The sequence below is a fragment of the Zongyangia hominis genome (assembly GCF_014385095.1).
In the GTDB taxonomy this organism is placed as follows: Bacteria; Bacillota; Clostridia; order Oscillospirales; family Ruminococcaceae; genus Zongyangia; species Zongyangia hominis.
The window spans coordinates 1-115,343 of record NZ_JACRTC010000004.1 but is presented as its reverse complement, the minus strand read 5'-3'; the positions used below and the strand labels follow the sequence as shown (position 1 = coordinate 115,343).

The window sequence follows — 115,343 nt, the reverse complement described above, 5'->3', positions numbered from 1 at the left end:
GGGTTTGATGGCGGGGGCCGTCAAAACAGCCGAAGGCTGTTTTTAGGCAAAGGACGAAGGCATCGCGCGGCTGTCCCGCGCCGGCGGCGCAATAATAAAAAAACCTGCGGTGAACGCAAATGTTCATCGCAGGCTTGGTGCGCCAGAAGGGACTCGAACCCCCGACCTTTTGGTTCGTAGCCAAACACTCTATCCAGCTGAGCTACTGGCGCTTTTTGCTTCCCGGGCCGTCAAGCGGCTTGGGTGCCTAAATATAATAGCACATCTGGGGGAAGAATGTCAAGAGAAAATTGGCTTAGCACCGGCGTCGACCGCGGGATGAGGGCGGTATCCGCCCACCGGGGTGGGTACGGACGGGGCTGCGCCGCGGCGGACCCTTTGGCGGGGGGGAGGCAGCGCCTCAGTTTTCGGCGTTTTCGAACACCGGTGTGGAGAGATAACGGTCTCCGCTGTCCGGGAGGAGGGCCACGATCATTTTGTCACGGTTTTCCTCCTTGGAAGCCAGGGTGATGGCCGCGTGGAGGGCGGCGCCGGAGGAGATGCCGGCAAGGATACCCTCGGTGCGGGCGAACCGGCGGGCGGCGGCAAAGGCCTCCTCGTTGGAGACGGCGATAATCTCGTCGTAGATGGAGGTGCGCAGCACGTCGGGGACAAAGCCCGCGCCGATGCCCTGAATCTTGTGGGGACCCGGTTTGCCGCCCGACAGGACGGGGGAGTCGGTGGGTTCCACCGCCACCACCCGGACCGAGGGCTTTTGGGATTTGAGATACTCGCCTACCCCGGTGACGGTGCCGCCGGTGCCCACGCCCGAGACAAAGATGTCCACCGCGCCATCGGTGTCCTGCCAGATCTCGGGGCCGGTCGTGGTCCGATGGATGGCGGGATTGGCCGGATTTTCAAACTGGGCGGGCAAAAACGCGCCGGGGATGTGGGCCGCCAGCTCCCGGGCCTTTTCGATGGCCCCCTTCATGCCCTTGGCTCCCTCGGTCAGCACCAGTTCTGCCCCATAAGCCGCCAGCAAACGGCGGCGCTCCACACTCATAGTGTCGGGCATGGTAAGAATGACCCGGTATCCCTTGGCGGCGCCCACGCTGGCAAGTCCGATGCCGGTATTCCCGCTGGTAGGCTCAATGATGACCGAGCCCGGTTTTAACAGCCGCTTTTCCTCGGCGTCGGCAATCATGGCCGCCGCAATCCGGTCCTTGACGCTCCCCGCCGGGTTCATGGATTCCAGCTTGACTAAAATTCTGCCAGGCAAATGCAGTTGTTCCCTCGTGTTTTTGATTTCCAGCAGCGGCGTGCGGCCGATAAGCTGGGTTAAAGATGTGTAATACGTTCCCATTGTATTCCTCCGTTCTAATTCCTATCAATTAACTATGATATAGGATTATAGGCTTCACAGCGGCTGTTGTCAAGGCGGAAAGAAAGATATTGATAAAAAATTCATATTCGCTTGTATGGTAAAACCCGGCGGCTCCCTAGGGGATGACAAAACACCAAATCCTGGGCCGGAGCCCATTTTTATCAGAGGCGCCCTATGTCTTTGAGGATACCCAGCATGCAGACGAATTATGCGGCAAGACGGGGACGGCGACATCCCACCTACCGGCGGGGAAGACGCGCCCTACGTTTTATTCCCGACACTGCCGAGTGACCCGCGCCTACCGGCGGGGAAGACGCGCTCTTAAGTTTATGCGCGACACTGCCGCGGAATCTTAATGCGATCTTAATGCCGATTCGGTTGATTTGTGAGGTTGTCCGGTGTACAATGGGGGAAGATTTGATATAGGCCCGGAGACAGTGTCCCCGGGCCGTAGTATCTCATTGGAGGAGGATGAATCTCGTGACAGGAACGGTATCCGCCCTGGCCATCGCCGCCATGGCTGTCAATGTCCTTGTCTGCTTTGGATTGCCCATTGGGCTGATGATCTGGCTGGTGCTCAAGAAAAAATCCACCATGCGCCCGATACTCACCGGCATGCTGGTGTTCTTTGTCTTTCAGATGATACTGCGCATCCCGCTGTTGCAGAATGTGCTGGCCCCCCAACCTTGGTTTCAGTCCATGGCCAAAAATATCTGGGTCTATGCCCTGTTTTTGGCGCTGACGGCAGGCATCTTTGAAGAAGTCGGCCGGTTTATCGGCTATAAGGCGCTGCTTAAGCGGCAAAACGCCTGGTGGGACGGCTTTGCTTTCGGTGTGGGCCACGGCGGCATCGAGGCGGTTTTGCTCACCGGCATGACCAATATCAATAACTTGACCCTCGCGTTTCTCATCAATACCGGCGGCTATGAAGCCTATGCCAAGACCCTGGACCCGGGTACGGCGGAGCTTATCTTCCAGCAGATGGTGCAGGTGGGCCCTGGTGAGCTGCTGTTGGCCGGCCTGGAACGCGTCTTTGTCATCACCATCCAGATCGCGTTTTCCGTACTGGTGCTCTATGCCGTCCGCAAACGGAACCTGCTCTGGCTGGGGCTGGCGGTCCTGCTCCACACCCTGGTGGACGCGCCGCCCGTCATCCTGCTCAACGGCTTTGGGTGGAATGTTTACCTGGTGGAGGGACTCATCGGCATCATGGCGGTGCTGGCGGGCGTGTATCTCTGGCGTAGCCACAAGGCCTTCCTCCAAATGGACGGCCACGACCACACCACAGGAAAGATGCCTCGGGGTCCCATTCCCGGCTATGTCCCCCCTTGTCCCTATGTCCCCACAGGCGCAGCAGGGGACGATTCTTCTCAGGAATAATAAAACGCCCCGGCTAAAGAAGCCGGGGCGTTTTTTGTAAAGTGAGAAGGGAACGCCCCCTCCCCTGCGAAGCGTTTGGACTGTCCCAGACGGAGTTTGGGGCGCTTTTTCGGGCCCGTTAATCGAGGAGGCGGGGCTCCCGGAGCTGGCGGCAGAGGAGGAGAAAGATGCCCGCAACAAAGGCTTCAGGGTGGTGGACAGCCAGGACCCAGAGGCAATGAGGCCTTGTCCGGTGGGTGAAGACCTCCCAGAGGCAGTCGGCGGCAAAGGCCGACAGCGCGGGAAGCCCGCTTTTGGACAGCCGGAGCGCGGCGGCAAGTAGTGCGTCGGCGCGGGTGACGGATAAATCATCGGCAGCGTGCTGGATATGCGCCCGGTAGGCCTCCAGGGCCGCGTCTACAAAGGCGTCCGCGTCGTAAAGGGCGCAGGGATCGAGCCCCAGGGCCTCCCCGCCCGTCTCCGCGCAACGCATGAGAAAGCGGTCCAGCTCGTACCGATGGTCCCCCTTAAGCCCCAGGGTTTGAAGGAGGCGCAATTTGCCCTGTTCTTCCATGGGGAGGCCCTGGCTGGCCACAAGGCCAAAGGAACACCGGGCGCAGCTTTCCCCTAGGAAGGGCATGAGGAGCGCGGCAACACGGCGCAATTGTCCCGGCACAAAGGCGTAAAAGCGACCCGACACCTTCCCGAACAGGCGCAGCCCGTCCAGGTAGCCCAGACGCACGTTGTGCTGGGAGACGGCCGGGTCAAAGACCAGCACCGGCCCCAAATCCCAGTGGCATCGCAAAGTGCGGATGCGCACCTTGGGATAATGGGCACTCCGGACGAGGCCGATGGCCTGCAAATCCACGGCGATGATGTCGTCCGCCCCCTGCTTTACAGCAATCTCGATGGGGAGGTTGTTGTAATAGCCCCCGTCGATGAACTGCTCCTTTCCAATCTGGTAGCTCTTCATGGCCGGGAAGCAGGAGGCGCTGGCCAGGATGTAATCCGTGAGTTTTCCCGGCTCCATCTTTTCTTTGGTGAGGACCATGGGCTTAAAGTCGGGAAAACGGACGGTGACAATGCCAAAGTCAATGGGGCTTTGCCGCACCTTCTCTTCGTCCACTACCTGCCGGACCAGATGATGGAGCGGCGCGGCGGAGGCGCTGCCGATATTTTCCACGAACCCACGGGCCGCCTGGAGCCAACCCTCCGGCGTGGACAGGTCCGCCTCCGGGATGCCTTCCAGGATGTCCTCGGTGGTTAGCTGCTCCCATAGGGATAACGCCGTGTCGAAGTCGTCCTGGGCAATCATAGCGGCGTTGAGAGCGCCCACCGAGGTGCCCGCTACCGCTTCAATTTCAAAGCCCAGCTCCCTTAAAGCCTGCCAGACGCCAATTTGATAGGCGCCCCGGGACCCGCCGCCCGCCAGCACCAGCCCTTTTTTCATGAAACCAGCTCCCTTCCTGCATCTAGCCTCAGAATACCACATACGAAAGAACATTGCATGAAAATTTTGTAACCGCCTGCCGGCGGGGGTTGTCGCGCTGTGGCATCGTACGAAACCAAGCGCGGGTGACGCGGATAGTGGTTCAAATGGAACCGAGGGCGCGTCATCCCCGCACCGGTAGGTGCCGCCATCCCGCACCGGTAGGTGCCGTCATCCCGCACCGGTAGGTGCCGCCATCCCGCACCGGTAGGTGCCGTCATCCCGCACCGGCAGGTGCCGTCATCCCGCACCGGCAGGTGCCGTCATCCCGCACCGGCAGGTGCCGCGCCGGGGGTGGCCGGGAAACGCAGTTCCATGAGACGGCGGTCCACCCCGGCCAGGCAGGAAAGCTCCTCGATGGTCCGGCCCTCCCCCTCTTTGAGCATATTGTCGTCGATGAGCAGACAGGCGGCAAAGAGGTCGGCCTCCCTTTCATACCGCCCCTGTGCCAGATGGGTGGACTTCTCCATAAAAAGGCGGTTCATCTGTTGATGGAGCAGGGCGTGCCCCAACTCATGGGCGCATATCTGGCGCTGTCTCTCCCGGGGAAGCCCCAACGCCAGGTAGATGACCCGATGGCCTAATAGGGTGGTGAAAAAGCCGTTCATGCCGATGGGCAGGTCCGCCTTGAGGACCAAAATGTCCAGCGCGTCGCAAAGTTCAAAAGGGTCGCGGGTAGAAAAAGCGGCAATGAGATCTGCCGCCAATGTTCTGATATAATCCATGTTGTCACTCTGCCTCCCCTAGGCTTGTCAATTCTCTGCTGTCTTTTTATCCTGCTGTAAAATAATGGCCGCGCCCATCATCAGCGCGTCAAGAAGTTTGTCCACGTCATCGGCGCTCAGCGGCGTGCCGTTAAACATCAGGCCCTCGTTTTGCAGCAGGAGCCGCCGCACCTGTGGAGCCAAATCTCGCAGCTCCATAGTGCCGGAGATGGGATGCTCCCCCAGCAGATAGTCCACCGAGACCCCAAACAGGGACGCGATTTTTCCCAACATCTCGCTGTGTGGCACCCGCCTTCCCTGCTCGTACATGCCCACGGTGCTGCTGCTCACCCCCAGCCGGCGGGCCAGCTGTGCCTGGGTCATCCCCTTATTCTGCCGCAAAGCCCGAAGGGTATCCGCAAACATCCAGAACACTCCCTTTCCCAAACGAACATACTTTCTATTCCTTCTTAGGATACCACATTTTGTGTGACAATGCAAGAAAAATAGAAACTTATTTTTACGTTTTGGATATTGATATAATTCATATTGTGTGATACAATGAAACATGTGAGAAGAAGATCGGTGATTGTTGCATAAAATTGGGAAAATGGCCTGTGGGGAGAACGAGGACAGGCTCATTTTTTACAACACAATCTACACGAAATGTGTATATGGAGGTGCTTATTTATGGATTTGCAGGAGTTGTCGATGCAGTACCGGACTACGGCGGAACGGGTGGAGGACCGTTTATACATTCTTAAGGAACAGCGCAAGCATGTGCTGGGAGAGGAGAGCATCCTCTTGGAGAGCCGTATTGCGGCGCTGTACGCGGAGCTGCTGGAGCTGAGAAAGACCGCGTTTTATTTGGCCAACTATGAACAGGAGGACAAGGGATATGGCTTCCAAACTCAGTCTTGACTTTCATCTGTACGACAAAGCGAGCTTCGACCAATTTGCGGCGGAAAAAGGAGAAGACAATGCCCGGCAGCTTTATCGGGCCAAAAAGATTTTGCATCGGGTGATGAAAGAGGAGCTGACCCCCCTGCAGTTAGAATATATGACCCGGTTCTATTTCGGCAAGGAGACCATGACCCAGATCGCTCAGGACCGGGGCATCAACAAATCCAGCGTCAGCCGGGTTATCCGCAACGGCCGGGAGAGAATCTATCGGGTCCTCAAATACCTGGATCTGAGAAATTGAGCGCCTATCCGGCTCGCGCAGGACAAGCACTAGACTTTGGGCGGCACAGGGATCGCATGGAGTTGTGGACGGCAACATGAAAAAGGGACCGCTTTTCACAGCGGTCCCTTTTTATTTCGCGATAAAGTAAGTGCATTGGCCTCGGCGCGCCGGTTCATCATGACGCGCTTGCCGCCGGCTTTTGTAGTGCCGGAGCACGGGCAAACCTTCCCGGCTAATTTATAACAGCGCAAAATGAGGGCTTTCCATCATTTCTTTCATCAGGCACAAGCAAAATGGGTGCCCGGCCGGGTCGATCATGACCCGCCAGCCGTCGGAAAACTGCTCCTTTGCCATTGTGGCCCCGCAGGCAATGGCATGCGCCACCGCCTTTTCCAGATCATTGACGGCAAAGTCCAAATGCGCCATTTGCTGCTGCGCGGCAGGCGTTTCCGGCCACACCGGCGGCTGATAGGCCTCGTTTCGCTGCAACATGATCCCGGGATAAGCCCCCTGCTCCGCTCCCGGCGCGCCCACACATGCCCAATCTCCATCATGGAATGGGACTTCCCAGCCGAGCAGCGCCGCGTAGAATTTTGCCAGCGCATAGGGGTCCTGGCAGTCGATGGTGAACGCGTACATTTTGATTTTCATCTCTTGTTTCGTCATGGGCTACCTCACTCATTTTTGATGTTCCCCGCGCCTGCGGGTGGCAAATCGGCCTCTGGGTTTCGCTTGCGGCACAGCCGCGACACCCGCGCGCCTGCGGCGGGCGTGTCGCGCTCTGGGTTTCGCTTGTGGCACAGCCGCGACACCCGCGCTTTAGTTTTGTACGAGACTACGGCGCGGTATGGAAGCGGGCACTGCCCGCTAGTTGCATTTGGAGTAGCCGCAGCTGCGGCAGGAGACACAGCCGCCCTCGTGCTCCATCTCGGCGCCGCATTCGGGACAGTATTTCATGGCGCCGGGGTGGCTGATGACGGGCCGCTTCCCTGCGGCCGTGTCGGAACAAAAGGGGCAAGCTTCATCCTTGTGCAGGTCCCGGAAATCCGCCACCTTTTTGATGACCTTGGCGATGGCGTCGGGGCAGGAGGTACAGGTGACGTCCTGACGCCGGATGGTGGAGGGGCAGCGAATCCCCCGGAGTTGGTCGATGATCTCGTCGAGATCGATGCCCGAACGCAGTGCGATGGAGACGAGTCTAGCCGTGGCCTCGGACTGGGAGGGACAGCCCCCCGCCTTGCCGGTGGAGGTGAAGACCTCGCAGATGCCGTTTTCGTCGTAATTGACGGTGACGTACAGGTTGCCGCAGCCGATCTTCATCCGTTCGGTCATGCCGCTGGTAATTTCAGGCCGGGGACGGGGCAGGATGTGGGTGGGAATTTCCAGGTTGGCGGCTTCGGGGGCCTCGCCCTTTTTGACGGAGCCGATGTTGAGCACCTGGCTGTCCCGGCTGCCGTCACGGTAGATGGTCACGCCCTTGCAGTCGAGGCGGTAGGCCAGCATATACACCTCCCGGACGTCCAGGGTGGTGGCGTCGTGGGTGAAGTTGACGGTCTTGGAAACGGCGTTGTCGGTGTGGCGCTGAAAAGCCGCCTGCATCTTGACGTGGTAGGTCGGGGAGATGTCGTGGGAGCAGACAAAGACTTTTTTGATGTCCTCGGGAATCTCGTCGATGTGGGCCAGCGTCCCCTCTTTGGCGATCTTGCGCATGAGCTCGTCGCTGTAAAGCCCCCGTTTTTCCAGGGTCTCCCGGAGGATGGGGTTGACTTCGATCATTTCGGTGTTGTCCATGACATTGCGGATAAAGACATAGGCAAAAACCGGCTCCACACCGGAGGAACAGCCCGCGATGATGGACAAGGTGCCGGTGGGGGCGATGGTGGTGCAGGTGGCGTTGCGCAAAGGCGCCTCGTCTTTAAAGATGCTCTCGGCAAAGAGGGGGAAGGCTCCTCTCGTCTTGGCTAGCTCCTGGCTGTACGCCTTGGCCCGGGTGGTGATGAAGTCCATCACCTTCTCGCCCACTTCCACCCCCTCGTCGGAGTTGTAGGAGAGGCCCAGACGGGCCAGCATGTCGGCAAAGCCCATGACGCCCAAGCCGATTTTCCGGGTGGACTTGGTCACCTCGTCGATGATGGGCAGAGGATATTTGTTGACTTCGATAACATTGTCTAAGAAATGGATGGCAAGGCCCACGGTCCGGTCCAGCTTGTCGTAGTCCAGCTCCCAGCCCCCGTCCGTTTCTTTGAGCATCTGACAGAGGTTGATGGAGCCCAGGTTGCAGGACTCAAAGGGAAGCAACGGCTGCTCGCCGCAGGGGTTGGTGCTCTCGATTTCGCCCTGGCTGGGGACCACATTGTCCCGGTTGAGCCGGTCGAGGAAGATGATGCCCGGTTCCCCGTTGCGCCAAGCCGCCTCCACGATCTTGTCGAAGACCTCCTTGGCGGAAAGCTGGCCCACCACCTCTTTGGTGTGAGGATCGACAAGATCGTAGTCGATCCCCAATTCCACGGCCTTCATAAAGTCTTCGGTGATGCCCACCGAAATATTGAAATTGGTGATGTCGGCGTTATTTTTTTTGCAGTCGATAAAGTCCAGGATGTCGGGATGGTCCACCCGCAGAATGCCCATGTTGGCGCCCCGGCGGGTTCCGCCCTGCTTGACCGCTTCCGTGGCCATGTTGAACACCCGCATGAAGCTGACCGGCCCGCTGGCCACGCCGCCGGTGGTCTTGACGGTGGAGCCCGCCGAGCGCAGGCGGGAGAAGCTAAATCCCGTGCCGCCGCCGGACTTGTGGATGAGGGCCGCGTTTTTGACCGTCTCAAAGATTTCCTCCATGCTGTCCTCAATGGGCAGCACGAAGCAGGCCGAAAGCTGGCCCAGCGGCCGCCCCGCGTTCATCAGGGTCGGGGAGTTGGGCAGAAATTCCAGGTTGGTCATCAGGTCGTAGAACTGATCGGACAGCGCCCGCACATCCGCCTTTTTGTCAAAGAGCGTGTCGGCGCCCGCGATGGCGTCAGCCACCCGGCGGAAGAGTCCCTCCACCGTCTCGATGTTTTGCCCGTGTTCGTCCTTGATGAGATACCGGCGCTCCAGCACCGTCTGCCCATTTTTATTCATCTGCATTTTATTACCTCCGAAACAGCCAAGACTTTTCCTGGGACTACATGATCTTGAAGTATTTGTTTTTCACATACTATATAATGTATCACTCTTGGTAGATAGATGCAAGGAGTGAGGGAAGATCGGCGGAAGATTTGGATGGATTCTCGCAAATGCATAAGAATCTAACCGGTTTTTTTGCAGGTTTACACAAACATGCCAAATAAAAAATTTTGCCGCTTCTTTTTGATTTTTTCCAAATCAAAAGTACAAAAAATAAACTTTCCACATATTTAACAGATTTTTCAACTGTCCTCTGGGAATTTTCTCCGAAAATTGACAACGGGTACCAATGGAGGCGGTAGTAAAGAAGATCGAGAGGGAATCTGTCGAAATAGGGAAGAAAACAGGTTGTACGGTTTTTCAAAACGCAAGTGGCAAGTTAAACAAAATGGGGACCATTTTTTTGATAGCATGCAGGATGCCGTCGGATAGCCGTCGGTGTGACCTGGGCGCGATGGCATTGGGGCCAGGACGGACTCCGCGCCGGGACGCAAAAACGGCACACAACGCAGGCAACCTGCGGCGTGTGCCGTTGATCGTTCCTTTTTGTGCCGGCCGTGGCGCGCATTTTGTGAGCGCCGCGGTTTCCCGCGGGCCATGGCCCCGGATGCCGGTGGACACGAGCCGGACGCTCTGGAGCGCCAGGGCGCTTGGGGTCAGCTGTCCTGGGGCGGCTCCTCTTGGGGCCGGCGGGAGATGACGACCGACAGGATGCGCTGCTCCTCCACCTGCTCGACGTGAAACACAAAGCCGTCGGCCGAAAAGCGCTCCCCCGATTCGGGGACTTTGCCCGCCACGTCCATGATGTAGCCTGAGATGGTGACGGCGGTGATGGAGTCGTCCGGATCGGGCAGGCCGAAATAATCGAAGACGTCGTCCACGTCGATGTCGCCTTTGACCCGGATGCGCCCTTCGCCCAGCACCTCGATGTCCCGTTCCACCTCGTCCTCCTCGTCCCAGATTTCCCCCACCAGTTCCTCGAGGATGTCCTCCAAGGTGATGAGCCCGAAGGTGCCGCCGTATTGGTCAGCGATGATGGCCATATGGCTGCGGCTGCGCTGCAGCTCCCGCAAGAGGGTGGAGATCCGCTTCTTGGGCGGGATGAAGAGGACCTCCTGGATGAGGCTTTGCACGTCCACTTGGTCCCCGTGCTCGATGTAGGCGCGCAAGAACTCCCGCTCGTGGAGGACGCCCACGATGGAGTCGATGGTCTTGTCATACACCGGGACGCGGGTATATTTTTCCGAGAGGAAGACATTCTTGATTTCCTCCACGCTGTCGCCGAGATCAACGGCCACCATGTCCACACGGGGGGTGCAAATTTCCGACACGGTGATGTCGTCAAATTCCAGCGCCGATTGGAGCAGCTCGCTCTCCTGCTTTTGCAGGACGCCTTCGTCTTCAATTTCCTCGATGATGTATTTGAGCTCTTCCTCTGTCACCGAGGGCTGTTTGCCTCCGTCCTTGCGGCGCACCACCTTGGTCAGCCAGACGAAGACGGTGACCAGCGGGGAAAAGATGGTCATCAGCGCCCGCAGCGGCCCGGCGGCGGCCAGGGCGGTCTTTTCGGCGTTATCCTTGGCCAGGGTTTTGGGCAGGATTTCGCCGAAGATGAGCACCACCACCGTCATGACCGCTGTGGAGACGCCCACGCCCGCCGGGCCCATGAGCGCGGTAAAGATCACCGTGCCGATGGAGGCCGACGCGATATTGACGATGTTGTTGCCGATGAGGATGGCCGACAGGGCCCGGTCAAAGTTTTCCGCGATGCCAAGGGCCGTCTTGGCCCGCTTGTCGCCGCTGTCGGCGTAGTGGCGCATGCGGATCATATTGACGCTGGAATAGGCCGTTTCGGTGGATGAAAAGAAGGCCGACAGGGCCACGAGTACCACAATGAGCAGATAGTAGAGCCATGAAGCTCCGTCCAAAGAAATCTCTCCTTATTTTTAACAGATCACTTTTCCCCGGTGGAAAAGCGGGATGGGCAGCGAAGAAAGCGGTCCCGTCCTGGCGCGGAACGATTTCCAGCGGGCATGCGGCGGCGGGAGCGGGACACGGATGACCACCACAGTCAGAGGGCGCGTCCAAGAGGGCCCGGGCGGCGGGAGCGGGACACGATGACCGCCGCGGTCAGGGGGCGCATGCGAAGAGGGCCCGGCGGCGCTCGGAAGAACCAGGCTAAAAAGCAGCGCCGAATAGGCGACGCGGACTGGGAGCTTCGCCGGACGCCGCGCCGCCGGGGAAAAAAGAATTTCGTATGTAGTAATATACCACAAACAGCGCCGTTTTTTCAACGGCGGATGCGCCTATCCCAGGAGCACAGGCACCCCATTTCCCCCGACAGGCCCCAAGACGTCTCTGGAGCGAATAAAATGAAAACTTTCCTTAATTTTCTGCCCGTTTGCTGGATTTTTCCAGGCAAATCCTCTATACTACTTGATAATGGCACCTGGGGAGCACCCCCGGATGCAACGGAAGAAAAATGAGGTGTCTGATCGGATGAAATTTCATTGGGATAGAAGATATACTTCCCGCACCATTTCCAATATTCTCGTCTTAGCCGCCGGGGTGGCCATCTTTCTCATCTTTTGGAACATGGGCTCCATTTTCAGCGGCCTGCGCCGTATTCTCAGCCTGCTGACCCCGTTTTTGTTCGGCTTTGCCATCGCCTATCTGCTCAACACCCCCATGAATTTTTTCGAGCGGCTCTACGGGCGGATGCTGGAACGGGACAAACCCAGAAAAAAGGCCAAGCGGACTTTGGCGGTGATTACCACCTATCTGGTGGCCCTCATCGTGCTGGTGGCCCTGTTTTCCTTTATTCTGCCCCAGCTTGTCAACAGCGTCTATCTTTTGGCCCGCAACATCCCCTATTATGTCAGCCAGCTGACCACCTTTGTCAACAAGATTTTGCAGGAGCAACCCGAAATCTATGACGCGGTGTCCAAGTTCATGATTTCCGGCGAGGAGATCATGACCAAAGCCCTGGAACTTGCCAACATCGCCCTGCCCAAGGTGCTGGATTTCTCCATGTCTTTAGGCTCCGGCGTGGCCAACTTTTTCTTGGGCATCGTGGTGTCCTTCTATCTGCTCATGAGCAAGGAAAAATTCTGCGCCCAGATCAAGAAGGTCATGTACGCCTTCCTGCCCGAGGGCTTCGTGGACGGGGCCATCAACCTGGCCCGGCACAGCCATCAGATCTTTAACGGCTTCATCACCGGCAAGGTCTTGGACGGCTGCATCGTCGGCTCCCTGTGCTTTCTTTTCCTTACCCTGTTTCGGTGGCCCTACCCCATTCTGGTGGCGGTCATCATGGGTGTGTGCAGCCTCATCCCCTTCTTCGGCGCCATCATCGGCGCGGTGATCTCCACCCTCATCATTCTGATGGTCAACCCCATCCAGGCCATTTGGTTTGTCATCTTTATCGTCGTCCTCCAGCAGATCGACGGCAATATCATCGACCCGAAAATCTCCGGCAGCAAGACGGGCCTGCCCGCCTTCTGGGCGCTGCTGGCCATCATCGTGGCCGGCGGGGAATTCGGATTCCTTGGCATGCTGCTGGGTATCCCCCTCTTCGCGGTGATCTACTCCATCGTCCGGGGCCTCACCGAGAAGCGGCTGGAAAAGCGTGGCCTGCCCTGGCGCACGGCGGAATATGAGGCCGAGCCCCAGCAAATTCATCTGGGCAGCGGCAAAAAGGTGCAGATGCCCTTCATGAGAAAGGGCAAATACGGCAACAACGAGGTCTACCCCCCGCCCAAGAAGATCGAGGACGATGCGCCCAAACCGCCCAGAAGCGAGCCCTATCCCGCGCCCTGGGAGGACCAGCCGGACGGCGAGGACAAACGAAAGTAGCCGCTTCCCCCTGGGAACGGGACGGGTCCCTTGCCTGGGAGAAACGATCATGGTATCATAGAGAAAACGCGGTAAGAACGGGAACAAGAGCAAGGACAAGGAGTGGAAAGACATGAATTTTAATATGTATATGCCGGCCCGGGTCACCAGCGGGGAGGACTGCGTGCTCAAAAACAGCGCCGCCCTCAAAAAGCTGGGGGACAAATGCCTCATCGTCACCGGCAAGCACAGCGCCAAGGCCTGCGGCGCCTTGGATGACGTCACGGCGGCGCTGGACAAGGAGGGCATCGGCTACCAGGTGTTCGACGAGGTGGTGCAGAACCCCTACGTCATGACCTGCCATAAAGCGGGCCAAATCGCCCGGGAGATGGGCGCCCAGTTCATCTTAGGCATCGGCGGCGGTTCGCCGCTGGACTCCACCAAGGCGGTGGCGGTCTTTGCTTCCAATCCCCAGCTTTCGGGACTGGATATCTACGGCGGATGGCAGAACCGCGCCCTTCCCTTTGTGCTGGTGGGCACTACGGCGGGCACCGGCAGCGAGGTGACGGCGGTATCCGTCCTGACAAACGACGCCACCGGCCAGAAAAAGAGCTTTAAAAGCGATGAGACCTATGCGGCCCTCTCCTTTGGGGACCCAAAATATACTTACAGCTTAAACTATGACTTCACCGTCAGCACCGCCCTGGACGCCTTTGCCCACTGTTTGGAAGGCCTCTTCGCGGCCAAGGGTAACGAGGTATCCGACGCCTATGCTCTGCGGGGTATCTCCATCCTGGGCGGGAGCCTCATTCAGCTCTATATGCACAAGGGCGACAGCGGCGAGCATCTGCCCCACACCCTGAGAGAGCGGCTCTATTACGCCTCCCTCTACGGCGGGCTTGTCATCAACATCACCGGCACCACCTTCTGCCACGCCCTGAGCTATGTCCTGACCGAGGACTACCACATCGCCCACGGCAAGGCCTGCGCCATCTTCCTGCCCGAGTACATCCACCGGGCCCAGGAGGCTTACCCGAAGAAGTTTGCCGGGTTCGAGGCCGCGCTGGGCACCCACTGTGAGACCTTCGTGGACCTCATTAAAGACTTAGCCCGCATGGAAGTGAAGATGACCCCGCCCCAAATCGAGGACTATCTCCCCCGGTTTAAGGGCAACGCCAACTTCCAAAACACCCCGGGCGTCTTTACGCTGGACGACACGAAGCGCGTCCTGACCGAACTCTTCGTCTAGCCGCGGACAGTGTCCGCACCCATACCGCGCAGCGGCGCCGCCTCCCAGCGGGGGGTGTCGCGCTGTGGCATCGTATGAAATTTGAACGCGTGCGGCGCGGCAATGTAGCAAACAAGATTGAGGGCGCGCCATCCTCGCCGGTAGGCGCGGCAGCTGGCGAAAATTTCTCAAATAAAAAAGGACGGCTTTGTGAACAAAGCCGTCCTTTTTCGCCCCAATCAAACACAATGACGCAAAAATAGGAACAAGTTGCACAGAATGAGGGCTTGTTCCTCTGTCAAAAAGTGCTATAATAGGGGTTGTTTGAGAAATGAGCTCTTAGGAAAAACAGGAGGTAAGGTACAGATGCGTTTTAAAAAACTGGGCAACACAGACCTGAATGTATCCGTCATCGGCGCGGGAACCTGGGCCATCGGCGGGGACTTCTGGGGTCCGGCGGACGACAAGAATTCCATCGAGACCCTGCGCACCGCCATTGACGCGGGCGTCACCCTGGTGGACACAGCGCCGGCTTACGGACGCGGCCACGCGGAGAAGATCGTGGGCGAGGCCATCAAGGGCGTGCGGGACAAGGTCATTTTGGCCACCAAATGCGCCATCCGCTGGGACGATCAGACTTCCCCGGTCTACAAGGATTGTTCCCCGGAATATATCACCTACGGCATCGACAAATCCCTCAAAAACCTGGGCGTGGACACCATCGACCTGATGCAGATTCACTGGCCTGAGCCGGTCCAGAAGACTCCCTTTGAGGACACCATGGCCGCGCTGATGAAGGCCAAAGATCAGGGCAAAATCCGCTACATCGGCGTCTCCAACTTCAGCCCCGCGCAGATGGACGCCTGCCGCAAAGCGGGTGAGGTGGTCAGCATCCAGCCCCAGTTCTCCCTCATCTACCGCGATGAGCAGCATCTGCTGGAATACGCCAAAGCGCACGGCATGGGTGTGCTGACCTATGGATCCCTCGGCTCCGGCGTCCTCTCCGGCAAATATAAGGAGCTGCCCAAGTTTGGCCCGGGCGACAACCGCGCCAATTTCTACGACTTTTTCCAGGAGCCCAAGTGGAGCAAATGCATGCAGCTCGTCGAAGTGCTGCGCTCCATCGCCGCGGACCACAATGTGCCGGTGGGTCAGGTGGCCATCAACTGGACCACCCAGAACGACCTGGTCACCAGCGCCCTGGTGGGCATGAGAACCCCCGAACAGGCGCTTCAGAATGTGGCCGCCGCCAACTGGGAGCTCTCCGAAAAAGAGATCGCCTACATCAACAGCGAGTACGACCGCATCTTCGCGGAGTAATTTCCCAGATCGACACAGCATATGCAATAGAAAAAGGGCCGTGGAAGTTTCCACGGCCCTTTTGTGTTTGCATTACCGGAGGAGCAGCATTTCTAATTCCCGCAGATCGCCGAAAGGCGTCTGCTGTACGAGCTGCTTTCCCGTGAGGGTAAAGCCCATGTGTTCATAAAACGCGATGGCGTTTTGGCTGCCCGCTAAGACGAACAGTACGATCTGCCGGGCGGACAGTGTCCGCTGACAGACCGCGCTGCGGTTTTGTACGTGATTTGAGTGCGAGCTGCGCGGCAGTGGTGCGAACAAAACTAAGGGCGCGATATCCTCGCCGGCAGGCGCGCGGGTGACGCGGCAGTGGTGCGAACAAGACTAAGGGCGCGACATGGAAGCGGGCACTATTATACTTGATTACGGCCGGGAGGCCGCTTGCCGACCGCCCACCTACCGGTGGGCGGACAGTGTCCGCCGACAGACCGCGCTGCAGTTTTGTACGTGATTTGGGTGCGAGCTACGCGACAGTGGTGCGAACAAGACTAAGGGCGCGATATCCTCGCCGGCAGGTGGGCGGGTGACGCGGCAGTGTTGTGCATTAGACTTGGGGCGCGACATGAAAGCGGGCACTATTATGCTTGATTACGGCCGGGAGGCCGCTTGCCGACCGCCCACCTACCGGTGGGGGATGACGCGCTGCGGCATCATATGAAATTGAATCGCGTGCTGCGCGGCAGTGTTGCGCATTAGACTTGGGACGCGACATGAAAGCGGGCACTATTATGCTTGATTACGGCCGGGAGGCCGCTTGCCGACCGCAGGTCAGGCGTCGCGGCCGCAGCACTTTTTATATTTCTTGCCGGAGCCGCAGGGACACGGGTCGTTGCGGCCGATCTTCTTGCCCTTTTTAATGGGCTGTTTTTTCTCAGAGCCGTCTCCGTCCCCGCCGTGGGAGGCGGTGGTGGGTTTGGCCACCTGCTCCCGTTTGGGAGCTTCCTCGCTCTTAATCTGGATGGTGAAGAGCATCTTGACCGTGTCTTCCCGGATGGAGTTGTTCATCTCCTCGAACATGTCAAAGCCCTCGAGACGGTATTCCACCACCGGGTCCTTTTGGGCGTAGGAGCGCAGATAGATGCCCCGCTTGAGCTCATCCATGGCGTCAATGTGGTCCATCCACTTGGCGTCCACGTTGCGCAGCAGCACCACCCGCTCGAGTTCCCGCATGAGCTCGCTTCCCAGCTTCTCCTCTTTGGCCGCATAGGCCTCCTTGGCCTTGCCGGTGATGGTGGTGACCAGCTCTTCCCGGCTCAGGCCGAAGAGCTCATCATCATTGTAGACAAGGTCGTCGTCGGAGAGAATCCAGCCTAAGAAGTAGCCTTTCAGGCCGTCTAAATTCCAGTCCGCCTTGTCGTCGGTGTTGGGGATAAATTGGTCCACCGCGGTCTGGACCACGGCTTCAATCATCTTGAGGATGTTGTCTTTGAGGTCCTCGCCGTCGAGGACCTTGGAGCGCTGGCCATAGATGATCTCACGCTGGCGGTTCATGACGTCATCGAACTGAAGCACGTTTTTACGAATACCGAAGTTGCGGGTCTCCACCTTGCTCTGGGCCGACTCGATGGTGTTGGTGAGCATCTTGTTTTCGATGGGCATATCCTCTTCTAAGTTGAGCGCTTCCATCATGCCCTGCATCCGCTCGCCGCCGAACAGCCGCATCAGGTCGTCCTCCATGGACAGGTAGAACCGGGTTTCGCCCGGGTCGCCCTGACGTCCGGCGCGGCCCCGCAGCTGGTTGTCGATCCGGCGGGACTCGTGGCGCTCGGTGCCCACGATGAAGAGTCCGCCCGCGGCCTTGACCTTCTCAGCCTCGTCGGCGATCTCCGCTTTGAACTTGGCGTTTAATTCCTGGAAGGTCTTGCGGGCGTCGAGAATCTCCTGGTCGTCGGTGTCGGAATAGCCGGTGGACTCGCTGATGAGCTCTTCGGACAAGCCCATCCGGCGCATCTCCGCCTTGGCCATGAACTCCGCGTTGCCGCCGAGCATGATGTCGGTGCCGCGGCCCGCCATGTTGGTGGCGATGGTCACCGCGCCGTACTGGCCGGCCTGGGCCACAATCTCCGCCTCTTTTTCGTGGTATTTGGCGTTGAGGATTTCGTGCTTAATGCCCCGCTTCTGGAGCATATGCCCCAGCCGCTCCGACTTGTCGATGGAGATGGTGCCCACCAGCACCGGCTGGCCCTTTTCATGGCACTCCACAATCTGATCGATGACGGCGTTAAACTTTCCGTTCTCGTTTTTAAAGACCACGTCCGGGTGGTCCGCCCGCTGGGAGGGCTTGTTGGTGGGAATCTCGATGACGTCCAGCTTATAAATCTCCCGGAACTCCGACTCCTCGGTGATGGCGGTACCGGTCATGCCGGAGAGCTTTTTATACATGCGGAAGTAGTTCTGGAAGGTGATGGTGGCCAGGGTTTTACTCTCCCGCTCCACCTTGACGCCCTCTTTGGCCTCGATGGCCTGGTGCAGTCCCTCGTTGTACCGCCGTCCGATCATCAGGCGGCCGGTGAACTCGTCGACGATGAGGACCTGCCCGTCCTTGACCACATAGTCGATGTCCCGGTGCATGATGCCGTGGGCGCGGATGGCCTGGTTGATGTGGTGCTGAATGGTCATGTTGTCGGCGTCCATCAGGTTTTCCAGATTGAAGTAGGCTTCCGCCTTCTTCACGCCGTTTTTGGTCAGGGTGCAGGTCTTGGCCTTCTCGTCGACGATGTAATCGTAATCGCCGCCGACCTCGTCCTCCTGCTCTTCCTTGTCGTTGAGCTCCTTGACCCGCTTGCATTTGAGGGTGCGGGCAAATTGGTCCGCCATGGTGTACAGGTCGGTGGATTTGTCCCCCTGGCCCGAGATGATCAGCGGCGTCCGGGCCTCGTCGATGAGGATGGAGTCCACCTCGTCCACGATGGCGTAGTGGAAGCCCCGCTGGACCTTGTCGGTTTTATAGATGACCATGTTGTCCCGCAGGTAGTCAAACCCGAATTCGTTGTTGGTGCCGTAGGTGATGTCGCAGGCGTAAGCCTTGCGGCGCTCCTCGTTGTCGAGCCCGTTGACGATGAGGCCCACGCTGAGGCCTAAGAACCGGTAGACCTTGCCCATCCACTCCGAGTCGCGGCGGGCCAGATAGTCGTTGACCGTGACGATGTGTACGCCCTCGCCGGAGAGGCCGTTTAAATAGGCCGGCAGGGTGGCCACCAGGGTCTTGCCCTCACCGGTGCGCATCTCGGCGATGCGGCCCTGATGCAGCACCACGCCGCCCACGATCTGGACGGGGAAGTGGCGCATGCCCAGCACCCGGTCGGCGGCCTCCCGGCAGGTGGCAAACGCGTCGGGCAGGATGTCGTCGAGGGTTTCGCCGTTTTTAAGCCTTTCCTTGAGAGCGGGCGTCATGGCCTTGAGCTCGCTATCGCTCATGGCCCGGTATTTTTCCTCCAGGGCAATGACCTTGTCCACAATGGGGTTAATTCGTTTGAGCTCCTTTTGGGAGTAGGAGCCGAACAGTTTTTCCATAAAACCCATGTACTTTCACCTCTAACATATTGGAAACACCGGGAACAAAACCCGGTGCAAACCGAAATTCACTGGAACATTCCTATTCTACCGAGGTTTCCTAATTTTGTCAATTGAAGGATGGAGAAGTATATAAATAAGAAAACTGGCACTCAGCAAACATTATATAGAAGCCCCCGGACAAAAGGATGAACATTCAGTAAATAAATGGCCCTGGAAGGCGGTTTTGAGAGAGATTGACAGAAATTTAACTCCCGATTCTCTTGATTAATACTCCGCCCCATATTATAATACAAAGTAGTTGCGCCCTTCTTGTCCAAAGGGGACGGTTTTCGCCGTCGAAAGGTTGGGAATGGCGGACGGGACAACGATTGTCTCCGGCAGATTCCATTCGTTCCATCTGGGTTTTGCGGCGCGGCGCCGGGGCCCGGACGCTCCATGGCGGGATGCCGCTAGAAAGCGGGAATGGTATCGCGGGTCTGCGGCCGCGGCACGCGGTGCGAGGCGGCTGGGACGAACAAATCTTTTTTCGCGGGTTTCCGCGAAAGCGAAAGGAGTACCGATATGAACTATTCTCATGAAGTTGAGAAAATGTGCGTCGTCGCAAAGGGCCCGAAACACGGCCCGGCACCCATCCCCGAGGAGGGCAAATGGGTCAAAGCTTATCAGATTTCGGATATTTCCGGTCTTTCCCACGGTGTGGGCTGGTGCGCACCCCAGCAGGGCGCGTGCAAACTGACCCTCAACGTCAAGGAGGGCATCATCGAGGAGGCCATGGTGGAAACCCTGGGCTGCTCCGGTATGACCCATTCCGCGGCCATGGCGGCGGAGATCCTCACCGGCAAGACCCTCTTGGAGGCGCTCAACACCGACCTGGTGTGCGACGCCATCAACGTGGCCATGCGTGAAATCTTCAAACAGCTCGCTTACGGCCGCAGCCAGACCGCTTTCTCCGAGGGCGGACTGCCCATCGGCGCCGGACTCGAGGACCTGGGCAAGGGCCTTCGCTCCCAGGTGGGCACCATGTATGCCACTAACGCCAAGGGCGTGCGCTATCTGGAGATGGCCGAGGGTTATGTCCTCAACATCGCCTTGGATGAAAACAGCGAAGTCACCGGCTACAAATTCGTAAAGCTGGGCGTCATGCTGGAAAACATCCGCCACGGCATGGACCCGAAAGAGGCTTTTGAAAAAGCAACCGGTACATACGGCCGCTATGAAGGCGCTGCCAAATATGTCGACCCGCGTGAAGAATAAGGGAGAAGGAGGTAACAAACATGGCACAGTTTGAAGGTAAAGAAAGAAGAATGGCCAAAATTGAGAAATGCCTGGCTGAGTACGGCTTTGCATCCCTCGAAGAGGCCCGCGACCTTTGCTTGAGCAAAGGCATAGATGTGGACGCCATTGTCAAAGGCGTACAGCCCATCGCGTTTGAGAACGCCGTCTGGGCCTACACCCTGGGCGTTGCCATCGCACTGAAAAAAGGCATTACCGTTGCCGCCGACGCCGCTGAGGCCATCGGTCTGGGCCTGCAGGCCTTCTGCGTACCCGGCTCCGTCGCCGAGCAGAGAGACGTGGGCAAGGGCCACGGCAACTTGGGCGCTATGCTGCTCAGAGAAGAGACCGACTGCTTCTGCTTCTTGGCGGGCCATGAGTCCTTCGCCGCCGCAGAGGGCGCCATCGGTATCGCCAGAACCGCCAACAAGGCCAGAAAGAAACCCCTCCGGGTTATCCTCAACGGCCTGGGCAAGGATGCCGCTTACATCATTTCCAGAATCAACGGCTTTACCTATGTGAAGACCGATTATGACTTCGCCACCGGCGAGCTCAATGTCGTGGAGGAGAGAGCGTTCTCCGACGGCGACAAGGCCAAGGTCAAATGCTATGGCGCCAACGACGTCCTGGAAGGCGTCGCCATCATGAAGCACGAGAAAGTGGACGTCTCCATCACCGGCAACTCCACCAACCCCACCCGCTTCCAGCACCTGGTGGCAGGCACCTACAAAAAATGGTCCTATGAAAACGGCGTCAAATACTTCTCCGTCGCTTCCGGCGGCGGCACCGGCCGCACCCTGCATCCGGACAACATGGCCGCCGGCCCGGCTTCCTATGGCCTGACCGACTCCATGGGCCGCATGCACGGCGACGCCCAGTTCGCCGGTTCCTCCTCCGTCCCCGCACACGTAGAGATGATGGGCCTCATCGGCATGGGCAATAACCCCATGGTCGGCGCCACCGTCGCCTGCGCTGTCGCGGTCGAAGAGGCAAACAAATAAGTCCCACTTTTAACCGATCAAAAAGCCCCCGGAATTATATTCCGGGGGCTTTTTCCGGCTGCCGCCGGAGGATGCCTTCCGCCGCGTGTCAGGCTGCCGGGGAGGGATGCTTGGCAAAAATCATTCGTTTTGCGCTTTATACCGGTACATGTTTTAGTACATCCCGTCCCTTTCCGCTCATCTGGTCGGTTCAATGCGGATCGTATTTCATGGTGACCTGCAAGTCTTTATGCCCGAGCCGTTCCTGCAAATACTTCGACGGTACGCCGTTTTCGGCCAGCACTTTTCACATCCGGGGCTTGCCGCCCGCCGTTTTTTGATTTTATATTTCTTCTAAGTGTCGCCTGTGCCGTCTGCTATTCCCGGATAATGATGTTATACGGCACCTCGATCGCCTTGCCGTCGCACTCCATCCGGAACATGATACGGTAGGTAGGACCTTTTTTCACTGTAGATGGGACCTGCAATGAAACCATACAGGATTCTTTCCCATCATCGTTAAACACCGGCGGTGTTGTCCATGCTGTGGCTGTTTTGCTGTAATTGCCGTTTGTTTTCTCATACAGTGCGGCGCTATAAGTGATGGGGCTTCCTGCCGGGACCGCGTAATCCAGCTTAAACGTTAATATGGCCCCGGAATCCACCAGCCGGCCAACCTTATCCGTCTGCTCGACCTTCAGACCGTAGGAGGGATCATCCGTGACTGTCAATGTAATCTCCATACTTGCTTCTGGCTTCTGAGAAACGGCCGAAACATAGCCCTCGGCACGGGAAAAATACAGCTCTGCTTGTAGCTTATATTTCCCCGGCGAAAGTCCCCATCCCGCGGTTTCCAGAAGGATGTTAAATAAAACGGTATTGGCTCCTGCTTTTCCCAGGGTGAGAAGCGCTTTGTTCTCGGCCGTTCCCGTCTTCACCTGGTTGGCCGTTATAGTGGCGCCCGCCGGGAAATTTGCCGGGGTTGATCCGTCCTCCGCATAGAGGGTAAGAGACAGTGTGAGATAGTCGGAGGCATGGCAGGTATCGTTTCCTACAAGCTGCTTGCTGTTGAGAGAGCCGGAAAGCGCAGCCGTTCCTTTGCTTGCCATGCTCATACCGCTTTCGCTTGTATCCACAGCGATCGTGAACTCCCTTTTGGGTGTAAGTACCCATGCGGCTGCGGCACTGCGCTCGGTTTGCGCCCCGTCTTTCGCGCCTGGAAATACAAGCTTTAGCGTTTGCGGAAGCTCATTGCCTGATATCGTCACCGTGGCCTGCGCATAGTCCACCACGAAAAGCAGCTTAGCGTCAACAGGCAGACGCTCACTGATAAACGGAGATATTCCGTCATTCATACTTACGAATGACGACAAGGGGATTTGCGAGCTGTCAGTCTTTGCCTCCGAACACGAATAGTAATAATACTTCGGCTGTTTGCCGTTGGAGATATCCGCAAGGATCAGCGTGGCGCCGGCTGGGAAGGCTCCTGTGATATACGGTTTTCCGTAATTTGCGGACAGGTAGCTCTGCAAATTGAACTGTACGCTCACGGCGCTGTCGGAGGTGATTTTCACCTGATCGTTTCCTGTCCTAATATCGGAAAAGTTTTTGCCCTGGGACAAGACGCTGGAAGGATAATTTTCGTCCATTTCAGTGCCGATGGTACGGATGGTAATTGTTTCGGTTATCTCCACGCCATCGGTGCCATCTTCACCGATAACCACCGTCACCGTGCCGGCTTTGGATTTCGTGGATAGCAGATTGGCGTGGTCCAGAGTAATAGTGAGCGTAGAGACAACTTCTTTTGTGGTCGTTCCAATCACATCGGTATTCTCTTTTAGGATATCTAGCGAAGCGCCTGAATTCAGCGAAGCTGTCAGAGTAAAGTTTTGATCTCCCCAGGGAATTCCCGCGTTCCTGTTAGAATCCATTTCAGTGGAGGAAACTAAATGGATTCCGTCGCTGATAGTCACCGACTTTATTTTCAGCGTTCTCGAATTGATGTAGGCAGGAATGAGAATGGTTGTCGTCTTGGCGGCTCCTGCCGGGGAAGTCCCTTTCACGCCGGTCAGCGTTACGCTGGAGGCTATCTTGAAGGGGTGGATATGAAAGGTCACCGGATTCGTGGGCGTATGGCCCTCAGATGCAGCACTTTTCAAATCGTACCGCTGCAGCCCGCAGGCCGACCAAACAAAATCGGTATCTCCTTTCGCACCGGATACATCCCAGCTAACATTCTCCAGGGTGATGGTGCAGGACTCCCCGTTGGGGATCACTCGTTTGTTTTCAGCACCCTTGTCTTTCACCACCAGTTTGATGCATCGGACATCGTCCCAACTCAGTTCATGACCCTCAAATTTCTTTTTTATTTCCTCTTCGGTGAAATATGAGGCAAAGCCGCCATCCATACTGAAATCCGCCTTGCCGTTGTTGTAGAAATCCGTGTTTGCTGGATCCGTGGAAATATCCGTGCTATACCGCACATCATACAAATTGGCATATTCGCTTTTGAGCGTCACCGGGCCGGTGAGGGAAAGGTCGAATGCAGGAGCCTCTGTATTGCCCGTCATATGCCCGGACATCGCTTCGCCTTTTTTGGGAAGCTGGATGAGATAATAGAATTTGTCGCCGTCCACCGTGCCGCCCTGATTGTTTTGGAAAGAAATGCGGTAGTCTATACTGCCCGAATTGTCGATGAAGATCATCTCCGAGCTATAATCGGCGTCCGTCGTCCCGCTATGGTCTTTTACCGCCGCATGAAACTCCACCATCGGGGCGGCGGCCTGCACGGTAAAGGTGGCATTCGTGTCCGCGTTGTGCTTATAGGTTGCGCGGTACGTCCCTGCGCTGAAATGATCTTCTTTACTTGGATTGTGCGTCCAGTTACAAGGATTCCAGCCGCTGTTCATTGTACTCAGGCCTACTTCCTCATCAGCCGCACATACCAAATCCCGCAAGTCGTACTGGGTGGTCTGTGAGATGGTATTGGAGGCTTGCAGGGTGAACGTCAGGGTCAGAGATTGGAAGCCATTTACAGCATTTAAATTTTCGCCATAGTAGCCAATCGGGACTTCGGTATTTCCAAAGTTGATGGCGGTAAGCGTATAGCCTGTTTCTTTTCCGTCTACGATTTCCGCAACAGAAGTTTGCTCGACGGGAAGAGCATTCACGCGGTCGGTGCTCAGAGAGTTTTTCACCAAGGAAAGCTCTTTAGGCAGCCGCAGATAAAAAACGGGATGCGAGATAAAGGTGGTGCTATGATACGGGTAATCGCTGGCTTCGAGCTGAGCCGTGACCTTCAGCGTGCCCCCGGCTGGTATGGTGGTGCTTTCATTCCCTTTGAGCGGATCGGTATTCCGAAGTCCAATGGTAGTTGTGCGCGGTTCATCCTGGACCTTGATCGACATCTGTTCATATTTTGCCGTGGTTTTGCCTGTCTCGACAGATTCAATTACAAGCGAGGCGCTCAGGCATTCCTTGCCGGCTTCCGGTTTGTTTGCGCTGCCCTCGATCAGCTTTCCGTAAATCGCGCCGCCGCTCATGAAGGGGGAGGAACTGGCGTAATAAAGCGTTCCCGGCTGGAGCGTCCCCACTTCATAGGAGATGGTATGGAAGTAGTAGTTTTTTTCTACCATTTCCGCGTTCCGGGATACAATCACATCCCGGCCGGTGTCATTGAGGCTGGGGGTTACTTCAATCTTTACGGTATCGTTAGGTACTTCTATGCCGTCCTTATCCGTCACCGTGCAAGTGACATCCACCTTTTGGTTCTCATTTAGCTTGCAGTCGGCTTGTTTGGGCATAATGAGCCGCATGGACGTGACGCCTACGCCGCTTTTACCGGCAAAGGTATAGGTGAATTTCTGCGGCCCGGACGCCGCGGCTCCCTGATTGGATAACAGAAAGTTATCGAGATAGTAGGCGACGTCTGTGTTCGTTTCGCTGGCCGGAAACGATTTTCCCCCGGCTCCCCGGCCGATGACAAGTTGTCCCTCGTTGCTGAGATTAAATGTAACGGCTGCCCCAGTATTCGGAGTATAGTAATCGCGTTCTCCTCCATAGATTCCCTGTACGCGAATCTGCGGCTGCGGGTAGGTAATCTTATCACCCGCCTGGAAATTGCCCGACGGAAAACTATATTTTGCATTGATGCTCGGCATGCCATAGCCGAAATTACCATTGTCCGTCCAGGTGAGCGTAGTTGTGTGGTCTTTCGTCTCGGCGTTGGTATAATCTGTGGGAGATACCGCGGCAATGCCTGCATATTCAGCATGAACCTTTGTTCCATCATGCAAAGTCTTATACGGCGCTTCCTGGATCAGAGTCACTTTTTTCCAGTACAGGTTCGGGGTGCTGTTGATTTGGCTGCCGCTGCGTCCGTTATAGATATATTGCCGGCCCATTGAGACGGCTGTATCAAGCGGTTTGTCATACATGATATCCGGATCGTTGCTATAGGAAACATAATAGGTTTTGGTCTTATCCGTACCGGTATACGTCGTGACTTTAGAAAGGATTTTTGTTTCGGTAAAATTGCCGGCTGTCTTCGTTACCGCAACAGGAACTGCATAATTGGAAGTCTTATCATCGGGCGATCCTGTCACCGAACCGCCGTTTTCTTTATTCCAAAGCTGTTCATCGTAGGAAATTAAAATATCGAGAGAGACTTTGTCCACAGCCGGCTTGATGGTGTATGTCAGCGTTCCACCCAGCGCAGGATCCTTATCGGCCGGACTGTAATTGGTCGGCAGCTTGGATTTAACATAAGTAAACGTCTGAATCTGGGAATTCGCTTCGGTGGGATATCCGCCCTTATTGAAGCACATCCCCACCGGCAGCTCGATTTTGATTTTTCTCTCGCCGTCCACGCCGGTGAAATCCGCCGTTATGGTGAGCCTCCGGGTTTCGTCATAGGCCCACTCTGAAGCAACTGCGTCTCCTTCAGATACCAGGGAAACGGAGTCGCTGCCGTCGGTTTTGACAACCGTGGCGGTCAGCGTCTCGCTGCCCATATCCGCCGCCGCGAACGCCGTAAGGCTTTGAAGATTGACAGCGCAGAGCAGCAGGCAGACAGCCAGCAGAACCGCCAGCAGGCGCTTTGGGGCTTCCGATAATTTCATCATTTTATCATGCATTTCGCTTAGCTCCTTTCGCTCTTCTCACCTGTCAATTACCGTTTAGTGAAATCGTGCTGTTTATGATTTCCTGTTCTTTTATGCTGTAATTGTGCACAGGATCTTTTTTAAAGAGAAGGAAACTGCAGCTCCCGCTGGCGGTTATCTTTATGGATACGGTACTGCTGCTAAAGACGGCTTCTTTGAATAACGGATTGGTCCGGTCGGGGGACAGCAGGCTGGCGTCCCATTTCAGTGTAAATTCCTGCGTCGTGTTGCCGCCCTTGATAATCAGTTCGGCGGTGGGACTACCCACGGAATCCACCACCTGATATTTCGGCGATTCCGTATCCTTCAGCACAAAAGTGCCGACAGTGCCTTTTCATAAGGAGATGTCGCTTTTGCGGTCACTGTCACCGTTTTTGCCCCTGGTTCCGGTTTGACGGTGATCGTATCACTCACGGCGGTTCCCGCACCTGAGGCGATTGTCCCTTTTGTAACTTCACTCTTGGCTCCCCCGGTTAGAGTATAAGAGACCTCGTATGTAATATCGGTTTCGGAAATCCGTTTTTCATCCTCAAAGTTTTGAAGCTGGATTTTAATACCATCGCCCCAGCTGTATAGCTCATAGGAAGCATTCTCGCTCGCGTCTTTGAGCAGGTCGCTGGTGAAATAGAATGCCTTGGTGCCGACCAGCGCGGGCTCGCTTTTCCATTGCTGCACATATTTCGCCATCGTCAGCCCGGTGACCAGGGCGGCGGCCGTCAGAACGACGCCGGCCAGCAGCAGGCACCGCCGCTTTTTCTGCTTGTTTGGTTTTTCATGTTGTGGCCGATGGAATTTCATTCCATTTCACCGCCTTCCTCTTATTTCGCATCTGTAGGAATCGCCTGCTAGACGTCCACGATGAGCGTAACCGTATCGATTTCATCCATGTAATCCGGCGCCGTTTGCCCGGCCGGCCAGGTGATCGTCAGGGTATAGGAATGCGTCGTTTGCTCCGCCGCCGGCAGAAACCCGGCTGTGGATTTCCACACGCCGCTTGTATTTTTTAGGCTTCCAGCTGGATTCTCCGTCCCGGCCTTCGGCGTTAAAGTAAAGGTAAAAGGCAGGTTCCCGGAGGTTTTCACCGTGACGGTGTACTCCTGCGCCACTTCGCTGGTCTTCCCTCCGGAATAGTTCGCCACCGCAAACTCCACGGTTTTGGTATCGCCCGGCTGCATGCCGCTGACGTCAATCGCCGTATTTCTCATCTCGCCGGCCACCGCCGCCACCGTCGCTATGGCGCTACCGTTCACGGAAGAGGCATACCGGGCGTAGGATACGCCGCATACCGCCATGCAGATGAGCGACAGGCAGAAGAGATAACCGGCGATGCGTCCGGCGGTCAGTTGTTTTTTCAATCGGCACACCCCTTTCTGTGGGATATGAAGTTACGAATTAAGTCCGGCAGGAATAGCAGCGCCAGTCCCGCCGTGTAAAGCTTTGCGAATGAGCTTTCCAAGTGCCTGGCCCATATTACGCTCTCTCTTGGGCGAGGATTTGGAGGCTGACGATGTAGTCGCCGCCGGTAAGGCCTGCCGCCGTATCCGCTTTGTCATTGCCAGTCAACGGCCACTCCCAGTCCAGCTGGTAGGTGGTTTCCGTCTTCGCTCCGATGGAGCCTTCTAGAACCAGCGTCCCATTGACAATCGAGCCGGTGACGCGCCCCGCGGTTTTGTTTCCATGCGCGTCCAGAGGCGTCAGCGTGAGCTTCAGGGGAATGTGCAGCCGGTCTTCCGAAAGGGTGATGGTGATCTGCAGCTCCTTCGACCGGGTGTTCTTCAGCCGGAAGCGGTAGAACCCGGCGGAACCGGGCTGGATTTTGTCCGCCGGGCCGCCCACGCGGTTATAGAACAAATCGATGTCGCTCTGGCTTTCCCAAAGCATCCAGCCGCCCTTGTTTTCGCCTTCCACGCCGAGGGTGCCGGGATCTTCCGGTTCGGACGGGCTTGAAGTGGAGGTGGAGGACGCCGGCGGCGTGATGACCGGGATATCCCCGCCGGAGCTGCTGCCGGGTTCCGATGGATTCGTCGGCTTGGAGGAGGGCGTGCGGGAGGTGTCCGAAGGCTTGGAAGAAGGCTCGGAAGGACGGGAAGAATCGGCGTTCTCCGGCTTTTTGTCCGTAGGGATCTGGTAGGGTTCCTCCGGATTTACGGTACTGCCGTCCGGCTTCTTCACTTCACCCGGGGCTATTACCGTCCCGTCCGGAAGCGTCACTGTTGCGTCGGCTTTAACCTTTTCGCCGTTCCCGCCGGTATAACCGTCGTTCGGGATGGGGGTTACGGTGTTGTCCGGGAGGATCAGGCTTCCCAGCACCACCACCGTCTTGTCGGGAAGCACAACCGTGCCGGAGGGGAGCGCCACGGCGCCGTCCTCTACGTTCATTTTCTTTTCTCCCGCGGTGAGGGTTCCGTCGTCCTCCAGCGCCACCGTTTTCTCCGGCAGCAGCTTCAGAGCCTCGCCACCTGCGTCCAGCTCCACCGCCAGTTCCACAAAACGCACGTTGACGGAAAGCTCCACCGCGTATTTTCCGTCGGCCTGCTTTTGGATGTTAATCGGCTGGCCGTCGGAGTTACGGAAGATGGTAAATTCGCATTTCGCCAGTGCCTTTCCGTTATCGTCCAGAACGGAAAGGGTATGCGGCCCAGGCTCCGTCGATTCGTAGAAAAACCGGCCGCGTCCGTCCGTCGTCGTAATGCGGGGCTCGCTGCGCAGCTCCACCCGCTTGTCTGCATATGGCGTCCCGTCGGTGTAGAGAACCTGTCCGGCCACATGCAGCGCCCGGTTGTGATCCGGGCCGATGACGATGGTGTCGATAATCTGCCCGCGATAGGGATCGGTATTCCGTCCGATCAAAAAGCCTACGATGACCGACGAGAACAGCGCCAGCAGGAGCAGCAGCACAACGACGCGCTTTTTTTTACGTTTTTCCTCCCGCAAAGGAGTCTCGTTGTTTTGATTTTGTTGTTCCATTTTGTCCAATCTCCTTTGCATGCATGAATTTCAGCCTTTTGCAAAACGCTCTGTCGAATCGGAAGCGCTTTGCGAAGGGCTGAAAGCCCTTGCGGGTCCCCGCCTGGCACAGGGGCGGGGAGCAATCAGCGGTTTAGGCAGCCGGTTGTGACGACACGTTGGGTATTGTCTGCTTGCCCAAAGCCGTGATGTCCAAAGTCCAAGTTTTATCGGCATAAGTATTGTCATTAGAAGAGATCGTGTCGTTTTCGTCAAACGCCCATTCCCAGGATACGGCAATGGTCTTTTTCATGTTTGCTGCAGTTGCATCATAGTCGATGGTGCCAGTGATGTCGCTGTTTAAGGTATAAGCCGTTGCATCCCCAGTGCCATTGACAACCTTAAAGGTAAGGTCGGTCGGCAGCGTTGTTCCGGACTTGGCTGCAATTTTTACGGTATAGTCCACACCTACCTCGCTGGTGCTTCCATCCAGCACAATATCAAAGGTGCCCTTGGTCCCGGGAGCGATGACGCCGTCCTTGATGTCCTTAGCATCATATTTTGTGCGATTGGTTGTACTGCCCAGATCAATATCCGTAAATTTGGTGTCCGAAGCATTCGCCTTGAAACTCCAAGCGGCTACCTCGGCTTTTGCGTTTCCTGTCACTTCCGTGACATACCGGGCCAGCGTTCCGCCCATCAGGGTCATACTGATAAGGGTGAGTGCCAGGGCCACAACGCCCAGGTGCCCAAATAACTTCTTTTTCATGGGGGTTACCTCCTTAAGATGGATTGGGACTTGGGAAGAATGCCGTTTGGTTTCTGCGGGGCGCGCTTCCCATTTGCCCACAGCGTTTTACCGGGTGGCCCCGGTTTGATCTATATGGAACATTAGCGGCGTCCTGTGCCGGCGCCGAAAATGTGACCAACATAATTACGTGACTATAGCTTCGGTTCCTCTTGGGAATCCCTTTGCGTGTTCTGCGCTGCCTTCAGTGCGTTCAGCTCCGCCTCCAGTTCGGCGGCCCGGGATTTCTCTTTTTTGTCCGCCTGCCAGCGGCGGATGACGTCCCAGAGAATCAGCAGCAGAATCGGGCAGACGATGAAAACAATCATGCCGGTGGTGCTGGAAAGGAACATCACAAAATTCCCCATGCCGCCGAGTTTTCCGCCGTTCCAGACGCCCTGCACCTGCTCCGGCTTCACCCGTTCGCGATCCTCGGTATTGTTGGCGTCGCCCTTGGTGATATAGGAAATTGTTCCGTCCTCACCCCGCTCCACGCCGACGATCCGGTGGGTGACCGCCTGTCCGTCCTGCAAGTAGCAGATGACGTCGTTTTCCTTCAGGGAAGCGGTGCCGGTTTTCTGTACGAAGATGAGATCCCCGGTCCTAAAGGTGTCCTCCATGGAGCCGGACAGCACCGCCACCGGCTTAACGCCGAAGACGCCGGGGATTTCCTCCGGGTGTATGTATGAACTGATGATCACCGTCACATTGATGAGGATGACTGGTATCAGGAGCACGCACAGCGCCAAATTGACTGCACTGAAAATCCAGCCTGTTTTTTTCTTTGCTTCTTCCATCGATTCAACCCTTTCCTTATTCCATATGCGCTTTCTTGTTATCTGGGCCAAGGAAGCGCTGTATCTCCCGCAGCATGACCGGAATATTCAGCGGCTTTGGAATATGGCTGTTCATGCCGGCTTGGCGGGCCAGCTGAATATCCTCCGCAAAAGCGTCCGCCGTCATAGCAAAAATGGGGATGGTGGCCGCATCTTCCCGTTCCAATCGGCGGATTTGCCGGGTAGCCTCATAGCCATCCATAACCGGCATGTGGACATCCATCAAAATCAGATCAAAATATCCGGTGGCCGATTGCTGGAAACGGTCCACACATTCCTGTCCGTTTTCCGCGATTTCTACTTGAGCGCCCATCTCTGTGAGCAGCTCTTTGGCGATCTCTTGGTTGAGGGCATTGTCCTCCGTCAGCAGGAACCGCCGGCCGGACAGGTCGGCACTGCCGCCGTGTACCGCGTCCGGCGCGGCGGTATACAGAACATATTGCCGGATACAACGGTTGAGCGTAGATTTGAAGATCGGTTTTTGCAGGAATCCGTCAACCCCCGCCGCCAACGCGGCCGCTTCAATGGTCGCCCAGTCATAACCGGAGAAAACGACCACGGGAATTTCACGGCTTGTACGCTGGCGAATCAATGTGGCGGCCTCGACTCCGCTGATGCCGGGCATCTTCCAGTCCAAAAGGATTAAATCGTAATCCTCGCCCCGCTCATGGGCTTCGATTGCCAGATTTACGGCAGTCCGGCTGTCCTGCGTGACGTCCGGATCGATGCCCAATTCGTGCAGAAACTGCTCGATGGACCGGCAGGTATCCGGATCGTCGTCCGCCGCCAATATGTGCAGCGCAGGCAGCGGCGACGTCTGGTCCGATTCTTCCCGGTCCAGGCGGAGATCTAGGCTGACGGTAAAGACGGTCCCGCGTCCCGGCTCACTTTCCACTGTAATAGAGCCTTGCATGATATCGACGATCATCTTGGTGATGGCCATACCCAGGCCGGTACCCTCGATTCGATTGACCCGGCTGTCCTGCTCCCGGGTAAAGGCGTCAAAGAGGTGTTCGATAAACTCCGGTTTCATCCCCATACCGGTATCTGCAACGCGGAACTCCAGATGGGCGCAGTGCTCTTTGGGAGAGGGACGTTCCGACACATCCACGGTTATGACCCCACACGGGGGCGTGAACTTGGTGGCGTTGGACAAAAGGTTGATCAGTACCTGGTTGAGCCGCAGCGCGTCAAAATAATACAGCTCATGCTCTACCTGGTGCAGCCGGATCTCAAATTGCTGATCCTTTTTCTCTACAAGCGGCTGAACAATACTGACAAGATCCGTCATCAATTCCGGTAAGGAAACGCTGTCCTCATTGAGCGTCATCTTGCCGCTCTCGATCTTGGACAGATCCAGGATATCGTTGATAAGCCCCATCAGCAGATTGCCGGACTTACTGATGTTCTTTAAGTATTCCCGCACTTTTGCCGGCTCCTCCGCATGGTCGGTGGCCAGCTTCGTCATGCCGATGATAACGTTCATGGGGGTGCGGATATCATGGGACATATTGGAGAGAAACCGGCTCTTCGCCATGTTGGCGCTCTCGGCGGCCTTGCGCGCTTTTTCCTCCGCCAGCAGAATTCGCCGCGTGGAGCGACGGTTTACAAGGAAAAAGGCGGCCAATATCAGCACACAGGCCGCGATGATAACGAAAAGTACCTGAGATTGCCGCAGGATGCCGTTCGCTTGCTCCATGATGACCCGGTTCGGGATAATGGACACCACATACCATCCATCGGCATTTTCCATAGGGACGTAACAAAAGACATAGTCCTCTTTCTGATACCGGAACTGCGCAACGCCTTGTTTTCCCGTACGCAATGCGTCCTTAAAGGAGCGGACGGCCCCGGCGGCGTTGCCCTGCAGGTCCACAATATCAAAGAGATTCCGAAATGTGCGGTTGCTGTTGCGGTGCTGGGAACGGATAAGGATGTCTCCCGCACGGTTTACCACATAAGAAAACCCCGTGTCATTGTAGAAGGAAAGGGAAAAACGCTCGGCGACATCTTCCAGAGGCTGCGTTTTCTGCACCAATCCTTCGGAGCCGTCCGCAAAGGCAAAACGCACATAATATCCGATGGTCCATATGCCGGTGCGTTCATCCAGAAAAGGCTCCCGGATTCCGTCGCCTTCCAGAGCTTTGTAATTCTCAAGGGACTCCGCATCCAACGCCCGGCCCTCTTGTAGAAGATCGGTATACCGCATTCCGGAAGTGAGATCGACACAAATATAGGCGCCTTCCGCGTTGTCCAGCAGATACATTTTATTTTTTAATTCCACGTGATTGTCGGAGCTCACCTCGCTCAACTCGACAGCCAGCCATTGCAGCATTTCCTCGTCCTTTTCCAAATAGGTGTCCAGCGCATGGCGTCCCTGGTCGGTTACCTCCAGAATATCCGTAACGGAATGGGCGTGCAGGGCCTGCTGAACGTTCGCCATATAAAGCAATCCGCCCACTATGATGATCAGTACGGACAACGCGATTAAAAATAATAGAAAACTGCCGGAATGCTTTTTCATCATTGCACAGCCTCCGTTTCCATGGCTCTGAAGGCGCTGATCTGTTCGTTCATATTGGAAACGGCCGCCTGCGCGTCTGCGCCCTCCAGCATCTTTACAATGCACTGGCGCGTCATATCCCAAACTGGAATTTGAATTTCCACAAATTATGACCTCTTAACAGAGGTTATAGGTTATCATTAAAATCCTCCAAAAGCCTTGCAAATAAAGGATTTTTCGCAGTGTGCTCACCTTATCCCTTTATACGATTTCACAACAATTTATTCTTCCCTCGCTATCTCATAAGGGAAAAATTGAGGGAAAAAAATCTCATAACAAAATATAACAGGTTGTGGCAATCGGGAAACTGTGACATATGTGCGAATATATGATACTGGAGGATTTCAATATGGACAAGTACATTTATAACGAGAAAAACGGTCTTTGGTATGAGTTGCAGGGCGATTATTACATTCCCTGCCTGGTATTACCTGACGAAAAAGAAGAAAGGCATATCGGCATATGGGGACATCGGCATTTGCGGTATATTCGGGAGCATAAAAAGGTACTTTACACCGATTTGGTGATAAGCGGCAAGCTGCAATCTTACCTTGCTGATGTTGAGGAACAGGCACAGGAGCTGTTTGACCGACTGATGAAGCAACGGGCGGAGCATGGGGGCATTACCGAAACACTGAAAGCAAAAAGCCCCATGTTATGGGTCGGCAGGATGAACGCACTGCGGTCAGCAGTTACGGAAGCTGTCAATGCCGAGGTGATCTTCGTATGAGAAAGCAGAAGTATTACCTTTATCTCACAGTAGAGGAACGGATGTATATCTTTAATGCCTTACTCGTCTTCCGCAACAAATTGATTGCACAAGCAAGATATACGGATGCGGTGGATGAGGTTATGATAAAGTTACAAAAACAGGCTTCGGCGGCAGGGAGAAATCCCTGCCGTTTTCACAGAATGATTCACAGAATGATTCAGATTTTTGCATTACCCTCTTGAAAAATCAAAGCAAATATAGTATAATATTAACGATCATTCACTATGTTACAAGGAAGGAGGTAATATATTGCGCCCCCAAAATGAAGAAGCCCGCAGGGCAAAGCAAATTGAGATAATGGAAAACAGCTTCAACTGCTATGCGGAGAACGGATTTTCCTCTGTCGGAATAAAAGCGATTGCAAAGGCCTGCGATTGCAGTGTTGCGACACTGTATCTGTATTTTGACAATCTCGACGACCTTATCGTTAAGTCCACCGAATACTGCATGAGTAAGGTGGAAGATGAGTTTATGGCGAAAGCTCCCACGGATGTGGAGGACCTGTGGCGGTTTATTGACGAGATACCCTATTGGACAGCAAAAAACCATGGCAAGAAATACCGCCTGATGTATCAAATCTACACCCACCCCAAATACAGGGAATACGGACAGAAGTTCTTTAAGGGTGTAGATGAACGATATACCGAATATGCCAAGAGTTTAGAACCAAAGCTGGGGATTCCATACGAAAAACTGACGCCACTGATTTTCATTCTAATCAGAGCCTGCGTGCACTACGCACTCTTTGAGGATGAGTTCTATCTGAAATCCCAGATAGAAGTGCTGAAGGAAACCCTTGCACTCTTTATCGAGAAATACAACCCGAAAGCAAGGTCGGGTACTGTTACAGAATTAGTTTAATTAAAAATATTCTCTTAGGAGGAAGATTCAATGAAAAAACGAATTTTAAGTATCGTGCTTACCCTTTGCATGGTGCTGATGCTCTGCCCGGTGACGGCCTTTGCGGCCAACGACGATGCCACTGAGCTGCAGAGCCTGCTCAGCGGCGGCGGCACGGTAACGCTGGACAAGGATTATACCATCGACTCAACTCTGGACGTGGATAGAACAGTTACCCTTGACCTTAACGGTCATGTGATAAAAATGACCGGCAGCGGCACTGTGATTATCATCGGAAGCCAAGCAAATCTGACGATGATAGACAGCAACAACACCGCAACTCACACAGACAGCACTTTACCTGCCGGCGGCGTGATCACCGGCGGCAATGCAACACAAAACGGAGGTGGAGTATATGTCGGCGGTGGCTGCAGCATGACCATGACCGGCGGCACCATTGAGAATTGCAGTGCAACAGGTGGAGGCGGTGTGTATGTCTTCCATTCTGGCTCCTTTACCATGGAGGATGGCACCATTGAGAATTGCAGTGCCACATATGGAGGCGGTGTGTATGTCGACAAAAGCACCTTTGCCATGGAGGGCGGCACCATTGAGAATTGCAGTGCAAAATCTGGAGGCGGTGGCGGCATATATGTTTCCAGTGGTACCTTTACCATAGGGGATGGTGAAATTAAGAATTGCAAATCATCATTTGGCGGTGGCGGTTTGTATATTGTAGCTTCAGGATCCGGTGGTCTTTCTACGTTTACCATGACCGGCGGCATTATTGAGAATTGTACATCAAAATATGTATCAGAATCCGCTGCTATTTTTGCCAGCAATTCGAATATTCTCGCAAACGGCGGTATTGTGAAAGACATGGTTTATTTACAACCAAACAGCACGATTCAAACCACAAGCTCCAATAGCTATACCAGGTTTTATGAAAAGGTTACAAACAAGGGAACCATCAGCAGCGGTGTTTACTACGGCGGTATTCAGGATAGTTCAGGCACGGTCAGCGGCACATATCACACCGTCAGCTTTGACTCAAACGGCGGCAGAGGCTCCGTACCTACCCAGTGGTTTGTCAATACAGATAAGGCAACGGCGCTTCAGCCTGCCGATCCCACAAAGAACGGATACCAAGCCTTTGACGGTTGGTACAACGGCGATACAAAGTACGATTTCAACCTACCCGTTACACAAACCATTACCTTGAAGGCAAAATACAAAGATGCGATAACTTATAATATTTCCTATGATTTAGACGGCGGTACGGCAACTAACCCGGCAACATATAATGCGGAAAGTGATGCGATTACGCTCAACAATCCTGTAAAGACCGGCTACACCTTTACCGGCTGGAGCGGAACAGGCTTAACCGGCGAAAACAATATGACCGTTATCATTGCGAAAGGCAGTACAGGTGACAGAGCCTATACGGCGCATTATACCGAGAAAAATAGTTTCACCGTTGCATTTGATACCAATGGCGGTAGCGGTATAAGTGATAAAACAGGTGTTAAATGGACGGATAAAGTACTTGACGGTATTACGAATCCGACAAAGGACGGCTTTGATTTTACCGGCTGGAAGTGCGGGGATATGACCGTAAACGCAAACACTATGTATTCCGATCTTGCGGCTAATGATACTGTTACAAGTGTTACACTTGTTGCCCAGTGGAAGGATATTCAAAAGCCTGTAATCACAGGACTTGAAAACGGCAATATCTACTGCGATGCGGTAGAGTTTGAAGTCTGCGATAACGACGGTATTGCAAGCGTAAAGGCAAACGATGTTGAATTAACAGCCACTGACGGCAAATATACTCTTGCAAAAGGGGTTGGTAAGGTAACTGTTGTTGTTACAGACAATGCAGGCAACACCGCACAGGTTTGTGTAACAGTCAATAACGGACACACAGCGGGTAATGATGACGGCAACTGTTCAACACCTGTTTACTGCATTTATCATCCCGATACGGTTGTGGTTGCGGCGAAATCTCACGATTTCAGCGGCGAATGGCAGAAAAACGGCACAGACCACTGGCACATTTGTCAAAATGATGGCTGTACCGTCGCCGAAACCGAAACACCTCACTCCTGCACGGATGACGGCGACTGCACAACTGCAGTTGTCTGCGAATGCGGATATGTAATTACTGCGGCAAATGCCAAGCACACCTACGGCGAATGGCAGTCAAACAGTGATGACACACATACACGCTACTGCACCGTTGATGGCTGCAGCGGCTATGAAGACGGCAACTGCGCAGGCGGTGAAGCTACCTGTGTAGCCAAAGCAGTCTGCGACACCTGCAAGGCAGAATACGGCGAGATTGACAGTGCAAATCATAATCTTGAAAAAATTCCTGCAAAGGATGCAACTGTTACAGAAACAGGAAACACAGAGTATTGGCATTGTCAGGATTGCGGCAAATACTTCGCCGATGAAAACGGCACAAAGGAAATCAAGCTTGAGGACACAATAATCTCAAAGCTCTCGCCTGAAATTATCGAGGGTAAAGGACAAAGCATAACAGCAGGAGAAAAGAAAGAGCTTATTTTCAAATCCAATGCGGCGTTCAGCGATTTTATCCGAGTTGAGCTTGACGGAAAAAACCTTGATGCGAAAAATTATACCGTCAAGGAAGGCAGTACGGTTGTAACCTTAAAGGCTGATTATGTAGCAACACTTTCAGCCGGCGAGCATACCATCGGCATTGTATCCGAAAGCGGTACAGCTACCACAACATTTACCGTGAATGCGAAAGCAGTAGTAGATAACGATACAAAGTCTCCTCAGACCGGAGATAACAGCCATATGGCATTGTGGATTGCACTTCTCTTTATGAGCGGAGCAGGCGTAATCGGAACTATGGTTTACGGTAAGAAGAAAAGAGCGAAATAAAATCATATAAGTGTGCTTATCACACTTACAACAGTCCCTCCTGTCAGATACAAACTGACAGGAGGGCTTTCTTACTTTATAGTGAAATTGGATAAGTATTTCAAGGATATATGTAATCCCGCAAGGCAGAGGTTCTGCCCTGCGGTGTCGTTTTCGGTGTCAAAACTATCTTTCTCTGTCTTGGGACTTCTTTCGTGTTCTTTGCTGCTTGCCCTCTGCCTGTAACTGTCTGAGCCTGTCTCGGACGCTTTCTTTTTCAGGCGGTCTTTGGGTCTTTTCTTTCTCCTGAACCTGCTGTTCCCATCTGGCAAGGTCACGGTTGTACTGCTCTACAACACCCTCCATTTTTCGGAAGGTATCCATAAACGCCTGTACATCGGGATAACCGTCTGCTTTCAGTGTGTCAGGGATTTTGTCCAGCTTATCAGCGATTTCCCTTTCGGTCTGCTGTATCTGCGCTTCCAACGCTTTACGCTCCTTGCCCTTGAAAATACCCTTTGTTTCGGCAAGCTGCTGTTTCAGGTCGGGTAGCACCTTGTCCTGCAAGTGTTTGATTTCTTTTGCCTTATCCTGCAGTTTTATCATCAGGTTGCGCATATGACGGAACTCCGCCATATCTATATCCAGTGTAGGCTTTGGCGGCATATCCTTTTCTCGGATAAGATTTTGCAGAAAATCTTTTGCCTTACTCACGATACTGCGGAACAGGTTGGGAAGCCAACCGCTGTCACGGATAGACTGGCTGACTTTTTCGTGGATCTGCGTCTGCTTGACCTCCAATATCGTTTCTTCCGAAATGCCTGTGATAAGTGCCATATCCGCTGTTCGATTCCACTCCTGCCTTGCGGCATTGTCGGCTTTGATTTCTTCCTCTCGCGGATTGTTCTTGCCGATTTTTTTGGTAGGCAGATACACACCGTTTTTGTCAAAGACCTTGAGCTGCTGTTCGGGGTCTGCGATATGGCGGTTGATATGGGCGGTGTAAACCTGCTTGACTTCATCAAGAAAGGGTTCGCTTTTGAAACGCTCGTCTTTGGTGGTAAAGAGGTGGCTTTCGTAAGTCTCACCTTTTTTGATGACTGTACAGCCTTTTCGTATCTGTCCGTCCTCCCCGGTGATTTCTTTCTTGGTGCGTACCCTTTGCCCTGCTTCATCAAAGAAAACGCTTCGGGTGGCTACCTTTACATCAGGCTCCGGGAGCAGCTTTCGTTCGCTGAAAATCAGGTGGATATGGTAGTTGGTCTTTCGTTTGTTGTGATGGAGTGCCGACACACATTCCACGCCGTACCGCTTGCGAAACAGGTCTGTGAAGTCCTTCAGCACCTTGTCGGGGTCAAATTTAGTGTAGAGTTCCGGCAGGGCGATGATAAGCTCCCTTGCTTCGATACACTTTCCTGTGGTGCCGCTTCGCTTAAATTCCTGCTGACTTTCCCTTGCAAGATTGTTCCAAAAGGTATTGTCTGCGGTGCGGTAGGTGGCATACAGGTTCTCCTGTTTTGCCTTGCTTGTGATATACGAAATGCGTCCTTTGACATTTGGCAGCTTCGACATCTGAATGAAGCTGTGTCTTGCCATAGTGTCCTTTCTCCCGTATTGGGGCGTTCTCATTTTGCAACCGACTTGTCGGTTGCGGCTGTTCCGATGGCATTTGACAGAGGGACAGCAACAGAAAATTGCGATGCAATTTTCTCTGTATCATAGCAGAGGGAGTGCGCCGATGCTGTGATACAGGCTCCCTGCAAGGGCGAAATACCCGGAGTACAAATCGTCAGATTTGTGCGAGGGGTGTATTTCGCTCTCAAACGCCGAGGGCTCCCCGAACGGTTTACTCTACCTTTCGGACATCATCCTGACACAGTAGGTTTCTGCCCTGATTGACGGTCATAAAACGTTCCAGTGTATCCCTGCGGATGATGGTTTTTCGTCCGACCTTCAGAACAGGCAGCTTGCCCCAGTCTACCAACTTACGCATGGTATTTCTCCCGATGCCCGTACATTCGGCAGCTTCTTCGATGGTAAGTCCCATTTTGGTTGTGCTCATATTCATTCCTCCTTTGTAAAATACTTGTTTTGCAACTCTACAATCATAATTATACTTATTTTGCTATCTTGTGTCAACCTATTTTGCAACCTGTTATTAAATATTTTTGAGAAAATATGCAAAATAGGGTTGCAAATTGCGTACCTTTGTGTTATGATTATATTCGCAAGGAGGTGAAAACCTTGAAAGAAGAAATTACATTCACCGCAAAACAGGTCGGTGGACGAGTGAAGGAACGAAGATTGGAACTGAATCTCACAATGCCGGAACTCGGAAAACGCATAGGAGTGAACAAATCCACCATCCAGCGATATGAAGCAGACGGTGTTGATCCGAAGCGAACCATGATTATCAACGGACTGGCAGAAGCACTTCTGACCACTCCCGAATGGCTGACAGGTCTTTCCGAAGAAAAGGAATATGACACCAAAACGCTCTGCCAGAGAGACATTGAAAGTCACATTGCAAAATACCTTGACAGCGTGAGCGTTGTTCAGGGAGAGCCGCACCAGCAGCTTCTGACCACATTTCTCGGAAAGATGATAGACCTGTACTCGGTACTCTGTTATCACTTTGCTGATGCTATGGCAGAGGTTGACCGTGTAGCTGCTGACGAGGGGCTGAAAGAATCGCTGATGCGATATGCCATTGAATCGGGCGCAATCACAGAAAAGGTCTATCGTAACGAAATGGAAGCACCGATCGAAGATATGAAACGATTTCTTGACGGGATTTTACATATCTACGATGAGGGTCGCACAAAGGTATCCATGGGCGAACTCTTCGGGATAGTGTCGGCAGCCGAGGAAAGGCTGGCCGAAAAGAAAATTTCCGTGGCACCTTGACAAATGAAAATGCCGGCTGAAATAACAACCGGCAAGTGACGCTATTTACTTTACGCACACCATATGTCACAGTCCCGATTGCCACGGATAGAAAGGAGAAATTATATCTATGGCAAAAGGTTCTGTAAGAAAGAAAGGCAAAAAGTGGTACTACCGCTTTTATATCGAAGATGAAAGCGGAAACCGTGTGCAGAAGGAGTTCCCCGGAACAGAAAGCAAGGCGGAAACAGAAGCACTGCTGCGAAAGGCAATGGAGGACTACGAGGAAAAGAAATTTGTTGCTAAAACGGAGAATGTTACGGTGGGAATGCTGTTAGATCAATGGGTAGAGGAAGAACTGAAGCCCGGTAATCTGAGTAACGGTACGGTTATGGCGTATCAGGGTACAGTCAACCGTATCAAGCAGCACCCTATCGGCAACCGAAAACTGAAAAGTGTAACGGCTGACCATTTACAGGCATATATCGACCTTCTCAGCTTCGGCGGTACAAATCCCGACGGCACACAGGCAAAGGCACTCAGTAAAGGGTATCTGCGATTGTTCTCGGCAGTCCTGCAAGGGGCGTTCCGTTTTGCGGTGTTCCCGAAAAGGCTGATTTCCTTTAACCCGATGCAGTATGTAGTGTGGAGGGGCAAAAAGGAAGAATACGAACTGTTCTCGGACGAGGACGGTGATGTGGCTTCCGCCCCCACAATCAGCCATGAGCAATATTTGCAACTGGAAGATTTCTTGAAAAAGAAAGATAATCCCGCTCTGCTGCCCATTCAAATCGCCTACTACACGGGACTTCGCATTGGCGAGGTATGCGCTCTTACTTGGCAGGACATCAACCTTAATGAACAGTACCTCACGGTACGCCGCAGTATGCGCTACAACGGAGCAAGGCACAAGACAGAGATAGGAGCAACGAAGCGTAAGAAAGTCCGCACTGTTGACTTCTGCGACACGCTGGCGGCAATCCTTAAGGCAGCCAAAGCCGAGCAGCATAAAAACCGCTTCCGCTACGGAGAACTTTACAGCCTCAACTACTACCGTGAAGTCAAAGAAAAAGACCGTACTTATTACGAGGTTTACAGTCTGCCGAGAACGGAAGAAGTCCCGGAGGGGTACAAGGAAATATCCTTTGTCTGCCTCAGACCGGACGGGGCGTTTGAATCGCCGAGTACGGTAGGGATTATGTGCAGGGCGGCAAGGAAAAAGGTTGAGGGATTGGAGGACTTCCATTTCCACCAGCTACGCCACACCTTCACAAGTAATCTGCTCTCAAATGGGGCTGCTCCAAAGGATGTGCAGGAGCTTCTCGGACACGCTGATGTCAGTACCACAATGAACATCTACGCTCACGCTACAAGGGAAGCGAAGCGTACTTCCGCAAGGCTGCTGGATAAGGTAGTCGGCGGCGAATAACAAAATTTTCCCTTGTTTCGGCTCATAAGGGCAAAAACAAGGGAAAATACATAAGGTTTGAGAATTACACTGGCGAAAAGCCTTGAAAATGCAGGGTTTACAGAGGGTTTAATAGATAAATGGGAATTTGCAAATTGTCATCCGAGCCCAGCACGCTTCTGCCGTTGCTCAGATAGGGACCGATAGGCTGGACGGCCTTATCTTCCGCCAGACGGTTTTCTTTCAGCGGACTAAACGAGCTTTGGCTGTTGACAAATTTCCACATAGCGTCGGGCTGGGTAATATACTCCAGGAATTGCTTAGCCTCCTTCACATGCGCACTGTCCGCGTTAATGCTGACGCGGGTATCCACATTGATGACCAGTACGCTGCCATCCTCCAAGATGGGATAAGGCTGAACCGTGAAATCAAGCTTTGGCGCCAGGTCTCTGACCCGTGGCACCGCCCATGCGCCGGTCAGCATAAAGGGCCGTTCCCCACCGGCAAACAGGGTCAAGTCGTCTTTCGTTTTCGCCGTGGCCAGAGCCTCTTCCGAATCAATCCAACCCCGTGCCAGCATCTGTTCCACCAACGCAAAACCGGGCCGGAGCGTTTCCGCCAGGTCGGCGGTTCCGTTATTGAACTGTGCCAGCAGGGCGGAGGGATCCTCGTGCTGATAGATGGGAAGCAGCGACTTGGCGATGGCCACCGTTTTCAGCGATATATCATTGTTCGCTACGATGGGGGTAATTCCCTTGCCTACAAAATAGTCGCACACTGCTTCCAGTTCCGACAGATTTTCCGGCACTTTTTGCCCATGTTTCTTCAGCAAATCCAAATTGCAGTACAACCCGAATGCGGAAATGGACGTGGGGACATAATCGATGGTCCCGTCGGCGCCCATCTGGCTTCTGGCGAGATCGCTGAAGTTTTCCAGCGTGGACAAATCGGACAAATCCGCCAGTTTTCCGCGCCGCCCCAATTCCAGCATACGGGCATGATCCACCATAAAAATGTCATTTCCATTGCCTGTTGCCATCCGCTTTTCCAATACGTCAAAATACTCCGGACTCTTGATTCCATCATAAGAGATGGTAATCTCCGGGTGGGAATCCATAAATCTATGCAGGGAATCTTCGATCGCCGTGACGTTGAGCGCTTCGTATTTATAGCCGAAAAAGGTCAGCTTTGCTTGTGACGCCGCTAAAGGATCTTTCTCTATGACGATGTTCCGCCCTGGCTCACCGGCACACCCGGCCAAACTGAAAAGCAGCCCCAGGCAAAGCCCAAGACCAACCATCCTTTTCCAGCTTCCGCGTATTGTTTTTTTCATGTTTGTGATGGTCCTTTACTATTGAGATTGTAACTCTATGTTCCAAAAGGCAACGCAATCCTTGTTCAAGTCATTCTTTTGTTATTATACGGCACTCTGCACCAAAAAGCAATCGCATAGCGTGTTTTCATAATCAAAAAAGGCGGATGAAAAGTCGAATTCGAAATTGTCAAATTTTTAAGGGCGCCGCTCCTTTGCGCTCCTTGTCTTTGGTAACCAATTTCTTTACCGATGTTGCTTAAAAATGATGTGCTTGCTATAATGGTTAAAGATTGTTAACGAAAGGGGGGTTGAGAAACCGATGAATCAGCGTCAGGTAGTCATTGATACCGGCCGTTGTATCGGATGCGGCTTGTGCGGGAAGGTCTGCGCCGCACATAATATAGAGATTAACAACCAAAAGGCGGGCACCATCCTGGAGGACTGTATTCTGTGCGGGCAATGCGCGGCAGTCTGCCCGAAAGAAGCGATTTCTTTAGTTGGCTGCGGAACCGGGCAAGTGGAAAAGACGGAGGACATCCGCCTGAATCCCGAGGATGTGTTGAACGTGATTCGTTTTCGCAGGAGTATCCGCAGCTTTCGGGAAAAGGAAATCCCCAGGGAGGTCATCGAACAGATTTTAGAAGCCGGCCGGCTCACCCATACGGCCAAAAATATGCAAGATGTGTCCTTTGTTGTGCTGGAGAAAGAAAAGGACCGCATTGAGCAAATGGCGGTTAAGGTATTCAAGGCCGTCAAGCCGGTCGCGGACGTATTGAGTCCCATGGCGAGGAACAACCAGATTGACGATCACTTTTTCTTCTTCCATGCGCAGTCTGTCATCGTGATCTTGGCCAAGGATAAGACGAACGGCATTCTTGCCGCACAGAACATGGAATTTGTTGCGGAAGCGAACGGATTAGGGATGCTATACAGCGGATTTTTCACCATGGCGGCAAACGCTTCCCGGAAAATCAAAAAGGCCATCGGCATCCCAAAAGGAAAAAGGGTGGCGATGACGTTGGTAATTGGTTATCCGAACATGAAATTCCTTCGTTCGACTCCCCACAAAGAATTAGACATACGGTATCGATAGGAGAATCTGGTATGGAAAGAGAATGCGAAGAAAACCTGAAGCAAATTATCAGCGGCTTTCGAGAATGCCGAAACGCTTTTACCGCGATTGGCGATGAAACTAGGCAGCTTATCTTACTTGTGCTGTTGGAAAGCGACCTCTCCGGTATCCGGGTAGGAGAAATCGCGCAGAAAACGCATCTTACACGGCCTTCCGTTTCCCACCACCTTCAGATATTAAAGGAGGCCGGCATCGTTGCCATGCGCCGCGAGGGAACGAAAAATTATTACTATTTGAGTGCTGACGAAACACGATGGGAAGAGATTTCCGATTTGATCAATCGCATTTACGCGGGTGTTCAGCATATCAGTTCACAATCCTAAGGAGGAAAAGCGATGATTCTCTATTTTTCAGGAACAGGCAACAGCGAATACGCCGCAAAAAGAATTGGAAAAGCCATAGACGATGAGGTTGTCAATCTTTTTGAAAGGATTCAAAGTTCTGATTTTGCCAAAATGTACTCGCAACGCCCGTGGGTGGTGGTCGTCCCCACCTATGCGTGGAGAATCCCACGCATAGTGCAGAAGTGGTTGGAACAGACGCCGCTTTTCGGAAACAGCGAAATTTATTTTGTGATGACCTGCGGCGGGAGTATTGGAAACGCAGGAAAATATCTTCAAAAGCTGTGTGCCAAAAAAAAGATGACGTACCGCGGGTGCATGGGAATTCTGATGCCCGAAAACTATATCGCGCTCTTTTCCACTCCGGCTGAGGAACAAGCCAGGCCAATACTCGATCAGGCAAAAGACGTCATCGACCGCACGGCCAGGTTCCTTCAAAACGGTGAAAGCTTCCCGAAAGCGGATATTTCCTTCGGGGATAAAATGAACAGCGGCATCGTAAACGACCTTTTCTATCCGATGTTCGTCCACGCAAAGAAGTTCTATGCCACCGACGGCTGTGTTTCCTGTGGAAAATGCGTCAGCGTCTGCCCTCTTAAGAATGTCCGCCTTGAAAACGGGAAGCCCGTCTGGGGAAAAGACTGCACACACTGTATGGCGTGCATCAGCCGGTGCCCGAAAGAAGCGATTGAATATGGCAACCACAGTAAGGGCCTGCCGCGCTACACTTGTCCAGAGAACCCATAATAGGGATATATGAAAATGGGAGAGGATACCGCCAAGGTATCCTCTCCCATTTTGGGTATGCGTGAATCGGATGGGAGGCCAAATCCGCCGGTTCATTTTTCTGTTTTATATGCCGAGCAGCAGTCAACGCCACCACGTAAGGGCAGAGGGGAAAGCGCAAGTTTATCTGGCGTTTTCATGCCGGCAATGTTAAAATAAAAACAGAAGGGAGTGATGGATATGCGGAATGACGAAGGATTTGCAAACCTAATCTATGAATATTTTGTCGTCCGGTTTCATTTTCAGTATTACAAATACGGAGACAGCCTTCCGAAAATCGATGTCCTTTGCCGCCAGTTCAGCGTATCGTCGCTTACCATAAAATCTGCGTTGCAGCGACTGCAGAATGAAGGGTACATCTCCCGGTGCCACGGCCGGAGCGCCCAGGTGCTGTTCCGGCAGAGCGACGGGGAGTTGAACGACTATGCCGTCCGCTTTTTTTCAGAGCGCAGAGCCGTGATCCCCGACCTCTACCAGTCCACGGAACTGGTGGTTCTGCCGATGATGGTCAAGAGCTTCTGCCGGATGGACGAACAGGACTTCGCGATTCTCACCCGGCTGGCAGAACAGCCGGACCCGGAGGATCAGATGCGGTTGTTCTGCTATATCCTGCAAAAAGCGCAAAACCCGCTTGTCATGAACCTGTTTTGGGAAAGTACCCTGTACCTCGGCCTTCCGTTTCCCATGGAGGACAAGGGGCACCGGCTGTACGACGCTGAAACCAGCCGCAAGAGATTAAAGGAATTAATTTCCGCCGGCAGAGACCAAAACCCGGAGCACATTTATGAAGCACATCTTGCGTTTCAGCTGGACGTTTCCAAGCAGATCATTTCCTATATCAATGCCCGGATTCCGGAACAACCAAATATAGAGCCGCTCCCGTTTGTGTGGAAGGTGTACCGCGACCGGCCTGAAATTTGCGGCAGCCTGGCAATCCGGGTCATCCATGACGTCTATTTGGGTGATTTTCAGGGAATGGAATTTCTGCCATCCTACGAAAAACTGGCTGGAAAATACGGTGTATCCGTCAGCACCATGCGGCGGACCATCGGCGTGCTCAACCAGCTGGGCGCCACGCAGTCCATCAACGGCAAAGGCACCCGTATTTTAATGCTTAGCGGTTCTGAAATAGAACAGACGCCGGATCTGACCATTCCCAAAATCCGCCGTAACATGGCCTATTATCTTCAGTCGTTCGAACTGCTTGCGGAATCTTGTAAAGGCGTTATGCGTATGGCGCTGCAGGCTTTTTCCGAAAAGGAAAGAGCAGAGCTTGTGGATTTGCTGGAAGGATACCTGCGGAACAAACGGTATTATATCTCCCCGCAGAGCATCTTCGCCTTTGTCGCCGAGCACAGTCCGCTGCAGGTTATTGAAGAAATTTACGGGAAGCTCTATGGCCTGAACCTGTGGGGGTATCCCATGGCGAAATACAGGAAAGAGATGCCGGGCCTTGACCAGACTCTGATCGCATTTACCCAGGCCGTCATAGCGGCCGTTTTGGAGAACGACGCGGAGCGTTTTTCACAGACAGTCCATGCCTTTATGCAAAGCGAATACCGGATTGCGAAAGATATTTTAATAGAACACGGCTATGAGCCGGAGGATTTGAGTTCGTCGCCGTCCTTCAGCCTATTGAGCACGGAGGAAACAGCGCAACTATAAAAAACAAACGACCGACGTTGCCTCCTTTTAAAGGGGGGGGTGACGCGGCCGTTTTTGTTTTGATAGTATTTATTCAGGCAGGATCAGCCGAAAAAGCCGCTGTCTTAATAGGGATCGTCATATTGTACCGGCAAAGCCGCCGCTTCTATTTTTTGGAATCCTGCTTTTTCGTAGAAATGATGCGCCCGGCCGGTATTCTTTGAGGTATCCAGTATTGATCCGCTCAAGTCCCTGTGCAGACGCAAAGCTAAAGCGGTACACGGGACATCCAATGGATTTGTTGATGGGGATTATGGGGAAGACTAGCTCGCCGCGGGCGGCGCGCAAGCGGCTTTCCGGACGCGTATAGCCGTCCATGGTGAAAGTAATCTTTTTGTTATGACAAATTGAGCTAGCGAAGGGAGATAAAAACGTGCTATAATAGGGGCAAAGACCTGAAAGCGACGCCGGCAGGGAATCCTTTGTTTTTCCCAAGGAAGGAGCGGGTTTCCCCCTACGGGCGCCGCCGGCGGGAACATCCATACAGATGAGACCCAGCGCGGCTGGAACAGAAAGGGAGGTAGTTTTTTTGAAAACAGTCATTGTTGGTGGTGTGGCAGGCGGCGCGGGCGCCGCGGCCAGACTTCGGAGAAACGACGAGAAGGCGCAGATTATCATGATGGAAAAGGGGGAGTACATCTCCTTTGCCAACTGCGGCCTCCCCTATTATATCGGCGATGTGATCACCGACCGGTGGGAACTGTTATTGCAGACGCCGGAAAGCTTCCACGCCCGTTTTAACGTGGACGTCCGGGTGCGAAACGAGGTGCTCTCGGTCGACACCAAGGAAAAGACGGTCACCGTCCTCGACCACGCCCAGAATAAGACCTACACCGAAAGCTACGACAAGCTGATCCTTTCCCCGGGCGCCAGCCCCATCGTCCCCGCCATGGAAATGGAGGGCAAAGAACGGATCTTTACCCTGCGCAGCATCCCCGACACCGACCGGATCAAGGCCTATGTGTCCGAGCACGCGCCCAAGACCGCCGTGGTCATCGGCGGCGGCTACATCGGTCTGGAGATGGCCGACAATCTCTGCCACTTAGGCCTTAAGGTCAGCGTGGTGGAGGCGGCTCCCCACGTGATCGCCAGCTTAGACGAGGACATGAGCCATGAGGTCCACAACCACCTGCGGGCCAAGGGGCTGGATCTGCATCTGGGCGCCACCGCCCAGCGGATCACCGCCGACGCGGTGGTTTTGTCCGACGGCAATCAGGTCCCGGCGGATCTGGTGATCCTCTCCATCGGCGTGCGCCCCGAGACGGGCTTCCTCCGGGACAGCGGCGTGGAGCTGGGGCCCCGGGGTGAAATCATCGTGGACCAATACCTGAAAACCAATGTGCCCGACGTCTACGCGGTGGGCGACGCCATCGGCGTCAAGACCTTCGGCGCCGGCGCCGCCGCCGTCATCCCGCTGGCGGGCCCGGCCAACAAACAGGCCCGCATGGTGGCCGACAACCTCTGCGGTATCCCCAGAGCTTACCATGGCACCCAGGGAACCGCCATCGCCAAAGTCTTCGACCTGACCGTGGCCGTCACTGGCGAAAATGAGACCACCCTCGCCCGTGCGGGCATCTCCTATAAAAAGACCTTCACCATCTCCGCCTCCCACGCCGGTTACTACCCCGGCGGCAGCACCATGATCGTCAAGCTCCTCTACACCCCCGAGGGCAAGGTGCTGGGCGGCCAGATCGTGGGCCGGGACGGCGTGGACAAACGGATGGATGTGCTGGCGGGCGCCATCCGCGCCGGAATGAGCGTCTTTGACCTCCAGGAGCTGGAACTGAGCTACGCGCCCCCCTTCTCCTCGGCCAAGGACCCGATCAACATGGCGGGCTATGTGGCCGGCAACGTGGTGGAGGGCCGGATGACGCCCTTCTTTGTGGAGGACCTGGGGAACCTTCCCGAAAACGCCTATCTTTTGGATGTGCGCACCCCCGGCGAGTACGCCAGAGGCACCATCGGAAACGCTTCCAACATTCCGGTGGACGAACTGCGTGGACGGTTGGATGAACTGCCACGGGACAAGGAAATCCATATTTTCTGCGCGGTGGGGCTTAGAGGCTATGTGGCCCAGTGCATCCTGCGCCAGAATGGCTTTGCGACCAAGAACCTGAGCGGCGGCTACCGTCTGTATTCGGCCGTCAAAAACGACCTGGACGCCCGGGGCATTGAGCTGCAAAACTGTAAACCCTGCGGCGCGCCGCTGGATGAATAAAAATGAAAAACAGCCGCCTATAGGCGGCTGTTTTTTTGCGTGCGGATGGGACGCGGTCATCCGGTCGGGCCTGTACGGCGGCTGAAGCTACCCAAAACGAAAAAGAGAGGGGCCTGTGGGCTCCTCTCTTTTTGATGCCGCGTATGCGGCAGGTCTGCTTTAGCATTAAAATTAGTATATTTTATATCATATTATCCTATTTGTAATATTAAATCACAAAAGATTTCGGCTTTTTTGCTTAGACCTGGGCGATATCCATCATGCCAGCCAATACCTCGGAGGCCTCGTTGCTACTTCCTGTATAAATAGCCAGAAGATTATCCTTTTGGTATATTTTGGTTTGATCGAAACCGCTCCCTGTCAAGTCCTGGCCGAGGAAACCCTCCAACGCTTTTTGGGCCTGGGAGGCGTCGGTGAAAGCGAAGATATACAGCGCCGGGGCGGACGATTGGTCGACGCGGACGGTATACATTTGAGCCTCCTGGAAGACAGGACCCGTCCCTTCATTTTCCAAAACGGAGCCCACCAGACCCAGTCGCCCCACCAGGGCATTGTAGACCGCCTGCGGCGTGAGCCCTTCCTCCACCCGCAGCGGGATGGCGGGGAGCTGCTCCGGGGGCGTGGGCGCCGGCCGTTTTTGACAGCCGCCAAGGGCAAAGGCCAAAATGGCCAGGCAGACAAGCAAAATGGTTTTCATCGGTTTCATCGGCGTCCCTCCTCACTGGATGTTTCATGGGCTCTTCTAATCATATAGTGCGGGGGCCCGCAGAATTTGTTGCATCCCATGAAAAAAGAAAAAAGGAACCGATTCGGCCAAAAGCTGCAAGGAAAGCATCGGCGCCACATCCGCGCCCAGGGCAGCAAAAAGTCTCGCTGGTAAGACGGGACTGCCGGTAGAGACCCCTGTGCCCAGGACGTCAAAAAGCCGCGCTGGAAAGACGAGCCGTCGGTAGGGCCCCCTGTGTCCAGGGCAGCAAAAAAGCCGCGCCCTACGGCGCGGCTTTCTCTCGTTATCGCAAGGGGAAAGCTATGCGGCGGCTTTCCCTTTCTTAAACTGCTTATTTTTGTGCTGGCTGATGGCCTTGTCATTGAAGGTCATCTGGGTGTTCTCAGCCCACTCGGCCACCTCTACATCAAAATCGTCGGCTTTCAGGTCGCTGGTCAGCTGCGCTTCCAGCGTCTTGATGGTGGTGTCGATCTCTTCAGTAATGTCCAGCTTCTGGAACACATAGTAGTAATCGGTGTCTTCCGCCTTGCCGAAAGTGCCGTTGGCCGCTTTGGCGATGGCGTCGAGCAGGTCCGCGGAAGCATTGGTGCTGTCTTTTCTCATGATGGTCAGATGGGCGTCCTTGTTGGTGTGCTTGTGGCCGTAATCGGAATCGGTGGGCTCGTAATTCTCGTCGCCCGCCTTGGCTTTGAGATAGACGTCCTCCGACTCGATGATGAGCTTGTCAAAGTCTTCCCCGGCCTGGGCGCGCTTCAGATACTCATCCCGGGAGGCTTCCGCCTTTTTGAGGTCTTCCTCGCCCAGCTGTTTGCCCTCGGTGTCGTCCTTGGAGACCATGACCACCTTAAAGCGCAGGTAGTTATCCTTGAGCTCATTTTTCAGATCGTCCTCCGAAAGACCCTTGGAGCCGCCGGGGGAATAGGTCTCCTGGAAGATGACGCTGCGTTTCATATTGTTGAGATAGATGGCGGTGATGGAATCCAGGCTGATGCCGTTGGCGTCATAGAGGCCGCTGTAATAGTTGTAGCGGTTGGCCGCCTGCTGCTCGGCATAGGCCTGCTGTTCCTCGGCCAGGGTATAGCCGCCCTCTTTGAATTTCTCCTCCACGGCCACATACTCCTTGACCGCTTGGGTGGCTTTGTCGTTGACCCAGTCATAGCAGGATTTGCCCTCGATCTGCTGGCCCCAGGCATCGCTGCCCTTGTCTTCCGCCAGATCCAGCGCCTCGGTGTAGGCTTCAAACCGCTGATAGAGATAGATGCCGATGGGAACTTTGTTTCCCTCTTTATCCGTGGCGATCCACGTGGTATCCTGCCCGGCGCATCCGGCAAACGTCAGTGCCACCATGCACATTGCCATGACCGCGGCAAGAATTTTCTTTCCGAGTTTCATTTGATTTCCTCCCAATTTTCTTACATTCTTTCACAAAGCGGGCCTTTCCGTAGAAAATGCCGCTGATAAAATAAAATTATACACGTCCGGGGCGAAAAAGTCCAGAAAAGCTGTGAAAATTCACGATTTATTGAGAAGTTTTTCGCTTATTCGCTCTCCCTGGGAGCGCTTGCCATATCCATGGCCGAGAGAATCTGCCGCATGGCGGCAAGCGGCGTCTGCTTGTCGGCGATCTTCACGGTGAGGTAGGGCTTTTGTCCGGCGCTGAGCAGCACCCGGCCCCGCAGCTCGCTGACCAGGGCCCCGATCATATTCATGTCCACCCGGGAGAGGGAGAAGACGATCTCGTTATTCTTTTGGGTGATCTCGGTGATGCCCATCCGCGCCGCGGTGCCCCGCATGAGGCTCACATCAATGAGGCCCTTGACCGACGCGGGCGGCTCCCCGAAGCGGTCGATGAGCTCATCCATCACGTCCAGGCTGTCCTCATAGGATCGGATGCCCGCGATACGCTTGTAGACCTCGATGCGCTGGGTCTGGTTCTCGATATAGCGGGGCGGGATGTGGGCCTCGATGCGGATGTCGATGAGACATTCCTCCACCGGCGTTTCGGGCGCGTCGCCCCGCTTTTGGGCCACGGCGTCGGAAAGAAGTTTGAGGTACATCTCATAGCCCACCGCCTCCATGTGGCCATGCTGCTGGGCGCCTAAGATATTGCCCGCGCCCCGGATTTCCAAGTCCCGCATGGCGATGCGAAACCCCGAGCCGAAAGAGGTAAACTCCCGGATGGCGGAGAGCCTCTTGGCGGCCACATCGGTGAGGACCTTGCCGTTTTGGAAGGTAAAGTAGGCGAAGGCCCTCCGGTTACTCCGCCCCACCCGGCCCCGGAGCTGATAGAGCTGGGAAAGGCCCATCCGGTCGGCGTCCTCGATGATGAGGGTGTTGCAGTTGGGCACGTCCACGCCGGTCTCGATGATGGTGGTGCAGACGAGAATGTCGATTTCATGGTCTAAAAGCCGCTGCCAGATGGAGGAGAGGTCCTCCTCCCCCATCTTCCCGTGGGCCACCATGATGCGGGCGTCGGGGACCATCTCCTGGATGCGCAGGGCGCAGCGGTCGATGGTCTCCACCCGGTTGTGGAGGTAGAACACCTGGCCGCCCCGCCTGAGCTCCCGCTTGATGGCGTCCCCGATGACCCCCCGGTTATATTCCAGCACATAGGTCTGCACCGGGTGGCGGTCGGAGGGGGCCTCCTCGATGACCGACATGTCCCGCATCCCCGACATGGCCATGGAAAGGGTCCGGGGGATGGGGGTGGCCGACAGGGTGAGGACGTCCACCGTGCTTCTCAGCTCCTTGAAGCGCTCCTTGTGGGCCACGCCGAAGCGCTGCTCCTCGTCGATGATCACAAGACCCAAATCCTTAAACCGCACATCCTTTTGGATGAGGCGGTGGGTGCCCACGATGATGTCGATCTCCCCGCGGGCGAGCTTTTTCACGATCTCCTGCTGCTGCTTGGGGCTTTTAAAGCGGGAGAGAATCTCCACGTTCACCGGGAAGCCCTCCATCCGGGCCAGAATGGTGTTGTAGTGCTGCCAGGCGAGAATGGTGGTGGGCACCAAAATGGCGCACTGCTTGCCGTCTAAGACGCATTTGAAGGCGCCGCGCAGGGCCACCTCGGTCTTGCCGAAGCCCACGTCGCCGCACAGAAGCCGGTCCATGGGCACGGTTCCCTCCATGTCCCCCTTCAGTTCGCTGATGCACCGCAGCTGGTCGTCGGTTTCCTCATAGGGGAAGTGCTCCTCAAACTCCCGCTGCCACTCGCTGTCGGGGGAGAAGGCGTAGCCCTTGACCTGCATCCGCTTGGCGTAGAGCTTAATAAGCTCGTCGGCCATGTCGTCCACCGCCTTTTTGACCCGGCTGCGGGTCTTCTGCCAATCGGTGGAGTTGAGCTTATTGAGGCGGATGCTGCCGTTTTCCCTGGGGCCGATGTACTTGCTCACCAAGTCGAGCTGGGTCACCGGCACATAGAGGGTGTCGGCCCCGGCGTAGCGGATTTTGATATAGTCCTTGACCACCCCGTGAATGTCCATCTTGTGGATGCCCTCGAAGACGCCGATGCCGTGGGAGATGTGGACCACATAGTCCCCCGGCGTCAGGTCGGCCAGGGAGCTAATCTTGTCCCCCGGGGCCTTGGGACGGCGCTTGCGCTTCGTTTCCCCCACCCGCCGGGCCGCCGACTGGGTGATGAGGGCAAACCGGATGCCGGGGAGGTCGAAGCCGCCGGAGAGCCCGCCCTCCAGCACATACACCCGGCCGAAGACGATGGACTTGACGTCCTCGGCAAAGTCCACCGGGAAGCCTTCCTTGCGCAGGTCGGAGACAAGGGCCTGGGCCGCCCGGCGGGTGCCGGCCAGGACGGCCACGCAATACTTCCGGTCGAGGAACCCGCGCAGGTCGTCCAAGAGATATTTGATCTCGCCGCTCCAGCCCGAAAGCTGGATGGCGTCGAAGTTGAGAAGCGTTTTGACGGGGAGTTCCGGCAGGGAGCGGGCGAAGGTCTCGAGGACCACGGTGCGGCGGCTGCACAGGGCCTGCTGGAGCTGTCCCCGCTCCAAATCGTACCGGTCCAGCCCCCGGTAGAGAACCCCCTCCTCAAAGAGCATTTTAAGGTCCTCGTCCCGCTGCCAGAGCAGGTTTTTCTGGGTCTCCCGAATTTTGATGTAGTCCGAGACAAAGAGCAGGGCGTCGGGCAGGTAGTCGAGGAGAGTCGCCCCCTCCCCATAGGCCAGGGGTAGGAAGCGGTCGAAGCTGGCGAAGGTCAGGTGATCCCGGAGCCTTTGCATGTCCCGGTCGATGTTTACCTTGGCCAGCTTCCCGGCCTTCCCCCGCTGTAAAGCGCGCAATTCGGCGAGTTTTTCCATGAGTTCGTCGGGGGAAGAAAAGAGAACCTCCCGGGCCGGGGAGACGCTCACCCGCTCCACCGGGTCGAGACGGCGCTGGGTGCCCACGTCGAAGTAGGACAGGGTGTCCACCTCGTCCCCCCAGAACTCGATGCGCACGGGGTTCGGGCTGTCGGGGGGGAAGACGTCCAGAATGCCGCCTCTCAGCGAAAATTGGCACATGCCGTCCACCTGGTCGGCCCGGACATAGCCCGCCCCCACGAGGCGCTCCAAGAGCGCTTCCAGCCGGTACTCCCCGCCCGCGGCGATCTCAAAGGCCAGCTCCCGGTAGCGCTTGGGCGGGATGGTGAGCTGGGTGAGGGCCTCCACCGAACACAGGACGATGTCGCACTCTCCGCTGAGAATCTTGCCCAGCACCGAAAGCCGGGCCTGCTCATACTCATGGGAGACGCTGTCCGCGTCCCGGAAGGTGAAGTCCCGGGCGGGGTAGACGAGTGCCCGGTTTTCTTCAAAGAGGGCGTTCATGTCCTCGCAAAGCCGGGTGGCGGACGCCTCGTCGGGGCAGAGGATCAGGGCCGGGGACTCCAGGTTGACGCAGGAGGCGTAAACCATCAGCGCCTTGTGGACCCCGGAAAGGCCGGTGAGCACCGCCGGGAGCTGACGCCTTTCCACAGCGTCGGAATACTGCCGGTATTCCTCCAGCGCGGTGAGCAAATGGGCAAGATGTTTCATGGTCTCCTCCTGTTTCATATCGAATGTGATCGGCTGCCGGTCAGCGGTTTTCACCGCCGGGCACTAGGACTGGACGGCATCCGTTTTTGCCTTTGTGTCCGCCGGGGCTTCCGGGGCGGTGTCCCGGGCCGGTGAGCCTTGGGAGCGGCCGTTGCCGGGCCCCTGGGAGGCAGGCGCGCCCTCTCCCTGCGCGGGATAATTGTTCATAGAGGGTGGCGCGTCTGTTTCCGGTGCAGACTTTCCTTTAGCAGCGGGCGCCGGGCCCTTTTCAGGCGCCTGCTTTTTCTCCGCCTTCTTGCGGCCGGTGCCGTTATAGAGGTTCATGGCCTTGTCGATGTTCCCGGCCACAATCTGCTCCACCGCGCCCTGGGCCAGGATGAAGGCGTTTTTCATCGGCTCCACTTCCTCTTTTTTAAAGCCGGAGAGGACCCAATCGGCCAGGTCGTAGTCGGGGTGGGGCTTTTTGCCCACGCCGATCTTGACCCGGGGGAAGTCGTCCCGGCCCGAAAGATAGATGATGTTCTTAATGCCGTTGTGGCCCCCGTCGGTGCCCTTCCTCCGCACCCGGATGGAACCGGGTTCCAGGGAGATGTCGTCGAAGAGGATCACCACCCGGTCCATGGGCACCTTATAGAAAGAGGCGGCCTCGGTCACCGACTGGCCGGAAAGGTTCATGAAGGTGGAGGGCTTGAGTAGGAGCACTTTTTTCCCCGCAATCACCGCTTCGCAGCACAGGCCCTTGAACCTCAGCCGGTCGATTTTGCAGTGATACTGTTCGGCAATCCGGTCAATGGCCATGAAGCCGGTATTGTGGCGGGTGCCGTCATACTTGCTGCCGGGGTTGCCCAGGCCCACGATGATGTATTCCACCGGGCCCACGGGAACCTGGGGCCGCTTGGAACTGATGAGCTCGAAGAGCCGGTCTAAGCTGCTGTTCATCTTCTTTTTCCTCTCTTTTTCACACGTTGCAGGGCAAAAAGCCCAAAATTCGCATTTTTTGCCCCACGCCAAACACAGCGGGATAGTACGCTACCCCGCTGCTTTGCTTTATGAAGTTGTGTCCCTCCGGGACAGGAAGACGCCCTAAGTTTGGTTGGAAACTGCGCCGCGTCGCCCGCGGCCCCTTCCGGGTCGGGTTGTCACGCCCTGGGTTTAGTTAGAGACGGTGTCGCGCCGCCCGCGCTGGCGTTGCAAACGATGCTTCAGCGCGGCATGCCCCGGCGCAGCCGGTGCTGCGTATCACGCGACGATGTGAAATCATGCGCCACAGCGCGATGTCCCCCACCGGGAGGTGGCGCCTACCGGCGAGGCAGACGCGGTCCCTACCGGGACAGGAAGCCGCGCCCTGGGTTTGGTTGGAGCCGGTATCGCGCCACCCGCGACTATGTACTTCTTTGCGCCACGGCGCGGTATGCTCCGGCGCAGCCGGCGCCGCGTATCACGCGACTATGTATTCCTGTGCGCTAAAGCGCGATTTGGGAGCGGCGGCTCGCCGCCTAGACGAAGAGGGGGGAGACGGGCTTATCCTCGTAGATGCGCTCGATGGCCTCGGCAAAGACGGGAGCCACCGGAATCATCCGAATTTTGTCGCAGTGCTTGTCGCCCAGGGGGATGGTGTCGAGCAGGACCAGCTCCTTGATGGCGGAAGCCTCGATGCGCTCGATGGCGGGACCGGACAGGACGCCGTGGGTGGCGCAGGCGTAGACCTCTTTGGCCCCGCCCTTTTCCACGATGGCGTTGGCGCCGTTGCAGAGGGTGCCCGCGGTGTCGATGAGGTCGTCGACCAGGATGACGGTCTTATCCTTGACGTCGCCGATGATGTTCATGACCTCGCTGACGTTGGCCTTGGGACGGCGCTTGTCGACGATGGCCAAGGGGCAGTCCATCCGCTCGGCAAATTTCCGGGCGCGGCCCACCGAACCCAGGTCCGGGGAGACGACGACGATGTTTTCCTTGTGGTCTTTGAACTTTTCAATGAAATGGGGAACCAGGATGGGAACACCCAGCAGGTGATCTACAGGAATGTCAAAAAAGCCCTGAATCTGGGGCGCGTGCAGGTCCATGGTCAGCACCCGGTCGGCGCCGGCGGTGGTGATCAGGTCCGCGCAGAGCTTGGCGGAAATGGGGTCTCTCGCTTTGGCCTTGCGGTCCTGACGGGCATAGCCGAAATAGGGGATGACGGCGGTAATCCGTCCGGCGCTGGCCCGTTTGAACGCGTCGATCATGATGAGCAGTTCCATCAGATGGTCGTTGACCGGCTGACAGGTGGACTGGACCACGAAGACGTCGGAGCCGCGCACCGATTCAAAGATGGAACAGGAAATCTCGCCGTCGGAGAAGGTGACCACGTCGCTCTTTCCCACGGGTAAACCCAGCTCCTTGGCCATCCGGTATGCCACTTCTTTGTTGGAGTTGCCGGAAAAAATCTTGATATCCTTGCCGTGAAGATTCATATTTTTGACTCCCTTTTCATTTTTATTCCTAGCCGATATTTTTCTTATATTTCTATGCCCGGCGCTGCCGGACAACCGATGCAAAGGAAGAGAACCAGCGCGCCGTCCCGCCGATGAAGGACGGACGCCGGACCGCCGCGGAGAGCGGCGCCAGAGGATAGGCACGCTACCGCGCTGGAATAGCGCTATTTTTTGAGTTTTTTCTCAGCGTAGCCCGCCTTGTTTTCCTGGCGGGACCGGGCGATGGCCATGGCCCCGTCCGGGACGTCCTCGGTGATGGTGGACCCGGCCGCTGTGTAAGCGCCGTCCCCCACCTTGACCGGGGCGATCAGGTTGGTGTTGCAGCCGATGAAGGCGTGATCCCCCACCGTGGTGCGGGATTTGACCCGCCCGTCGTAGTTGACGGTGACGCAGCCGCAGCCGAAGTTGACGCCTTTTCCCACGTCGGAATCCCCCACATAGGTCAGATGGGGCACCTTGGTTCCCTCGCCGATCTGGGAGTTCTTAATCTCCACAAAGTCGCCGATTTTCACCTTGTCGAGGATAACGCTGTTTGGCCGGATGTGGACGAAGGGCCCCATCTTGACGCCCTCTCCCACTTTGGAATCGTAGATCTGGCAGGCGTTGATGGTGCTGCCGCTGCCGATGACGCTGTTTTCAATCCGGGACTGGGGACCGATGACACAGTCTTCCCCGATGACGGTGTCCCCCAGGAGGATGGTGCCCGGCAGAATCCGGGTGTCCGGCCCGATTTTTACGCCGGGGGCGATGAGTACGCCGTCGAGGGAGACAAACTCCACGCCGTTTTCCATGTGGTCCTCGATGACCTTCCGCCGGGCGATTTCGGTGAGCGCATAAAGACCCTGGCGGCTGTTGGCGCCCAGGATGACGTCCGGGTTCTGAGAAAGATAGCCGCTCACCCGCCTGCCCTCCTCCACGGCGATTTTCACCGTGTCGGTCAGGTAATATTCCCCCTGGGCGTTTTGTGGGGTCAGGCGTCCCAGCGCCTCTATAAGAAACGCGCCGTCAAACCAGTAGGCACCGGAATTGACCTCTTTGATGGCCCGCTCGGTTTCGGTGGCGTCGGACTGCTCCACGATGGCGGCGATCTCCTCGCCCCGGCGGACAATCCTGCCGTAGCCGGTGGGGTCGTCAAGGCTGGCGGTGATCACGGTGACCGCCGAAGCTGTCTTCGTATGGAGGACATGGGCGCGCTCGATGGTGCCGGCGTCGATGAAGGGCGCGTCGCCGCAAAGCACCAGCACATCCCCCGGATGCTCCCGGAGGAAACCGATGCCCTGGGCCGCCGCGTGTCCGGTGCCCAGCCGCTCGGCCTGCTCGGCGAAGGAGCAGCCCTCACAGCTTTCCCGCACCAGGTCGCCGCCCCGTCCAGTGATGACGCAGATGTGTTCCATACCCGCCTGGCGCACGCTTTCCAGCACCCACTGGATCATGGGCCGTTCCAGCACCCGGCAGAGCACTTTGGGATATTTGGACTTCATTCGTTTCCCGTCGCCCGCGGCCAAAATCAGAGCGCAAACGTCGTTCAATCAATCCGCCTCCCTTTAAAGATGATGATGGCATCCGATTTGCGTGCCCGTTCAGGGGAGACAAGCCCCTCCCCGTCAAAGCCGAAGCGTCCCGTTCCGTCCGATTCCCTGACAGCACGAAAGCCCCGCAAACAGGGTGGTTCCCGGGCGCAAATCAACAGATAGGCATAATTCTTTACGATAAATATTATGGCAAGTTTCCCGTCGGTTTGCAAGGGTTTCTTGCAAAAACCGGAGAAAAGTTGTGAAGTTCAGTGAAAACGAATAAAAATAAGAAGTTTTTTCTTAAAATTATGGAAAACGGCCCTCGGATTTGCTATACTAATACTTAAGCCTGTCCAGCGCCTAAAAACGGCAGAACATGCGGTTTTTCGGGCGCTTTGGGATGTCTCTTCCATCGGGAAGGGACGTTGAGCAGGAGTGCGAAAAGCGGGTGCGCGGTAGAATGTGTAAGACCGCTCCCGCCATTGCCAATCCAGGGCAATATTATTTCAGGAGGTAGATCAGTAGTGAGCAAAAAGTACGTGTATATGTTCTCCGAGGGCAACGGCAAAATGCGTGAGCTCCTCGGCGGCAAGGGCGCCAACCTGGCGGAGATGACCAATTTGGGCATGCCGGTTCCTCAGGGCTTCACCGTTTCCACCGAAGCCTGCACCCGTTATTATGAGGACGGCCAGAAGATCGCCGACGATATCCAGGAGCAGATTTATGAGTGCCTGGCAAAACTCGAGCAGATCGCCGGCAAAAAATTCGGCGACATGGAGAACCCCCTCTTGGTTTCCGTCCGTTCCGGCGCTAGAGCTTCCATGCCCGGCATGATGGACACCATCCTCAACTTAGGGTTAAACGACGAAGTTGTAGAAGTCATGGCCAAGAAAACCGGCAATCCCCGCTTCGCCTACGACTCCTATCGCCGTTTCATCCAGATGTATTCCGACGTTGTTATGGAAGTGGGCAAAGCCTACTTTGAAAAACTCATCGACGAGATGAAAGAGAAAAAGGGCGTCAAGCTGGACACCGAGCTGGACGCTGACGATCTGAAAGAGCTGGCCCGCCAGTTCAAAGCAGAGTACAAAGCCAAAAAGGGCGTGGACTTCCCCAGCGACCCGAAGGAGCAGCTGATGGGCGCCATCATGGCCGTGTTCCGTTCCTGGGATAACCCCCGCGCCATCTATTACAGAAGAATGAACGACATCCCCTCCGACTGGGGCACCGCCGTCAACGTACAGATGATGGTCTTCGGCAACACCGGCGACAACTCCGGTACCGGCGTGGCCTTCACCCGCAACCCCGCCACCGGCGAAAAGAAACTCTTCGGTGAGTTCCTCATGAACGCCCAGGGCGAGGACGTGGTCGCCGGCGTCAGAACTCCCCAGACCATCGACCAGCTCAAAGAAGTCATGCCCCAGTGCTATGACGAGTTTGTCAAGATCTGCGGCATTTTGGAGAACCACTACCGCGACATGCAGGATATGGAGTTTACCATCGAGGACAGAAAGCTCTATATGCTCCAGACCAGAAACGGCAAGAGAACTGCCGCCGCTGCTCTCCAGATCGCCTGCGACCTGGTGGACGAGGGCATGATCTCCGAGCAGGAAGCCGTCGCCATGATCGATCCGAAATCCCTCGACGCCCTGCTGCATCCGCAGTTTGACGCAGCGGCGCTGAAAAAAGCCAAACCCGTCGCCTCTGCGCTGGCCGCTTCCCCGGGCGCTGCCTGCGGCAAGGTTGTCTTCACCGCTGAGGACGCCACCGAGTGGGCCAAGAAGGGCGAAAAAGTCATCCTGGTCCGTCTGGAGACCTCCCCTGAGGACATCGAAGGCATGCACTACGCACAGGGCATCCTGACCGTGCGCGGCGGTATGACCTCCCACGCGGCCGTTGTCGCCCGCGGTATGGGCACCTGCTGTGTCTCCGGCTGTGGCGAAATCAAGATGGATGAAGAGAACAAATGCTTCACCCTGGATGGCCGCACCTACAAAGAGGGCGATTATATCTCCCTGGACGGCTCCACCGGCAACATCTACGGCGAAGCCATCCCCACCGTCCCCGCCGCCATCTCCGGCAACTTCGGCCGTCTGATGGGCTGGGCCGATAAATTCAGAACCCTGCAGGTCCGCACCAACGCCGACACCCCCGCCGACGCGCAGAAGGCCGCTTCCTTCGGCGCGCAGGGCATCGGCCTGTGCCGCACCGAGCACATGTTCTTTGACGCAGACAGAATCCCGGCCATGCGTGAGATGATCGTCTCCGAGACCGTGGAGCAGAGAGAGAAAGCGCTGGAGAAGCTCCTGCCCATGCAGCGCAGCGACTTCGAGGGCCTGTACGAGGCGATGCAGGGACTGCCTGTCACCATCCGCTTCCTGGATCCCCCGCTCCATGAGTTCCTGCCTACCGCTGAGGAGGACATCGTCGCCCTGGCCAAAGAGATGAACATGACTGTTGAGGCCCTCAAAGGCATCATCGCTTCCCTGCATGAATTTAACCCCATGATGGGTCACCGTGGCTGCCGTCTGGCCGTCACCTATCCGGAGATCGCCGCCATGCAGACCAGAGCTGTCATCGAGGCCGCGATCAATGTGATGAAAAAACATCCCGATTGGAACATCGTTCCTGAGATCATGATTCCGCTGGTTGGCGAAATCAAAGAGCTCGCCTATGTCAAAGGTGTTGTCACCGAGACCGCCGATAAAGTCATCGCTGATTCCGGCGTGAAGATGAGCTACAAAGTGGGCACCATGATCGAGATCCCGCGCGCTGCTCTGACTGCCGACGAGATCGCCAAAGAGGCCGAGTTCTTCAGCTTCGGCACCAACGACCTGACCCAGATGACCTTTGGCTTCAGCCGTGACGACGCCGGTAAATTCCTGGGCGCCTACTACGACAAGAAGATCTATGAGTCCGATCCGTTTGCACGCCTGGATCAGAAGGGCGTTGGCAAACTGGTGGAGATGGCCGCGAAACTGGGCCGTCAGACCCGCCCCGACATCAAGCTGGGCATCTGCGGTGAGCACGGCGGCGATCCTTCCTCCGTCGAGTTCTGCCACAAGATTGGTCTGACGTATGTTTCCTGCTCTCCCTTCCGCGTGCCCATCGCACGTCTGGCAGCGGCGCAGGCAGCCATCAAATACGGCGATTGCAAATAAGCTACAATCCTGAAATAGAATTACACATGGAAAAGGGACGCGGCGAAAGCCTCGTCCCTTTTCTGTTCTATCATTTGTTTTCATTCGCAAAAAAGGACAGCCGTTAAGGCTGTCCTTTTTTATGCGATGGCGTCCACCTTTTGAATGAGATCCCAGCCGTCCAGGATCTCATAGCAGCTGACGTTGGAGGGCCCATAGAAGGAGGGGAAATATTTGATGAGATAGACCCGCCCCTTGTAGGAGACCAACTCCATCCGCTGCCAGACCTCCGGCTTATCCAGGGTGGGGGACCGGGTATTGGAGGAGAGCTCCCCCAAATCCATGACCTTATCCCCTGCCCGCAGCAAGACGTTGTAATCCCACAGACCCACCCCGCGATAGGCGGCGCCTTCCAGGGCGCCGGTGAGCTCGGTGCCCTCTTCGAAGGTGATACTCTCGGCAGGTATCCGGCCGATGACGTCGGCATAGGTGAGGGCGCCTTTCTGGGACTCCACATATTTGTTGATCTCTTTGTCCGTCAGGCTGGGGAGCAGGGCAAAGATGGAAATGACGGTGATGAGGACCAAAAGAACCAGCCCGAGAAGAGAAAACAGAATAATCTTTCCGACGGGCTTCTTTTTCTTCTTTTTCCCGCCGAAATCCACGACGGTGACATTGTGCCGTTCCATAGTGTCTCGCTTTCTGCCCGCGCGGGAAAGGCCGGGCGGGCGGCCAGGTGGTTATGAGCGCTCCATCGAAAAGAGGGCGGAGCGCCGGGACAGTGTAAGAAAGGATATCTGCAAGTATTATACCATATTTTTGCCGTACTAAACAACTACCACCTGCCGGCGGGGGAAGCCGGACAGTCCCTGGTGAAATAGTGGATGCATGGGACGCGCGGTATACTGGTTCCCAGCCGACATCCGCCCACCTGCCGGTGGGGGAAGCCGGACAGTCCCTGGTGAAATAGTGGGTGCATGGGACGCGCGGTGTACTGGTTCCCAGCCGACATCCGCCCACCTGCCGGTGGGGGAAGCCGGACAGTCCCTGATGGAATAGTGGGTGCATGGGACGGCGCGGTGTACTGGTTCCCAGCCGACATCCGCCCACCTGCCGGTTATCGCGCTGTGGCGCAGTTTGTAACAAAAGCGCGGGCGGCGCAACGGTGTTGCAAATAAAACTAGGGGCGCGTCCGCCACCGCCGGTAGGCGGGTAGGCGGGAAAACCCCCAGCGGAAATTTCCGCTGGGGGTTTCGTCAGCCAACAGTGGGATGATCGGGGTTATCCGCGGGAGTCACCGGCGGTTCGTCAGTTTGATCCGTCGTTGAAGAGGTATCGGGTGGCGGCGGCTCTGTGGCTGTAGTTGTCGTAGTCGTCACCTCTTCGGTGGTTGTCGTGACCTCCGGCGTCGTGGTGACCGGCGGCGTCGTGGTGACCTCCGGCGTAGTGGTCACGGGCGGCGTGGTGGTGGTTTCCGGCGGCCGTGTGGTGATAGGCAGGGTAGTGGTGGGCGGCGCCTGGGTGGTGCCGATGGACATATTCACAGCGCCTTCCGGTTTGGAACCGCCGTAGAGCTGGTACCACACATCAGGGTAGAAGGGCTGGGGATTGACGCTTGCCTTGGAGACGTCCACCGAGGCGTCTTCCCCGTCTCTGACGCGGCGGGCGACCACCACGAAGCGGGCCTCTTTGAACTCATAGGTGCAGGTGGAGAGGGTCAGGAGGGTGTCGCTGGTGTTGACATCCACGCCGGTGTTGATGATGGTGCGCAGCTTGAGCTGGTTGAGGAATTGGGCCATGTTGTCGTTACTGGTGGCGTTGATGAAGTTGTGATAGTCAAACACCGGCCCATGCTCGGCCATGGTGTTGGTGATGAAGATGGAGATAATCTTATATTTGCCTTCCCGGTAAACCGAATCGTAGGAGATGACCGGGTGCTGTTTATAGTACTCCAGATCCCTATATTTGATGAGCTCACCGAACATCTGGCCGTCCTTCATGTTGTGGCCGAAAATGATGGTGTTGGTGCTGGGCGCTTTCTGATCCACCCGGTTATCCACAAACGGGACGCCGTGCTGGTTGCTGGCGCCCGTGAAGTCGCGGCGCAGATAGTATTCTCCGTTGTCCGCGTCGGTCTGCACCACCGGGTAGTCCACGCCGGTGCCGTCGATCTTGAGCCATCCGGCGATGTCCGGATTCTGTTCATAGAGGGCGCCGAACTTGGCCAAATAGTCATCGGGGTAGCCGTCGGGGATATCGCCGGTGCCCATCAAGCTGCTTAGGTCCTCGTTGAGCTTTTTGTTGTGGAAGGATTCGTAGAAATAGCTGCCGATATAAACGGCGGAGGCCACAAAGACGACCACTGCCAGCAGCAATATGATTTTACGGATTTTATCTCTCATGCTATCCCCTTTCTGAGGAAGGATGGCGGAAGCCAATTTTTTATACCACGGTCGATTGGGGTCGGCGGTGGAAGCGGCGCTGCCAGCCTCCAACACACGGACCTTGCCTGCTAAGGCGGTGGCTACGGGAGTGCCGGCCTTTTTTAAGGCGTCACTGCCCAGCAGGTATTCCTGCCCGAGCGCCATGGCGGCGGAAGCGGCGGCGCAGCCCAAGATGGGCGCGTTTTTGCGGTGGCTGGCCGCGTCGGTCTTTCGCACCCACACGTTTTCGCCGTCGGATACCGCCACATAGGTAGTGCCGGGGAGGTTCTCGCCCTCCCTGCCCTGAGCGCAGACGGCGGCCAGACCCAGATGGGCGTTGCCCGCCTCTCGGACGCCGATGGCCATGGCGGCGGCCATCTGTTCGCTGCCGTCGGCGTATTTTTTGAGAATTTTGTCCGGAATCATCAGCACCTGGTGCTTGACCCGCTCGGACCCGGCCATGACGCCGAAGTCATAGACGGCGCCCGCGCCTGGGGCGGCCAGCATCCGGCGCTTGAGAACGCCGCCGGTGCCGATTTCCGCTGTGGCCACACTCATTTGGGCACCCCGCAGACGTTTGACCAGGGCTTCCTCCATGGAACCCACGTCTATGCCGCAGACATAGGGCTCCAGCTTGGCGGCGGCCGCCTTCATCGCCGGCACGGCCAGGGACTGGGCCTCCGCCAATGTGGGCGCACAGACGGTGACCCGGATGAAGGGCTGGCCCTCCTTTTCATAGAGGCAGACCGCCGGGCGGGTCTGCTGGGCGAGAGCGCCCAGCTCCCGAGCGGCGTCGGCGAGGCTCAGGTTCATCAGCGCGATGGTGCGGGAAACCACCGGGGCGGTACTGCGCACTGCGAGAAACGGGACCACCTGGTGAATGAGCATGGGCAGGTATTCCCCCGGCGCCCCGGGGAGCATGATGACACACTGATGCCCACGGGTCATAGCGAAGCCGGCGGCCATGCCCATGGGGTTTTCAAAAACTGTGGCGCCCCTGGGCAGCATGGCCAATTTTTGATAGGAAGGGGGCATCATGGTCCCCCGCTGTTCGCATTTTTCTTCCAAGATATGCAGCTGGTTCCGGTCGAGTTCCAGGGGCAGTCCCAGGCCCCGGCATACCATCTCCCGGGCAAAGTCGTTTTCTCCGGGACCAATCTTGCCGGTGATGATCATCAGATCGCTTTTGGGCAGGGCGGTGGTCAACAGGCTGCCCAGCTTTTGACGGTCCCCCGCCGCGCTTGCCTGTCCCCGTATCTGGACGCCGATGGCTTCCAGCTCCCGCAGCAGGGTCTTGGCCTGGCTGTTTCCCAGGCTGCCCAAAAGCTGCTCGTCGCCCGCACCAATGAGATATGCGGTCATAGGGTTGTTCCTCCTCTAACGGTTTCCCTGCCAGGGAAACAACTGGATTTGCCGTTTGTTATTATTACAAAATGTATATTAATTTATATTATATGCTAATAGTAATCTGCTCCATGCCCGCGGCCGCTTCTTCGATGAGAGCTTTCTCATCCAGCGCCTCTTCGGCGTGGAGGATGGCGCCCAGTTTGGGACGGGTGCGGGGGTGCTTGGGGGTGAAGACGGTGCAACAGTCCTCATAAGGCAGGATGGAAGTTTCAAAGGTGTCGATCTTCCGGGCGATGGAGACGATCTCGTCCTTGTCCATGCCGATGAGGGGGCGGAAAACCGGCAGATCGGTGGCGATGTCGGTACAGGCCAGGGCCGGCACCGTCTGGCTGGCCACCTGTCCCACGCTCTCACCGGTGATGAGGGCCTCGCAGCCCATCTGCTCCGCCGCGATCTGCGCGATCTTCATCATATACCGCCGCATAATGACGGTGAAATATTCCTCCGGGCATTTGTCCCGGATTTCCTCCTGGATATGGGTAAAGGGGACCACCAGGGTGGTGATGCGCCCCGAGTAGGCACACATTTTCTTGACCAGCTCCAAGACCTTGTGCTTGGCCATCTCGCTGGTATAGGGGGGGCTGACAAAGTGGATGGCGGAGAGCCCCATGCCCCGCCGGGCCATCATATAGCCGGCCACGGGGGAGTCGATGCCGCCGGAAATGAGGAGCATCCCTCGGCCCGCCGAGCCGGTGGGCATGCCGCCCGCGCCCGGGATCTGAGCGCCGCGGACATAGGCGGCGAAATCACGGACCTCCACGGTGACGACCAGATCGGGGTGGTGGACATCCACTTTGAGATGGGGGAAGCGCTCCAGCAGATAGCCGCCCAGCTCCGCGCTGATCTCCGGGGATTTCATGGGGAAACTCTTGTCCGAGCGCTTGGCTTCCACCTTGAAGGTGCGGGCGTCCTCCAGCTCGTCGGCCAGATAGACGGCAGCCTTCTCCTTGATGTCGTCAAAGTCCTTTTCCACGACAACGGCCCGTGCCAGACCCGCAAAGCCGAAGACCTTACATAGGCGGTCAAAGGCCCCGTCCAGGTCCGCGTCAGGGCTGACCGGCTCGCAGTACATGGTGGACTGGGCCTTGTATATCTTAAATTCGCCCAAGTCCCGCACCCTGCGGCGGCAGGTCTTCATGAGCATGGATTCAAACACGGATTTGTTGAGGCCCTTGAGGGCCACCTCCCCGTATTTGAGAAGAATGAGTTCTTTCATATGAGTTAATTTCCTTTCTCGCGCGCCACCTACCGGTGGGGGATGCCGCGCTGTGGCGCAGGTTAGGATTTGAGCGCGTGCCACGCGGACAGTATTCAGATATAATCTGAGGCGCGTCATCCTCGCCGGGAGGCGCGGTAGCGGGGGATGAGATCGCGCAGGCTGTCGATGAGGGCGTCCACATGGGCTTGTGTGCTTTCGTAGGTGAAGCTGATGCGCAGGGCGCTGTCGGCCAGAGGCCGGGACAGGCCCAGAGCGGAGAGCACATGGCTCGGCTCGCCCTTGGCGCAGGCGGAGCCCGAGGAGACGTAGACGCCCCGCTCCTCCAAGGCGTGAAGCATAATCTCCGACCGGACGCCGGTCACCGACGCGTTGAGGATATAGGGGGAAGCGGTGTCCGGGGAATTGATGAAAACGCCGTCCAGATCCGAAAGCCGGGCACGCAGGGAGGCGTTAAGAGCGCAGATATGATCTCTCGATCCGGCCATGTGCTGGCTCGACTCCTTCGCCGCCGCCGCGAAGGCCGCGATGAGAGGCAGGGCCTCGGTGCCGGGACGAAGGCCCCGCTCCTGAGCGCCGCCGAAGACGATGGGCTCGATGCGCACACCCTTTTTCAGATACAGAGCGCCGCAGCCCTTGGGCCCGTGGATTTTATGGGAACTGACGCTGAGCAGGTCCACCCCCAGCCGGGCGGCCTTGAAGGGCTCCTTGCAGAAGGCTTGGACCGCGTCGCAGTGATAGAGAACATCGGGATTTTGCCGCTTAATGAGCCGTCCAATGCGGGAAATGTCCAAAATCGTGCCCAGTTCGTTGTTCACAAACATAGTGCTGACTAAAATTGTATTTTTATCCACCTGTTCCGCAATTTTTTCCGGCGGAAGAGTGCCGTCCGGTTCCGGTGGGACAAAAACGACGTCGAAGCCTTCCTTTTGGAGCTGCCCCATGGCGCCGATAACCGAGGAATGCTCGAAGGCGGTGGTGACGATGCGCCTGCCACGGCGCCGTTTGGCCCGCGCGGCCCCGAAAAGCGCCAGATTGTTGCTTTCGGTGGCGCCGGAGGTGAAGGTCAGTTCCTCCTTCCCGCACCCGAGGGCCGCCGCCACATCCTCCCTGGCCCGCTCTAAGAGCAGATGGGCTTCGATGCCCCGTCCGTGGAGGGAAGAGGGATTGCCCCAGCACTGGGTCATGGCTTCCATAGCCGCCTGGGCGGCCGCCGGCAAAACCGAAGTCGTCGCCGCATTATCCAAATAGCTTTCCGTCAAAGCGTCGATACCACCTTTTTTATCCCGAAATTCCTTGTGTTTTCCACAAAAAACGCGTGTCATAAACAAAAACATTATACACCAGATGGCCTTTGAGTTCAAACAAACCCGCCGCATTTTACATAATTGTAATAAAAAAGGAAAATATAGTGGTAAATTCGTCTCAGGAAAGGAAGATTCCATGAAACGGCGTACCATGATTCGTATCATCAGCTATCTTTCCGCGCTGTTCCTGGTGCTGGGCATCGGGGCATTCCGCGGGAATTATGAGGCCATGCAATACCGCCGGGCCCTGGAAAGCGGCTATCGGGGCGCCCTCGACGAGCTCACCAGCACCCTCGGCAACATCGAAAACACCCTGCTCAAGGGCATTTATGTGGGATCCCCCACTCAAATTTCCATGGTGGCGGCCCAGCTTTGGAAAGACGCGGCTTCGGCCAAGTCCTGTCTCTCCAGCTTGCCGGTGGGAGAAATGCACCTGGAAAACACCTATCGCTTCCTCTCCCAAGTGGGAGACTTCTCCATGGCGCTTTCCAAAAAGTCCATGAACGGCCAACAGCTCTCCAGTGACGAGCGGGACAATTTCGAGAGCATGGTGGACTATGCCGCCTCGCTGGAAAACGAGCTGATGGGACTCGACGACTATATCAACACCAATAACGCATCCCTGGGGGACATCGTCCAGGCGGCCAATGAAAATTCCGACGACCCGGGTGTGGCCAGTGTCAACGCCGGGTTTGAACAGATGGAAGAGGGCTTCACCAGCTATCCGAAGCTCATCTACGACGGCCCCTTCTCCGACCATCTCGCAGACCGCACGCCGGTGATGACCCAGGGCCAGTCCAGCATTTCCAGAGCGGCTGCCCACAAGAAGGCGGCGGCCGCCGCCATGGTGGAGGCTGATACCCTGACGGACGCGTCGGACGAAAATTCCCACATGCCGCTTTACTGCTTCTCGGGGCAGAATGTGGAAGTAGGCGTCACCAAGCAGGGCGGGTATCTGTGCTATATGCGCCAAAGCCGCCCGGTGGGCGACCCGGTCAAGACGGTGAAGGAGGCCTTTGCCGCCGCCCACCAGTATCTCAACAGCGTGGGCCTCTCCGGCATGAAGGACAGTTACTATGAAATCGGCGGCGGCATCTGCACCATGAATTTCTCCGCAGTCCAGGACGACGTTGTCTGCTACCCGGACCTGGTCAAGGTGGGCGTGGCGCTGGACACCGGCGACGTGGTCTTCTATGAGGCCAGGGGGTATCTGATGAACCACAAGGAGCGGGAAATTCCCACCGGTATTTTATCGAAAGACCGGGCCCAGCAGGTGCTCAGCTCCCGGCTGGAAGTCCAGTCTGTGCAGATGGCCATCATCCCCACCGACGGTAAAAATGAAATCTACTGCTACGAATTCCTGTGTGAAGGAAGAAACGGGCAGAAAGTGCTGGTGTATGTCAATGCCAGGACCGGCGCGGAGGAACAAGTCCTCATCCTGCTCGAATCGGAAAACGGCGTGCTGACGGTATAAGACGAAAGAAAAAAGAGGCCCCCGGCGGGGCCTCTTTTTTGTTGCTTAAAGAAAGGGTATTTATTCGTCTACGTATTCGAGGATGTCTTCGATTTGGCATTGCAAGGCGTCACAAATTTTAGCCAGCACGTTACTATCATAGCGCACGACTTTATTTTTGTAATATCGATTGATTACCGGGTATTCAATTCTTGCCTTTTTCGCTAGCCAATACCGTGAAATGTGGTGTTCATCCAGGTATCGGTTGAGACAAAGTCTTACAGAGCCAGCCATTTGCATCACCTTGGGTTTAGTATACCCAATATATGTTTTCTTGACAGCTCTGTTATTTAGATATATATTTATATAGATATATAGTTTGGGGCGATGGAATGAAAAAGGAGGAGAGAATTTTGGTCAACTTTTTCTATCAGTACATAGCCGCCAAAAGAGACATCACCCCAGAGGACCTCAAACGGGAAATCAGTGAAAAAATCGCCTATGTTTGGGAGCACCCGGATGAAAAAATTAAAAGAATCCAGAAAAAAAGGCCGGATTTACCCGACACGGATGAAATTGTATGGCGTATCCTGCGGGACGGCTAAATAAAAGAACCCGCCCCCGAAGAGGAGGCGGGTTCTGTCGTTTTCCCTATTAATATCCCAGGTCCTCGCCGACCAGGATGACCTTGATGCGGTTTTTCTCCTTCTGGTAGGCCTGAATCAAATAAGAGCAGCAGATGCGGGCGGGGCTCTGGCAGCCGTCGGTCATGACGGGGTTTTCCTCGCTGAGACTCATGCAGCGGCCCTTCTCCCGGCAATAGGTCTCGCAGGGGATGCGTTCGCAGTTGGCCGGACAGGCGGTGGTTTTGACCCGATTGACGGCTTCGTCCAGGTTGTGGACCACTTTATTGTACCCCACTACCAGGATAACCGACTTGGGGCCAAAGGCCAGGGCGGCGACCCGGTTGGCGTTGCCGTCCACGTTGTAGAGCTCGCCGAACTCGGTAACCGCGTTGCTCGAGCACAGGTAGGTGTCCGCAAAGAAGGCCTTACGGGTGATTTCTTCCTTCTCTGCCGGCGTCAGGCCCGGTGCGCCCCGGTTGAGGAAGGTATATTTCCCGCTGTCGAGCAGATCGATGATGCCGCACTCCTTGAGCGTCATGGAGCCGCCGGTGGCGACGGTCTCGCCCTCCCGCAACATGGACTGGACCAGTTGCAACGCCTCCTCCCCCGAGGGGACATAAAAGGCCTGCATATTGTTTTTTTCTAAGTTGGTGCAGACGATTTCCATCCGTTTTTCCATCGCCGCTCTCGCGTTTTTATCCATAGTAACACGCTCCTTTGCTTATATTGCCTGGATGCCGGGTTCGGGGCTCCAGTGCGCTCCAGTGGCCCGGCGTTTTGCTAAGATTGTCCTGCCTCCACCGGAGAGGACATTTCCAGCATAGACCACAGGCGGGGGCTTGTCAATCCATGCAAAAAATCCACGGGAACTTTTGTGGTTCCCGTGGATTTTATTCCTGCTTTTTCGGCAATATGACGGGCACCTATCGGTGCGGGTAGACGCGCTGTGATGCATGGGGGAACTGGGACGCGAGTGACGCGGCAGTGGTACGTATAATACTCAGGGCGCGTCATGCCGACCGCTGGGTCCGCTGTGGCGCGGGGGGAACCGAAGCGCGGGCGCCGCGGCGATGGTGTAAATTAGACCCAGGGCGCGATAGCCCGCGCCGGAAGACATCGCGATCAAACGATACAGGGACATTGCGCGTCCCATGAGTCCAATATTTCGCCAGGGACCGTCCGGCATCCCGCGCCGGTGGGCGCCTATTTTTTTAAGAGCTTGACGAGGACGGCCTTCTGTGCGTGGAGGCGGTTCTCCGCCTCGTCGAAGATTTCATTGGCGTGTTTTTCAAAGGTTTCCTCGGTGATTTCCTCGCCGCGGTGGGCGGGCAGGCAGTGCTGCACCATGCAGCCCGGTTTGGCCACGGCCAGAAGCTCTTCATTGACCTGATAACCCTCGAAGTCCTTGCGGCGCTCGGTGGCTTCGCCCTCCTGGCCCATGGAGGCCCAGACGTCGGTGAAGATGACGTCGGCGTCCTTGGCGGCGGCAAAGATGTCGCTTGTCAGGGTGAACTTGTCGCCGTACTCCTTGGCAAAGTCCAGGACGATGGGGTCGGGACGGTAGGCGTCGGGCGTGGCGACGGCCACTTCCATGCCCACCTTGAGCCCGCCCACGATCAGGGAGTTGGCCATGTTGTTGCCGTCCCCGATGTAGCACATCTTGAGGCCCTCCAGGACGCTTTTGTGCTCCCGGATGGTCATGAGATCGGCCAGCACCTGGCAGGGATGACAGAAGTCGGTCAGGCCGTTGATGATGGGGATGGAGCCGTATTTGGCCAGATCCTCCACCTCTTTTTGCTCGAAGGTGCGGATCATGATGCCGTCGAGATACCGGGAGAGGACACGGGCGGTGTCCTGCACCGGCTCGCCCCGGCCGATTTGCAGATCGGAGGAGGAGAGCATGAGGGCGTGGCCGCCCAACTGGTACATGCCGGTCTCAAAGGAAACGCGGGTGCGGGTGGAGGCCTTCTGAAAGATCATGCCCAGGGTCATGCCCTTGAGGGGGGTGTGCTTGATGCCGTGCTTGGTCTCATATTTGAGCTGATCGGCCAGATTGAGGAGATCGACGATCTCCTCCTTGCTGAGATCGAGGAGCTTGAGCAGATGGTTCATGGGTCAAACCTGCCTTTCGTTATTTATTCGTGGGAAGAAAGTACCTGTTCCAGGATGTCCAGGCCCTTGTCGATATCCTCAAAGGAGATATTGAGGGGCGGAAGCATTCGCAGTTTCGTTTTCGCGGTCAGGAGAAGGAGGCCCTTTGCCAGGCACTCTTTGAGGATGTCTACAGAGGCAAGCCCCTCCTTGAGGGAGATGCCCAGCATCAGGCCCCGGCCGGTGATGCCGGTGACACAGGGCATCTTTTTGACCCGGTCGGTGATGTGGATGCCCTTCATCCGCACTTCTTCCAGGAAGCTGTCGTCGATGCGCTTTAGGATTTCCACAGCGCCCGCGCAGGCCACCGGATTGCCGCCGAAGGTGGTGCCGTGGTCGGAATAGTGGAGGACGTCGGCTGCCTTTTTCCCCAGCAGCACCGCGCCAATGGGGAGGCCGCCGCCCAGGCCCTTGGCTAAAGTGACCACGTCGGGCTTTACATCAAAGTACTCATAGGCGAAGAACTTGCCCGTGCGTCCCACGCCGGTCTGGACTTCGTCCACCATGAAGAGGATGTCCCGCTCCTCACAGAAGGCCGAGAGCTCCTTGACATAGCTTTCGGAGAGAGGGACCACGCCGCCCTCGCCCTGAATCATCTCCACCATGACCGCCACGGTGGTATCGTCCGCCTTTTGGCGCAGATCGTCCATATCGCCGGCGAGGGCGTAGTCAAAGCCCTCGGTGAAGGGGCCGAAGTTTTTGTGGAAGACCTCCTGGCCGGTGGCGGTCAGGGTGGTCACGGTGCGGCCATGGAAGGAATTGACCAGGGTGATGATTTTATACCGCTTGCCCTCGTAGTGGTCCACGCCGTATTTCCGCGCCACTTTGATGGCGCCCTCGTTGGCCTCGGCCCCGGAGTTGGCGAAGAAGACCTTTTCCATGCCGGAACGCCGGCAGAGATTTTCCGCCACCTGGGTGTCCGGCTGGGTGTAGTAGAGGTTGGAGGTGTGCTGGATTTTCTGAAGCTGCTCGGTCACCGCTTTGACCCAGCCCTCGTCGCAGAAGCCCAGGGAATTGACCCCGATGCCGGCGGTGAAGTCGATGTATTCCTTGCCGTCAAGGGCGTAGCAGACCGCGCCCTTGCCGTGGTCGAGCACCGCGTCAAAGCGGTTATAGATGGGCGCTAAATACTGCTGGTCGGCGGCTTTAATCAGATCGCCTTTCAATGGAATGACCCCCTTGCCTGTGGTTTGACCCGCAGGAATGATTACAAAAAGTATAATTTATATAAATTAATACGAAAAGACTAAACAAACATGGTGCCGATGCCCTCGTCGGAGAGCATCTCAATGAGGATGGAGTGGGGAATGCGGCCGTCGATGATAAAGGTCTTTTTGACGCCCCGGCGGACGGCCTCGACACAGCACTGGACCTTGGGGATCATGCCGCCCTGGATGATGCCCTGGCTGACCAGATAGGGTACCTCGCTGACCTGCACCACCGGAATCAGGGTGGAGTCGTCGTCTTTATCCTGCAAAAGGCCCCGGATGTCGGTCATAAGCATCAGGTTTTCCGCATGGAGCTCGGAGGCGATGCGGGCGGCGGCCGTGTCGGCGTTGATGTTGTAGACTTGGCCCTCCGCGTCGCAGCCCACCGTGGCGATGACTGGGATATAGCCTGCCTCCAGGCAGTCCATGATGGGAGCGGTGTTCACTTTCTTTACATCCCCCACAAAGCCCAGGTCCACCTCGCTTTTGTGCTTCTTGGCCGTGAGGATGGCCCCGTCGATGCCGCACAGGCCCATGGCCTTGCCGCCCGCCTTGCCGAGCAGGGAGACCAGGTCCTTGTTGACCTTGCCGGAGAGGACCATCTGGACAATGTCGGCGGTCTCCGCGTCGGTGTAGCGCAGTCCGCCGATAAACTTGCTCTCCTTGCCCATGGCCTTGAGGGTGGCGCTGATTTCCGGGCCGCCCCCGTGGACCAGCACCACCTTGATGCCCACCAAAGAGAGCAGGACAATGTCACTCATGACCGCCTGTTTGAGCTCGTCGTCCGTCATGGCGTTGCCGCCGTATTTGACCACGACCACCTTGTTATAATATTTTTGCAGATAGGGCAGGGCCTGAATGAGGACCTGCGCCTTATCGGAATTGGAAAGCTTCATCTTGCAATCTCCCTACTCCTTCAATTCTCACCTGCGTGAGCAAGTCGAGTTTTGGTTGTGTCTATGCCGCAGTATGGTTGGGTGCTGCTGTATCATTTAGGTGCGGTAGTCCCCGTTAATCTTGACGTAGTCGTAGGTCAGGTCGCAGCCGTAGGCCGTGGCCTCCTCCTCGCCGTCAAAGAGTTCGATGAGGATATTGATTTCATTCTGGGAAAGGATGACTTTGGCCTCCTCCTCGGAAAAGGCCACCCCGGCGGCGTTTTCGCACACCAGGATGGAACCGGCACAGGAAGACAGGGTGACTTTGGTCTTGTCGATGCTGAAGTTGGCGTCGGTGTAGCCGATGGCGCAGAGCACCCGGCCCCAGTTGGCGTCGGAGCCGAACATGGCGGCCTTAAATAGGCTGGAAGTGATGACGCTCTTGGCGATCTTCCGGGCGCAGTCCTTGGTGGGCGCGCCCTGGACCGTGCAGACGAGGGCTTTGGACGCGCCCTCCCCGTCGGCGGCCACCTCTTTGGCCAGATGGCGGCAGACTTCCATGAGCGCCTCGGTGAAGGTGTCGAAGAACAGGCCCTCCTCGTCGATCATGGCGTTGCCCGCCAGGCCGCTGGCCATGATGGACACCATGTCGTTGGTGGAAGTGTCCCCGTCCACGCTGACCATATTGAAGGTGTCGGTGATGCACGCCGACAGGGCTTTTTTGAGCATATCCGGGTCAATGCACACGTCGGTGGTCAAAAAGCCCAGCATGGTGGCCATGTTGGGATGAATCATCCCCGAGCCCTTGGCCATACCGGCGATGCGGCATTCCTTGCCGCCCAGCTCGAAGGAGACGGCCACCTCCTTGCGGTGGGTGTCGGTAGTCATGATGGCCTCGGCCGCATCGCCGCTGCCCTCTCTGGAGAGGGCCTCTTTGAGGGCGTGGGTGTGGGAGGCGATGGGCTCGATGGGCAGAACCTGCCCGATGACGCCGGTGGACGCGACAATCACATTCTCCGGGGTGATGGAGAGCTCGTCGGCGATGAGACGGCACATCTGGGCAGCCTTTTCCTCGCCGTCGGCGTTACAGGTGTTGGCGTTGCCGCTGTTGCAGATGACCGCCTGGGCAATGCCGTCGGCCAGATTTCTTCTGGTGACGGCGATGGGCGCGCCTTTGACCTTATTCTGGGTATAGACCGCCGCCGCCGAGCACAGCGTTTCGCAGTAAATCAGCGCCAGGTCCCGTTTTTCCTTGTTCTTGCGGATGCCGCAGTGGACGCCAGAGGCCAAAAAGCCCCGGGGCGCGCAGACTCCGCCTTCTATCTTAATCAGTTCCATACATATCCTCCTATCAAATCCCACCACCTACCGGTGGAGGGTGTCGCGCTGTAGTGCAATCGAACCATGAGTGCGGGCGCCGCGGCAATGGTACGAATAAAGCCTAGGACGCGTCATGCCCGCCGCAGGTGGCGGCAAGGTGCCGCAGCCAAATCGCGCTGTGACGCAATCGAGACGTTAACGCGTGAGACGCGGCGATGGTGCGAATAAAGCTTAGGGCGCGTCATCCCGCACCGGTAGGTGCTGTCGCGCTGTAGTGCAATCGAGCCATGAGTGCGGGTGCCGCGCCGATGGTGCGAACAAAACCTAAAGCGCGTCGAGGGAGCGGGCCCTGCCCGCTAGAAGCAGAGGGGGGCCAAGTGCAGGCCCATGTCCTCGGGAAAGCCCAGGGCCAGGTTCATGTTCTGGATGGCCTGGCCGGCCGCGCCCTTGACCATATTGTCGATGGTGGAAACCACAATCAGACGGTTGGTTCTCGTGTCCACATGGAGAGAAATGTCGCAGTAGTTGGAGCCGCGGACATTTTTCAGATTGGCTGCCTGGCCCTCCTTCATCACCCGGACAAATTGCTCGCCCTGATAGGTGTGGGCATAGAGCTCATGGACCTCCTTGGGGGAGAGGGGCGTTTTCAGCTTGGAGTAGATGGTGGAGACGATGCCCCGATTGACGGGCAGAAGATGGGGGACAAAGGTGATGAGCACGTCCCGGCCCACAATCTGGGAGATGGTCTGCTCGATCTCGGGGGTGTGGCGGTGGGACGCAATCTTATACGGGGAGAAGGCCTCGTTGCAGTCGGGATAATGGCTCGTCTGAGAGAGGCCCCGTCCCGCGCCGGTGACGCCGGACTTGGAGTCGATGACGATGGTGTCCGGGTCGATGACGCACGCTTTGAGCGCCGGGAAGAGGCCCAGCGCGATGGAGGTGGGATAACAGCCCGGGTTCCCGATAATCTTGGCTCCTTTGACTTTTTCCCGGTGCAATTCCGGGATGGAATAGACCGACTGCTTATGCAGTTCCGGGTCTTTATATTCGAGTTTGTACCATTCTTTATAGTCCTCCGGGTCGGTGAGGCGGAAATCGGCGCCCAGGTCAATGAGCAGTTTGTCCTGGTCCACACATTTGCGGCCGATTTCCTCGGATACGCCGTGGGGTACACTGGCAAAGATCACCTGGCAGGCGTCGATGACTTCGTCGGTGGCGAGCAGCTTCTGGGGGCAGATGCCCGCCAGGGAGGGATAAATGTCGCTGATGTCCTGTCCCTCGAAGCTCACCGAGCCCAAGGCCCGGATGTGGACCTGGGGGTGTCCATGGAGGATGCGAATCAGCTCCACACCGGCATAACCGGTGGCGCCGATGATTCCTACGTCGATCATGTGGGCACTTCCTTTTTTTGTTTCTATGGGGATGCGGGGGCTATCGGATGAGCTCCCGAGTCATGTCGATCTGATTTTGCACGCTCTGGGGGGCGGGCCCGCCCGGTACCTTCCGGTCAAAGGCGCATTTTTCCAGGTTGATCGCCTCATACACGTCCTCGTCAAAGAGGTCGGAAAGCTCCCGGTAGGCGGAGAGTTCCAGGGTTTCCAGGGTCTTGCCCTCGTCGATGCACCGGGCCACCAAAGTGCCGGTGATCTTGTAGGCGTCCCGGAAGGCCATCCCCTTTTTGACCAGGTAATCGGCGCAGTCGGTGGCGTTGATAAAGCCCCTGGCCGCCGCGGCCCGCATGTTGTCTTTTCGCACCGTCATGGTCTTCAGCATGGGGATGAAGGTGGAAAGACACAGCTTTGCCGTGTCCAGCGCGTCGAAGACGGCCTCTTTATCCTCCTGCATATCCTTGTTGTAAGCAAGAGGCAGGCCCTTCATCATGGTTAACAGCGTCATCAGGTCGCCGTAGACCCGGCCCGTCTTGCCGCGGATGAGCTCGGTGATGTCGGGGTTTTTCTTCTGGGGCATGATGGACGAGCCAGTGGCATAGGCGTCGTCGAGCTCGATAAATTTAAACTCCCAGGAGCACCAGAGGATGATTTCCTCGGAAAAGCGGGAGAGATGCATCATGATTAAGGAAAGGTCGGAGGCAAGCTCGATGCAGAAGTCCCGGTCGGACACCCCGTCCAAGCTGTTGACGGTGATGTGGTCGAAGTGGAGGGCTCTTCGCACCATGTCCCGGTCGATGGGATAGGTGGTGGAGGCAAGCGCCCCCGAACCCAGCGGCATGTAGCTCGACAGCTTCCGCCAGTTTTCCAGCCGCTCCTTGTCCCGCAAAAACATCTGGGCGTAGGCCATGAGGTGGTGGGCAAAGGTGATGGGCTGGGCCCGCTGGAGATGGGTGTAGCCGGGCATGACCGTCTCCTTGTGCTGTTCGGCCACGTCGCAGAGAACGCCGATGAGCTCCTTTAAGAGATCGTCCAGATCCCCGGCGTGGTCGAGCAGGTACATGCGAAGGTCCAATGCCACCTGGTCGTTGCGGCTGCGCGCCGTGTGCAGGCGCTTGCCCGTCTCGCCCAGACGCCTAGTGAGCTCCGCCTCCACAAACATGTGGATGTCCTCGGCCTCTGGGTCAAAGGGCAAAGCGCCGCTTTCGATGTCCCCCAGGATTTCTTCGAGACACCCGCAGATGGCGTCCGCTTCCGTTTGTTCGATGATGCCCACGGCGCCCAGCATGGTGGCGTGGGCGATGGAGCCCCGGATATCCTGGGCGTACATGCGGCTGTCGAAGGAGATGGAGGAATTAAAGTCGTTGACCTTACTATCCACCTCTTTTTTAAACCTTCCGGCCCAAAGTTTCATGTCCTTGTCCCCTCCCAAAGTTCCCGCGCCCCCTATGGGTACGGTACGAAATGGCAGTTAGGCCGGCACATGCCAGCCTAACTGCGGATGATTATACAATAATTTTGTATTTTTTATTTATTCTGGCCCCGCTGCTCATCCAAAAGCGCCTTGACCTTGATGGGCAGGCCGAAGAGGTTGATGAAGCCGGCGGAATCGTTCTGATCGTAGACGTCGTCCTCGCCGAAGCTGGCAAACTCCTCGGAATAGAGGGTATAAGGACTGGTGACGCCGGCATTGATCATGTTGCCCTTGTAGAGCTTGAGCTTGACATCGCCGGTGACAGTCTCCTGGGTGGCGTCCACAAAGGCGGAGAGGGCCTCCCGCAAGGGGGTAAACCACTGGCCATTGTAGACGATGTCGGCAAATTTCAGTGCGATCTGCTGTTTGTAATGCTGGGTTTCCTTGTCCAGACAGATGGTCTCCAGCACCTCGTGGGCGTGATAGAGGATGGCGCCGCCCGGCGTCTCATAGACGCCCCGGGACTTCATGCCCACCAGACGGTTTTCCACGATGTCGGCAAGACCAATACCGTTCTCGCCGCCCAGCTTGTTGAGCTTTTTGATGAGGGACACGCCGTCCATCTCCACGCCGTCGAGCGCCGTGGGGATGCCCTTTTCAAAGTGGATCGTCACATAGGTGGCTTTGTCCGGCGCTTTCTCGGGGGAGACGCCCATTTCGAGAATCTCGTCGTATTTCGGCTCGTTGGCCGGATCCTCCAGGTCCAGGCCCTCGTGGGACAGGTGCCAGAGGTTTTTGTCCTTGGAGTAGTTGGTCTCCCGGGTGATCTTCAACGGGATGTTGTGGGCGATGGCGTAGTCGATCTCGTCGTCACGGGATTTAAATTCCCAGGTCCTCCAGGGGGCGATGATGGGCATATTGGGAGCAAACGCCTTGACGGCTAGCTCGAAACGGACCTGGTCGTTGCCCTTGCCGGTGCAGCCGTGGGCGATAGCGTCACAGCCCTCTTTCTTGGCGATTTCCACCAGCCTCTTGCCGATGATGGGGCGGGCGAAGGAGGTGCCCAGCAGGTATTTGTTTTCATACACAGCGCCCGCTTTCAGGGTCGGGAAGATGTAGTCCTCCACAAACTCCTTTTGCAGGTCCTCGATGTAGAGCTTGGACGCGCCGGTGGCAATGGCCTTTTCGTTGAGGCCTTCCAGTTCCGCCTCCTGTCCCACGTCGGCCGCCATGGCGATGACCTCGCAGCCGTCATAATGCTCCTTGAGCCAGGGAATAATAATCGAAGTGTCCAGTCCACCGGAATACGCAAGCAGTACCTTTTTAAACTTTGCCATTGTTCATCCCTACCTTTGTAAAATCAAAGCCCGCAGGCCATTTTGTCCGTTTGGCGGCGTTCCGCCTTTATATTTGCCATTATACACCTGTATACAGAAAAAACAAGGGTTTTATGTATATTTATTCATGCAATTATTGATTTTGTTGGTTTGACCAGTTTGCAAAAAATTTTGCTTCCTTCCCTGGTGAATTTCCACAAGTCCACCTACCGCGCCTACCGGCGGGGATGACGCGCACCGGGTTCGAACTAAACCACAGACGCGTTGCACGCGGTTGTGGCTCGTAAGTGTCACAGCGCGGTTTCCACCACCGGCAGGTGGCGCGCCCTGGGTTTGAGCCAAACCACAGTCGCGTTGCACGCGGTTGTGGCTCGTAAGTGTCACAGTGCGGTTTCCACCACCGGCAGGTGGCGCGCCCTGGGTTTGAGCTAAACCACAGGCGCGTTGCACGCGGTTGCGGCTCGTTGGCGTCTCAGCGCGGTTTCCACCACCGGCAGGTGGCGCGCCCTGGGTTTGAGCCAAACCACAGTCGCGCTGCACGCGCTTCGGGTGCGACTGCGGCACAGCGCGATATGGGGGCGATAGGTGGATGTGCATTTAGGGCGGGAGGTATGAATGGAGAGAAAATGCGTATCCTAATCAATAACAATGGGCGAGGAGGGATTGCATGAGCGAAAGGAAACGGGCGGTGAAAAGCTTCCTGCTCAGCTTTTCCGCCGCCTTTTTGGTGCTGGCGGTCATCGCCGCCACGGTGGCCATGACGGTGGGGCGCAAAAGCGGTGCCATCTCCTCCGAATCCGAAGCGCCGGTGGAGGACAGCTACATTCCCTCCGACGACGACGATCTGACGGTGCTACTGTGCTTCCATGAAAAGAAGGACGCGGAGGAAACGACGGCCTCCTACCATCTGATTCATTTAGACGCCAAAACCGCCCGCACCCTGGTCATTCCTTTGCCCTATCAGACCGCATTCAAAAAGGATGGGGAGAAAACGACCCTGGACGCCCTCTGGAAGGAGGGGGGCGGGGAGCTCTGCGCCGGCGTAGTACAGGAAAATTTGCAGCTGACGGTGGACGCCTATTTGGACACCGACTTGGCCGGGCTCGAAGAGCTTATCGGGCGCATCGGCACCATCAAATATGAGGTGAAGGAGTCGGCGGGCTTTGTGCGGGACGGGCGCAATGTGGCCCTCTCCCGGGGAAAGCAGCTCTTAGACGCGCAGAAGATCGTGGATTTGGGCTACTACCGGCTGACCACCCAGGGAGAGATGGCCCGCAATGAGTTTTTGGCCGAGGTAGTCTCCCTCTTTATGGAGAAGAGAATCGCGCCTCTTTATTTGGAGGACGCGGACGAGCTTTTCCACAACCTCCTGGACTGCTTTCAAACCAACCTTTCCGCCCAAGACTATGTGAGAAGGTCCGGCTTCTTTAAAAGCCTGTTTGCCAAAAGTGACCGGACCGTTACGGTGAAGATCGGCGGCCGGTATTATGGCGGCCGGGAGGAATATGTCCTCTCCGATACCACCATCAACACCCTGCGCAGCATGTTCCGATAATCCAATTTGTCGAAATGTGTCGAAATACACAAAAAATTTCTGAGATTTTTTATTAATTGATTAGAGGTTGTACCTACGGGTACAACCTCTTTTCCTTTTATGGGTCTGACGTAAGGGATGAAAAGAAAGGGGGCGTTGTTTCTGGCAGGGCACATGTGCGAAAAGAAACGGTCCTCCTCTACGGGGAAGACACCGCGGACCGTGGAGGAGAGTCTGCGGAAGCTGGCCATGGGGTCGGTCAACGACAGCGTCAAGCTGGTGATTCAGTCCTCCGAGGATCCGGTATCCATTGACGGGCTGGATCTGTTTAATATTAAAGAAATAAGGACCAACAAGGACGGCATCGAGATTAAGTTCTACGACCGGCTGGAGGCACTCAAATGCCTGGATATGCTCCAGCACCGGCTGGAGGAGAAGGAAGAGGGCCGCAAGATGCTGTTAGCTTTAAGCGGGGAAAGCGAACCCATCGAGGAGGACGCACCCTGACTTATGGGTCGCGCCGCGGATGAAGAAAGCGCATGAAAAGCGCGGCGGTCACCGCTTGTACGGGCGGGATACGTTCCACCTGCGGCGAAGCGGCCCGGCCGGCTCCAAAAGAAAAACAGGGGAGCCCCTCGGCGCTCCAAAACCATAAAGCGCGAGGGCCCCGCTGTGAACCGGGACTCCGGGGATATACGCGGGGATGACAAAGCGTATGGGACGCGGAGGATAAGCCGCGTACGAAGACAAAAAAGAACAAGCGGACGACCAAAGTGGCAGGGGGGAGAAGCAGTGGCAAATCCGGCGTTTTCCAAGCGGCAGCAGGCGGTGCTGCGCTGGTGGACTTCCCGCAGCCCCTACCGGCGCCACGACGCCATCATCTGCGACGGGGCCATCCGGTCGGGCAAGACCTTTTCCATGGGTCTTTCCTTTGTGGTGTGGGCCATGCTGGGCTTCTCCGACGCCGCCTTCGCCCTATGCGGGCGGACGCTGGGCTGTGTCCGGCGCAACCTTCTTTCCCCCCTATTGCCGGTCTTAGCTTCCCTGGGCTTTCACGCCCAGGAGACGGCCTCCCAAAATCTGGTGGAAATCAGCTACGCGGGGCGTCACAACCGGTTTTATCTCTTTGGGGGCAACGATGAAAGCTCCGCCGCCCGGATTCAGGGCGTCACCCTGTCGGGGGCGCTGTTTGACGAGGTGGCGCTGCTGCCCCGCTCCTTTGTGGAGCAGGCCCTGGCCCGGTGCTCGGTGCGGGGAAGCAAATTTTGGTTTAACTGCAATCCCGAGCACCCGGGCCACTGGTTTTACCAGGAGTGGATTTTAAAGCGGCGGGAAAAGCGAGCGCTGTACCTTCATTTTACCATGCGGGACAATCCCGCCCTTTCCCCCGAAATCATCCGGCGTTATGAAAATATCTATTCCGGCGCTTTTTACGAGCGCTTTGTATTGGGGCGGTGGAGCGCCGCCGCCGGGGCGGTCTACCCCATGTTTTCCCCGGCGGCCCATGTGGTCAACGCCCTCCCCCAGCGGATGGAGCGCTACCTCCTCTCCTGCGACTACGGCATCGTCAACCCCTGTTCAGCGGGGCTCTGGGGTCTTAGCGGCGGGGTCTGGTACCGGATGCGGGAATACTACTACGACGCCAAGGCCCACGGCGGCGTCCTGCGCACCGACGAGGAGCACTACAAGGCCATTGAGGCGCTGGGCGGCGGCCTCCCCGTGCGGGAGATCGTCGTCGACCCGTCGGCGGCCAGCCTCATGGAGACGGTGCGCAGCCACGGGAGATTTCTCCCGGTGCCCGCCGACAACCAGGTACTCCCCGGCATCCGGGCGGTGGCCGCCGCCCTGGACGAGGGGAAGATCAAGCTGTGGGAGGGCTGTGTGGACAGCATTCGGGAATTTTCCCTTTACCGCTGGGACGAGGCGGCGGGCGCAGACCGGGTGGTCAAGCGGTTTGACCACGCCATGGACGACATCCGCTATTTCGTCATGCACGCCCTGGGCCGTCCCGCCGGCGGCTTCTTCGCTATGGCGGCCGACCGTTGGGAGGATTAAAGGACCTTTTCCGGCCCCCTTTCGGGAGAAAGGAAGGCTGGGGCCGTCCCAGCCGCCAGGGCGGGGCGTCGGACAAAGGCTCCGATAAGAACAAATGTATTATAAGTACAACGACACGAAAAGTATCGAAGACATATGGGAGGTGGTCTTTTGCGTTTTTCCTTTGGCAGGCGGGGCAGACCCGCCGCCGCGGCCAACGTGGTACAGACATCCCCGCCCCCCGGCTTTGACTGGGACAAAGGGATGTTGGGACTCGATGAGCAGTGCAGGCTCTATGACCGGCTGCGGGAGTCGGTCCCCCTCATCGACGCGGCGCTTTGCAAGATCGTGCGGCTGACCATGGGGGACATCACCGTGTCCTTAGGGGATAAAAAGGCCGAGCGGGAGCTGGCCGCTTTTCTGGAGCGGGTGCCGGTGTCGGGCGGCGGCGCGGGACTGGGTGAGTTTTTGGCCCGGTATCTGGACAGCCTGCTTTGCTACGGCAACGCGGTAGGCGAAGTGGTCCTCGACCACAAGCGGGGCGAGATCGCGGGGCTCTACCACGCGTCCCTCGCCGACGTGGAGGCGCGCCCTGGGGAGAACCCCCTGGAAACCCGGATTTTTTCCCGCAGCGGCGGCTTCGACCTCCGGCCGGTGCCCTATCCCCAGCTCGTCCTCTTTTCCGCCCTCTCCCCCCGGCCCGGGGAGGCGGTGGGCCGCTCCCTCTTACGGAGCTTGCCCTTTGTCAGCGACGTGCTCCTCAAAATCTTTGAGGCGACCCGGCAGAACTTCGAGCGGGTGGGCAATGTCCGCTTCGCCGTCACCTACCACCCCGGGGACGGCCCCATGGATAGGGCCTATGCCCAGGAGATGGCCCGGCATATCGCCGACGAGTGGCGCAGCGCCATCAGCGCCCAGGACGGCCGGGTAAGGGACTTCGTCTGCGTGGGGGATGTGGACATCAAGGTCATCGGCGCGGACAACCAGGTGCTGGACATCCAGGTGCCGGTGCGCCAGATGACCGAGCAGATCGTGGCCAAGCTGGGGGTGCCCCCCTTCCTGCTGGGGCTCCAGTGGTCCACCACCGAACGGATGAGCGCCCAGCAAGCCGACATCCTCACCAGTGAGCTCGACTGCTACCGCACCCAGTTAAACGCGGTCATCCGGCGGATTGTGGGCATCTGGTTAGGGCTGCGCGGCATAGAAGACGAGCCTGTCATCACCTGGGAGAGCATCAACCTCCAGGACGAGGTGGAGCTGGCCAAAGCCCGGCTCTATGACGCCCAGGCCCGGCAGCTCGAACAAATTTTGGAACGCGGGGAGGTGAAACCATGAACAAAGACACGATTGCCATCCCGACAGTGAAGGCGGGAAAGGCGGGCGGCGAAAATCAGGCGGGCCCCGAGACGCTGGAAAAGATTAACCGGTACAGCCTGCGTCCCATGGAGGCCGGGGAGGTCTATGTCTTCTCCCTCATTTTGTGCGACAACGACATCGACCGGGACAACGAGCGCTTTGATAAGGAGGGGCTGGACGCCCTCTCCCAGCTGTTTTTGGGCAAGACCGGCATCTTCGACCACAACCCCAAGAGCCAGAACCAGACCGCCCGCATCTTCGACTGCCAGGTTCTCCCCGACGAGAGCCGGAAGTGCGCCGACGGGACACCTTATTTTTATCTCAAGGCAAACGCCTACGCCGTGCGTTCCAAGCAAAACGAGGGGCTCATCCTGGACATCGACGCGGGCATCAAGAAAGAGGTCAGCATCGGTTGCAGCGTGGAGGGAAAAATCTGCTCCATCTGCGGGGAGGACGTCAAGAAGGACCGCTGCACCCATCAAAAGGGGAGGCGGTACGACGGGAAGCTCTGCTACCATCTGTTGCAGCGTCCCACCGACGCCTACGAATGGTCCTTTGTGGCCGTTCCGGCACAGCGCCGGGCCGGTGTGACCAAAAGCTACCACATCACAGGAGGAAAGACTATGGAACATCTGATCAAAAGCCTGTCAATGGGGGAGGAAGTTCTTTTGTCCTCCCACGAGGCGGGGGAACTGAGCGATTATATCGGTCAGCTGGAGAAAAAAGCGGCCCTGGGAACGCAGTACGTGGAGGATCTCAAAAGCCATGTGCGGGCCCTCTCTCTGCTGTGCGGGGAGGATATCCCGGCCCCGGCCTTCTCCACGCTGGTGGACAAGATGGATATCACAGAGCTCAAAGCGTTTGAAAAGTCCTTTGAGGAGCGGCTGGGCCAGGGCCCCGCGCCCCAGCTCAAAGCCGCGCCTTCCAAGGATAGGACCCCCAACGGGGAATTTAAAATCTAGGAGGAAGATTCATGACAGTTTCTTTTAAAGGACTCGGCCAGGTGGCCGCCACCTTTACCTGCGGCGCCGACGTGGCGGCAGGGCAAGTGGTGAGTATCTCCGAAAACGGCAAGGTGACCGCGGCCACCGCAGGCAGCGACGTCGCCGGCGTTTGCCAGAATGTGCGCCACGGCCTTGCCACCGTCATTGTGGCCGGACACGCCCAGATTCCCTATACCGGCGAGGTTTCCTTGGGGCTCGCGTCCCTGGTGGGCGAGGCGTCCGGCAAGGCCAAAGCGGGCGAGGGCGGCCGGCAGGTGCTGGTGGTCGCCAGTGAAAACGGCGTCCTGGACGCCTTCCTGTAAGCCCTACTTTCCAAAATTAAAGGAGGAATCACATCGTGACCTATGAAAGCACCCAGCTGGACCGGAGCATGTACGCCACCGCGTCCAAGAGCTTTTCGCGCATCCTGGAGGAGCTGGACCCCTCCGAAAACTACAAGGGCAGCGAGCTTGTGGGCCTGGACGCCTATCAGCGCCAGCTCAAACGCTTTGACATCAAGGTGGCCGGAGAGGGCTCCGACACCGTGGATAAATTCTTCAAAGAGCCCGCGGGCGCGGTGCTCTTCCCCGAATATATCGTCCGGGCGGTCCGTCAGGGCATGGACGAGAGCAGCATCCTTTCCAACATCATCGCCACCAAGACCGTCATCGACACCATGGACTACCGCGGCGTGACCTCGGAAAACGAGGGCAACGCGGTCAAGGAGGTGGGCGAGGGCGCTCAGATTCCCCAGACGGTCTTAAAACTCAAGGACAACCTGATCCGCCTCATCAAGCGGGGCCGGATGCTCTGCGCCTCCTACGAGGCGGTGCGCCACCAGAAGCTGGATCTCTTCACCGTGGCCCTGCGCCAGATGGGCGCCACCATGGCCAAAAGCCAGCTCTCCGACGCGGTGGACGTGCTGATGAACGGCGACGGCAACCGGAACGGTGCCAAGAAGCTGACGACCGCCGCCGCGGGGGAAGTGACCTACGCCGACCTGGTGGCGCTGTGGAACGAGTTTGAGGATTATCAGATGAACACCCTCCTCGTCTCCCCCGACGTCATGGCAAAGCTGTTGCTTCTCCCTGAGTTCCAGGACACCGGCGCTGGGGACATCTTTAATGCCACCGGCATGCTCAAGACCCCCATGGGCGCCATGCTCTATAAATCCACCTGCGTTCCCGCGGGCACCATCATCGCCCTGGACCGCCGCTACGCGCTGGAAATGGTCTGTGCCAGCGATGTGCAGATTGATTACGACAAGGTCATCGACCGCCAGCTCGACCGTGCGGCCGTCACCGCCATCACCGGTTTTTCCAAGATTTTCCCCGACGCCGTGCGGGTAATGACCGTCAAAACCGCATAGCCCCTGCCGGGGCGGGATGCCGCGCCGGGACGCATGGGTAACGATGGCGCGATTGACGCGGCAGGGGCACTTTCGCTGAGAATGGGCCAAAGCACGGCTTGCCCCGCCGCAGCCCCTACCGGGGCGCGAGCGTGACGATGGCGCGATGGACGCGACAAGGGCGCTTACGCTGAGAACGCAACAAAGCGCGGCCTGCCCCGCCGCAGGCGGAGATCGCAGCACCCCAGCAGGGACGCCGTCCCCCGTGGCAAACGGCGGACGGCGTCCCTGCGCTGAAATGAGAAAGGAGAACGCGGTTGGAACTGAGTAAGATATTGGAACGATTCGCCCTGTTTGCGGATATGGAGCTGACCGACGCCATGCAGTGGCTCCCCCTGTGCCAGGCCGCGGCCCAGTCGGTGGAGCGCTCGCTGCGCCCCGGTGCGGACCCCGACAAAAACCAGGAGCGGCTGAGCCTGGTGGCCGCGGCCCTTGCCTATCACCACTACGAGAAAGGCCGGGGGAGCGCGGGGACTAAGAGTATCTCGGTGGGGGATGTGAAGGTGGAGTCCTCCGCCCAGAGCGACACCTCCCGGGAGGTTTTGGAGGAGATGTGGGCCCTGTGTCAGGACCTGCTCACCCGGCCGGACGGCGACGTCTGGCTTTGCAGCTAGGAGGAAACGCATGGAGATACGAAAAGAATACCGGTGGTTTCTTGACCACTACGGCTCCCGGATAAAGCTGGGGGAGGACTCCTTTAAAGCGGTCCTCCTCCCGGCCAACCGGACCACCATGGGCCGCCGGGAGAAGGGAGACTATATCCCGGCGGGTCAGGAGCCGCGGGAGGAATACATCTACATCGGGCCGGTGGAGCATCCCCTGCCGGTGGACGCCGTCGTGGAGTGCGGCGGACAGGAATTTGTGGTGCGCTCAAGCATGGAGGTCCTCTTTGAAGACGCGCCGCTCTATAACCGGGCCATCCTGATGCCCGCGGAGGATAAGCCATGGCAATGATCGCGGCCTTTCACAAACTCTATCAGCTCAAAGCCCAGGTGCGGGACCTGCTCGCCGCGGGCGGCATCCCCGACGCGGACATCCTCTGCGAGTTCCCGGCCGGAGGCAGAAGCTACCCCCTGCGCCGCCCCTGCATCTGTGTGGGGCTGCGGGCGGTCACCCTGTCCGAGGGGGCCATGGGCAGCTTTGTGGGACTGGGAGAAAACGGGGAGCAGCTCTTTGGCAGGAAGATGGCGGTAGAACTGCGCTTTGACATCTATCTGCCCAAAAGCTGGGAAAAGGACTGCCACTACTACTTTTGCGCCCTGTGCGACCTGATGACCGAAAAGCTCCCGGACCTCGGCAAAATGTGGTGCGGGGAAATGTGCGCCACCGCCCAAAACGACGGGTTCACCCTGCCCTGCTACGCCGCCCTGACCGCTTTTGTCTGCCGGGGCGAGGAGGAAGAGGACTTGACCCAGATTATCCTGAGGAGGAATGATTGATGAGTAGGACAGCGTCCTCCCCTGCCAGCGAAAGGCCGGGGGTGACATCCAGTTATATCGTCCAGTCCCTGTACCGGGGCAAGGACGGCGCGCTGCCGGTGGGGCTCATTGTCCCGGCCGCCGCGCAAAACGACGGCACGGCCAATGAGGCGGGGAGCCTTTCGGCTCTCACCGAGATTTACACGGCACAAAGCGCCATCTTATTAAAGGCGGCGGACATTCTGCTGCAAAACGGCGTCGGCCGGCTCATTGTGGCCGCGGTTCCCGATGAAAACGCCGGGGCGGCGGACTACAAAAAAGCCGTCGACAACCTCTGCGACCACAAGGCCCCCCGGGTGGTGGTCTGCTACGGAGCCGACGAAGGGGTGATGTCTTATCTGAGTGAGCGCATCGCTTCGGACAGCCTCGCCCAGAAGGAGAAAATCGGCCTTTGCGCCTGTGACGGCCCCGACGCGGCCCTCGCTTTGGCGGGGAAGCTAAATAGCGAGCGGATGATGGTCTGCGCGGGCAAGTGTAAGGCGGGAGATGGGTCGGACAGCTTCTTTACCGCCTGCGCCATGGCGGGGCTTCTCGCCGCCACAGAGGACCCGTCGGCCAACCTAAACGGCAGCGCGCTCGTAGGCGTCGACGCCCTGGAAACGGAGTTTTCCGAAGGCGACATCCAGCGGATGCTCACCGGCGGCGTCACCCCCTTTGAGACGGTGTCGGGCGCGGTGGAGTGCATCAAGCCCGTCTCCACCCGCACCACCACCGACGGGGTCAGCGACCGCACCTGGCATTCCATCGGCGCGGTGATGACCATTGACCACTGTATGCGGCGGCTGCGGGACATGCTCAAAATCCGGCTCAAGGGGGCCAAAAACAACCTGGCCACCCGGGAGTCCATCCGGTCCCAGGTGGCGCTGGAGCTCTCGAACCTCTGCCAGGGCGGCATCATCGACGACTTTGGCCCGCCGCTCATCTATAAATCCGACAGCGATCCGGGCGTGTGCGTGGTGGAGCTGTCCTTTCGGGTGTCCGGCGCCATGGACATGATCCATGTGGCCGCCCATATCACCATGTAAGGAGGAAAACGCATGATTGTTTCTTTCCCCAGCAGCAAGGACATCTCCATCGAAGTAAACGGCAAGCGCCTGGCGGTGGCCCAGTCCTATAAGGTGAAGGCCTCCAAGGAGAGCCGCTATATCGAGGCGCTGGGCAGCGAGGAGCCGGTGGGCGCCGTGGGCGGACGCAGCCGCTATCTCTTGGAACTGACCCGGGTGGCGGTCACCGACACGGCCCTCTCCGACGGCATCGACTTTTACAGCCTCTCCGACTTTAACGTGGTCATCGGCGGCCCCGACAAGCGGGTCATCTTCTCGGGCTGCGAGTGGTCCGACATCGTGGAAAGCTCCTCGGTAGGCGAGGTGGTCTTGGAATCGGTGGCCATTTTGGCCTCCAAGAGGTTACAGATATGAGGCGGCTGCGGCTGATGGGCGGCTCCTATGAGCTGCGGCCCATCAGCGCCTACGACGCCGTCCGGGGGACGAAACTCGCCCAGAAGGCCGCCGCCCAGATGGAAAAGCACGCCACCTGTCAGGTGGAGGATTTGTGCGACGGGGCCTGTATGGCGGCGCTGTGCCTCTACCGGGCCGGACGGCGGGCCTTTTCCACACCGCTTACCGTCCTGCGCGCGCTGAGTGTGGAGGAGATCACCCGGGTGCAGCGGGAATATCTGCGCATGATGAGCGAAGAGGGGGAGGACGAGGCATGAACTATTTTGAACAGCTCGTCTCCCTGGGCCGCTTTGCCCCCAAAGGGGCGGCGGAGAATGCACACCGCACGGAGGAGGGCGGGGACAAGCGCCCGCTGCCCTTCGACGCGGGCTTGCCCGCCCATTCTCCCGGCGACTTTACCGTGAAGGCGGCCGCCGGGGATATCCAGGTGCGCATCAAGGAGCCTTCTCCCCTGCGGTTTCCGACGTCCGCCAGTCCCCTGCGGCAGGAAGGCAGGGCGCTGGCGGAGGAAATCTCCGACGAAGTCATGTTCGACGCCCTGCGGGGCAGCGTGACGCTCCAGTAAGCAGCGGTGCCCGCGCTCCGATGACAACCGCGCCACGGCGCGGCATGGGAGCGGACACGGTCCGCCAACCGGCGGGAAAGACGCGGGCAAGGCCCGGACCGCAACGCTGTCGCGGTATTCGCGCACCGATGACGTCCGCGCCACAGCGCGGCATGGAAGCGGACACTGTCCGCGCCTACCGGCGGGGCTGTCGCGCACTTGGCTCTATTCTTGTCGCTGACGCAGAGCACGCGCTTTGGTCTTCTATGGCCGCCTGTGGTCCTACGTGCCTGCCGGCGGGAAAGACGCGCGCAAGGCTCTGACCGCAACACGGCCGCGTGTTCGCGCTCCGATGACGTCCGCGCCATAGTGCGGCATGGGAGCGGACACGGTCCGCCATTCACCGGCCCCGGATGGGGCCCATCCAAACCTAGGAGGCGACGCCCATGGAACTGATGCAATTTAAAAGCTACGTCTGGCCCTATAACCCCCAGCGCGTCGAGATCACGCTGGGGCGGGACCTGCGCACCCGGCAGGCCCGGGGCTTCGGCACCCTGGTCAGCGACTGGGGACAGACCCCCGCCCGCGTCGAGGGGGAGGGGGAGTTCTTCGGCTCTGACTGCAAGGAGCAGTTCGAGCGGCTGCGGCGCATCTTCGACGAGGAGGGCTCGGGCAAGCTGCTGCTCCCCTCCTTCCGCCCGGTCTACGCCTATTTTGAGAGCCTCAAGCTCCTGGGGGAGGGGCCGCTCCACACCCTGCGCTACGGCTTTGTCTTCACCGAGGACACCGAGCGGGTCATCTCCGGGGGCGGACGGCTCTCCTTAAACGGGGTGTTTTCATGAAAGTGCTCATCTACACCCTCTCGGGCAAGCTCATCCGCCCCCGGCAGATTTTGGCCTTCTCCCTAGACGAGAGCCTGTTTGTCCCCGCCGCCGCCCTGGATTTGACAATCTCCGACATGCTGGACGAGTGCGCGGGCAGCGTCCTTGTCTACGACGGGGAGAAGCTCCTCTTCGACGGCTTTGTGGACCGGCAGCAGGTCATGGAAAGCGCGGCGGCGGGCGGGAGCACCCGCATCCGGGCCCGAAGCCGGGGGGCGCTTTTACTCGACAATGAGGCCCGGCCCCAGACCTATCAGCGCACCACCGCCCGGGACATCTTTGAGCGGCACTTAAAGCCCCACGGCTTTACGAGAATTGTGGGCCACCGCCAGGAGCTGGGCAGCTTCGTGGTGGGCAAGGGGATGACCGAGTGGGAGGTGCTCCTCTCCTTTTTAGAGAAAACCACCGGCGCCTATCCGAGACTGCTCCCGGACGGCACGGTCAACATAGAAACCTATCTCAAAAGCGAACGCCGGGTCCATCTTTCCAACACCCGGCCGGGTGCGGTGCGGTATACGGGCTATGAAATCCGCTACGACCGCCACGCCCCCATCGAAAAGATTCTCATTGAAAACGAAAACGGCTTTTACACCACCTGTGTGCGCAACCCCGCGGCCATCGAGGCGGGCATCTCCCGGCGGAAATATCAGACGACGCCCAAGGAGTACGCCGACGCGCCGGTGCGAAACGCCAAGCTGCGCATCCGGGAGTCCATGCGGGACTATTTTACGGTGCGGGTGACGGCCGCCGCCCGGGAGGGCATCGACCTGTTGGACCTGTGCTTCTTTGGGCCCCTGGAGGACGGGAAGCGGGAGCTCATCGTCACCGGGCGCACCCTGACGCTGGGGCCCAAGGGCTGGGAGATCTCGGCCGTTTTGCAGGACAAAAGCCATCTGGAAATCGATCTGAGCGAAGGAGAAAAGGAGGGCGAAAACCATGTGGTTATCCCAAAACCGGTCATCGGCTCCGGCCGCTGACACCGGCCGGGTCACTTTGGCGTCGGGGGAAACCCAGGCGGTGTCGGGGGGCGCGGAACTGCGGGACGCCCCGTCCTACGCGCCCTATGGCTACGCCGCCCGTCCCCCCGAGGGAACGCCGGTGCTCCTGCTCTCCACCGGTTTGGGGCAGGTGTCCTGCGGTGTCCAGTCCCAGGACGGGGGTCTTTCCCCCGGAGAGGTGGTCATCCGCTCAGCGGGCGGGGCCGAAGTGCGGCTTAAAAACGACGGCACCATCTGGCTCAACGGCGCTCACATCACCCCCGGCGGCCAATTTGTCCCCGGCGGGGGCAATTAACCCGATCAACGGAAAGGAAGATGGATGATGGATATGCGCATCCAAAACGGGGATTTTGTCCCCGACCGCCGGGGTATCCCCCGGGGCTGCTTTGGCGTGGAAGAGGTCGTCAACCGCGTTCTGCTCTGCCTGACCGCCCGCCGGGGAGGCTTTGCCCGGATGCCCCATTTCGGCAGCCGCCTCCACACGCTGCGGGGCGGGACCCAGGAGCGGATGGACGAGCAGGCGGCCATGATGGTGCGGGAAGCCCTGGAGGGGGTGGATGAAGTGCGGGTGGGGGATGTGTCCACCGCCCGCATGGGTTCCGTCCTCACCGTCCGCGTGGGGCTGCAAATGGACGCGGGAGATTATGACGTAAAGGTAGGTGTGTCCCTTGACTGACGAGTTTACCCCACTTTCCTACGAAGAAATACTCGACCAAATGACGGCGGAATACGAGTCCCTCAGCGGCTACGCGCCCCAGGAGGCCGGCGACATCGCCATCCGCCTGCGGCTCTTGGCCGGAGAACTGGCGGCCCTCCACGAAAAGGTGGAGTTCGCCGGGAAAATGCTCTTTGCCGATACGGCCGCCGGGGAATATCTGGACCGGCACGCCCAGACCCGGGGCCTCGTCCGCAAGGGGGCGGTCCCGGCGGCGGGCAGTCTCCGCTTTGGACGGGACACCGCCGCGGCCTACGACATCCCCATCCCGGCGGGGGCCCTCTGCTGCACCGACGGCGACGACCCCGTCCGCTTTGAGACGGTGGAGGATGGGGTTCTATCCGCCGGGGAAACATCGGTGGACATCCCCGCTGCCGCCACCCAGGGCGGACACGCGGGCAATGTGGCCGCCGGGGCCGTCTCGGTGATGGTGACCCCGCCCCAGGGTGTGGCCAGGGTGTCAAACCCCGCCCCCTTTTCGGGCGGCAGCGACGAGGAGGACGACGAGACCCTGCGCAAGCGCCTGCTCGCGGCCTTCGCCTCCATTTCCAACGGCACCAACGCGGTTTTCTACTACAACCTGGCCATTTCCTTCGATTTTGTCCGCTCGGCCCATGTCATCCCCCGCCGCCGTGGCCGGGGTACGGTGGACGTGGTGGTGGACGTGGACGCGGCAAGCGTGTCCCGCATGTCCGAGATCGAGCGGGAGATGGCGGCCCGCCGGGAAATCGGCGTGGACGTAAAGGTGTCCAGGGCACGGGAGAAGTCCGTTTCCGTTGCAGTGACTCTGACTCCCGCCGAGGGCTTTGTCCCGGAGGAAGTCAAAGCTTCCGCCCTGGCGGCGCTCACTTCCCTGGGCGAGCAATTGGCCGTGGGACAGCCGCTGAAACTGGTTGATCTGTATACAAGCATTATAAATATACAGGGAGTAGATAATTTTAGGGTGACAGCCCCCACGGCCGATGTGGCGGCGGGGGAAGATGAGGTCATCCGGCCCGCCTTCACGGTGACGGCGGCGCAGAGCGGAGGCGCGTCATGAGCGGGATGATGGCCCGGATGGGTAGTGCTCTGCGCCCGCTGGGGCTCTATGATCTGCGGGAGGGCAGCTTTGTGGCAAGGGAGCTTCGCTGCTACGCGGCGGCCCTCGATGCGGTGGACGACGCGCTGGACGCCCTTCTGCGGGAGGGCTTTGTGCAGACGGCCTCGGAGACGGGCATCTCCCGGATGGAGGCCATTACCTCCTCCCGGCAGAGCGCGGACATGCCGATAGAAAAGCGGCGGGAGATGCTTCTCTACCGCTTTGCCCACCGCCCCGACGACTTTAGTCCCGAGGGCATGAAAAACGGGCTGCGGGCCATCGGCCTGGACGCCACCCTCGTTGAGCTCCTGGCCCAGGAACAGCTCGTCCTCAGCGACAGCTCCGCCATGGCCGACCTCAGTCAATACCTGCGGGTGCGTCGGGAGGCCGGGCAGCTTCTGCCCGCCCATTTGGAGGTGCTCTTTGACATGGGCACCCTGACTTGGGCGGTCTTCGAGGGCAAAAACCACACCTGGAGCCAGTGGAATAACCTGGCGCTCAACTGGATGGAACTTGAAATTTATCAGTAAGGGAGAGACGGCCTATGGCCAGCACCAATCACACCGAACATCTGGGACTCAACCAATGGATTTTGACCGACAAGCCCCGGATGGACGATTTTAACAGTGACAATCTGAAAATTGACCAGAGCCTGGGTACCCATGTGGCTGACGGGGACATCCACGTCACGGCCGCCGAGCGCGCCAAGTGGAACGGAGCGCCCCGTATCGCGTCGGGCACCTATGTGGGGGATAACTCGGTGAGCCGCACCATTTCCGTGGGCTTTACCCCCAAGTTCTGCATCATCTTTGCCCAGGATGAGATGCCGGTGGACCCCGTCAACGACAACAGCATCGGCGAAGTTTTCTGCGCCATGGCCGCCAACGGCACCGGGTCCTACGGCTTGCGCATTGCCACGGGCGGCTTTACCATCACCCACCAGCAGGCCACCCCCATCGACCGGCGCTTTCTGCGCCTCAATCTCTCCGGCACCACCTACGGCTACTTCGCCATCGCCTAACGGGCAGGGCCCGTTCCCATATCGCGCTGTGGCGTGATGGAAACGGAAGCGCGAGTGACGCGGCAATGTAAGAATAAAACTTAGGGCGCGTCCTCCCCCGGCGGTAGCCGGCGGCACAAAAGAAGAGCGGACGTTATAAACGGCCGCTCTTCTTTTGTGTTTCTTATTGCTTGAGGAAGGTTTCGATAATAAAGCGGGGACGGTGCTTGACCTCGCCGTAAATCTTGCCGATATATTCGCCGATGACGCCGAGACACAGCAGCTGGATACCGCCGATGAGCCAGATGGAGGCGGCCAGGGTGGTCCAGCCGGTGACGGTCTTGCCCAGGAGCCAGACGATCAGGGAGTAGAGCAGGACCAGGATGGAGACAAAGAAGATGACAAAGCCCAAGGTGGTAATCAGGCGGATGGGCTTGACGCTGAAGGAAGTGATGCCGTCAAAAGCAAAGGCCAGCATCTTTTTGAGCGGGTATTTGGACTCGCCGGCAAACCGCTCGTGGCGCTCATAGGTGACCGTGCCGCTTTTAAATCCGATGAGGGGGACGATGCCCCGCAAAAAGAGATTGACTTCGTCAAACTCGCTGAGGCCCTCCAGGGCGCGGCGGCTCAAAAGCCGGTAGTCGGCGTGATCCTCCACGATGTCCACCCCCAGCGCCTTCATGAACTTGTAAAAGCCCCGGGCCGAGTTGCGCTTAAAGAAGGTGTCGGTGTCCCGCTTGCTGCGCACCCCGTAGACCACGTCGCACCCCGCCGCATACTGCTCGAGGAATTTGTCCACCGCCTCGATGTCGTCCTGCAGGTCCGCGTCCATGGAGATGGCGCAGTCGCACAGCTCCTTGGCGGTCATCAGCCCCGCCAGCAGGGCGTTTTGATGGCCCCGGTTGCGGGAAAGTTTGATGCCGCAGACAAGGCCGTTATCCTGGCACAGCTCCTCGATGATCTCCCAGGTGGCGTCCCGGCTGCCGTCGTTGACAAAGAGCATCCGGCTGTCCGACGCGATTTTTTGCCGGGAGATGAGGTCCTGGAGCTTTGCGGTCAGCCGCTTGGCCGTCTCGTGGAGCACCTCCTGTTCGTTATAGCAGGGTACCACAATGTACAATACCGGGCTTGTCACGTTTCTTCACACCTTCCCGCGCGGCCGCTTCTGAGCGGACGCGCTGTTTTTCTGCGTTTTTATCTTGTCCTTCCCCTTCGCCGGGGGAGGAATGGTTACGACTCTGCGGGGCCGTCCCCACCGGATCAGCGTTCCTCCTGCGCCGGGCCGCCGTCCTGGGGATCATCGGCCCGTGCACTGGTATCCTTCGTGCCGGCGTCCTGTGAGCCGGTGCCCTTTGGACCATCGGCCTGTGAGCCATCATCCCGTGTGCCGCCGCCCTGCGCTCCGGTATCCCGTGTGGTTTCTGCCGGTGAAGCGCCGCCCTCTGGGCTGGCGTCCTGTGCGCTGGCGTCGGGCGCGTCCAGATTATCCGGGCTCCTGAGCACTTCCTCGTCGTAAATGTCGATGGCCGGGATTTCGCCGGGCCGGGGGGCGCTCAGGGCCGCCGCCGACTGGCGGACACGACGCCGCCGGACAAGGAGCAGATAGAGGACCAAAACAGCCGCGCTCCCGATGGAGACGCATAGTCCGGGCAGAAGGCCGGGGGTCATGTAGTTAAAACGGATGTCGCATTCCCCGGCGGGCACTCTGACGGCCATGAAGCCGATGTCCACCTTCTCGATCTCTACCGGCTCTCCATTGACGGTGGCCGACCAGCCCTCATCGTAGGGGACGCTGAAGAACACGAGGTTTTCCTTTTGCAGGTTGCTGACGGCGGTAAAGCCCCGGTTGTCCTTTTCAAAGCTCACACAGCTCATGGACTGGCGGTCTTTGCAGTCGCTGAGATAGTCCTGGGTGCCCAGGCCCGACAGGTTATGTCCGGGCAGGGGAGAGAGGAGATCGCCGTATTTTTCAATCTGCTCGTCGGTGAGGAGCAGCGCCCGCATGAGCAGGTTGGAGCGCTTATTCTCGGTGCAGGTTTCAAAGGTCTCTTCGTCGATATAGTGCTCATAGGCAAAGCCCATGGGGACAAAGGCCTTGTTTTCGTAGATGTCAAAGCCCAATTGCATGTCGGATTTTACAAAGCCCGGCATGTTGGGCTCCTCCTCCTTGCCCTGCTCAGAGAACAGGTACTTGACCGAAAGAAGGCCCCGCAGCGCGTAGAGGGCGGCATCCGGCTTGGAGGAGACGTCCCGCTTCACCCCCACCTCGGGATAAAATTTCATCAGGGACACCGGCACGATGGAGTGGAAGGCCTGGATATTGGGCAGATGCCAGAACATGCCCTGGTTGGAGAGCCCCTCGTAGACGTCGGTGCGGTAGAAAACATCGTCGGGCATCTGGAGCTGATACCGGCCCTTGAGGGACTTTTCGATGATGGCCTCGTTGCTGCCCGAATTAAACCGTCCCATGCCCAGGTAGATGATCCCGAAGCAGCTGCTGACCACCATGACCCCGGACAGGGCAAAGGCCACAAAGCGGGGGTCCTTGCGATAGTGGCGCATAAGCAGGTAGCACAGCACGAAGCAGACGGCGGCCATCAGGATGTAGGCCCAGAACTCGGGGATGTATTTGTAGAGTCCGATGCGCCACTGGTCGTCCACCTTTTGGGGGGTGAGGGCCACCGGCACGGCGATGAGGAGCATGATAACGCCCGTCCACTTGACCCCCCGCATAAAGTCGATGGCGGGGTTATCGAGGGCTTTGGCGGAAGCCAGCGCCATCAGGAGCACCGGCATATAGAACCACCGGGCGTAGTAGGAGTTATTGAGCAGGATAAACAGGGCGTTAAGCCCCGGCACCAAGGCCATGACAAGGCTGATGCACAGGATTTTTTTGAGCCAGCTTTTCTTGACGGAGAGCACGTAAGCGAGGACCCCCGACATGCTAAAGAGGGGCAGCCAGGCCGACAGGGAGGACCATTTGCCGCCGTGGTCGGGGAAGAAGTTGGGCGCGGGGGGCAGGTCGGGCGGGAAGAATAAAGCCTGGATGATGCCCGGATACCGCTGGGGATGGGAGTAAAGCCAGAGGTTCCAGCCCGAGAGGAGGCTGTCGGCGCCGGTGCGGGGGTTGCCCATGATGGCGAGCACCGAGGGCAGGAAGATAAAGAGGGCCAGCCCCATGCCCAATACCGCCTCGAAGAAGAGCCAGAAAAAGCGCTTGAGGCTCACCCGGAAGCTGGGACTCGTCATCCGGACGAAGAAATAGAGGACGGTGAACACCACTTCCCCGATAAAGAACCAGTAGTTGATGAGGGCGTTAGCCGCCACCGCCAGGGCGAAGACGCCCCGCCGGTCGTGGAGGACAAACTCCTCCAGGGCGATGAGAAGCAGCGGGAAAAAGACCATGACCTCGTGGAAGTGGTTAAAGAAGATATTATAGATGCCAAAGCCGGAGAAGGCATAGAGCAGCCCTCCCACCACGGCGAAATACTGGTTTTTGACAAAGCGGGAGATAAAGGCGTAGCCGGTCAGGGAGATGCAGGCGAATTTGAGCACCAAAAGCGGGGCCATGAGGAAGGGAACGAAGCTGGTGGGGAAGATGAAAGTGAGCCAGAAGAAGGGGCTCATGAGGAGATAGAAGCTGTACGAGCCGATAAAGTTGACGCCTAGATCGGTGTACCAGTTCCAGAAGATGTCCCCGGAGCGCACCGCCTCGTGGGCCAATTTATAAAAGGGAATCTGCTGGACATTGAAGTCCCCATAGAAGGTAAAATAGCCGCCGTCCATGATGACATAGGGCAAAAAGATGACGGCCGCTGTCAGCAGGGCCAGGAAAAAGGCCTGCTTATACTTTTTGGTCCCCTCTTGGTCGAGTCTCTGCGCAAGGCTGTGCACGTCGCTTCACCGTCGCTTTCCAAAATTTTTATCGTCCGGCCGTCAAACGTGACGGCCTTTGTTTATGAGTTTGCTGCCGCCGGCTTCCCGCCGCGGCGTTTTTTTCATTGCGGCGCAAAGGGAGAGCGCTGCGGCGCTTTGCCTCCGTACCCCCAATAGCCATGGTCATGCCGCGCCACAGGATCCGACGCATGGGGGGCGCGCCGCGCTCTGCCCCCGATGGGTGCCAAGCTGCCTCCGGTTCTTTTTAACAGTGTCCGTTTCCTGCCGGTTTGATGCTTATCATTTCGGCGAGGACCCTCAACAATCTAGTGTATTATACCACAATTTTCCGGAGCGGTCAGCGCCTTCCCTGTAAAATGTAAGGGAAGTGTAAAACTTTTGCCCTCCTTCTGGAAAAGGCGGGGAGGATAGGGTATACTGAAAACAAAACCAGAGAAAGGTGTTTTGCCCGCCCATGGATATCGCCCTCTTGGAAAACTTGATGATGGATTATGGCCTCGTCGCCATCTTCTGCGCGGTGGCGCTGGAATATGCCTGCTTCCCGCTGCCCAGCGAGATCGTCCTGCCCTTTGCGGGCTTTATCGCTGTCTCCGGGCGCATCCCCTTCTTCGCCGTGCTCCTCGTCAGCCTCCTGGCGGGCGTCGCCGGGTGCCTTTTGTGTTATCTCATCGGCTATTTCGGCGGGCGGCCGCTGGTGGACAAAATCGCCGCCCGTTTCCCCAGCCTCCGGCCGGGGCTCTCGGCTTCCGAGGGGTGGTTTTCCCGCTATGGCAGCGTTTCCGTGCTGCTCGGGCGGTGCGTCCCCCTCTTTCGCACCTACATCAGTTTTGTGGCGGGACTGGCCCGGCAGCGCCCGGCTAAATTCGTCCTGTATTCCGCCGGCGGTATCGCCGTCTGGAACACCGTGCTCATTTCGGCGGGCTACCTGCTGGCCGACAACTGGACGGTGGTGGTAGGCTACTGCCAGCAGTACAGCGTCGTCATCGTGCCTTTGGCGCTGCTGGCGGGGCTCGGCTATCTCTTGTATAAACTCCGGGCGCGCAGGCGCAAGGCCGCCTCCCAGCCCGATCCTTCCGATAGAAAGTAGGTGCTCCATGGGACAGGGAAACTTTTTCGCCATGATTTCACGGATGAAATATATCGACCGGTGGGCGCTCATGCGCAACACCCGCCAGGAAAACCTTTCCGAACACAGCTTAATGACCGCCGTGGTGGCCCACGCCCTGTGCGTCCTGGGCAACCGGCGGCTGGGCAAGCGCCTCGACGGGAACCGGGCGGCGGTGCTCTCCCTCTATCACGACGCCGAGGAAATCCTCACCGGCGATCTGCCCACCCCCGTCAAATACGACAATCCCGCCATCCGGGACGCCTACCAGCAGGTGGAGCGGGTGGCCGGGGAAAAGCTGCTTTCCATGCTGCCCGAGGATATGCGGGGGGATTATGCGGCCATCTTCTTCCCTGCCGGGGAGGACGGCTATCTCCTGCGGCTGGTGAAGGCCGCCGACAAACTGTGCGCGCTTATCAAGTGCATTGAGGAAGAGAAGGCGGGCAACACCGAGTTTTCGAAAGCCAAGACCTCCATCGAGGCGGCCATCCGGGGCTACCGGCTCCCCGAGGCCGACCTGTTTTTATCCGAATTCATGGACGGGTTCTATCTAACGTTGGACGAGCTGGACTAGATTAGGAAGGAGATGCCAATATGCGGGTCAGCCCCCTCATCCGGCAGGTGGCCGAAGAAATCCGGTCCATGTACAAGGTGGAGCGGATGATACTCTACAATGAAAAACACGCGGTGACCGGGGAGACGACCTCCTTTAAGCTGTGCCTCGTCATGGACACCCGGGATAAGGCGGAGGCGGAGCGGCGTCTCTATCTGACCATCGACTGCGACGTGCCCTACGACCTGCTCATCTACACCCCGGCCCAGTGGGACCATCTTAAGACGTGCGAGGGCACCTTTGCCTGGCGCGTGGATCAGACGGGGAGTGTGGTCGATGAGTAGGCGGAGAATCAACCCCCGGGACTCACGGCGGTATTACGACTGGTTCAATCAGGCCGAGGACGACATGGCCGCCGCCGAACTGCTCATGCAGGACGAGCGGTGCTACAATCTTTCCGCCTTCCACTGCCAGCAGGCCATTGAAAAGGGACTCAAGGGATACCTGCTCTTTCGCACCGGCAATTTGGTGGACGGGCACAACCTGACCTGGCTGTGCAAACAGGCGGTCAAGCTCGACGGCACCTTCGCCCGCTGGCTCTCCGAGTCGGCCAAGCTCAACCGCTGCTACATAGAGACCCGCTACCCCGCCGACATTCCCTTGGATTTGAGCTATCAGAAGGTGCGGGGCGCCTTTGAGATGTCCAGCGACATGCTCGATTTTATCTTCGACCAGTTTGAGAAGGAATCGGGTCTGGAAGCGAATTTCGCATAAAAATCGCCCCGCCACCCCCTTTTCTTTCGGTGCGTTTTCAAAAGGCCGGCCGCGAAAGCGGCGGGCCTTTTTTACCTGACACGGTGTTGTCATATACCCCGTGGTATGATGACAATAAAAACGGAGGAAGCCGATGCAAGGGTATAAAAGCAAAGAGGAATTTCTTAGTAAGATCGAGAAGACCGCCACGCTGCTCTTAGGGGAATTTGACACTGTGGCGGAGGAGGACCGAGACCTGCGGCTGGAGGGCGTGGACCGGACGCCCCGGGAGATCATCGCCTATCAGCTGGGCTGGCTGGAGCTGATGCACAGCTGGGATGAAGACGAGCTTTCCGGGAAGGAAGCTGTCACCCCCGCCCGCGGGTACAAATGGAACCAGCTGGGAGCGCTGTACCAGAGCTTTTACGACAGATATAGCGAGGAGTCCTTGGCAGGCCTCCGGGAGATGTTCGCGTCGGCTGTGGAAAGGCTGCTTACCTGGGTGGCCTCCTTTTCCGACGCGGAGCTCTTCGAGCCGGGCGGCAGGAAGTGGTCCCAGTCCACCCCCTCCAGTTGGCCGGTGTGGAAATGGATTCACATCAACACCGTGGCGCCCTTTCAGTCCTTCCGGGGCAAAATCCGCAAGTGGAAGCGGCTGCGCGCGGCCATGTAATAGGAGATCATATAGTCCCCGGCGTTCCCAGGGCGGGAACGCCGGGGACTATTCGGATAAAAGCGGGCCCGCGCAAAATTGCCGCCCGGAGGCTCGCCCACTGTTGCACTCTTTACAGTTTTGTAATATAATAATCACATATAGAGATTTCACAAAAAAGGGGCAAAAAGTGGAGAAGTGTTGGGGGATGATGGCTGTGGCGCAGCGCTCGCGCAAAAAGCTCTGGATTGTCATTGCTGTGATTCTCATTCTGCTCACCTTGATCCCCATCATTACATACGTTATGGATAACCGCCTTTCCGGGGAGGACGCGCTGGACATTAAACCCAGCCGGGTGGTGCGCATCTCGGTGCGGCGGGGCGACAGTTATTACGAGATCACCGATCGGGACCGCGCGGCCCGGCTGATGGACAAAATTCAGGGACTATCCTTTAAACGGAATATCTCCCTTGATGAGAAGCGCACCCTGGGCAATACCATCATCGAGGTGGAGACAGACAACCAATTGGAACTGATTTCCGAGATCAATAACCGTTTTGTCTCCCACTACCAGGTGCCATTCCTCACCTTCCTGACCACCTATTACGACGTGGAGAACACCGAAACCTTGCAAGAGATTGTGGCGCTGGCCGAACTGTTGGCCGACTGAGTGCAAAAAAGCTCCGGACATTTCGTCCGGAGCTTTTTATCGTGTTAGGGCGGCAAGGAGCCGCAGCCAAGTCGCGCTGTGGCTCGTATGAAACCTGAGCGCGGGCGACGCGACAGGGTTACGAAAGCGACCAGAGCGCGACATCCTCGCCGGTAGGCGCGGTTATTTTTTGTGGATGGTAACGGCGCCCTTCTGGACGGCAATGAGGCCGGTCCGGGCCACCTCCACCACCCGGTAGGGGGAGAGCAGGTCCTCCAACAGGGCGATCTGAGCGGTGGTGTCGGTCATCTCGATGGTCAGGGTGGTGCGGGAGATGTCGATGATTTTGCCGCCCATGATCTTGACTAAATCCATGACCTCGCTGCGCTGGGAGGTCTCCACCTGGACCTTGACGAGGACGAGCTCCCGGGTCACCAGCTCCTCGGAGGGGATGGTGCGCACCTTGATGACGTCGATGAGCTTGTTAAGCTGTTTTTCCACCTGTTCGACGGTGTAATCGTTGCCGTCTACCACAATGGTCATGCGGGAGATGGAGGGGTCCTCGGTGACGCCCACAGCGAGGCTGTCGATGTTAAAGCCCCGGCGGGAAAAAAGCCCGGAAATTCTGGAAAGGACACCGGAGTGGTTTTCCACTAGGACGGAAATGGTGTGTTTCATCATGGCTCCTCCTTTCCTCACAGCGACGGCTCGTCCGGCCGGACGAGACACTGAAGTAGATAGGGCCCGTCGTGAGAAAGCATCTCCTCGATGGCCTCTCCGGCCTGGGACTGCTCTCTGATACCGGCCGCTCGGATGCCGTAGGCCCCCGCGATCTTGCCGTAGTCGGGGCCGCCGTCGAGGCCCACCGCCATGTAGTTGCCCTTGTACTGCTTTTTCTGCAATTCCCGAATCATGCCCAGCTGGCCGTTTTTCATCAGGATGATCTTGAGATTTAAGTTTTCCTGGCAGACGGTGGCAAGCTCCATCATCTGCATCTGAAACGCGCCGTCCCCGCATACGGCCACAACCATGCGGCCCGGGTCGGCGAACTTGGCGCCCACCGCCGCGGGGATGGCGTAGCCCATGGTGCCCATACCGCCGGTGGTGAAAAAGCGGCCCCCCGGGCGGACATTACAATGGTTGGCGGTCCAAATCTGGTTTTGCCCCACGTCGGAGACGATGACCGCGTCGTCGGGCAGGGCGGCCGACAGACTCCGGATGAAGGCGCGGGGATTGATATACCCCTTGCGCTCGCCCAGATCAAAGGAAACTTCCTCCCGCCACTGGCGCGCCTGCAACAGCCACTGGGAAAAATCGGTGCCCGGGGTCATGTCGTAGAGCTGGGTGAGGATTTGCTTGGCGTCCCCCACCAGCGGAATGGCGGTGCCCATGTTTTTGCCGATCTCCGCCGGGTCGATGTCGATGTGGATGACCTGGGTGCGCTGGGAGAGCATCCCGGGGGTGGCCACCGCCCGGTCCCCCACCCGCGCGCCGATGATGATGAGCAGATCCGCCTCCCCGATGGCCAAATTGGCCGCCGATGTGCCGTAGGTCCCCAGCATCCCCAGGTAGAGGGGATGGCCGGAGGGGAGGACGCCGATGCCCATCATGGTGGAGACCACCGGGATGCCGCATTTCTCCGCGTATTCCCGCAGCTCCCGCTTGGCCCCCGCCGCAATGACGCCGCCGCCGGCGCAGATGACCGGCCGCTCGCTGTGGGTGATAGCGTCCACCACCCGCTTCATCTGGACCACATGGCCCTTGGTGCTGGGTTTGTAACCCCGGATGCTGACCCCCGCGGGGTAGGAAAAATCAAATTCCGCCTGCTGGATGTCGATGGGGATGTCGATGAGCACCGGGCCGGGACGTCCGGTGGAGGCGATATAAAAGGCCTCTTTAAAAATCCGGGGCAGCTCGGTGACGTCCTTGATGAGGAAGCTGTGCTTGGTAAAGGGCTCCGCCGCCCCGGTGATGTCCGCCTCCTGGAAGACGTCCCGGCCCAAGAGATCGCTTTGAACCTGGCCGGTGATGGCCACCAGGGGAATGGAGTCCATGTAGGCGGTGGCCAGCGCCGTGATCAGATTGAGGGCCCCCGGACCCGAGGTGGCCGCGCACACCCCCACCTTGCCCGAAATCCGGGCGTAACCGCTGGCCGCGTGGCCGGCGTTCTGCTCATGCCGCACCAGCACGTGCCGGATGGGCGAGTGGGACAGCCGGTCGTAGAACGGGCAGATGGTGGCGCCCGGGTAACCAAATACAACGGATACGCCCTCATTTTCCAAACATTTGACCATGGCTTCGGCGCCTGTGATTTTCATCCGTTTTCCCCCGCTTTCCCTCTCCCCTGCCGGGATGCCGGTAAAGGAGATGTTTTCCACTATTATACGATGTCCCGGGGACCCCGTCAACCGGACGGGCACCCGTGTCCCTCTTTCCTCCGGCTTCCCAACCGCTCCAGGATTTTCCACCGCCGGCCGCGAAAAAACGCGAACAAATATTTGACACTCCACCGGATGGGAGGTACAATAAAACAATATAAGGATGTTTGGGGCCAAGCGTTTTGGCCGGACCGCAGGGGCGCGGGGAACGGGCCCTCCCCAGACGGTGCGGTTATCACAAGACCGCTTTCGCTCCCCGCGCACCGACTGGCCTTCGGGATCTGGAAAGCGGGACCGCCATCATTGGAATTCATACGAGTATCCCATGGCACAACGACGTTGCCATGGGGAATGGGGGATTATCTTTGCCTGACACTTTTTCACTCATCAAACTGACCGCCAACTCCCTGTCCATCTACCGCAATTTGCACCGGGACCCGGTCATCGCCGATATGATTGCCCTGATCGACTGCGAAAGCGTCGACCGCCTGGCCTTCCTCTGGGGCCGGATGTTCGAGGGGCTTTCCCGGTCCAAATTCTACGCCAATTTTGCCGATTATGTGTTTGACAAGGCGCTGTACGACGAAAACGTCTTTACCAAAGCCGCGTCGAGAAATTTGTATATCGCCCTGCCCAAGCTGATCCGGTCCGCCGCCCAGCGGGATTTGACCGCCCTGGGGCTGCTGGCCTCGGTGTCCAGCGAGGAGCTCAAGTCCCGCTACCGGGAAAAGTTTCCAAGCGATGGGGAGGCCATCTCCCTGCTCCCCGACTGGGTGAACAAAAACAACAAATATGACGTCAAAACCCCCTGGGGGGACGACATTCAAAAAATGGCCGACTTTGTCCGCCATCATGGCTGCGGCAATATGGCCCGCTGTGAGACCCTCCGCTTCTGCCCCGACGCCGAGGATTTCTTGCGGCCGGCGCCCTTTACCGATCCGGTTTCGCTGTCAAAGCTCACCGCCTACCCGCAAGAAAAGCAGCGGCTCATCGAAAACACGGAGACGCTGCTGGAGGCAAGGCCCGCCGCCCATGTGCTGCTCTACGGCGGACGCGGCGCTGGGAAGACCTCCCTTGTCCGGGCGCTCGTCAACGAGTACAAGGGCCGTGGACTGCGCCTGATTGAAATGGGGCTGCAGAGCCTGCCCTATGCCGACGCTCTGCTCGAAAAGATCAGCAGTTCGCCGCTGAAAGTGATCCTCTTTTTTGACGATCTGACCCCCGATGCCGACCTGTCCAGCCTGTCGGGGCTGATGGCGGCTTTGCCCGCCAACGCCGTCGTCTACGCCACGGCGTCCCGGCCCCTGGATCGGCCCGAGCCCCCCGAGCCCGGCGAGGAGCTGCGGCCCGGCGGTTCCCCGGCCGCAGCCCTGGCCCAGCTCTTTGGGGAGGCCATCGTCCTGCCGGGCCTGGGCGCGGCGGAACTTTCCGATCTGGCGGCTAAGCTTTGCGCCGACCGGGGGCTCGCCATCGATCCGGCCCGCTTAGAGGCGGCGGTGCCCCGATGGTGCGCCCGGCGGGGGACCTCGACGCCCCGCTCCATCCGCCAGCTGGTGGATGCCATCGACGCCAGCCTGTCCCGGGGACAGTCTTTCCCGGATTTGCTGTAAGCCCCCGTCTATGACTTACAAGGAGGAAAGCTATGAAACGACTGATTGCAATATTGCTTTCTGTATTTTTTGTAGTTGGATTTACCTCCTGTAATAAAATAGAGGAGGAGATACCGGAGCCTCCCGTGACCTCCACCACCGATGAGAAGGAGTATCCCTTCCACATTGACGATAAGGAGGTGGAGCGCGAGCCGGGACGGGTGGTTTCCCTCTCCCCCTCTTTAACCGAGATCACCTATACCCTGGGGTATGGGGGCAAGCTGGTGGGGGTCAGCGACAGCTGCGACTACCCGGAGGCCACCACCGACCTGCCGCAGGCGGGGAATGTCCACACGCCGGATCTGGACAAGTTACGGGAGCTTGCCCCGGAATGCCTGCTCATCTCCTCCGATCTGGTGGAGGAGGACCTCAAACAGGTCGAGGGGATGGGGATTTTGGTCATCAAGATAGCCCCGGCCAAGTCCCTGGAGGATTTGGAGCGGGTGTATCGGACATTGGGGTCCGTCCTGGGCGGGCGCATCACCGGCGGGAAGGTGGGGGGCGACCTATATGCCCTCATGACCGCCCGGATCTACGAGCTGCGCACAGTGGTCAAACGCTCGGAAAAGAGCTGCTACCTCATCCGGATGTTAAACAACACTGTGGCCACCGGGGACACCTTCACCGGGGACCTGCTGGAGCAATTGGGGCTTCAGAATCTGGCGGAGGATTCCACTGGGTGGGCCCTTGCCTCGGACAAGGTGGCCCAGACCAATCCCGCCCTATTGTTTGTGGATAACTCGGTGGATATCGAGGAGGTCAAGCGCTGCCCCCTCTACCAAAATTCGGACGCGGTGAAAAATGAGGCCATCTACCCGGTAAACACCCTCCTCTTTGAGCGGCAGAGCAAGCGCCTCATGCAGGAATTGGAAGTCATGGCCCGCATGGCCTATCCCGACGGGTTTAAGGGTTCCGCCGCATAAATCAGACATAGCATAGCCCCCGGTTTTTAGAAACCGGGGGCTTTTTTCGCAGCGGCGGCAGGGTATAGCCGGGAAAAATGACAGCGACGGGGATTTGGAGCTCTGGTTATGGAAAAGGCAGCCGCTTTTACGGCTGCCTTTTTCGGACTTCGTGGAGGTTTGGGCCGGCGTCCGCGCTATCGCGTTGCGCCCCCAGTGCGTAATACGGCAGGAGGGAACTTTGGTAACGAGATACAAAATATGCGGGGCCGGGCTCCGTGTTGCGGTACGGGCTCTTGCTGGGCGAAAAATGGCGCAAAATGCAGGCTATTTTTCGTAGGGCTGGACATAGTCGACCACGCCCACCTGTTTTCCGCCTTTGAGATAGACCCGGGGCACCCGTTTCCCAATGAGGCAGACCACTTCGTAGCCGATGGTGCCGCACAGGGCGCCCACCTCGTTGATGCTGATTTCGTGGCCGTGGCCGTCGGTGCCCAGGAGGATGGCTTCATCCCCCGCCTGGATGCCGGGGGCGTCGGTGATATCCAGCATGATCTGATCCATGCAGACCCGCCCCACCACCGGGACCTGCCGGCCCTGGACCAGCGCGTGAGCCCGCCCGCCCAATAGGCGGTTATAGCCGTCGGCGTAACCGATGGGGACGGTGGCGATCTTGGAGAGACGGCCGCTTTCAAATTTCCGCCCATAGCTGACGGTGGTCCCCGCCGGGATGTCCTTGACCATGGAGATCACCGATTTGAGGGTCATGGCCTGGCGGAGGTCCACCGCACGGCGCATCTCGTCGGAGGGGGCGAGCCCATAGCAGATGATGCCCGGGCGCACCATATCCAGGTGCATTTCGGGGTAGTTGATGACCCCGGCGCTGTTACAGCAGTGGCGCAACGGGAAGGTGACGCCCCGTTCTTCCAACGCGGCGATGACCGCCATGAATTTGTCGAATTGCCCCCGGGTGTAGGCTTGGGACTCCGCGCTCAACTCGTCGGACACCGCGAAGTGGGTGAAGATGCCGGTGGGGTGCAGGTGGGAGAGGGCACAAGCCTCTGCAATCCGATCCGCCGCGGCCTGGATGCCGTCGGTGCAGACAAAGCCGATACGGGTCATGCCCGTGTCCACCTTCACATGGACATCCACCTGGACCCCCGCTTCCACGGCGGCACGGCTCAGTTCAAGAGCGTACTCGGGGGAAAAGAGGGCCTGGGTGATGCGGTATTTGGCTAGGGTTTTGACATACTCCACGGGGGTTGCGCCGAAGATCAAAATGGGCTTTACAATGCCAGCCTGCCGCAGCCCCACGCCCTCCTCGATGTTGGAGATGCCAAACCAGTCCACCCCATCCTCCTGCATCTGGAGGGCCACCTTTTTGTCGCCGTGGCCGTAGGCGTCCGCCTTGACGACCCCCAGCAGCTTGCACTTTGGCCCGATCAGGGAACGGATGGATTTTACGTTATGGGAAATGCAGTCTAGGTCAATTTCGGCCCAACTGCGCTTGAGAAAATCACACATGCTTTTCCTTCATCCCTTTTATCAAAGTTAAATTACCTTATTATCATACACGGATTGGGGGGAAAAGAAAAGCGTATTTTGCGCGGACTGCGGACGGTGTCCGCACCCATATCGCGCTGTGGTGCGAGAGAAGTCTAGCGCATGCGCCGCGACTGAGTTGCCGTCCCGGGGCGCGCCCTCCCCGCCGGCAGCGGACGGTGTCCGCACCCCTATCGCGCTGTGGTGCGAAAGAAGTCTGAGCGCGTGCGCCGCGACTGAGTTGCCGTCGGGGCCCGGGGCGCGCTCTCCCCGCCGGTAGGCGCAAAAAGGAGCCCTGTCCAGGTGCAGGCCCGGACAGGGCTTCCGTATGGTCTGCGATCAGCCTTTGGACGACAGAAGAATCCTCGAGCTTTATCCGCAGTTGGGAGGGCAGAAAGGGAAATGGCGCCGCGACACCGATACCCACGGCGGTGTCAATGGCAAAATGCTCCGCCGCCCTCATTTCCGAGCGTTCCCGAGGCCAAGGAGGCACATCGAAGGGCGGATATGGCCGCGCATAGGGCAGGTCGGCCAGCTCTCTCCGGCAGGGGGCAAAGCCGGAACAAGAACGGCGGTTCCTATGGCGAAGGCCGGGCCGGAAATTCCTTTCCAGTTAGCCGAGCGCCAGAGACACAGCCATCAGTTTCTCGATCAGGCACTGGCCGTCCATCTGCGCCTTGCGTATTCCCATGGATGGATAGACACCTGTTTGATGCTTTTTGTGCTGCACACCCAGCGGGAAGGCTGGTACAAAAGCACATTACAGCCGCTGTCACCATGAGGCTCAGGAATAGGACAAGACCGCTCATGGCATCCAGCGGCCAGACCGAGGAATGTGTTGCCATGCCGCCACGATGGCGGTTACAATACAGCCCATCGATTTCCTCCAGTCTTCCATCCTCTTGAGGACCAACGAGGAGCTTCTTTCATTCTACATAAAATGCGCCTCCTTTGTTTGGCAGCCTCGGTTTCCTTCTTCTCCTCACCTTTACTTTACACCATTCGACATTATTTTACAATCGGCATCTTCTATCAAAAATATCAAAATATTTGGATAAATAAAGCAAATGATACGCATTTCTTATCAAAAATGATATACAAATGATGGCAAAGAGGATGGTTCCCGGTAAGACCCGTCCCCCAAGCGCGTGCGCCGCGGCAAAGTTGCGGCCAGGGCCTGGGGCGCGTCCTCCTTTTATTTTTGTAGTTCTCCCGGGTCCAGGGGCAGGATGACGTCCTCCAGCTTCCGCTTGGGGATGTGCAGATACCCCTCCTTGTCCCGGTAAAACTCGGTGGCGTCATGTTCCGTGATATAATCGAGGAAGATGCGCTCGTTGGGCTTGCCAAGCGCTAAAATCAGCGCCGGGTCGTACCACTTCTCTAACCGCAGGGAGCGGCAAAGCCGGGCCTTGTCAAAGTTTGCGATCATACAGCCTCCCAGACCCTGCTCCACCGCCGCCAGCATGATGGTCTGGGAGGCGAGGCCGATGTCGATCCACATCATTTCGTCTTCGGGCATCAGGCTCTTGTCAGCCAGGATGACAAGATAGGCCATGGGTTTCTGCCCATCCCGGGGTCCGTCGTAGCCCCGTAACAGCACGTTCCAGTTGATGCAGGGGAAAATCAACTGGTTTTTGCGCTCGGTGCAACTGATGACGTAGCGCAGCGGCTGGATGTTCAGACAGGAGGGCGCGTACCGCGCCGCGTCCACCAACCCCTCCAACAGCTCGTAAGGGACCGCCGTACTCTGATTAAAACATGTGTAGCTGCGGTTTTGTTTGGATAAATCCCGAATCATCCCTGCCACCTGCCCTTTTTTGGTATGGTTTCATTATAGCATCTTCCTCCCCCCATTCCAACCGAAATGGCAGGGACATGGGAAAAATCGGGGAATCCCCGGGGATATGGGCGGTGTTTGGAGGCGATGGACTCAAAAAGGTTGCATCTCGGACCCAAACGACATATACTGGGAGATGATAGCCCAAGCACCGAGAAGGAGGCAATGCATATGTTTCGTGAGATTAAGCCCCAACAGCTACAGGAGAACCCCTTTACCATGATCGGCAAGGACTGGCTCCTCATCACCGCCGGTGACAAGAACAAATGTAACACCATGACCGCCAGCTGGGGCGGCGTCGGCGTGCTGTGGAATCAGGACGTCTGCACCGTCTATATCCGGCCCCAGCGTTACACCAAGGAATTTGTGGACCGGGAAAAGGAGTTTTCCATTTGCGTGATGGACGCCTCGTTCCGGGACGCGCTCAACCTGTGCGGCACCAAGTCGGGCCGTGATATGGATAAGATTGGGGCCTGCGGGTTCACCGTGGACTATGAGGGGGATACCCCCTACTTCGACGAGGCCAGAGTGGTCATCGTCTGTGAAAAGCTCTATGCCCAGGAGCTAAAACCCGAGCATTTCCTGGTCCCAGGCTACGACGAGCGCTACTATCCCGATAAGGATTACCACACCATGTATGTGGGCAGGATCAAAAAAGTGCTGGTCAAATAGCCTCGCACCCCAGGGCGGCCGTCTTTCAACGGCCGCCTTTCGCTATACGAAAACGGGCCGCTCCGGAAGGGAGCGGCCCGCATTTTATTGGATGAAAGCGCTGACCTCTTTCATCATTTTTACATCCACCAGCGCGTCCACCAGAATACCGTGGGCGGTGTACTCTTCGGCATAGACGGTGGAATCGTCCTTGAGACGGGAATAGAGCCCGGCCTTGTCAAAGGGAATGAGCAGGCTCAGACGGATATGGGTGGGCGGCAGGGCCTTTTGGATGCGCTCGAGCAGGTGCTCCAGCCCAAAGCCGGTCTTGGCGGAAATAAAGACGCAGTCGCGCTCGATGGTCAGCGGCATCTCGGAAAGCTTGTCGCATTTGTTGAGGACGGTGAGCACCGGGACATCCCCCGCGCCCAGTTCGCCCAGGACCTGGCGGGTGGTTTCAATCTGGGCCAGGGTCTCGTCGCTTGCGATGTCGCAGACGTTGAGGATGAGATCGGCGTTGACGGCCTCCTCCAAGGTGGACTTGAAGGCCTCCACCAGATGATGGGGCAGCCGCCGGATGAGCCCCACCGTGTCCACCAGCATGACGGTGCGGCCGTCGGGGAGTTTCAGCGCCCGGGAGGTGGGATCCAGGGTGGCGAAGAGCATGTCCTCGGCCAGCACCCCCGCGTCGGTCAAGGTATTGAGGAGGGTGGATTTCCCCACATTGGTGTAGCCGACGATGGCCACGGTGGTGACGCCGTCCTTTTTCCGCCGGGCACGGTGGAGCTCCCGGCGGCGCTGGACTTCCGCGAGCTGTTCCTCCAGCGACTGGATGCGCCGGCGGATGTGCCGCCGGTCTGATTCCAGCTTGGATTCGCCCGGGCCCCGGGTGCCGATGCCGCCGCCCAGCCGGGAGAGACTCTGTCCCTGTCCCAAAAGCCGGGGCAGCAGGTAGCGCTGCTGGGCCAGTTCCACCTGGAGCTTGCCCTCGCTGGACCGGGCCCGCTGGGCGAAGATGTCCAGAATCAGGGTGGTGCGGTCGATGACGGGCAAGTCGGTCTCTCGCTCAATGTTGCGCTGCTGGACCGCGGTGAGCTCATGGTCGTAGATGAGAAGATTGACTTCGTGGGTAGAGGAAAACTCCTTGATTTCCTCGAGCCGTCCCGAGCCCACACAGGTGGCGGCGTCTAAGGACTCCCGGCGCTGGATGACCCGCCCGGCCACCTCGGCGCCCGCGGTATCGGTCAGCTCCGCCAGCTCGTCCAGGGAGATTTCAGCATCGAAGTCGCCGGTGTCCACACAGACGAGCAGGGCGCGCTGTTTGATTTCTTCGTTTTCGTACATAGATTCTCCTTATTGCATGTCCTTGGGGGGCGCGGGATTATTGGTGCGCCCCAGGATATAGTCGGTGGATACGCCGTAGAAATCGGCGAGGGCCGCAAGAATCGTCTCATCCAGATTTTGCGTACCGGTTTCGATATAGCTATATTTGCGCTGTGTGATGCCGATTGCCTCGGCAACTTTGGCTTGCGTCAGATCGTGGTCAATCCGTAAATCTTTGATCCTTTTTAACATTTACCCAGCACCTTTTATCCAATCTTTGAGGGCGCGGGATTATTGGTGCGCCTTGATATTTATTTTACATCGTATCATGTGAAAAAATCAATGAATTTATTCCGTGTATTAAAAGCAAAGGTCTCGTGGCGGCTGTATGCTAGCCACATTTGGCTGGAAACAGCCCGATTTACTCAAAGTGTGATATACTGCGAAGGACGTTTACTTTAAATCATGAGGTGATGAAATGGAAAGTGTATTGGAAGAGTTGTTTCTGGGGGGCATCTGTGGAGAAGCGGAGCCTGTGGAGGACCCGGAGTATCGGGAAGCCCAGCGGATATATAGCAAAGTCCGGAACAAATGGGAGGTCGCGCTCGCGCCCGAGCAACAGAAACTCTGGGAGAAGCTGAACGACGCGGCGGAGGAGCGGTTTTATTACGAGGGGAAGCAGTGCTTCCTGACCGGGTTTCGGATGGGGCTGCGTGTGGCGGTCGAGTCTCTTCTGTAAGGGTGCGCCGATGAGATCGGCAGTTCTACGCTCATGCCGCGCGGGCATCGCGCCGTCGGGGACGGCAGTCCTGCCCCTCGTGCCGGGGCGGGCACATCCTTTTCTGTCAAGAAAAGGATGCAAAAGTGATCGAAGGGGAAACCCCTTCGAGAACCCCGTGTGCGGCCGCAAGGGAACCCATGGGTATGGGCGGCGAT

At 57.5% G+C, this 115,343-nt stretch carries 102 protein-coding genes, 1 tRNA gene and 1 pseudogene; 55 read left to right on the top strand and 49 right to left on the bottom strand.

Features of this window, described 5'->3' with window-relative positions; all coding sequences use genetic code 11:
* Nucleotides 1-135 precede the first annotated feature (135 nt).
* Together H8709_RS07190 and cysK are read right to left on the bottom strand one after the other, a co-directional pair.
* Nucleotides 136-212 (bottom strand) — tRNA-Arg (locus H8709_RS07190).
* Between the two features lie 188 nt (nucleotides 213-400).
* Nucleotides 401-1,342, bottom strand: coding sequence for a cysteine synthase A (cysK, locus tag H8709_RS07185; protein WP_262397704.1), 942 nt, complete (start codon nucleotides 1,340-1,342; stop codon nucleotides 401-403).
* Nucleotides 1,343-1,843: 501 nt separating this feature from the next.
* Between cysK and H8709_RS07180 the strand changes: the two genes are divergently transcribed.
* The gene (locus H8709_RS07180; protein WP_262397703.1) at nucleotides 1,844-2,743 is read left to right on the top strand and encodes a YhfC family intramembrane metalloprotease; all 900 of its coding nucleotides are present in this window, start codon (nucleotides 1,844-1,846) and stop codon (nucleotides 2,741-2,743) included.
* Between the two features lie 118 nt (nucleotides 2,744-2,861).
* On the opposite strand, the gene H8709_RS07175 is transcribed toward H8709_RS07180, so the two are convergent.
* From H8709_RS07175 to H8709_RS07165, 3 genes are all read right to left on the bottom strand, one after another.
* Nucleotides 2,862-4,172, bottom strand: coding sequence for a patatin-like phospholipase family protein (locus H8709_RS07175; RefSeq protein ID WP_262397702.1), 1,311 nt, complete (start codon nucleotides 4,170-4,172; stop codon nucleotides 2,862-2,864).
* Between the two features lie 302 nt (nucleotides 4,173-4,474).
* Nucleotides 4,475-4,936 (bottom strand): ImmA/IrrE family metallo-endopeptidase, encoded by a 462-nt coding sequence (locus tag H8709_RS07170; RefSeq protein ID WP_262397701.1) that lies wholly within the window; start codon nucleotides 4,934-4,936, stop codon nucleotides 4,475-4,477.
* Between the two features lie 27 nt (nucleotides 4,937-4,963).
* On the bottom strand, nucleotides 4,964-5,341 hold the full coding sequence (locus H8709_RS07165; RefSeq protein ID WP_262397700.1) for a helix-turn-helix domain-containing protein: 378 nt from the start codon (nucleotides 5,339-5,341) through the stop codon (nucleotides 4,964-4,966).
* Between the two features lie 264 nt (nucleotides 5,342-5,605).
* Between H8709_RS07165 and H8709_RS07160 the strand changes: the two genes are divergently transcribed.
* Together H8709_RS07160 and H8709_RS07155 are read left to right on the top strand one after the other, a co-directional pair.
* On the top strand, nucleotides 5,606-5,836 hold the full coding sequence (locus tag H8709_RS07160; RefSeq protein WP_262397699.1) for a hypothetical protein: 231 nt from the start codon (nucleotides 5,606-5,608) through the stop codon (nucleotides 5,834-5,836).
* Nucleotides 5,814-6,119, top strand: a complete 306-nt coding sequence (locus H8709_RS07155) for a hypothetical protein (RefSeq protein WP_262397698.1) — start codon at nucleotides 5,814-5,816, stop codon at nucleotides 6,117-6,119. Before H8709_RS07160 ends, H8709_RS07155 begins: the two co-directional genes overlap by 23 nt.
* Before the next feature lie 219 nt (nucleotides 6,120-6,338).
* On the opposite strand, the gene H8709_RS07150 is transcribed toward H8709_RS07155, so the two are convergent.
* From H8709_RS07150 to H8709_RS07140, 3 genes are all read right to left on the bottom strand, one after another.
* Nucleotides 6,339-6,767: a VOC family protein gene (locus H8709_RS07150; RefSeq protein ID WP_262397697.1), complete on the bottom strand. Its 429-nt coding sequence runs from the start codon at nucleotides 6,765-6,767 to the stop codon at nucleotides 6,339-6,341.
* A 201-nt stretch (nucleotides 6,768-6,968) separates the two neighbouring features.
* Nucleotides 6,969-9,224 carry a vitamin B12-dependent ribonucleotide reductase gene (locus H8709_RS07145; RefSeq protein ID WP_262397696.1) on the bottom strand — a complete coding sequence of 752 codons (2,256 nt, stop codon included), beginning with the start codon at nucleotides 9,222-9,224 and terminating at the stop codon, nucleotides 6,969-6,971.
* A 695-nt stretch (nucleotides 9,225-9,919) separates the two neighbouring features.
* Nucleotides 9,920-11,191 carry an HlyC/CorC family transporter gene (locus tag H8709_RS07140; protein WP_262397695.1) on the bottom strand — a complete coding sequence of 424 codons (1,272 nt, stop codon included), beginning with the start codon at nucleotides 11,189-11,191 and terminating at the stop codon, nucleotides 9,920-9,922.
* Between the two features lie 571 nt (nucleotides 11,192-11,762).
* Here H8709_RS07140 and H8709_RS07135 point away from each other — a divergent pair.
* The 3 genes from H8709_RS07135 to H8709_RS07125 all read left to right on the top strand — a co-directional run bounded on the left by H8709_RS07135 (nucleotide 11,763) and on the right by H8709_RS07125 (nucleotide 15,645).
* Nucleotides 11,763-13,118 carry an AI-2E family transporter gene (locus tag H8709_RS07135; protein ID WP_262397694.1) on the top strand — a complete coding sequence of 452 codons (1,356 nt, stop codon included), beginning with the start codon at nucleotides 11,763-11,765 and terminating at the stop codon, nucleotides 13,116-13,118.
* A 112-nt stretch (nucleotides 13,119-13,230) separates the two neighbouring features.
* Nucleotides 13,231-14,346, top strand: coding sequence for an iron-containing alcohol dehydrogenase family protein (locus H8709_RS07130; protein ID WP_262397693.1), 1,116 nt, complete (start codon nucleotides 13,231-13,233; stop codon nucleotides 14,344-14,346).
* A gap of 345 nt (nucleotides 14,347-14,691) precedes the next feature.
* Nucleotides 14,692-15,645 (top strand): aldo/keto reductase, encoded by a 954-nt coding sequence (locus H8709_RS07125; protein WP_262397692.1) that lies wholly within the window; start codon nucleotides 14,692-14,694, stop codon nucleotides 15,643-15,645.
* 72 nt (nucleotides 15,646-15,717) lie between these two features.
* Here the strand turns inward: H8709_RS07125 and H8709_RS07120 are convergent, their stop codons facing one another.
* Complete coding sequence (locus H8709_RS07120) at nucleotides 15,718-15,945, bottom strand: hypothetical protein (protein WP_262397691.1); 228 nt, start codon at nucleotides 15,943-15,945, stop codon at nucleotides 15,718-15,720.
* Between the two features lie 507 nt (nucleotides 15,946-16,452).
* Nucleotides 16,453-19,206 (bottom strand): preprotein translocase subunit SecA, encoded by a 2,754-nt coding sequence (secA, locus tag H8709_RS07115; RefSeq protein ID WP_262397690.1) that lies wholly within the window; start codon nucleotides 19,204-19,206, stop codon nucleotides 16,453-16,455.
* 555 nt (nucleotides 19,207-19,761) lie between these two features.
* Here secA and H8709_RS07110 point away from each other — a divergent pair.
* Together H8709_RS07110 and H8709_RS07105 are read left to right on the top strand one after the other, a co-directional pair.
* Nucleotides 19,762-20,454, top strand: coding sequence for an iron-sulfur cluster assembly scaffold protein (locus H8709_RS07110; protein ID WP_262397689.1), 693 nt, complete (start codon nucleotides 19,762-19,764; stop codon nucleotides 20,452-20,454).
* A 20-nt stretch (nucleotides 20,455-20,474) separates the two neighbouring features.
* Entirely contained in the window at nucleotides 20,475-21,473 is a 999-nt protein-coding gene (locus H8709_RS07105) for a GGGtGRT protein (protein WP_262397688.1), read from the top strand.
* A gap of 356 nt (nucleotides 21,474-21,829) precedes the next feature.
* On the opposite strand, the gene H8709_RS07100 is transcribed toward H8709_RS07105, so the two are convergent.
* The 9 genes from H8709_RS07100 to H8709_RS07060 all read right to left on the bottom strand — a co-directional run bounded on the left by H8709_RS07100 (nucleotide 21,830) and on the right by H8709_RS07060 (nucleotide 33,850).
* Complete coding sequence (locus tag H8709_RS07100; RefSeq protein WP_262397687.1) at nucleotides 21,830-26,587, bottom strand: hypothetical protein; 4,758 nt, start codon at nucleotides 26,585-26,587, stop codon at nucleotides 21,830-21,832.
* 31 nt (nucleotides 26,588-26,618) lie between these two features.
* A complete protein-coding gene (locus H8709_RS07095; protein ID WP_262397686.1) occupies nucleotides 26,619-26,927 on the bottom strand; it encodes a hypothetical protein in 309 nt (102 codons plus the stop codon).
* Nucleotides 26,921-27,412 (bottom strand): hypothetical protein, encoded by a 492-nt coding sequence (locus tag H8709_RS07090; protein WP_262397685.1) that lies wholly within the window; start codon nucleotides 27,410-27,412, stop codon nucleotides 26,921-26,923. Before H8709_RS07090 ends, H8709_RS07095 begins: the two co-directional genes overlap by 7 nt.
* 47 nt (nucleotides 27,413-27,459) lie before the next feature.
* Nucleotides 27,460-27,969: a hypothetical protein gene (locus tag H8709_RS07085; RefSeq protein ID WP_262397684.1), complete on the bottom strand. Its 510-nt coding sequence runs from the start codon at nucleotides 27,967-27,969 to the stop codon at nucleotides 27,460-27,462.
* Nucleotides 27,970-28,084: 115 nt separating this feature from the next.
* Nucleotides 28,085-29,581, bottom strand: a complete 1,497-nt coding sequence (locus tag H8709_RS07080) for a hypothetical protein (protein WP_262397683.1) — start codon at nucleotides 29,579-29,581, stop codon at nucleotides 28,085-28,087.
* A 133-nt stretch (nucleotides 29,582-29,714) separates the two neighbouring features.
* Nucleotides 29,715-30,329 (bottom strand): hypothetical protein, encoded by a 615-nt coding sequence (locus H8709_RS07075; protein WP_262397682.1) that lies wholly within the window; start codon nucleotides 30,327-30,329, stop codon nucleotides 29,715-29,717.
* A gap of 173 nt (nucleotides 30,330-30,502) precedes the next feature.
* Entirely contained in the window at nucleotides 30,503-31,144 is a 642-nt protein-coding gene (locus H8709_RS07070; RefSeq protein WP_262397681.1) for a signal peptidase I, read from the bottom strand.
* Between the two features lie 16 nt (nucleotides 31,145-31,160).
* Nucleotides 31,161-33,626, bottom strand: a complete 2,466-nt coding sequence (locus H8709_RS07065; RefSeq protein WP_262397680.1) for a response regulator — start codon at nucleotides 33,624-33,626, stop codon at nucleotides 31,161-31,163.
* 80 nt (nucleotides 33,627-33,706) lie between these two features.
* On the bottom strand, nucleotides 33,707-33,850 hold the full coding sequence (locus H8709_RS07060; protein WP_262397679.1) for a hypothetical protein: 144 nt from the start codon (nucleotides 33,848-33,850) through the stop codon (nucleotides 33,707-33,709).
* Nucleotides 33,851-34,095: 245 nt separating this feature from the next.
* Here H8709_RS07060 and H8709_RS07055 point away from each other — a divergent pair, with 245 nt between their 5' ends.
* The 4 genes from H8709_RS07055 (at nucleotide 34,096) to H8709_RS07040 (ending at nucleotide 38,274) form a co-directional block, all read left to right on the top strand.
* Nucleotides 34,096-34,476 carry a TnpV protein gene (locus H8709_RS07055; protein WP_262397678.1) on the top strand — a complete coding sequence of 127 codons (381 nt, stop codon included), beginning with the start codon at nucleotides 34,096-34,098 and terminating at the stop codon, nucleotides 34,474-34,476.
* Nucleotides 34,473-34,700 carry a hypothetical protein gene (locus H8709_RS07050; RefSeq protein WP_262397677.1) on the top strand — a complete coding sequence of 76 codons (228 nt, stop codon included), beginning with the start codon at nucleotides 34,473-34,475 and terminating at the stop codon, nucleotides 34,698-34,700. The genes H8709_RS07055 and H8709_RS07050 overlap by 4 nt, the downstream gene beginning before the upstream one ends.
* Nucleotides 34,701-34,767: 67 nt before the next feature.
* Nucleotides 34,768-35,379 carry a TetR/AcrR family transcriptional regulator gene (locus H8709_RS07045; RefSeq protein WP_262397676.1) on the top strand — a complete coding sequence of 204 codons (612 nt, stop codon included), beginning with the start codon at nucleotides 34,768-34,770 and terminating at the stop codon, nucleotides 35,377-35,379.
* A 30-nt stretch (nucleotides 35,380-35,409) separates the two neighbouring features.
* Nucleotides 35,410-38,274 carry an InlB B-repeat-containing protein gene (locus tag H8709_RS07040; protein WP_262397675.1) on the top strand — a complete coding sequence of 955 codons (2,865 nt, stop codon included), beginning with the start codon at nucleotides 35,410-35,412 and terminating at the stop codon, nucleotides 38,272-38,274.
* A 165-nt stretch (nucleotides 38,275-38,439) separates the two neighbouring features.
* On the opposite strand, the gene H8709_RS07035 is transcribed toward H8709_RS07040, so the two are convergent.
* Nucleotides 38,440-39,882 carry a MobA/MobL family protein gene (locus tag H8709_RS07035; protein ID WP_262397674.1) on the bottom strand — a complete coding sequence of 481 codons (1,443 nt, stop codon included), beginning with the start codon at nucleotides 39,880-39,882 and terminating at the stop codon, nucleotides 38,440-38,442.
* 217 nt (nucleotides 39,883-40,099) lie between these two features.
* The gene (locus H8709_RS07030) at nucleotides 40,100-40,315 is read right to left on the bottom strand and encodes a helix-turn-helix domain-containing protein (RefSeq protein WP_262397673.1); all 216 of its coding nucleotides are present in this window, start codon (nucleotides 40,313-40,315) and stop codon (nucleotides 40,100-40,102) included.
* 173 nt (nucleotides 40,316-40,488) lie between these two features.
* Between H8709_RS07030 and H8709_RS07025 the strand changes: the two genes are divergently transcribed.
* Nucleotides 40,489-41,160, top strand: a complete 672-nt coding sequence (locus H8709_RS07025; protein WP_262397800.1) for a helix-turn-helix domain-containing protein — start codon at nucleotides 40,489-40,491, stop codon at nucleotides 41,158-41,160.
* Nucleotides 41,161-41,269: 109 nt separating this feature from the next.
* Entirely contained in the window at nucleotides 41,270-42,568 is a 1,299-nt protein-coding gene (locus H8709_RS07020; RefSeq protein ID WP_262397672.1) for a tyrosine-type recombinase/integrase, read from the top strand.
* 97 nt (nucleotides 42,569-42,665) lie between these two features.
* Here H8709_RS07020 and H8709_RS07015 read toward each other — a convergent pair whose 3' ends face one another.
* A complete protein-coding gene (locus H8709_RS07015; RefSeq protein ID WP_262397671.1) occupies nucleotides 42,666-43,880 on the bottom strand; it encodes an ABC transporter substrate-binding protein in 1,215 nt (404 codons plus the stop codon).
* Nucleotides 43,881-44,181: 301 nt separating this feature from the next.
* On the opposite strand from H8709_RS07015, the gene H8709_RS07010 reads away from it, so the two are divergent.
* From H8709_RS07010 to H8709_RS06990, 6 genes and pseudogenes are all read left to right on the top strand, one after another.
* Entirely contained in the window at nucleotides 44,182-44,955 is a 774-nt protein-coding gene (locus H8709_RS07010) for a nitroreductase family protein (RefSeq protein WP_262397670.1), read from the top strand.
* 11 nt (nucleotides 44,956-44,966) lie between these two features.
* Nucleotides 44,967-45,317, top strand: a complete 351-nt coding sequence (locus H8709_RS07005; protein ID WP_262397669.1) for an ArsR/SmtB family transcription factor — start codon at nucleotides 44,967-44,969, stop codon at nucleotides 45,315-45,317.
* Between the two features lie 12 nt (nucleotides 45,318-45,329).
* Nucleotides 45,330-46,082 carry an EFR1 family ferrodoxin gene (locus H8709_RS07000; RefSeq protein ID WP_262397668.1) on the top strand — a complete coding sequence of 251 codons (753 nt, stop codon included), beginning with the start codon at nucleotides 45,330-45,332 and terminating at the stop codon, nucleotides 46,080-46,082.
* Between the two features lie 213 nt (nucleotides 46,083-46,295).
* A pseudogene (locus H8709_RS11875) lies at nucleotides 46,296-46,499 on the top strand (GntR family transcriptional regulator); the annotation flags it as partial.
* A 147-nt stretch (nucleotides 46,500-46,646) separates the two neighbouring features.
* On the top strand, nucleotides 46,647-47,786 hold the full coding sequence (locus H8709_RS06995) for a GntR family transcriptional regulator (RefSeq protein WP_262397667.1): 1,140 nt from the start codon (nucleotides 46,647-46,649) through the stop codon (nucleotides 47,784-47,786).
* 568 nt (nucleotides 47,787-48,354) lie between these two features.
* Nucleotides 48,355-50,043 carry an FAD-dependent oxidoreductase gene (locus tag H8709_RS06990; RefSeq protein WP_262397666.1) on the top strand — a complete coding sequence of 563 codons (1,689 nt, stop codon included), beginning with the start codon at nucleotides 48,355-48,357 and terminating at the stop codon, nucleotides 50,041-50,043.
* Nucleotides 50,044-50,281: 238 nt separating this feature from the next.
* On the opposite strand, the gene H8709_RS06985 is transcribed toward H8709_RS06990, so the two are convergent.
* The 6 genes from H8709_RS06985 to glmU all read right to left on the bottom strand — a co-directional run bounded on the left by H8709_RS06985 (nucleotide 50,282) and on the right by glmU (nucleotide 59,800).
* Entirely contained in the window at nucleotides 50,282-50,749 is a 468-nt protein-coding gene (locus tag H8709_RS06985; RefSeq protein ID WP_262397665.1) for a hypothetical protein, read from the bottom strand.
* Between the two features lie 321 nt (nucleotides 50,750-51,070).
* Nucleotides 51,071-52,162 carry a hypothetical protein gene (locus H8709_RS06980; protein WP_262397664.1) on the bottom strand — a complete coding sequence of 364 codons (1,092 nt, stop codon included), beginning with the start codon at nucleotides 52,160-52,162 and terminating at the stop codon, nucleotides 51,071-51,073.
* 146 nt (nucleotides 52,163-52,308) lie between these two features.
* Nucleotides 52,309-55,797, bottom strand: coding sequence for a transcription-repair coupling factor (mfd, locus tag H8709_RS06975; RefSeq protein WP_262397663.1), 3,489 nt, complete (start codon nucleotides 55,795-55,797; stop codon nucleotides 52,309-52,311).
* 63 nt (nucleotides 55,798-55,860) lie between these two features.
* Entirely contained in the window at nucleotides 55,861-56,736 is an 876-nt protein-coding gene (gene pth, locus H8709_RS06970; protein ID WP_316248751.1) for an aminoacyl-tRNA hydrolase, read from the bottom strand.
* A 557-nt stretch (nucleotides 56,737-57,293) separates the two neighbouring features.
* On the bottom strand, nucleotides 57,294-58,250 hold the full coding sequence (locus H8709_RS06965; protein ID WP_262397662.1) for a ribose-phosphate pyrophosphokinase: 957 nt from the start codon (nucleotides 58,248-58,250) through the stop codon (nucleotides 57,294-57,296).
* 185 nt (nucleotides 58,251-58,435) lie between these two features.
* Nucleotides 58,436-59,800, bottom strand: coding sequence for a bifunctional UDP-N-acetylglucosamine diphosphorylase/glucosamine-1-phosphate N-acetyltransferase GlmU (gene glmU / locus H8709_RS06960; protein WP_262397661.1), 1,365 nt, complete (start codon nucleotides 59,798-59,800; stop codon nucleotides 58,436-58,438).
* Nucleotides 59,801-60,309: 509 nt separating this feature from the next.
* Between glmU and ppdK the strand changes: the two genes are divergently transcribed.
* On the top strand, nucleotides 60,310-62,946 hold the full coding sequence (ppdK, locus tag H8709_RS06955) for a pyruvate, phosphate dikinase (RefSeq protein ID WP_262397660.1): 2,637 nt from the start codon (nucleotides 60,310-60,312) through the stop codon (nucleotides 62,944-62,946).
* Nucleotides 62,947-63,065: 119 nt separating this feature from the next.
* On the opposite strand, the gene H8709_RS06950 is transcribed toward ppdK, so the two are convergent.
* The 4 genes from H8709_RS06950 to H8709_RS06935 form a co-directional block, all read right to left on the bottom strand.
* Complete coding sequence (locus H8709_RS06950; protein ID WP_262397659.1) at nucleotides 63,066-63,614, bottom strand: hypothetical protein; 549 nt, start codon at nucleotides 63,612-63,614, stop codon at nucleotides 63,066-63,068.
* A gap of 567 nt (nucleotides 63,615-64,181) precedes the next feature.
* Nucleotides 64,182-66,710 (bottom strand): class B sortase, encoded by a 2,529-nt coding sequence (gene srtB / locus H8709_RS06945; RefSeq protein WP_262397658.1) that lies wholly within the window; start codon nucleotides 66,708-66,710, stop codon nucleotides 64,182-64,184.
* An 88-nt stretch (nucleotides 66,711-66,798) separates the two neighbouring features.
* A complete protein-coding gene (gene thiI, locus H8709_RS06940; protein ID WP_262397657.1) occupies nucleotides 66,799-67,971 on the bottom strand; it encodes a tRNA uracil 4-sulfurtransferase ThiI in 1,173 nt (390 codons plus the stop codon).
* Between the two features lie 116 nt (nucleotides 67,972-68,087).
* The gene (locus H8709_RS06935) at nucleotides 68,088-69,233 is read right to left on the bottom strand and encodes a cysteine desulfurase family protein (RefSeq protein ID WP_262397656.1); all 1,146 of its coding nucleotides are present in this window, start codon (nucleotides 69,231-69,233) and stop codon (nucleotides 68,088-68,090) included.
* Between the two features lie 181 nt (nucleotides 69,234-69,414).
* Here H8709_RS06935 and ypeB point away from each other — a divergent pair, with 181 nt between their 5' ends.
* Entirely contained in the window at nucleotides 69,415-70,752 is a 1,338-nt protein-coding gene (gene ypeB, locus H8709_RS06930) for a germination protein YpeB (protein WP_262397655.1), read from the top strand.
* A 60-nt stretch (nucleotides 70,753-70,812) separates the two neighbouring features.
* Here ypeB and H8709_RS06925 read toward each other — a convergent pair whose 3' ends face one another.
* Nucleotides 70,813-71,025 (bottom strand): helix-turn-helix domain-containing protein, encoded by a 213-nt coding sequence (locus H8709_RS06925; RefSeq protein WP_262397799.1) that lies wholly within the window; start codon nucleotides 71,023-71,025, stop codon nucleotides 70,813-70,815.
* 119 nt (nucleotides 71,026-71,144) lie between these two features.
* On the opposite strand from H8709_RS06925, the gene H8709_RS06920 reads away from it, so the two are divergent.
* A complete protein-coding gene (locus tag H8709_RS06920; protein ID WP_262397654.1) occupies nucleotides 71,145-71,336 on the top strand; it encodes a hypothetical protein in 192 nt (63 codons plus the stop codon).
* A 49-nt stretch (nucleotides 71,337-71,385) separates the two neighbouring features.
* On the opposite strand, the gene H8709_RS06915 is transcribed toward H8709_RS06920, so the two are convergent.
* The 8 genes from H8709_RS06915 to H8709_RS06880 all read right to left on the bottom strand — a co-directional run bounded on the left by H8709_RS06915 (nucleotide 71,386) and on the right by H8709_RS06880 (nucleotide 81,050).
* Complete coding sequence (locus H8709_RS06915; protein WP_262397653.1) at nucleotides 71,386-72,060, bottom strand: lactate utilization protein; 675 nt, start codon at nucleotides 72,058-72,060, stop codon at nucleotides 71,386-71,388.
* A gap of 500 nt (nucleotides 72,061-72,560) precedes the next feature.
* The gene (gene argF, locus H8709_RS06910) at nucleotides 72,561-73,469 is read right to left on the bottom strand and encodes an ornithine carbamoyltransferase (RefSeq protein WP_262397652.1); all 909 of its coding nucleotides are present in this window, start codon (nucleotides 73,467-73,469) and stop codon (nucleotides 72,561-72,563) included.
* 23 nt (nucleotides 73,470-73,492) lie between these two features.
* Nucleotides 73,493-74,674 (bottom strand): aspartate aminotransferase family protein, encoded by a 1,182-nt coding sequence (locus H8709_RS06905; RefSeq protein WP_262397651.1) that lies wholly within the window; start codon nucleotides 74,672-74,674, stop codon nucleotides 73,493-73,495.
* A gap of 80 nt (nucleotides 74,675-74,754) precedes the next feature.
* A complete protein-coding gene (gene argB, locus H8709_RS06900) occupies nucleotides 74,755-75,612 on the bottom strand; it encodes an acetylglutamate kinase (RefSeq protein ID WP_262397650.1) in 858 nt (285 codons plus the stop codon).
* 96 nt (nucleotides 75,613-75,708) lie between these two features.
* Nucleotides 75,709-76,929 carry a bifunctional glutamate N-acetyltransferase/amino-acid acetyltransferase ArgJ gene (gene argJ / locus H8709_RS06895; protein WP_262397649.1) on the bottom strand — a complete coding sequence of 407 codons (1,221 nt, stop codon included), beginning with the start codon at nucleotides 76,927-76,929 and terminating at the stop codon, nucleotides 75,709-75,711.
* Nucleotides 76,930-77,267: 338 nt separating this feature from the next.
* Nucleotides 77,268-78,302, bottom strand: coding sequence for an N-acetyl-gamma-glutamyl-phosphate reductase (argC, locus tag H8709_RS06890; RefSeq protein ID WP_262397648.1), 1,035 nt, complete (start codon nucleotides 78,300-78,302; stop codon nucleotides 77,268-77,270).
* Nucleotides 78,303-78,342: 40 nt separating this feature from the next.
* Nucleotides 78,343-79,713, bottom strand: a complete 1,371-nt coding sequence (gene argH / locus H8709_RS06885; protein WP_262397647.1) for an argininosuccinate lyase — start codon at nucleotides 79,711-79,713, stop codon at nucleotides 78,343-78,345.
* 113 nt (nucleotides 79,714-79,826) lie between these two features.
* Nucleotides 79,827-81,050 carry an argininosuccinate synthase gene (locus tag H8709_RS06880; RefSeq protein WP_262397646.1) on the bottom strand — a complete coding sequence of 408 codons (1,224 nt, stop codon included), beginning with the start codon at nucleotides 81,048-81,050 and terminating at the stop codon, nucleotides 79,827-79,829.
* Between the two features lie 667 nt (nucleotides 81,051-81,717).
* Here H8709_RS06880 and H8709_RS06875 point away from each other — a divergent pair.
* From H8709_RS06875 to H8709_RS06775, 21 genes are all read left to right on the top strand, one after another.
* On the top strand, nucleotides 81,718-82,605 hold the full coding sequence (locus tag H8709_RS06875; RefSeq protein ID WP_262397645.1) for an LCP family glycopolymer transferase: 888 nt from the start codon (nucleotides 81,718-81,720) through the stop codon (nucleotides 82,603-82,605).
* Nucleotides 82,606-82,758: 153 nt separating this feature from the next.
* Nucleotides 82,759-83,091, top strand: a complete 333-nt coding sequence (locus tag H8709_RS06870; RefSeq protein ID WP_262397644.1) for a terminase small subunit — start codon at nucleotides 82,759-82,761, stop codon at nucleotides 83,089-83,091.
* A gap of 285 nt (nucleotides 83,092-83,376) precedes the next feature.
* Complete coding sequence (locus H8709_RS06865; protein ID WP_262397643.1) at nucleotides 83,377-84,639, top strand: PBSX family phage terminase large subunit; 1,263 nt, start codon at nucleotides 83,377-83,379, stop codon at nucleotides 84,637-84,639.
* Nucleotides 84,640-84,789: 150 nt separating this feature from the next.
* Nucleotides 84,790-85,953 (top strand): phage portal protein, encoded by a 1,164-nt coding sequence (locus H8709_RS06860; RefSeq protein WP_262397642.1) that lies wholly within the window; start codon nucleotides 84,790-84,792, stop codon nucleotides 85,951-85,953.
* Nucleotides 85,950-86,936, top strand: a complete 987-nt coding sequence (locus tag H8709_RS06855) for a hypothetical protein (protein WP_262397641.1) — start codon at nucleotides 85,950-85,952, stop codon at nucleotides 86,934-86,936. Before H8709_RS06860 ends, H8709_RS06855 begins: the two co-directional genes overlap by 4 nt.
* 11 nt (nucleotides 86,937-86,947) lie before the next feature.
* Nucleotides 86,948-87,280, top strand: coding sequence for a hypothetical protein (locus H8709_RS06850; protein ID WP_262397640.1), 333 nt, complete (start codon nucleotides 86,948-86,950; stop codon nucleotides 87,278-87,280).
* Nucleotides 87,281-87,315: 35 nt separating this feature from the next.
* The gene (locus H8709_RS06845) at nucleotides 87,316-88,326 is read left to right on the top strand and encodes a phage major capsid protein (protein WP_316248750.1); all 1,011 of its coding nucleotides are present in this window, start codon (nucleotides 87,316-87,318) and stop codon (nucleotides 88,324-88,326) included.
* Nucleotides 88,327-88,622: 296 nt separating this feature from the next.
* Nucleotides 88,623-88,979 (top strand): hypothetical protein, encoded by a 357-nt coding sequence (locus tag H8709_RS06840; protein WP_262397639.1) that lies wholly within the window; start codon nucleotides 88,623-88,625, stop codon nucleotides 88,977-88,979.
* Nucleotides 88,980-88,989: 10 nt separating this feature from the next.
* Nucleotides 88,990-89,319 (top strand): hypothetical protein, encoded by a 330-nt coding sequence (locus H8709_RS06835; RefSeq protein ID WP_262397638.1) that lies wholly within the window; start codon nucleotides 88,990-88,992, stop codon nucleotides 89,317-89,319.
* Complete coding sequence (locus tag H8709_RS06830; RefSeq protein ID WP_262397637.1) at nucleotides 89,310-89,804, top strand: hypothetical protein; 495 nt, start codon at nucleotides 89,310-89,312, stop codon at nucleotides 89,802-89,804. The genes H8709_RS06835 and H8709_RS06830 overlap by 10 nt, the downstream gene beginning before the upstream one ends.
* Nucleotides 89,804-90,868 carry a hypothetical protein gene (locus H8709_RS06825; protein ID WP_262397636.1) on the top strand — a complete coding sequence of 355 codons (1,065 nt, stop codon included), beginning with the start codon at nucleotides 89,804-89,806 and terminating at the stop codon, nucleotides 90,866-90,868. The genes H8709_RS06830 and H8709_RS06825 overlap by 1 nt, the downstream gene beginning before the upstream one ends.
* Nucleotides 90,869-90,880: 12 nt before the next feature.
* Nucleotides 90,881-91,261, top strand: coding sequence for a hypothetical protein (locus H8709_RS06820; protein ID WP_262397635.1), 381 nt, complete (start codon nucleotides 90,881-90,883; stop codon nucleotides 91,259-91,261).
* Nucleotides 91,258-91,557: a hypothetical protein gene (locus H8709_RS06815; RefSeq protein WP_262397634.1), complete on the top strand. Its 300-nt coding sequence runs from the start codon at nucleotides 91,258-91,260 to the stop codon at nucleotides 91,555-91,557. Before H8709_RS06820 ends, H8709_RS06815 begins: the two co-directional genes overlap by 4 nt.
* Nucleotides 91,554-91,865 (top strand): hypothetical protein, encoded by a 312-nt coding sequence (locus tag H8709_RS06810; RefSeq protein WP_262397633.1) that lies wholly within the window; start codon nucleotides 91,554-91,556, stop codon nucleotides 91,863-91,865. The genes H8709_RS06815 and H8709_RS06810 overlap by 4 nt, the downstream gene beginning before the upstream one ends.
* Nucleotides 91,866-92,290: 425 nt before the next feature.
* Nucleotides 92,291-92,686 carry a hypothetical protein gene (locus H8709_RS06805; RefSeq protein WP_262397632.1) on the top strand — a complete coding sequence of 132 codons (396 nt, stop codon included), beginning with the start codon at nucleotides 92,291-92,293 and terminating at the stop codon, nucleotides 92,684-92,686.
* Nucleotides 92,683-93,702, top strand: coding sequence for a hypothetical protein (locus H8709_RS06800; protein ID WP_262397631.1), 1,020 nt, complete (start codon nucleotides 92,683-92,685; stop codon nucleotides 93,700-93,702). Before H8709_RS06805 ends, H8709_RS06800 begins: the two co-directional genes overlap by 4 nt.
* A complete protein-coding gene (locus H8709_RS06795) occupies nucleotides 93,662-94,018 on the top strand; it encodes a hypothetical protein (RefSeq protein ID WP_262397630.1) in 357 nt (118 codons plus the stop codon). Before H8709_RS06800 ends, H8709_RS06795 begins: the two co-directional genes overlap by 41 nt.
* 27 nt (nucleotides 94,019-94,045) lie before the next feature.
* Nucleotides 94,046-94,399, top strand: a complete 354-nt coding sequence (locus tag H8709_RS06790) for a hypothetical protein (protein ID WP_262397629.1) — start codon at nucleotides 94,046-94,048, stop codon at nucleotides 94,397-94,399.
* On the top strand, nucleotides 94,392-95,477 hold the full coding sequence (locus H8709_RS06785; protein ID WP_262397628.1) for a baseplate J/gp47 family protein: 1,086 nt from the start codon (nucleotides 94,392-94,394) through the stop codon (nucleotides 95,475-95,477). The genes H8709_RS06790 and H8709_RS06785 overlap by 8 nt, the downstream gene beginning before the upstream one ends.
* Entirely contained in the window at nucleotides 95,474-96,046 is a 573-nt protein-coding gene (locus H8709_RS06780) for a hypothetical protein (protein ID WP_262397627.1), read from the top strand. The genes H8709_RS06785 and H8709_RS06780 overlap by 4 nt, the downstream gene beginning before the upstream one ends.
* Before the next feature lie 14 nt (nucleotides 96,047-96,060).
* Nucleotides 96,061-96,537, top strand: coding sequence for a hypothetical protein (locus H8709_RS06775; protein WP_262397626.1), 477 nt, complete (start codon nucleotides 96,061-96,063; stop codon nucleotides 96,535-96,537).
* 163 nt (nucleotides 96,538-96,700) lie between these two features.
* Here H8709_RS06775 and H8709_RS06770 read toward each other — a convergent pair whose 3' ends face one another.
* Nucleotides 96,701-97,636, bottom strand: a complete 936-nt coding sequence (locus tag H8709_RS06770) for a glycosyltransferase family 2 protein (RefSeq protein WP_262397625.1) — start codon at nucleotides 97,634-97,636, stop codon at nucleotides 96,701-96,703.
* Between the two features lie 140 nt (nucleotides 97,637-97,776).
* Nucleotides 97,777-100,410, bottom strand: a complete 2,634-nt coding sequence (locus tag H8709_RS06765) for a YfhO family protein (protein ID WP_262397624.1) — start codon at nucleotides 100,408-100,410, stop codon at nucleotides 97,777-97,779.
* Nucleotides 100,411-100,867: 457 nt separating this feature from the next.
* Here H8709_RS06765 and H8709_RS06760 point away from each other — a divergent pair, with 457 nt between their 5' ends.
* The 6 genes from H8709_RS06760 to H8709_RS06735 all read left to right on the top strand — a co-directional run bounded on the left by H8709_RS06760 (nucleotide 100,868) and on the right by H8709_RS06735 (nucleotide 104,146).
* The gene (locus tag H8709_RS06760) at nucleotides 100,868-101,500 is read left to right on the top strand and encodes a DedA family protein (protein WP_262397623.1); all 633 of its coding nucleotides are present in this window, start codon (nucleotides 100,868-100,870) and stop codon (nucleotides 101,498-101,500) included.
* 7 nt (nucleotides 101,501-101,507) lie between these two features.
* A complete protein-coding gene (gene yfbR / locus H8709_RS06755) occupies nucleotides 101,508-102,092 on the top strand; it encodes a 5'-deoxynucleotidase (protein ID WP_262397622.1) in 585 nt (194 codons plus the stop codon).
* Nucleotides 102,093-102,112: 20 nt separating this feature from the next.
* On the top strand, nucleotides 102,113-102,415 hold the full coding sequence (locus tag H8709_RS06750) for a hypothetical protein (protein ID WP_262397621.1): 303 nt from the start codon (nucleotides 102,113-102,115) through the stop codon (nucleotides 102,413-102,415).
* Nucleotides 102,408-102,845 carry a HEPN domain-containing protein gene (locus tag H8709_RS06745; protein ID WP_262397620.1) on the top strand — a complete coding sequence of 146 codons (438 nt, stop codon included), beginning with the start codon at nucleotides 102,408-102,410 and terminating at the stop codon, nucleotides 102,843-102,845. Before H8709_RS06750 ends, H8709_RS06745 begins: the two co-directional genes overlap by 8 nt.
* A 133-nt stretch (nucleotides 102,846-102,978) precedes the next feature.
* On the top strand, nucleotides 102,979-103,497 hold the full coding sequence (locus H8709_RS06740) for a ClbS/DfsB family four-helix bundle protein (RefSeq protein WP_262397619.1): 519 nt from the start codon (nucleotides 102,979-102,981) through the stop codon (nucleotides 103,495-103,497).
* A 169-nt stretch (nucleotides 103,498-103,666) separates the two neighbouring features.
* Nucleotides 103,667-104,146, top strand: coding sequence for a hypothetical protein (locus H8709_RS06735; protein WP_262397618.1), 480 nt, complete (start codon nucleotides 103,667-103,669; stop codon nucleotides 104,144-104,146).
* Between the two features lie 162 nt (nucleotides 104,147-104,308).
* On the opposite strand, the gene ilvN is transcribed toward H8709_RS06735, so the two are convergent.
* Both ilvN and ilvB read right to left on the bottom strand, forming a co-directional pair.
* A complete protein-coding gene (gene ilvN / locus H8709_RS06730; protein WP_262397617.1) occupies nucleotides 104,309-104,806 on the bottom strand; it encodes an acetolactate synthase small subunit in 498 nt (165 codons plus the stop codon).
* A gap of 14 nt (nucleotides 104,807-104,820) precedes the next feature.
* Entirely contained in the window at nucleotides 104,821-106,443 is a 1,623-nt protein-coding gene (gene ilvB / locus H8709_RS06725; RefSeq protein ID WP_262397616.1) for a biosynthetic-type acetolactate synthase large subunit, read from the bottom strand.
* Between the two features lie 425 nt (nucleotides 106,444-106,868).
* Here ilvB and H8709_RS06720 point away from each other — a divergent pair, with 425 nt between their 5' ends.
* Together H8709_RS06720 and H8709_RS06715 are read left to right on the top strand one after the other, a co-directional pair.
* On the top strand, nucleotides 106,869-108,113 hold the full coding sequence (locus H8709_RS06720) for an ATP-binding protein (RefSeq protein ID WP_262397615.1): 1,245 nt from the start codon (nucleotides 106,869-106,871) through the stop codon (nucleotides 108,111-108,113).
* 32 nt (nucleotides 108,114-108,145) lie between these two features.
* Nucleotides 108,146-109,075: an ABC transporter substrate-binding protein gene (locus H8709_RS06715; RefSeq protein ID WP_262397614.1), complete on the top strand. Its 930-nt coding sequence runs from the start codon at nucleotides 108,146-108,148 to the stop codon at nucleotides 109,073-109,075.
* A gap of 306 nt (nucleotides 109,076-109,381) precedes the next feature.
* Here the strand turns inward: H8709_RS06715 and alr are convergent, their stop codons facing one another.
* A complete protein-coding gene (gene alr / locus H8709_RS06710; protein ID WP_262397613.1) occupies nucleotides 109,382-110,578 on the bottom strand; it encodes an alanine racemase in 1,197 nt (398 codons plus the stop codon).
* Between the two features lie 346 nt (nucleotides 110,579-110,924).
* Here alr and H8709_RS06705 point away from each other — a divergent pair, with 346 nt between their 5' ends.
* Nucleotides 110,925-111,377: a hypothetical protein gene (locus tag H8709_RS06705; RefSeq protein WP_262397612.1), complete on the top strand. Its 453-nt coding sequence runs from the start codon at nucleotides 110,925-110,927 to the stop codon at nucleotides 111,375-111,377.
* Between the two features lie 414 nt (nucleotides 111,378-111,791).
* On the opposite strand, the gene H8709_RS06700 is transcribed toward H8709_RS06705, so the two are convergent.
* A complete protein-coding gene (locus H8709_RS06700; RefSeq protein WP_262397797.1) occupies nucleotides 111,792-112,394 on the bottom strand; it encodes a nitroreductase family protein in 603 nt (200 codons plus the stop codon).
* Between the two features lie 210 nt (nucleotides 112,395-112,604).
* On the opposite strand from H8709_RS06700, the gene H8709_RS06695 reads away from it, so the two are divergent.
* A complete protein-coding gene (locus tag H8709_RS06695; protein ID WP_392391668.1) occupies nucleotides 112,605-113,105 on the top strand; it encodes a flavin reductase family protein in 501 nt (166 codons plus the stop codon).
* Nucleotides 113,106-113,189: 84 nt separating this feature from the next.
* Here H8709_RS06695 and hflX read toward each other — a convergent pair whose 3' ends face one another.
* Both hflX and H8709_RS06685 read right to left on the bottom strand, forming a co-directional pair.
* Nucleotides 113,190-114,428, bottom strand: a complete 1,239-nt coding sequence (gene hflX, locus H8709_RS06690; RefSeq protein ID WP_262397610.1) for a GTPase HflX — start codon at nucleotides 114,426-114,428, stop codon at nucleotides 113,190-113,192.
* 9 nt (nucleotides 114,429-114,437) lie between these two features.
* Nucleotides 114,438-114,659: a helix-turn-helix domain-containing protein gene (locus tag H8709_RS06685; RefSeq protein ID WP_262397609.1), complete on the bottom strand. Its 222-nt coding sequence runs from the start codon at nucleotides 114,657-114,659 to the stop codon at nucleotides 114,438-114,440.
* Between the two features lie 226 nt (nucleotides 114,660-114,885).
* On the opposite strand from H8709_RS06685, the gene H8709_RS06680 reads away from it, so the two are divergent.
* Nucleotides 114,886-115,146 (top strand): DUF6809 family protein, encoded by a 261-nt coding sequence (locus H8709_RS06680; protein ID WP_262397608.1) that lies wholly within the window; start codon nucleotides 114,886-114,888, stop codon nucleotides 115,144-115,146.
* Nucleotides 115,147-115,343 lie beyond the last annotated feature (197 nt).

Bases quoted from the DNA above. Each gene is read 5' to 3' on its own strand.
- cysK (WP_262397704.1), bottom strand. From the start codon at position 1,342: ATGGGAACGTATTACACATCTTTAACCCAGCTTATCGGCCGCACGCCG.
- H8709_RS07175 (WP_262397702.1), bottom strand. From the start codon at position 4,172: ATGAAAAAAGGGCTGGTGCTGGCGGGCGGCGGGTCCCGGGGCGCCTAT.
- H8709_RS07170 (WP_262397701.1), bottom strand. From the start codon at position 4,936: ATGGATTATATCAGAACATTGGCGGCAGATCTCATTGCCGCTTTTTCT.
- H8709_RS07165 (WP_262397700.1), bottom strand. From the start codon at position 5,341: ATGTTTGCGGATACCCTTCGGGCTTTGCGGCAGAATAAGGGGATGACC.
- H8709_RS07160 (WP_262397699.1), top strand. From the start codon at position 5,606: ATGGATTTGCAGGAGTTGTCGATGCAGTACCGGACTACGGCGGAACGG.
- H8709_RS07155 (WP_262397698.1), top strand. From the start codon at position 5,814: ATGGCTTCCAAACTCAGTCTTGACTTTCATCTGTACGACAAAGCGAGC.
- H8709_RS07150 (WP_262397697.1), bottom strand. From the start codon at position 6,767: ATGACGAAACAAGAGATGAAAATCAAAATGTACGCGTTCACCATCGAC.
- H8709_RS07145 (WP_262397696.1), bottom strand. From the start codon at position 9,224: ATGCAGATGAATAAAAATGGGCAGACGGTGCTGGAGCGCCGGTATCTC.
- H8709_RS07135 (WP_262397694.1), top strand. From the start codon at position 11,763: ATGAAATTTCATTGGGATAGAAGATATACTTCCCGCACCATTTCCAAT.
- H8709_RS07130 (WP_262397693.1), top strand. From the start codon at position 13,231: ATGAATTTTAATATGTATATGCCGGCCCGGGTCACCAGCGGGGAGGAC.
- H8709_RS07125 (WP_262397692.1), top strand. From the start codon at position 14,692: ATGCGTTTTAAAAAACTGGGCAACACAGACCTGAATGTATCCGTCATC.
- secA (WP_262397690.1), bottom strand. From the start codon at position 19,206: ATGGGTTTTATGGAAAAACTGTTCGGCTCCTACTCCCAAAAGGAGCTC.
- H8709_RS07110 (WP_262397689.1), top strand. From the start codon at position 19,762: ATGAACTATTCTCATGAAGTTGAGAAAATGTGCGTCGTCGCAAAGGGC.
- H8709_RS07105 (WP_262397688.1), top strand. From the start codon at position 20,475: ATGGCACAGTTTGAAGGTAAAGAAAGAAGAATGGCCAAAATTGAGAAA.
- H8709_RS07100 (WP_262397687.1), bottom strand. From the start codon at position 26,587: ATGCATGATAAAATGATGAAATTATCGGAAGCCCCAAAGCGCCTGCTG.
- H8709_RS07090 (WP_262397685.1), bottom strand. From the start codon at position 27,412: ATGAAATTCCATCGGCCACAACATGAAAAACCAAACAAGCAGAAAAAG.
- H8709_RS07080 (WP_262397683.1), bottom strand. From the start codon at position 29,581: ATGGAACAACAAAATCAAAACAACGAGACTCCTTTGCGGGAGGAAAAA.
- H8709_RS07075 (WP_262397682.1), bottom strand. From the start codon at position 30,329: ATGAAAAAGAAGTTATTTGGGCACCTGGGCGTTGTGGCCCTGGCACTC.
- H8709_RS07070 (WP_262397681.1), bottom strand. From the start codon at position 31,144: ATGGAAGAAGCAAAGAAAAAAACAGGCTGGATTTTCAGTGCAGTCAAT.
- H8709_RS07065 (WP_262397680.1), bottom strand. From the start codon at position 33,626: ATGGCGAACGTTCAGCAGGCCCTGCACGCCCATTCCGTTACGGATATT.
- H8709_RS07055 (WP_262397678.1), top strand. From the start codon at position 34,096: ATGGACAAGTACATTTATAACGAGAAAAACGGTCTTTGGTATGAGTTG.
- H8709_RS07050 (WP_262397677.1), top strand. From the start codon at position 34,473: ATGAGAAAGCAGAAGTATTACCTTTATCTCACAGTAGAGGAACGGATG.
- H8709_RS07040 (WP_262397675.1), top strand. From the start codon at position 35,410: ATGAAAAAACGAATTTTAAGTATCGTGCTTACCCTTTGCATGGTGCTG.
- H8709_RS07035 (WP_262397674.1), bottom strand. From the start codon at position 39,882: ATGAGAACGCCCCAATACGGGAGAAAGGACACTATGGCAAGACACAGC.
- H8709_RS07030 (WP_262397673.1), bottom strand. From the start codon at position 40,315: ATGAGCACAACCAAAATGGGACTTACCATCGAAGAAGCTGCCGAATGT.
- H8709_RS07020 (WP_262397672.1), top strand. From the start codon at position 41,270: ATGGCAAAAGGTTCTGTAAGAAAGAAAGGCAAAAAGTGGTACTACCGC.
- H8709_RS07015 (WP_262397671.1), bottom strand. From the start codon at position 43,880: ATGAAAAAAACAATACGCGGAAGCTGGAAAAGGATGGTTGGTCTTGGG.
- H8709_RS07010 (WP_262397670.1), top strand. From the start codon at position 44,182: ATGAATCAGCGTCAGGTAGTCATTGATACCGGCCGTTGTATCGGATGC.
- H8709_RS07005 (WP_262397669.1), top strand. From the start codon at position 44,967: ATGGAAAGAGAATGCGAAGAAAACCTGAAGCAAATTATCAGCGGCTTT.
- H8709_RS07000 (WP_262397668.1), top strand. From the start codon at position 45,330: ATGATTCTCTATTTTTCAGGAACAGGCAACAGCGAATACGCCGCAAAA.
- H8709_RS06995 (WP_262397667.1), top strand. From the start codon at position 46,647: ATGGACGAACAGGACTTCGCGATTCTCACCCGGCTGGCAGAACAGCCG.
- H8709_RS06985 (WP_262397665.1), bottom strand. From the start codon at position 50,749: ATGAAACCGATGAAAACCATTTTGCTTGTCTGCCTGGCCATTTTGGCC.
- H8709_RS06980 (WP_262397664.1), bottom strand. From the start codon at position 52,162: ATGAAACTCGGAAAGAAAATTCTTGCCGCGGTCATGGCAATGTGCATG.
- mfd (WP_262397663.1), bottom strand. From the start codon at position 55,797: ATGAAACATCTTGCCCATTTGCTCACCGCGCTGGAGGAATACCGGCAG.
- pth (WP_316248751.1), bottom strand. From the start codon at position 56,736: ATGAACAGCAGCTTAGACCGGCTCTTCGAGCTCATCAGTTCCAAGCGG.
- H8709_RS06965 (WP_262397662.1), bottom strand. From the start codon at position 58,250: ATGAATCTTCACGGCAAGGATATCAAGATTTTTTCCGGCAACTCCAAC.
- H8709_RS06950 (WP_262397659.1), bottom strand. From the start codon at position 63,614: ATGGAACGGCACAATGTCACCGTCGTGGATTTCGGCGGGAAAAAGAAG.
- srtB (WP_262397658.1), bottom strand. From the start codon at position 66,710: ATGACCGCATATCTCATTGGTGCGGGCGACGAGCAGCTTTTGGGCAGC.
- thiI (WP_262397657.1), bottom strand. From the start codon at position 67,971: ATGAAAGAACTCATTCTTCTCAAATACGGGGAGGTGGCCCTCAAGGGC.
- ypeB (WP_262397655.1), top strand. From the start codon at position 69,415: ATGAAACGGCGTACCATGATTCGTATCATCAGCTATCTTTCCGCGCTG.
- H8709_RS06925 (WP_262397799.1), bottom strand. From the start codon at position 71,025: ATGGCTGGCTCTGTAAGACTTTGTCTCAACCGATACCTGGATGAACAC.
- H8709_RS06915 (WP_262397653.1), bottom strand. From the start codon at position 72,060: ATGGATAAAAACGCGAGAGCGGCGATGGAAAAACGGATGGAAATCGTC.
- argF (WP_262397652.1), bottom strand. From the start codon at position 73,469: ATGAACCATCTGCTCAAGCTCCTCGATCTCAGCAAGGAGGAGATCGTC.
- argB (WP_262397650.1), bottom strand. From the start codon at position 75,612: ATGAAGCTTTCCAATTCCGATAAGGCGCAGGTCCTCATTCAGGCCCTG.
- argJ (WP_262397649.1), bottom strand. From the start codon at position 76,929: ATGGAACTGATTAAGATAGAAGGCGGAGTCTGCGCGCCCCGGGGCTTT.
- argC (WP_262397648.1), bottom strand. From the start codon at position 78,302: ATGATCGACGTAGGAATCATCGGCGCCACCGGTTATGCCGGTGTGGAG.
- argH (WP_262397647.1), bottom strand. From the start codon at position 79,713: ATGAAACTTTGGGCCGGAAGGTTTAAAAAAGAGGTGGATAGTAAGGTC.
- H8709_RS06880 (WP_262397646.1), bottom strand. From the start codon at position 81,050: ATGGCAAAGTTTAAAAAGGTACTGCTTGCGTATTCCGGTGGACTGGAC.
- H8709_RS06875 (WP_262397645.1), top strand. From the start codon at position 81,718: ATGAGCGAAAGGAAACGGGCGGTGAAAAGCTTCCTGCTCAGCTTTTCC.
- H8709_RS06870 (WP_262397644.1), top strand. From the start codon at position 82,759: ATGTGCGAAAAGAAACGGTCCTCCTCTACGGGGAAGACACCGCGGACC.
- H8709_RS06855 (WP_262397641.1), top strand. From the start codon at position 85,950: ATGAACAAAGACACGATTGCCATCCCGACAGTGAAGGCGGGAAAGGCG.
- H8709_RS06850 (WP_262397640.1), top strand. From the start codon at position 86,948: ATGACAGTTTCTTTTAAAGGACTCGGCCAGGTGGCCGCCACCTTTACC.
- H8709_RS06835 (WP_262397638.1), top strand. From the start codon at position 88,990: ATGGAGATACGAAAAGAATACCGGTGGTTTCTTGACCACTACGGCTCC.
- H8709_RS06830 (WP_262397637.1), top strand. From the start codon at position 89,310: ATGGCAATGATCGCGGCCTTTCACAAACTCTATCAGCTCAAAGCCCAG.
- H8709_RS06825 (WP_262397636.1), top strand. From the start codon at position 89,804: ATGAGTAGGACAGCGTCCTCCCCTGCCAGCGAAAGGCCGGGGGTGACA.
- H8709_RS06820 (WP_262397635.1), top strand. From the start codon at position 90,881: ATGATTGTTTCTTTCCCCAGCAGCAAGGACATCTCCATCGAAGTAAAC.
- H8709_RS06815 (WP_262397634.1), top strand. From the start codon at position 91,258: ATGAGGCGGCTGCGGCTGATGGGCGGCTCCTATGAGCTGCGGCCCATC.
- H8709_RS06810 (WP_262397633.1), top strand. From the start codon at position 91,554: ATGAACTATTTTGAACAGCTCGTCTCCCTGGGCCGCTTTGCCCCCAAA.
- H8709_RS06805 (WP_262397632.1), top strand. From the start codon at position 92,291: ATGGAACTGATGCAATTTAAAAGCTACGTCTGGCCCTATAACCCCCAG.
- H8709_RS06800 (WP_262397631.1), top strand. From the start codon at position 92,683: ATGAAAGTGCTCATCTACACCCTCTCGGGCAAGCTCATCCGCCCCCGG.
- H8709_RS06795 (WP_262397630.1), top strand. From the start codon at position 93,662: ATGTGGTTATCCCAAAACCGGTCATCGGCTCCGGCCGCTGACACCGGC.
- H8709_RS06790 (WP_262397629.1), top strand. From the start codon at position 94,046: ATGGATATGCGCATCCAAAACGGGGATTTTGTCCCCGACCGCCGGGGT.
- H8709_RS06780 (WP_262397627.1), top strand. From the start codon at position 95,474: ATGAGCGGGATGATGGCCCGGATGGGTAGTGCTCTGCGCCCGCTGGGG.
- H8709_RS06775 (WP_262397626.1), top strand. From the start codon at position 96,061: ATGGCCAGCACCAATCACACCGAACATCTGGGACTCAACCAATGGATT.
- H8709_RS06760 (WP_262397623.1), top strand. From the start codon at position 100,868: ATGGATATCGCCCTCTTGGAAAACTTGATGATGGATTATGGCCTCGTC.
- yfbR (WP_262397622.1), top strand. From the start codon at position 101,508: ATGGGACAGGGAAACTTTTTCGCCATGATTTCACGGATGAAATATATC.
- H8709_RS06750 (WP_262397621.1), top strand. From the start codon at position 102,113: ATGCGGGTCAGCCCCCTCATCCGGCAGGTGGCCGAAGAAATCCGGTCC.
- H8709_RS06745 (WP_262397620.1), top strand. From the start codon at position 102,408: ATGAGTAGGCGGAGAATCAACCCCCGGGACTCACGGCGGTATTACGAC.
- H8709_RS06740 (WP_262397619.1), top strand. From the start codon at position 102,979: ATGCAAGGGTATAAAAGCAAAGAGGAATTTCTTAGTAAGATCGAGAAG.
- ilvN (WP_262397617.1), bottom strand. From the start codon at position 104,806: ATGATGAAACACACCATTTCCGTCCTAGTGGAAAACCACTCCGGTGTC.
- ilvB (WP_262397616.1), bottom strand. From the start codon at position 106,443: ATGAAAATCACAGGCGCCGAAGCCATGGTCAAATGTTTGGAAAATGAG.
- H8709_RS06715 (WP_262397614.1), top strand. From the start codon at position 108,146: ATGAAACGACTGATTGCAATATTGCTTTCTGTATTTTTTGTAGTTGGA.
- alr (WP_262397613.1), bottom strand. From the start codon at position 110,578: ATGTGTGATTTTCTCAAGCGCAGTTGGGCCGAAATTGACCTAGACTGC.
- H8709_RS06705 (WP_262397612.1), top strand. From the start codon at position 110,925: ATGGTCTGCGATCAGCCTTTGGACGACAGAAGAATCCTCGAGCTTTAT.
- H8709_RS06700 (WP_262397797.1), bottom strand. From the start codon at position 112,394: ATGATTCGGGATTTATCCAAACAAAACCGCAGCTACACATGTTTTAAT.
- H8709_RS06695 (WP_392391668.1), top strand. From the start codon at position 112,605: ATGTTTCGTGAGATTAAGCCCCAACAGCTACAGGAGAACCCCTTTACC.
- hflX (WP_262397610.1), bottom strand. From the start codon at position 114,428: ATGTACGAAAACGAAGAAATCAAACAGCGCGCCCTGCTCGTCTGTGTG.
- H8709_RS06685 (WP_262397609.1), bottom strand. From the start codon at position 114,659: ATGTTAAAAAGGATCAAAGATTTACGGATTGACCACGATCTGACGCAA.
- H8709_RS06680 (WP_262397608.1), top strand. From the start codon at position 114,886: ATGGAAAGTGTATTGGAAGAGTTGTTTCTGGGGGGCATCTGTGGAGAA.